This is a genomic window from Ferrovibrio sp. (assembly GCF_046297595.1).
Classification (GTDB): Bacteria; Pseudomonadota; Alphaproteobacteria; order Ferrovibrionales; family Ferrovibrionaceae; genus Ferrovibrio.
On the sequence record NZ_JBKBHT010000001.1, the window covers coordinates 992,711 to 1,103,491 of the forward strand.

The 110,781-nt window shown below is 64.4% G+C and carries 110 protein-coding genes and 2 tRNA genes (2 of these 112 only partly in view); 47 read left to right on the forward strand and 65 right to left on the reverse strand.

Going from position 1 to position 110,781, the window contains the following annotated elements; genetic code table 11:
- The 4 genes in view from ACK4FJ_RS05030 to ACK4FJ_RS05045 are tightly spaced (at most 19 nt apart) and all read right to left on the reverse strand, a layout consistent with a single transcriptional unit that may run on beyond the window.
- Positions 1-934, reverse strand: partial view of a branched-chain amino acid ABC transporter permease gene (locus ACK4FJ_RS05030; RefSeq protein ID WP_409764735.1) — the 5' portion only. Its footprint begins 131 nt before the window's first position; the window shows 934 of its 1,065 coding nt (coding positions 1-934); the start codon lies at positions 932-934; the stop codon falls past the left edge of the window.
- 19 nt (positions 935-953) lie between these two features.
- Entirely contained in the window at positions 954-1,838 is an 885-nt protein-coding gene (locus ACK4FJ_RS05035) for a branched-chain amino acid ABC transporter permease (protein ID WP_409764736.1), read from the reverse strand.
- A 12-nt stretch (positions 1,839-1,850) separates the two neighbouring features.
- Positions 1,851-2,639 carry an ABC transporter ATP-binding protein gene (locus tag ACK4FJ_RS05040; RefSeq protein ID WP_409764737.1) on the reverse strand — a complete coding sequence of 263 codons (789 nt, stop codon included), beginning with the start codon at positions 2,637-2,639 and terminating at the stop codon, positions 1,851-1,853.
- 6 nt (positions 2,640-2,645) lie between these two features.
- Positions 2,646-4,625, reverse strand: a complete 1,980-nt coding sequence (locus ACK4FJ_RS05045) for an AMP-binding protein (protein WP_409764738.1) — start codon at positions 4,623-4,625, stop codon at positions 2,646-2,648.
- 558 nt (positions 4,626-5,183) lie between these two features.
- Between ACK4FJ_RS05045 and acnA the strand changes: the two genes are divergently transcribed.
- Positions 5,184-7,880, forward strand: coding sequence for an aconitate hydratase AcnA (gene acnA, locus ACK4FJ_RS05050; RefSeq protein WP_409764877.1), 2,697 nt, complete (start codon positions 5,184-5,186; stop codon positions 7,878-7,880).
- A 53-nt stretch (positions 7,881-7,933) separates the two neighbouring features.
- On the opposite strand, the gene ACK4FJ_RS05055 is transcribed toward acnA, so the two are convergent.
- Positions 7,934-8,635 (reverse strand): hypothetical protein, encoded by a 702-nt coding sequence (locus ACK4FJ_RS05055; protein WP_409764739.1) that lies wholly within the window; start codon positions 8,633-8,635, stop codon positions 7,934-7,936.
- Between the two features lie 110 nt (positions 8,636-8,745).
- On the opposite strand from ACK4FJ_RS05055, the gene ACK4FJ_RS05060 reads away from it, so the two are divergent.
- On the forward strand, positions 8,746-9,309 hold the full coding sequence (locus ACK4FJ_RS05060; protein ID WP_409764740.1) for a nucleotidyltransferase family protein: 564 nt from the start codon (positions 8,746-8,748) through the stop codon (positions 9,307-9,309).
- Here the strand turns inward: ACK4FJ_RS05060 and ACK4FJ_RS05065 are convergent.
- The 18 genes from ACK4FJ_RS05065 to ACK4FJ_RS05150 all read right to left on the reverse strand — a co-directional run bounded on the left by ACK4FJ_RS05065 (position 9,302) and on the right by ACK4FJ_RS05150 (position 27,360).
- On the reverse strand, positions 9,302-9,739 hold the full coding sequence (locus ACK4FJ_RS05065) for an FKBP-type peptidyl-prolyl cis-trans isomerase (RefSeq protein WP_409764741.1): 438 nt from the start codon (positions 9,737-9,739) through the stop codon (positions 9,302-9,304). The two genes, ACK4FJ_RS05060 and ACK4FJ_RS05065, sit on opposite strands and share 8 nt — an antisense overlap.
- A gap of 83 nt (positions 9,740-9,822) precedes the next feature.
- The gene (locus ACK4FJ_RS05070; protein WP_409764742.1) at positions 9,823-10,236 is read right to left on the reverse strand and encodes an FKBP-type peptidyl-prolyl cis-trans isomerase; all 414 of its coding nucleotides are present in this window, start codon (positions 10,234-10,236) and stop codon (positions 9,823-9,825) included.
- A 134-nt stretch (positions 10,237-10,370) separates the two neighbouring features.
- Positions 10,371-11,264 (reverse strand): UDP-2,3-diacylglucosamine diphosphatase, encoded by an 894-nt coding sequence (locus ACK4FJ_RS05075; RefSeq protein ID WP_409764743.1) that lies wholly within the window; start codon positions 11,262-11,264, stop codon positions 10,371-10,373.
- A gap of 207 nt (positions 11,265-11,471) precedes the next feature.
- On the reverse strand, positions 11,472-11,774 hold the full coding sequence (locus tag ACK4FJ_RS05080; RefSeq protein ID WP_374303109.1) for an HU family DNA-binding protein: 303 nt from the start codon (positions 11,772-11,774) through the stop codon (positions 11,472-11,474).
- 207 nt (positions 11,775-11,981) lie between these two features.
- Positions 11,982-13,193, reverse strand: coding sequence for a multidrug effflux MFS transporter (locus ACK4FJ_RS05085; RefSeq protein ID WP_409764744.1), 1,212 nt, complete (start codon positions 13,191-13,193; stop codon positions 11,982-11,984).
- 101 nt (positions 13,194-13,294) lie between these two features.
- Complete coding sequence (locus tag ACK4FJ_RS05090) at positions 13,295-14,830, reverse strand: alkaline phosphatase family protein (protein ID WP_409764745.1); 1,536 nt, start codon at positions 14,828-14,830, stop codon at positions 13,295-13,297.
- Between the two features lie 22 nt (positions 14,831-14,852).
- Positions 14,853-15,752, reverse strand: a complete 900-nt coding sequence (locus ACK4FJ_RS05095; protein WP_409764746.1) for an ABC transporter permease — start codon at positions 15,750-15,752, stop codon at positions 14,853-14,855.
- Positions 15,753-15,767: 15 nt separating this feature from the next.
- The gene (locus ACK4FJ_RS05100; RefSeq protein ID WP_409764747.1) at positions 15,768-16,697 is read right to left on the reverse strand and encodes an ABC transporter permease; all 930 of its coding nucleotides are present in this window, start codon (positions 16,695-16,697) and stop codon (positions 15,768-15,770) included.
- 17 nt (positions 16,698-16,714) lie between these two features.
- Complete coding sequence (locus tag ACK4FJ_RS05105; protein ID WP_409764748.1) at positions 16,715-17,734, reverse strand: ABC transporter ATP-binding protein; 1,020 nt, start codon at positions 17,732-17,734, stop codon at positions 16,715-16,717.
- Positions 17,731-18,768, reverse strand: coding sequence for an ABC transporter ATP-binding protein (locus ACK4FJ_RS05110; protein ID WP_409764749.1), 1,038 nt, complete (start codon positions 18,766-18,768; stop codon positions 17,731-17,733). Before ACK4FJ_RS05110 ends, ACK4FJ_RS05105 begins: the two co-directional genes overlap by 4 nt.
- A gap of 65 nt (positions 18,769-18,833) precedes the next feature.
- Complete coding sequence (locus ACK4FJ_RS05115; protein WP_409764750.1) at positions 18,834-20,468, reverse strand: ABC transporter substrate-binding protein; 1,635 nt, start codon at positions 20,466-20,468, stop codon at positions 18,834-18,836.
- Between the two features lie 217 nt (positions 20,469-20,685).
- A tRNA-Gln gene (locus ACK4FJ_RS05120) sits at positions 20,686-20,759 on the reverse strand.
- Positions 20,760-20,824: 65 nt separating this feature from the next.
- Positions 20,825-22,114: a class I SAM-dependent RNA methyltransferase gene (locus tag ACK4FJ_RS05125; protein WP_409764751.1), complete on the reverse strand. Its 1,290-nt coding sequence runs from the start codon at positions 22,112-22,114 to the stop codon at positions 20,825-20,827.
- The gene (locus ACK4FJ_RS05130) at positions 22,104-22,868 is read right to left on the reverse strand and encodes a TlyA family RNA methyltransferase (protein WP_409764752.1); all 765 of its coding nucleotides are present in this window, start codon (positions 22,866-22,868) and stop codon (positions 22,104-22,106) included. The genes ACK4FJ_RS05125 and ACK4FJ_RS05130 overlap by 11 nt, the downstream gene beginning before the upstream one ends.
- Positions 22,865-24,223 carry an MATE family efflux transporter gene (locus tag ACK4FJ_RS05135; protein ID WP_409764753.1) on the reverse strand — a complete coding sequence of 453 codons (1,359 nt, stop codon included), beginning with the start codon at positions 24,221-24,223 and terminating at the stop codon, positions 22,865-22,867. Before ACK4FJ_RS05135 ends, ACK4FJ_RS05130 begins: the two co-directional genes overlap by 4 nt.
- Before the next feature lie 12 nt (positions 24,224-24,235).
- A complete protein-coding gene (dxs, locus tag ACK4FJ_RS05140) occupies positions 24,236-26,152 on the reverse strand; it encodes a 1-deoxy-D-xylulose-5-phosphate synthase (protein WP_409764754.1) in 1,917 nt (638 codons plus the stop codon).
- A gap of 16 nt (positions 26,153-26,168) precedes the next feature.
- On the reverse strand, positions 26,169-27,080 hold the full coding sequence (locus ACK4FJ_RS05145; protein WP_409764755.1) for a polyprenyl synthetase family protein: 912 nt from the start codon (positions 27,078-27,080) through the stop codon (positions 26,169-26,171).
- 1 nt (position 27,081) lies between these two features.
- The gene (locus ACK4FJ_RS05150) at positions 27,082-27,360 is read right to left on the reverse strand and encodes an exodeoxyribonuclease VII small subunit (RefSeq protein WP_409764756.1); all 279 of its coding nucleotides are present in this window, start codon (positions 27,358-27,360) and stop codon (positions 27,082-27,084) included.
- Positions 27,361-27,530: 170 nt separating this feature from the next.
- On the opposite strand from ACK4FJ_RS05150, the gene ACK4FJ_RS05155 reads away from it, so the two are divergent.
- Positions 27,531-28,196, forward strand: coding sequence for a lipid-binding SYLF domain-containing protein (locus ACK4FJ_RS05155; protein WP_409764757.1), 666 nt, complete (start codon positions 27,531-27,533; stop codon positions 28,194-28,196).
- Positions 28,193-28,624, forward strand: a complete 432-nt coding sequence (locus tag ACK4FJ_RS05160; RefSeq protein ID WP_409764758.1) for a DUF3293 domain-containing protein — start codon at positions 28,193-28,195, stop codon at positions 28,622-28,624. Before ACK4FJ_RS05155 ends, ACK4FJ_RS05160 begins: the two co-directional genes overlap by 4 nt.
- A 19-nt stretch (positions 28,625-28,643) precedes the next feature.
- On the opposite strand, the gene ACK4FJ_RS05165 is transcribed toward ACK4FJ_RS05160, so the two are convergent.
- From ACK4FJ_RS05165 to meaB, 4 genes are all read right to left on the reverse strand, one after another.
- A complete protein-coding gene (locus ACK4FJ_RS05165) occupies positions 28,644-29,828 on the reverse strand; it encodes an acetyl-CoA C-acyltransferase (RefSeq protein ID WP_409764759.1) in 1,185 nt (394 codons plus the stop codon).
- Between the two features lie 102 nt (positions 29,829-29,930).
- Positions 29,931-31,079, reverse strand: a complete 1,149-nt coding sequence (locus tag ACK4FJ_RS05170; protein ID WP_409764760.1) for an acyl-CoA dehydrogenase family protein — start codon at positions 31,077-31,079, stop codon at positions 29,931-29,933.
- Between the two features lie 28 nt (positions 31,080-31,107).
- The gene (locus ACK4FJ_RS05175; protein WP_409764761.1) at positions 31,108-32,271 is read right to left on the reverse strand and encodes a pyridoxal phosphate-dependent aminotransferase; all 1,164 of its coding nucleotides are present in this window, start codon (positions 32,269-32,271) and stop codon (positions 31,108-31,110) included.
- 2 nt (positions 32,272-32,273) lie between these two features.
- Entirely contained in the window at positions 32,274-33,242 is a 969-nt protein-coding gene (gene meaB / locus ACK4FJ_RS05180; protein WP_409764762.1) for a methylmalonyl Co-A mutase-associated GTPase MeaB, read from the reverse strand.
- Between the two features lie 71 nt (positions 33,243-33,313).
- Here meaB and ACK4FJ_RS05185 point away from each other — a divergent pair, with 71 nt between their 5' ends.
- Positions 33,314-34,117, forward strand: a complete 804-nt coding sequence (locus ACK4FJ_RS05185) for an ABC transporter permease (RefSeq protein ID WP_409764763.1) — start codon at positions 33,314-33,316, stop codon at positions 34,115-34,117.
- Positions 34,118-34,437: 320 nt separating this feature from the next.
- On the opposite strand, the gene ACK4FJ_RS05190 is transcribed toward ACK4FJ_RS05185, so the two are convergent.
- Together ACK4FJ_RS05190 and ACK4FJ_RS05195 are read right to left on the reverse strand one after the other, a co-directional pair.
- A complete protein-coding gene (locus ACK4FJ_RS05190) occupies positions 34,438-34,881 on the reverse strand; it encodes an acyl-CoA thioesterase (RefSeq protein WP_409764764.1) in 444 nt (147 codons plus the stop codon).
- A gap of 5 nt (positions 34,882-34,886) precedes the next feature.
- Positions 34,887-36,053, reverse strand: coding sequence for an iron-containing alcohol dehydrogenase (locus ACK4FJ_RS05195; RefSeq protein WP_409764765.1), 1,167 nt, complete (start codon positions 36,051-36,053; stop codon positions 34,887-34,889).
- Positions 36,054-36,334: 281 nt separating this feature from the next.
- Here ACK4FJ_RS05195 and ACK4FJ_RS05200 point away from each other — a divergent pair, with 281 nt between their 5' ends.
- The 7 genes from ACK4FJ_RS05200 to ACK4FJ_RS05230 all read left to right on the forward strand — a co-directional run bounded on the left by ACK4FJ_RS05200 (position 36,335) and on the right by ACK4FJ_RS05230 (position 42,934).
- Positions 36,335-37,525: an aspartate aminotransferase family protein gene (locus tag ACK4FJ_RS05200; protein WP_409764766.1), complete on the forward strand. Its 1,191-nt coding sequence runs from the start codon at positions 36,335-36,337 to the stop codon at positions 37,523-37,525.
- Positions 37,522-38,451, forward strand: coding sequence for an ornithine carbamoyltransferase (argF, locus tag ACK4FJ_RS05205; protein ID WP_409764767.1), 930 nt, complete (start codon positions 37,522-37,524; stop codon positions 38,449-38,451). The genes ACK4FJ_RS05200 and argF overlap by 4 nt, the downstream gene beginning before the upstream one ends.
- A gap of 25 nt (positions 38,452-38,476) precedes the next feature.
- The gene (locus ACK4FJ_RS05210; RefSeq protein ID WP_409764768.1) at positions 38,477-39,394 is read left to right on the forward strand and encodes an Hsp33 family molecular chaperone; all 918 of its coding nucleotides are present in this window, start codon (positions 38,477-38,479) and stop codon (positions 39,392-39,394) included.
- Between the two features lie 124 nt (positions 39,395-39,518).
- Positions 39,519-40,127: a hypothetical protein gene (locus tag ACK4FJ_RS05215; protein ID WP_409764769.1), complete on the forward strand. Its 609-nt coding sequence runs from the start codon at positions 39,519-39,521 to the stop codon at positions 40,125-40,127.
- 179 nt (positions 40,128-40,306) lie between these two features.
- Entirely contained in the window at positions 40,307-41,299 is a 993-nt protein-coding gene (locus ACK4FJ_RS05220) for a 2-hydroxyacid dehydrogenase (protein WP_409764770.1), read from the forward strand.
- Between the two features lie 130 nt (positions 41,300-41,429).
- A complete protein-coding gene (locus ACK4FJ_RS05225; RefSeq protein ID WP_409764771.1) occupies positions 41,430-42,365 on the forward strand; it encodes a pentapeptide repeat-containing protein in 936 nt (311 codons plus the stop codon).
- A 32-nt stretch (positions 42,366-42,397) separates the two neighbouring features.
- Positions 42,398-42,934, forward strand: coding sequence for a hypothetical protein (locus ACK4FJ_RS05230; RefSeq protein ID WP_409764772.1), 537 nt, complete (start codon positions 42,398-42,400; stop codon positions 42,932-42,934).
- A 157-nt stretch (positions 42,935-43,091) separates the two neighbouring features.
- Here the strand turns inward: ACK4FJ_RS05230 and ACK4FJ_RS05235 are convergent, their stop codons facing one another.
- The 4 genes from ACK4FJ_RS05235 to ACK4FJ_RS05250 all read right to left on the reverse strand — a co-directional run bounded on the left by ACK4FJ_RS05235 (position 43,092) and on the right by ACK4FJ_RS05250 (position 49,821).
- Complete coding sequence (locus tag ACK4FJ_RS05235) at positions 43,092-47,324, reverse strand: AAA family ATPase (protein ID WP_409764773.1); 4,233 nt, start codon at positions 47,322-47,324, stop codon at positions 43,092-43,094.
- 31 nt (positions 47,325-47,355) lie between these two features.
- Complete coding sequence (locus ACK4FJ_RS05240) at positions 47,356-47,973, reverse strand: DsbA family protein (RefSeq protein ID WP_409764774.1); 618 nt, start codon at positions 47,971-47,973, stop codon at positions 47,356-47,358.
- 106 nt (positions 47,974-48,079) lie between these two features.
- Positions 48,080-48,634: a DUF721 domain-containing protein gene (locus ACK4FJ_RS05245; RefSeq protein WP_409764775.1), complete on the reverse strand. Its 555-nt coding sequence runs from the start codon at positions 48,632-48,634 to the stop codon at positions 48,080-48,082.
- A 29-nt stretch (positions 48,635-48,663) separates the two neighbouring features.
- Complete coding sequence (locus tag ACK4FJ_RS05250) at positions 48,664-49,821, reverse strand: ABC transporter substrate-binding protein (RefSeq protein WP_409764776.1); 1,158 nt, start codon at positions 49,819-49,821, stop codon at positions 48,664-48,666.
- Positions 49,822-49,929: 108 nt separating this feature from the next.
- On the opposite strand from ACK4FJ_RS05250, the gene mutY reads away from it, so the two are divergent.
- Positions 49,930-51,033: an A/G-specific adenine glycosylase gene (mutY, locus tag ACK4FJ_RS05255; protein WP_409764777.1), complete on the forward strand. Its 1,104-nt coding sequence runs from the start codon at positions 49,930-49,932 to the stop codon at positions 51,031-51,033.
- Here the strand turns inward: mutY and ACK4FJ_RS05260 are convergent.
- Positions 50,990-51,778 carry a crotonase/enoyl-CoA hydratase family protein gene (locus tag ACK4FJ_RS05260; RefSeq protein ID WP_409764778.1) on the reverse strand — a complete coding sequence of 263 codons (789 nt, stop codon included), beginning with the start codon at positions 51,776-51,778 and terminating at the stop codon, positions 50,990-50,992. The two genes, mutY and ACK4FJ_RS05260, sit on opposite strands and share 44 nt — an antisense overlap.
- 98 nt (positions 51,779-51,876) lie before the next feature.
- Here ACK4FJ_RS05260 and ACK4FJ_RS05265 point away from each other — a divergent pair, with 98 nt between their 5' ends.
- Positions 51,877-53,178, forward strand: a complete 1,302-nt coding sequence (locus ACK4FJ_RS05265; protein WP_409764779.1) for a 3-deoxy-D-manno-octulosonic acid transferase — start codon at positions 51,877-51,879, stop codon at positions 53,176-53,178.
- On the opposite strand, the gene ACK4FJ_RS05270 is transcribed toward ACK4FJ_RS05265, so the two are convergent.
- The 7 genes from ACK4FJ_RS05270 to ACK4FJ_RS05300 form a co-directional block, all read right to left on the reverse strand.
- Positions 53,179-54,087 carry an SDR family oxidoreductase gene (locus ACK4FJ_RS05270; protein WP_409764780.1) on the reverse strand — a complete coding sequence of 303 codons (909 nt, stop codon included), beginning with the start codon at positions 54,085-54,087 and terminating at the stop codon, positions 53,179-53,181.
- A 23-nt stretch (positions 54,088-54,110) separates the two neighbouring features.
- Positions 54,111-54,608, reverse strand: a complete 498-nt coding sequence (locus tag ACK4FJ_RS05275) for a KdsC family phosphatase (RefSeq protein WP_409764781.1) — start codon at positions 54,606-54,608, stop codon at positions 54,111-54,113.
- A gap of 132 nt (positions 54,609-54,740) precedes the next feature.
- Entirely contained in the window at positions 54,741-55,001 is a 261-nt protein-coding gene (locus ACK4FJ_RS05280) for a hypothetical protein (RefSeq protein ID WP_409764782.1), read from the reverse strand.
- 31 nt (positions 55,002-55,032) lie between these two features.
- The gene (locus tag ACK4FJ_RS05285; RefSeq protein ID WP_409764783.1) at positions 55,033-55,506 is read right to left on the reverse strand and encodes a YcgN family cysteine cluster protein; all 474 of its coding nucleotides are present in this window, start codon (positions 55,504-55,506) and stop codon (positions 55,033-55,035) included.
- Between the two features lie 53 nt (positions 55,507-55,559).
- Positions 55,560-56,789, reverse strand: coding sequence for a polyhydroxyalkanoate depolymerase (locus ACK4FJ_RS05290; RefSeq protein ID WP_374466824.1), 1,230 nt, complete (start codon positions 56,787-56,789; stop codon positions 55,560-55,562).
- 188 nt (positions 56,790-56,977) lie between these two features.
- The gene (locus tag ACK4FJ_RS05295) at positions 56,978-57,592 is read right to left on the reverse strand and encodes an SCO family protein (RefSeq protein WP_409764784.1); all 615 of its coding nucleotides are present in this window, start codon (positions 57,590-57,592) and stop codon (positions 56,978-56,980) included.
- Positions 57,593-57,598: 6 nt separating this feature from the next.
- The gene (locus ACK4FJ_RS05300) at positions 57,599-57,940 is read right to left on the reverse strand and encodes a 4a-hydroxytetrahydrobiopterin dehydratase (protein ID WP_409764878.1); all 342 of its coding nucleotides are present in this window, start codon (positions 57,938-57,940) and stop codon (positions 57,599-57,601) included.
- Between the two features lie 114 nt (positions 57,941-58,054).
- On the opposite strand from ACK4FJ_RS05300, the gene ACK4FJ_RS05305 reads away from it, so the two are divergent.
- The gene (locus ACK4FJ_RS05305) at positions 58,055-58,480 is read left to right on the forward strand and encodes a metallopeptidase family protein (RefSeq protein ID WP_409764785.1); all 426 of its coding nucleotides are present in this window, start codon (positions 58,055-58,057) and stop codon (positions 58,478-58,480) included.
- Here ACK4FJ_RS05305 and ACK4FJ_RS05310 read toward each other — a convergent pair.
- The 5 genes from ACK4FJ_RS05310 to ACK4FJ_RS05330 form a co-directional block, all read right to left on the reverse strand.
- Positions 58,477-59,898 (reverse strand): sensor histidine kinase, encoded by a 1,422-nt coding sequence (locus tag ACK4FJ_RS05310; RefSeq protein WP_409764786.1) that lies wholly within the window; start codon positions 59,896-59,898, stop codon positions 58,477-58,479. The two genes, ACK4FJ_RS05305 and ACK4FJ_RS05310, sit on opposite strands and share 4 nt — an antisense overlap.
- Positions 59,899-60,101: 203 nt before the next feature.
- Positions 60,102-60,821, reverse strand: coding sequence for a Sir2 family NAD+-dependent deacetylase (cobB, locus tag ACK4FJ_RS05315; RefSeq protein ID WP_409764787.1), 720 nt, complete (start codon positions 60,819-60,821; stop codon positions 60,102-60,104).
- A gap of 8 nt (positions 60,822-60,829) precedes the next feature.
- Positions 60,830-61,450 carry an RNA 2',3'-cyclic phosphodiesterase gene (thpR, locus tag ACK4FJ_RS05320; protein WP_409764788.1) on the reverse strand — a complete coding sequence of 207 codons (621 nt, stop codon included), beginning with the start codon at positions 61,448-61,450 and terminating at the stop codon, positions 60,830-60,832.
- A gap of 51 nt (positions 61,451-61,501) precedes the next feature.
- Complete coding sequence (locus ACK4FJ_RS05325; RefSeq protein WP_409764789.1) at positions 61,502-62,560, reverse strand: NADP(H)-dependent aldo-keto reductase; 1,059 nt, start codon at positions 62,558-62,560, stop codon at positions 61,502-61,504.
- Between the two features lie 102 nt (positions 62,561-62,662).
- Positions 62,663-63,349, reverse strand: a complete 687-nt coding sequence (locus tag ACK4FJ_RS05330) for an arylesterase (protein WP_409764790.1) — start codon at positions 63,347-63,349, stop codon at positions 62,663-62,665.
- A 27-nt stretch (positions 63,350-63,376) separates the two neighbouring features.
- Between ACK4FJ_RS05330 and ACK4FJ_RS05335 the strand changes: the two genes are divergently transcribed.
- Together ACK4FJ_RS05335 and ACK4FJ_RS05340 are read left to right on the forward strand one after the other, a co-directional pair.
- Complete coding sequence (locus ACK4FJ_RS05335; protein ID WP_409764791.1) at positions 63,377-64,093, forward strand: ABC transporter ATP-binding protein; 717 nt, start codon at positions 63,377-63,379, stop codon at positions 64,091-64,093.
- Positions 64,093-66,603: an ABC transporter permease gene (locus ACK4FJ_RS05340; RefSeq protein ID WP_409764792.1), complete on the forward strand. Its 2,511-nt coding sequence runs from the start codon at positions 64,093-64,095 to the stop codon at positions 66,601-66,603. Before ACK4FJ_RS05335 ends, ACK4FJ_RS05340 begins: the two co-directional genes overlap by 1 nt.
- Before the next feature lie 21 nt (positions 66,604-66,624).
- Here ACK4FJ_RS05340 and ACK4FJ_RS05345 read toward each other — a convergent pair whose 3' ends face one another.
- Complete coding sequence (locus tag ACK4FJ_RS05345; RefSeq protein ID WP_409764793.1) at positions 66,625-67,506, reverse strand: LysR family transcriptional regulator; 882 nt, start codon at positions 67,504-67,506, stop codon at positions 66,625-66,627.
- A gap of 119 nt (positions 67,507-67,625) precedes the next feature.
- Here ACK4FJ_RS05345 and ACK4FJ_RS05350 point away from each other — a divergent pair, with 119 nt between their 5' ends.
- Positions 67,626-68,615, forward strand: coding sequence for a zinc-dependent alcohol dehydrogenase family protein (locus tag ACK4FJ_RS05350; protein WP_409764794.1), 990 nt, complete (start codon positions 67,626-67,628; stop codon positions 68,613-68,615).
- 17 nt (positions 68,616-68,632) lie between these two features.
- Here ACK4FJ_RS05350 and ACK4FJ_RS05355 read toward each other — a convergent pair whose 3' ends face one another.
- Positions 68,633-69,823, reverse strand: a complete 1,191-nt coding sequence (locus ACK4FJ_RS05355; RefSeq protein ID WP_409764795.1) for a Bcr/CflA family multidrug efflux MFS transporter — start codon at positions 69,821-69,823, stop codon at positions 68,633-68,635.
- A gap of 265 nt (positions 69,824-70,088) precedes the next feature.
- On the opposite strand from ACK4FJ_RS05355, the gene ACK4FJ_RS05360 reads away from it, so the two are divergent.
- From ACK4FJ_RS05360 to ACK4FJ_RS05375, 4 genes are all read left to right on the forward strand, one after another.
- On the forward strand, positions 70,089-70,814 hold the full coding sequence (locus ACK4FJ_RS05360; RefSeq protein WP_409764796.1) for a Bax inhibitor-1/YccA family protein: 726 nt from the start codon (positions 70,089-70,091) through the stop codon (positions 70,812-70,814).
- Positions 70,815-71,010: 196 nt separating this feature from the next.
- Positions 71,011-72,504, forward strand: coding sequence for a M81 family metallopeptidase (locus ACK4FJ_RS05365; protein ID WP_409764797.1), 1,494 nt, complete (start codon positions 71,011-71,013; stop codon positions 72,502-72,504).
- Complete coding sequence (locus tag ACK4FJ_RS05370; RefSeq protein ID WP_409764798.1) at positions 72,504-73,820, forward strand: tetratricopeptide repeat protein; 1,317 nt, start codon at positions 72,504-72,506, stop codon at positions 73,818-73,820. Before ACK4FJ_RS05365 ends, ACK4FJ_RS05370 begins: the two co-directional genes overlap by 1 nt.
- A gap of 143 nt (positions 73,821-73,963) precedes the next feature.
- Complete coding sequence (locus ACK4FJ_RS05375; RefSeq protein ID WP_409764799.1) at positions 73,964-74,188, forward strand: hypothetical protein; 225 nt, start codon at positions 73,964-73,966, stop codon at positions 74,186-74,188.
- A gap of 65 nt (positions 74,189-74,253) precedes the next feature.
- On the opposite strand, the gene ACK4FJ_RS05380 is transcribed toward ACK4FJ_RS05375, so the two are convergent.
- The 4 genes from ACK4FJ_RS05380 to ACK4FJ_RS05395 all read right to left on the reverse strand — a co-directional run bounded on the left by ACK4FJ_RS05380 (position 74,254) and on the right by ACK4FJ_RS05395 (position 77,262).
- The gene (locus tag ACK4FJ_RS05380; RefSeq protein WP_409764800.1) at positions 74,254-74,697 is read right to left on the reverse strand and encodes a DUF2794 domain-containing protein; all 444 of its coding nucleotides are present in this window, start codon (positions 74,695-74,697) and stop codon (positions 74,254-74,256) included.
- Positions 74,698-74,813: 116 nt separating this feature from the next.
- Positions 74,814-75,365 (reverse strand): PleD family two-component system response regulator, encoded by a 552-nt coding sequence (locus ACK4FJ_RS05385; RefSeq protein WP_409764801.1) that lies wholly within the window; start codon positions 75,363-75,365, stop codon positions 74,814-74,816.
- Positions 75,366-75,390: 25 nt separating this feature from the next.
- Entirely contained in the window at positions 75,391-76,044 is a 654-nt protein-coding gene (locus ACK4FJ_RS05390) for a chemoreceptor glutamine deamidase CheD (protein ID WP_409764802.1), read from the reverse strand.
- A 27-nt stretch (positions 76,045-76,071) separates the two neighbouring features.
- Positions 76,072-77,262, reverse strand: coding sequence for a pentapeptide repeat-containing protein (locus ACK4FJ_RS05395; protein ID WP_409764803.1), 1,191 nt, complete (start codon positions 77,260-77,262; stop codon positions 76,072-76,074).
- 274 nt (positions 77,263-77,536) lie between these two features.
- Between ACK4FJ_RS05395 and ACK4FJ_RS05400 the strand changes: the two genes are divergently transcribed.
- The 11 genes from ACK4FJ_RS05400 (at position 77,537) to ACK4FJ_RS05450 (ending at position 86,071) form a co-directional block, all read left to right on the forward strand.
- Positions 77,537-78,013: a hypothetical protein gene (locus ACK4FJ_RS05400; protein ID WP_409764804.1), complete on the forward strand. Its 477-nt coding sequence runs from the start codon at positions 77,537-77,539 to the stop codon at positions 78,011-78,013.
- Between the two features lie 129 nt (positions 78,014-78,142).
- Positions 78,143-78,694, forward strand: a complete 552-nt coding sequence (locus ACK4FJ_RS05405) for a hypothetical protein (protein WP_409764805.1) — start codon at positions 78,143-78,145, stop codon at positions 78,692-78,694.
- A 208-nt stretch (positions 78,695-78,902) separates the two neighbouring features.
- A complete protein-coding gene (locus ACK4FJ_RS05410; protein ID WP_409764806.1) occupies positions 78,903-79,355 on the forward strand; it encodes a hypothetical protein in 453 nt (150 codons plus the stop codon).
- 170 nt (positions 79,356-79,525) lie between these two features.
- The gene (locus ACK4FJ_RS05415) at positions 79,526-79,840 is read left to right on the forward strand and encodes an STAS domain-containing protein (protein ID WP_409764807.1); all 315 of its coding nucleotides are present in this window, start codon (positions 79,526-79,528) and stop codon (positions 79,838-79,840) included.
- On the forward strand, positions 79,837-80,202 hold the full coding sequence (locus tag ACK4FJ_RS05420) for a response regulator (RefSeq protein ID WP_409764808.1): 366 nt from the start codon (positions 79,837-79,839) through the stop codon (positions 80,200-80,202). Before ACK4FJ_RS05415 ends, ACK4FJ_RS05420 begins: the two co-directional genes overlap by 4 nt.
- 39 nt (positions 80,203-80,241) lie before the next feature.
- Positions 80,242-82,491 carry a chemotaxis protein CheA gene (locus tag ACK4FJ_RS05425; RefSeq protein WP_409764809.1) on the forward strand — a complete coding sequence of 750 codons (2,250 nt, stop codon included), beginning with the start codon at positions 80,242-80,244 and terminating at the stop codon, positions 82,489-82,491.
- Positions 82,492-82,509: 18 nt separating this feature from the next.
- Positions 82,510-83,064 carry a chemotaxis protein CheW gene (locus tag ACK4FJ_RS05430; protein ID WP_409764810.1) on the forward strand — a complete coding sequence of 185 codons (555 nt, stop codon included), beginning with the start codon at positions 82,510-82,512 and terminating at the stop codon, positions 83,062-83,064.
- Between the two features lie 15 nt (positions 83,065-83,079).
- Positions 83,080-83,946, forward strand: coding sequence for a CheR family methyltransferase (locus ACK4FJ_RS05435; RefSeq protein ID WP_409764811.1), 867 nt, complete (start codon positions 83,080-83,082; stop codon positions 83,944-83,946).
- A gap of 26 nt (positions 83,947-83,972) precedes the next feature.
- Complete coding sequence (locus ACK4FJ_RS05440; RefSeq protein WP_409764812.1) at positions 83,973-85,025, forward strand: chemotaxis response regulator protein-glutamate methylesterase; 1,053 nt, start codon at positions 83,973-83,975, stop codon at positions 85,023-85,025.
- 105 nt (positions 85,026-85,130) lie between these two features.
- Positions 85,131-85,523 (forward strand): response regulator, encoded by a 393-nt coding sequence (locus ACK4FJ_RS05445; protein ID WP_300298595.1) that lies wholly within the window; start codon positions 85,131-85,133, stop codon positions 85,521-85,523.
- Between the two features lie 17 nt (positions 85,524-85,540).
- Entirely contained in the window at positions 85,541-86,071 is a 531-nt protein-coding gene (locus tag ACK4FJ_RS05450) for a MarR family winged helix-turn-helix transcriptional regulator (RefSeq protein ID WP_409764879.1), read from the forward strand.
- Between the two features lie 6 nt (positions 86,072-86,077).
- Here the strand turns inward: ACK4FJ_RS05450 and ACK4FJ_RS05455 are convergent, their stop codons facing one another.
- Positions 86,078-87,025 carry an alpha/beta fold hydrolase gene (locus tag ACK4FJ_RS05455; RefSeq protein WP_409764813.1) on the reverse strand — a complete coding sequence of 316 codons (948 nt, stop codon included), beginning with the start codon at positions 87,023-87,025 and terminating at the stop codon, positions 86,078-86,080.
- 99 nt (positions 87,026-87,124) lie between these two features.
- On the opposite strand from ACK4FJ_RS05455, the gene ACK4FJ_RS05460 reads away from it, so the two are divergent.
- The gene (locus ACK4FJ_RS05460; protein WP_409764814.1) at positions 87,125-88,528 is read left to right on the forward strand and encodes an aspartate aminotransferase family protein; all 1,404 of its coding nucleotides are present in this window, start codon (positions 87,125-87,127) and stop codon (positions 88,526-88,528) included.
- 115 nt (positions 88,529-88,643) lie between these two features.
- Positions 88,644-89,504 (forward strand): helix-turn-helix domain-containing protein, encoded by an 861-nt coding sequence (locus ACK4FJ_RS05465; protein WP_409764815.1) that lies wholly within the window; start codon positions 88,644-88,646, stop codon positions 89,502-89,504.
- A gap of 7 nt (positions 89,505-89,511) precedes the next feature.
- On the opposite strand, the gene ACK4FJ_RS05470 is transcribed toward ACK4FJ_RS05465, so the two are convergent.
- Positions 89,512-90,648: a PQQ-dependent sugar dehydrogenase gene (locus ACK4FJ_RS05470; protein WP_409764816.1), complete on the reverse strand. Its 1,137-nt coding sequence runs from the start codon at positions 90,646-90,648 to the stop codon at positions 89,512-89,514.
- A gap of 316 nt (positions 90,649-90,964) precedes the next feature.
- Entirely contained in the window at positions 90,965-91,345 is a 381-nt protein-coding gene (locus ACK4FJ_RS05475; RefSeq protein WP_409764817.1) for a hypothetical protein, read from the reverse strand.
- On the opposite strand from ACK4FJ_RS05475, the gene ACK4FJ_RS05480 reads away from it, so the two are divergent.
- From ACK4FJ_RS05480 to ACK4FJ_RS05495, 4 genes are read left to right on the forward strand one after another with little or no spacing between them, the layout of a single operon-like run.
- Complete coding sequence (locus tag ACK4FJ_RS05480) at positions 91,344-91,928, forward strand: helix-turn-helix domain-containing protein (RefSeq protein ID WP_409764818.1); 585 nt, start codon at positions 91,344-91,346, stop codon at positions 91,926-91,928. The two genes, ACK4FJ_RS05475 and ACK4FJ_RS05480, sit on opposite strands and share 2 nt — an antisense overlap.
- Positions 91,925-92,422, forward strand: a complete 498-nt coding sequence (locus ACK4FJ_RS05485) for an N-acetyltransferase family protein (RefSeq protein ID WP_409764819.1) — start codon at positions 91,925-91,927, stop codon at positions 92,420-92,422. The genes ACK4FJ_RS05480 and ACK4FJ_RS05485 overlap by 4 nt, the downstream gene beginning before the upstream one ends.
- Entirely contained in the window at positions 92,419-92,955 is a 537-nt protein-coding gene (locus tag ACK4FJ_RS05490) for a GNAT family N-acetyltransferase (RefSeq protein WP_409764820.1), read from the forward strand. Before ACK4FJ_RS05485 ends, ACK4FJ_RS05490 begins: the two co-directional genes overlap by 4 nt.
- 43 nt (positions 92,956-92,998) lie before the next feature.
- On the forward strand, positions 92,999-95,203 hold the full coding sequence (locus tag ACK4FJ_RS05495) for an FUSC family membrane protein (protein WP_409764821.1): 2,205 nt from the start codon (positions 92,999-93,001) through the stop codon (positions 95,201-95,203).
- Here ACK4FJ_RS05495 and ACK4FJ_RS05500 read toward each other — a convergent pair.
- From ACK4FJ_RS05500 to ACK4FJ_RS05510, 3 genes are all read right to left on the reverse strand, one after another.
- Positions 95,200-95,412 (reverse strand): hypothetical protein, encoded by a 213-nt coding sequence (locus ACK4FJ_RS05500; RefSeq protein WP_409764822.1) that lies wholly within the window; start codon positions 95,410-95,412, stop codon positions 95,200-95,202. The two genes, ACK4FJ_RS05495 and ACK4FJ_RS05500, sit on opposite strands and share 4 nt — an antisense overlap.
- A 183-nt stretch (positions 95,413-95,595) precedes the next feature.
- Positions 95,596-97,539 carry an acetate--CoA ligase gene (gene acs, locus ACK4FJ_RS05505; RefSeq protein WP_409764823.1) on the reverse strand — a complete coding sequence of 648 codons (1,944 nt, stop codon included), beginning with the start codon at positions 97,537-97,539 and terminating at the stop codon, positions 95,596-95,598.
- Between the two features lie 214 nt (positions 97,540-97,753).
- Positions 97,754-98,287, reverse strand: a complete 534-nt coding sequence (locus ACK4FJ_RS05510; RefSeq protein WP_409764824.1) for a MarR family winged helix-turn-helix transcriptional regulator — start codon at positions 98,285-98,287, stop codon at positions 97,754-97,756.
- A 102-nt stretch (positions 98,288-98,389) separates the two neighbouring features.
- Between ACK4FJ_RS05510 and ACK4FJ_RS05515 the strand changes: the two genes are divergently transcribed.
- Complete coding sequence (locus tag ACK4FJ_RS05515; protein WP_409764825.1) at positions 98,390-98,878, forward strand: PaaI family thioesterase; 489 nt, start codon at positions 98,390-98,392, stop codon at positions 98,876-98,878.
- Between the two features lie 34 nt (positions 98,879-98,912).
- Here the strand turns inward: ACK4FJ_RS05515 and ACK4FJ_RS05520 are convergent, their stop codons facing one another.
- Positions 98,913-99,188: a DUF1127 domain-containing protein gene (locus ACK4FJ_RS05520; protein ID WP_409764826.1), complete on the reverse strand. Its 276-nt coding sequence runs from the start codon at positions 99,186-99,188 to the stop codon at positions 98,913-98,915.
- A gap of 132 nt (positions 99,189-99,320) precedes the next feature.
- Here ACK4FJ_RS05520 and ACK4FJ_RS05525 point away from each other — a divergent pair, with 132 nt between their 5' ends.
- The 4 genes from ACK4FJ_RS05525 (at position 99,321) to ACK4FJ_RS05540 (ending at position 101,937) form a co-directional block, all read left to right on the forward strand.
- On the forward strand, positions 99,321-100,064 hold the full coding sequence (locus tag ACK4FJ_RS05525) for an ArsR/SmtB family transcription factor (protein WP_409764827.1): 744 nt from the start codon (positions 99,321-99,323) through the stop codon (positions 100,062-100,064).
- 49 nt (positions 100,065-100,113) lie between these two features.
- Positions 100,114-100,187, forward strand: a tRNA-Gly gene (locus ACK4FJ_RS05530).
- Positions 100,188-100,319: 132 nt separating this feature from the next.
- Positions 100,320-101,519 (forward strand): tyrosine-type recombinase/integrase, encoded by a 1,200-nt coding sequence (locus ACK4FJ_RS05535; RefSeq protein ID WP_409764828.1) that lies wholly within the window; start codon positions 100,320-100,322, stop codon positions 101,517-101,519.
- Positions 101,520-101,718: 199 nt separating this feature from the next.
- Positions 101,719-101,937, forward strand: coding sequence for a hypothetical protein (locus ACK4FJ_RS05540; RefSeq protein ID WP_409764829.1), 219 nt, complete (start codon positions 101,719-101,721; stop codon positions 101,935-101,937).
- Here the strand turns inward: ACK4FJ_RS05540 and ACK4FJ_RS05545 are convergent.
- A complete protein-coding gene (locus ACK4FJ_RS05545; RefSeq protein ID WP_409764830.1) occupies positions 101,878-103,344 on the reverse strand; it encodes a MobA/MobL family protein in 1,467 nt (488 codons plus the stop codon). The genes ACK4FJ_RS05540 and ACK4FJ_RS05545 overlap by 60 nt on opposite strands.
- Before the next feature lie 737 nt (positions 103,345-104,081).
- Positions 104,082-104,390 carry a hypothetical protein gene (locus ACK4FJ_RS05550; protein ID WP_409764831.1) on the reverse strand — a complete coding sequence of 103 codons (309 nt, stop codon included), beginning with the start codon at positions 104,388-104,390 and terminating at the stop codon, positions 104,082-104,084.
- 392 nt (positions 104,391-104,782) lie between these two features.
- On the opposite strand from ACK4FJ_RS05550, the gene ACK4FJ_RS05555 reads away from it, so the two are divergent.
- Positions 104,783-105,406, forward strand: a complete 624-nt coding sequence (locus tag ACK4FJ_RS05555) for a hypothetical protein (protein WP_409764832.1) — start codon at positions 104,783-104,785, stop codon at positions 105,404-105,406.
- A gap of 5 nt (positions 105,407-105,411) precedes the next feature.
- On the opposite strand, the gene ACK4FJ_RS05560 is transcribed toward ACK4FJ_RS05555, so the two are convergent.
- On the reverse strand, positions 105,412-105,729 hold the full coding sequence (locus ACK4FJ_RS05560) for a hypothetical protein (protein WP_409764833.1): 318 nt from the start codon (positions 105,727-105,729) through the stop codon (positions 105,412-105,414).
- A 146-nt stretch (positions 105,730-105,875) separates the two neighbouring features.
- On the opposite strand from ACK4FJ_RS05560, the gene ACK4FJ_RS05565 reads away from it, so the two are divergent.
- Together ACK4FJ_RS05565 and repC are read left to right on the forward strand one after the other, a co-directional pair.
- Positions 105,876-106,133, forward strand: a complete 258-nt coding sequence (locus ACK4FJ_RS05565) for a helix-turn-helix transcriptional regulator (RefSeq protein WP_409764834.1) — start codon at positions 105,876-105,878, stop codon at positions 106,131-106,133.
- 34 nt (positions 106,134-106,167) lie between these two features.
- The gene (repC, locus tag ACK4FJ_RS05570; protein WP_409764835.1) at positions 106,168-107,013 is read left to right on the forward strand and encodes a replication protein C, IncQ-type; all 846 of its coding nucleotides are present in this window, start codon (positions 106,168-106,170) and stop codon (positions 107,011-107,013) included.
- A gap of 184 nt (positions 107,014-107,197) precedes the next feature.
- Here the strand turns inward: repC and ACK4FJ_RS05575 are convergent, their stop codons facing one another.
- The 3 genes in view from ACK4FJ_RS05575 to ACK4FJ_RS05585 are tightly spaced (at most 14 nt apart) and all read right to left on the reverse strand, a layout consistent with a single transcriptional unit that may run on beyond the window.
- On the reverse strand, positions 107,198-107,743 hold the full coding sequence (locus tag ACK4FJ_RS05575) for a hypothetical protein (protein ID WP_409764836.1): 546 nt from the start codon (positions 107,741-107,743) through the stop codon (positions 107,198-107,200).
- A gap of 1 nt (position 107,744) precedes the next feature.
- A complete protein-coding gene (locus ACK4FJ_RS05580; RefSeq protein WP_409764837.1) occupies positions 107,745-110,291 on the reverse strand; it encodes a S8 family peptidase in 2,547 nt (848 codons plus the stop codon).
- Positions 110,292-110,305: 14 nt separating this feature from the next.
- Positions 110,306-110,781, reverse strand: the end of a protein-coding gene (locus tag ACK4FJ_RS05585) for an AAA family ATPase (RefSeq protein WP_409764838.1). 640 nt of this gene lie beyond the right edge of the window; the window shows 476 of its 1,116 coding nt (coding positions 641-1,116); its start codon lies off the right edge, out of view — the gene reads right to left on this strand; it ends in the stop codon at positions 110,306-110,308.

Sequence of the window (110,781 nt, forward strand, 5' to 3'; positions counted from 1 at the left end):
GCGCCGTGGAAAGGTCGAAGCCCAGCAGCGGCGGCACCCGGGTCAGGAAGATCGGCACCAGCAGGATGAAGAAGGCGCCGAGGAAACTGCCCAGTATCGAGCCCAGACCGCCGATGATGATCATGAACAGGACCTGGAACGACATGGTGATGGTGAAACCGTCGGGCTCGGCCGAACCGAGATAGACGAACAGATACAGCGCACCGGCCACGCCAATATAGAAGGACGACACGGCAAAGGCGGTCAGCTTGGCCACCACCGGACGGATGCCGATGATCTCGGCGGCGATGTCCATGTCGCGGATCGCCATCCATTGCCGGCCGGGATTGCTACGGACCAGGTTCTTCGCCGCCAGTGCCATCAGGGTGACAACACCGAGCGCAAAGAGATATTTCTCCATGGGTGAGTCGACCGACCAGCCGAAGATGACGATCTGCGGCGCGGTGATCACGCCTGAATTGGCGTAGTTGGTGAACCAGCCGACCTTGACGAACAGCCAGGGCAGGAAGAACTGCGCCGCCAGGGTGGCGACCGCCAGATAGAAACCCTTGATGCGCAGGCTGGGCAGGCCGAAGAACATGCCGACCGCCGCCGTCACCAGACCGGCCAACGCGAATACCAGCAGAATGTTGAGGTCGGGCACACGGGTGGCGATATTCCAGGCCGCCACGGCGCCGACGCCCATGAAGGCGCTGGTGCCCAGCGAAAGCTGGCCACAATAGCCGGTCAGAATGTTGAGCCCCAGCGCCGCCAGGGACAGGCAGAGGAAGGGGATCAGCAGCGCGGTGTAGATGTAGTTGGTGGAAACCAGCGGGATGCCGATAAAGGCCGCCAGCATCAGCAGGGCGAAGAAGACGCGGTCCTGCGGAATGGTGAAGATGGCCTGGTCGGCGCTGTAGCTGGTCTTGTACTGGCCGGATTCGCGATAGAACATGACCTGTTTCCCCTAACCGCTACACGCGCTCGATGATCTTTTCGCCGAACAGGCCCTGCGGCCGGATCAGCAGGAAGCCCAGGGCGAGCACATAGGCGAACCAGTTCTCGATGCCGCCGCCGAACAGCGGACCGATATAGACCTCGGCCAGCTTTTCGCCGGCACCGATGATCAGGCCGCCGATAATGGCACCCGGAATGGACGTGAACCCACCGAGGATCAGCACCGGCAGGGCCTTGAGCGCCAGCGATACGATGGCCGGCTGCACACCCAGCTTGGAGCCCCACATCACGCCGGCCACCAGCGCGACCAGGCCGGCGATCGCCCAGACGATGATCCAGATCACGTTCAGCGGAATGCCCACCGACTGAGCCGCCTGGTGGTCGTCGGCCACTGCACGCAGCGCGCGGCCGATGCGGGTTTTCTGGAACACGACCAGGACCGCCAGCAGCGTGCCGGCCACCAGGGCGGCCCAGAGGTCGAAGGACTGGATCAGGATGTCGCCATCCATCAGGAAGATCGGATCGGTCGGGATGCCGATATCCAGCTGGCGCACGTTGCTGCCCCAGATGGTCTGGCCGAAGCCGTCCAGGAAGAAGGACACGCCGATGGTGGCCATGAACAGGATGATACCTTCCTGATTCACCAGATGACGCAGCACCAGCCGCTCGATCACGCCCGCCAGCAGCACCATCACTGCGATGGTGAGCAGCAGCGAGACCAGCATCGGCACGCCCAGCTCCATGAAGCCGACGAAGAACAGCCCGGCGAACAGCACCATGGCGCCCTGGGCGAAGTTGAACACGCCGGACGCCTTGAAGATCAGCACGAAGCCGAGCGCGACCAGGGAATACATCACACCGGCCATCAGGCCGCCGATCAGGACTTCTAGAAAGAACGCCATCCCGCCGCCCCCTTAATGCTGTACGCCGAGATAGGCGTCGATCACCGCCTGATTGTTCTTCACTTCGTCGGGCACGCCGTCGCCGATCTTGCGACCGTAATCCAGCACCACGACCCGGTCGGAAATGTCCATCACGACGCCCATGTCGTGTTCGATCAGGCAAATAGTGGTGCCGAACTCGTCATTCACATCCAGGATGAAGCGGCACATATCCTGCTTCTCCTCCAGGTTCATGCCGGCCATCGGCTCGTCCAGCAGCAGCAGGGTGGGCTCGGCGGCCAGCGCGCGCGCCAGTTCGACGCGCTTCTGCAGGCCGTAGGGCAGCCGCCCGACCGGCACCTTGCGGATCGCCTGGATTTCCAGGAAGTCGATGATGCGCTCGCAATATTCGCGGTGTTCGATCTGCTCGCGCTCGGCTGGCCCCTTGTAGATCGCCGAGGCCAGCAGCCCTGACTTCATCTTGAGCAATCGGCCGGTCATGATGTTGTCCAGCGTCGACATGCCCTTGAACAGCGCGATGTTCTGGAAGGTGCGGGCGATGCCCTGGCTGGCCGCCTCGTGCGGACGCATCTGCTTGCGCGCCTGGCCGCGGAAGGTGATGGTGCCCTGCTGCGGGTGATAGAAGCCGTTGATGCAGTTCAGCATCGAGGACTTGCCGGCGCCGTTCGGCCCGATGATCGCCAGGATCTCGTGCTCGCGGATCTCGAAGCTGATATCGGTTAGCGCCTTCACGCCGCCAAAAGACAGACTGATGTTATCGACCTTCAGAAGGGTCGGGCCGATTTTCTTCTCTGCGGTCATGTGTCCTCAGCCCGCCTTGCGCATGGTGGCGTAGGTTTCGGCATTGGCGACCTTCAGGTTGGCCTTGAAGGTGCCGGTGCGGCCGTCCTCGAAGGTGATCTTGGCCTCCACCGCAATGGCATCGCGGTCGGAATACAATGCCTCGATCAGTTCGCCGTACCGTTCGGCGATTATGCGGCGCCGTACCTTGCGGGTGCGGGTCAGCTCGCCATCGTCGGCGTCCAGTTCCTTGTGCAGGATCAGGAAGCGCTTGATCTGGCTGGCCGCCATGCTGCTGTCGGACGACAGGTCGCGGTTGACCTTCTCGATGCAGCCCTTGACCAGATCATACACTTCCGGGCGGCCGGCCAGATCGGAATACGAGGTATAGGCGATGCCGTTGCGTTCTGCCCAGGAACCGACCGCGGCAAGGTCGATGTTGATGAAGGCGGCGGCATAGTCGCGCTTGTCCCCGAAGGCCACCGCCTCCTTGATATGCGGGAAGAATTTCAGCTTGTTCTCGACATATTTCGGCGCGAACAGCGAACCGTCGGTCAGCCGGCCGACATCCTTGGCGCGGTCGATGATGCGCAGGTGGCCCGCATCGGTGAACACGCCGGCATCGCCGGTATGCACCCAGCCCTCCGGCGTCTTGGTCTCGGCCGTGGCCTCGTCGTTCTTGTAATAGCCGACGAACACGCCGGGGCTGCGATACAGCACCTCGCCGCTGGTCGGATCGATCTTCAGCTCCACGCCCGGCGCCGGTGGTCCGACCGTATCGGGATTCACGTCGGTATCGGTATGCATGCACAGATACACCGTGCATTCGGTCTGACCATAAAGCTGCTTCAGGTTGATGCCGAGCGCACGGAAGAAATCGAAGATATCCGGCCCGATCGCCTCGCCGGCGGTGTAGGCCAGCCGCAGGCGCGACATGCCCAGCACATTCTTGAGTGGGCCATAAACCAGCAGATCGCCCAGGGCATAGAGCAGCCGGTCGGTCAGCGAGACGAACTTGCGCTCCAAAATGCGGCGGCCCACCCGCTTCGCCACGCCGATGAAATAATGGAACATGCCGCGCTTGATGGCGCTGGCATCCTCCATGCGGATCATCACGGTGGTGAGCAGGTTCTCGAAGATGCGCGGCGGGGCGAAGAAATAGGTCGGCCCTACTTCGCGCAGGTCCTGCAGCACGGTATCGGCCGATTCCGGGCAATTCACGCAGAAGCCGGCAATGGCAGCCTCGGCATAGGAAATAAAGTTATCGCCCACCCAGGCGATCGGCAGATAGGCCAGGATTTCGTCGTTTTCATTGATCGTGTCGAAATCGATCGCCAGCCGGGCCGAGCGCACCACGTTGTCGTGGCTGAGCATGACGCCCTTGGGGCGGCCGGTGGTGCCCGAGGTATAGCAGATCAGCGAAATATCGCTGCCCTTGCCCCGGGCCATCTCCTCGTCGAAGAAATTCGGATGGGCGCGGCCATAGGCTTCGCCATCGGCCATCACCTTTTCCAGGTCGCGCAGATAGGGCTGATCGTAATGCCGCATGCCGCGCGGATCGCTGAAAATGATCATTTCCAGTTTCGGCAGACGATCCTTGATCGAGATCAGTTTATCGACCTGCTCCTGGTTCTCGGCCAGGGCAAAACGGGCCTCGGCATGGTCGATGACATACTGCACTTCGTCAGCGACGCTGTCCTGATAGATCGGCACCGGGATACCGCCCAGCGCCTGGGTGGCGGCGAGGGTCCAGTACAGCTCAGGCCGGTTGTCGCCGATGATGGCCAGCTTGTCGCCGCGCCGGAAGCCCATGGCGGCCAGGCCGCAGCCGAGCTGCCGCACCTTGCCGGCCACCTCGCCCCAGGTCCAGCTCTGCCAGATTCCCAGGTCCTTTTCGCGCATGGCCGGACGGTCGCGACGATGCTGCGCGTTATAGGCGATGAATTTCGGGATAGTATCGCGTCCCAACGGGTCGCGCCCGTCAGGCATTGCCGATGTCTCGGACATATGTCGCCTCCTCATACGCAGCACGACCGATGGCCATACCGTCGTTATTGCCTCGTTGATAAGCGTACGGACAGTAACCCGTCAAGGGGTGGGGCGGGCGGCTCTGAGCATGCTTCTCATTGCCTAAATTTCGACCCCGGTTGAACTTTCCTCCAGCCGAAAGCGCTTGGCAAACCCATGGTTTTGCGGCACCTATTTGCGGCAATCTGACGCGGGTTTACGGCCCGCCCGACCAGCCTTTCCCATCTTTACGTTCCGTCACGAAAGGATCGCCCCGTGAAAGCCGCGAAGAAGACCAAGCGCAAGGCCGCCAAGGCGCGCAAGAGCCCCGCGAAAGCCAAGGCTAAAAAGGTCGCCAAAAAAGCCGTGAAAGCCGCGAAATCCGCGCGCCGGACCGTGAAGGCCGCCAAGAAGGCCGTCGCCCGCAAGGCGGCGAAGAAGGCCGCGAAGAAGAAGGTCGCCAAGAAAGCGGTTGCCGCCCGCAAGCCCGCCGCCAAGGCGGTGAAGAAATCGGTTAAGAAGGCCCCCGTTGCCAAGGCAGCCGGCGCCGCCCGTGCGGTGCCCATCGTGGTGGGCCAGGACACCCTGAAAACCCGCCGCACCCTGAAAGTCGGCAACAAGACCTACGCCTATTACAGCATCAAGGCCGCTGAAAAGGCCGGCCTGGGCGATCTGTCCCGCCTGCCCTATTCGCTGAAGGTGCTGCTGGAAAACCTGCTGCGCTACGAAGACGGCCGCAGCGTCAGCGTCGACGACCTGAAGGCCGTGGCCCAGTGGCTGAAGGACAAGCGGTCGGACCGCGAAATCGCCTATCGCCCGGCCCGCGTGCTGATGCAGGACTTCACCGGCGTGCCGGCCGTGGTCGACCTCGCCGCCATGCGCGATGCCATGACCAAGCTGGGCGGCGACACCAAGAAGATCAATCCGCTCTCGCCGGTCGACCTCGTGATCGACCACTCGGTGATGGTGGACTACTCCGCCAACAAGTCGGCCTTCCAGAAGAATGTCGACCTGGAATACGAGCGCAACGGCGAGCGTTACGCCTTCCTGCGCTGGGGCCAGACCGCGTTCGACAATTTCCGCGTCGTGCCGCCGGGCACCGGCATCTGCCACCAGGTGAACGTCGAATACCTGGCCCAGACCGTGTGGACCGGCACGGACGGCAAGACCGAGGTGGCCTATCCCGACACCCTGGTCGGCACCGACAGCCATACCACCATGGTGAACGGCCTGGCCGTGCTGGGCTGGGGCGTGGGCGGCATCGAGGCCGAGGCCGCCATGCTGGGCCAGCCGATCTCCATGCTGCTGCCTGAAGTCGTCGGCTTCCGCCTGCATGGCAAGCCGAAGGAAGGCACCACCGCCACCGACCTTGTGCTGACGGTGACGCAGATGCTGCGCAAGAAGGGCGTGGTGAACAAGTTCGTCGAATTCTATGGCCCCGGCCTGGACGAGCTGTCGCTGGCCGACCGCTGCACCATCGCCAACATGGCCCCGGAATACGGCGCCACCTGCGGCTTCTTCCCGGTCGATGCCGAGACCATCGCCTACCTGAAGGCTTCGGGCCGCGACCCGCAGCGTATCAAGCTGGTGGAAGCCTATGCCAAGGCTCAAGGCCTGTGGCGTACGCCGAAGGCACCCGAGCCGGTCTTCACCGACACGCTGGAACTCGACCTCTCGACCGTCGAGCCCTCGCTGGCCGGTCCGACCCGTCCGGAAGGCCGCGTGCCGCTGAGCCGCGCTGCGACCGAATTCAAGGACGCGATGGGCAATTTCTACGGCAAGAAAACCGCGCTGGACTTCCGCGCCAAGGTGGAGAAGTCGAATTTCGACCTCGGCCATGGCGACGTGGTGATCGCGGCCATCACCTCGTGCACCAACACCTCGAACCCGAGCGTGCTGCTGGGTGCCGGCCTGCTGGCCCGCAACGCCCTGAAGAAGGGCCTGAAGACCAAGCCGTGGGTGAAGACATCGCTGGCACCGGGCAGCCAGGTGGTGAGCGACTATCTGGCCAAGTCGGGCCTGCAGAAGTCGCTGGACGCCCTGGGCTTCCAGGTGGTGGGTTATGGTTGCACCACCTGCATCGGCAATTCGGGCCCGCTGCCCGACAACATCTCGAAGGCGATCACCGACAACGACTTCGTCGTCGGCGCGGTGCTTTCGGGCAACCGCAACTTCGAGGGCCGCGTCCATCCGCTGACCAAGGCGAACTACCTCGCCTCGCCGATGCTGGTGGTGGCCTATGCGCTGGCCGGCAACCTGGGCATCGACGTGGTGACCCAGCCGCTGGGCCATGACGCCAAGGGCAAGCCGGTTTACCTGAAGGACATTTGGCCCTCCAACAAGGAGATCGCGGCCACCGTGCGCAAGTACGTGACGCCGGCGATGTTCAAGAAGCGCTATGCCGACGTGTTCAAGGGCGATCCGCTGTGGCGCAAGATCAAGGTCGGCACCGGCCAGACCTACGGCTGGGACAAGAAGTCGACCTACGTGCAGCACCCCCCGTATTTCGAGGGCATGAGCACCACACCCGCGCCGATCACCGATGTGAAGGGCGCGCGCGTGCTGGCGATCCTGGGCGACAAGATCACCACCGACCACATCTCGCCCGCCGGTTCGATCAAGAAGGATGGCCCGGCCGGCAAGTACCTGACCGACCACGGCGTCTCTTACGCCGACTTCAACTCCTATGGTGCCCGTCGCGGCAACCACGAGGTGATGATGCGCGGCACCTTCGCCAATATCCGTCTCAAGAACGAGATGGTGCCGGGCACCGAAGGCGGCATCACCAAGCACATGCCCGACGGCGAGGTGATGTCGATCTATGACGCTGCGATGAAGTACAAGGCCAGCAGCACCCCGCTGGTGATCGTGGCCGGCAAGGAATACGGCAACGGTTCCTCGCGCGACTGGGCGGCCAAGGGCACCATCCTGCTGGGTGTGAAGGCCGTGATTGCCGAGAGCTACGAGCGCATCCATCGTTCGAACCTGGTCGGCATGGGCATCCTGCCGCTGCAGTTCCTGAACGGCATGACCCGCTTCGACCTGAAGCTGGACGGCTCGGAGAAGTTCGACATCTCGGGCATCGCCACCGGCCTGAAGCCGCGCATGAAGACGCCGGTGACCATCACCCGCGCCGACGGCACGACTCAGACCGTGGAGGTGCTGTGCCGCATCGATACGCTGGACGAGATCGACTACTACAAGAACGGCGGCATCCTGCATTACGTGCTGCGCAACCTGGCCAAGGCGGCGTAAGCGAAACCGTCATACCGCAGACACGAAAACGGCCGGGGCAACCCGGCCGTTTTTTATTTTAGATGATCATAAATGTAAGACGCCGCAACATTTCCAACAATGGCCAACAATATTGCCCCAAATAATATGCCGCGAAGCTTCTCCGCACCCCTTAAGAATCTTTTTCCATCCCCTATTGCAAAAATCACCGTAGGGAAAAGATATTGCCTTGCCCAATAATGAAGCATTGGCAGCAGAGCTAATACAGATGAAGCGGCCACCAATTGCCCTTTTGTTACACCAAAAGGCAATACGAAGCTTGTTTCGCGAAATACCACTCCGAGGAAAGTCCCGCTGCCAAGCCCGGATAAAATATAAGGCAACATGAACGGCGGTTTAGATATTAAAGAATACCATTGCTTCGCCGTAAGAAATATTTGACTAGCTTTATCGCAAAATCGCAGACAATCCGCGTCAGAACCACTGACTCTAATTTCTATATCTCCCAATAAACTTGAAAGTATATCTACTGTGATGTCGATAGAATCGTTGTAGCCACTGCTGAACTTTATAGATTCAATCCGGCGGGCTTTTGTATTTTCGATTCTTTTTAAAACTTCAAAATCTTTGCTACTGATTTCACTGCCATCTGACAATCCGACTTTTATTGAAATGGAATCCACATATTCATGCAAAAGCCTATGGATACGTTCAAAAAAATCTTCATCAAAAACGTATGCCCCATTTAGCCGTAGGCGTTTAGTTGTCTTATCCATTTTCCCCTCATTATCGTCCTTCAAATAATTTGTTTATAAAATTAATTCTCACACAAGATTATTGTAACCAGAATGTTAAAAAGCCAGTTCAATCAGCCATTCTAAGTTTTATGCTGCCGCCCGATCATCAGACTGTCATCGACATCATCGCCGCCGATCCCTGGGCCATGGACATCCTCTGGCTGGTGCGCAGCCTGCGCCTGCCGGATTGGGCCATCGGCGCGGGCTTCGTGCGCGGCCTGGTCTGGGACCGGCTCTGCGGATTCACCCAGCGCACGCCGCTCAACGATATCGATGTTGTCTATTTCGATCCGGCCGATACCGGCCGCGACGCCGAACGCGCGGCCGAGGCGGAACTGGCCGCCGCCCGCATCCTCGAAGCCTGGTCGGTGCGCAACATGGCCCGCATGCACCTGAAGAACGGCGACGAGCCGTATCGGAATACGACGGATGCCATCGGCCACTGGCTGGAAACGCCAACCGCCGTGGCCATCACCATGGAAGACGACGGCGCATTGCGGCTGCTGGCGCCCCATGGCGTGGCCGACCTGCTGGCCGGCCGGGTGCGGCCGACGCCGAGCGGCCAGCGGAAGCCAGCGGAATACCGCGCGCGCGTGACGGCCAAGGCCTGGCCGTCACGCTGGCCGAAAGTGGTGGTGGAAGGCCTTACCTGAGCTCGATCAGCTCGACATCGAAGATCAGCGTGGCATTGGGCGGGATCACGCCGCCGCCGGCGCCAGCCGCGCCATAACCAAGCTGCGGCGGGATCACGAGCGTGCGCTGGCCGCCCGTCTTCATGCCGGCCACGCCTTCGTCCCAGCCCTTGATCACCCGGCCGGCGCCAAGCGGAAAGGCGAAGGGCTGGCCGCGGTCGCGCGAGGAATCGAATTTGCGGCCCTTCTTGCCACCCTCCATCAGCCAGCCGGTGTAATGCACCACGGCGGTCTGGCCACGACGGGCGGTTTCGCCATTGCCGGCCTTGACCTCGGTGTAACGCAGGCCCGATGCCGTGACCTGCTCCTGGGCCTGGGCGGCAAACGGCAGGGTGGCGGCAGAGAGGCCGAGAATGACGGCGGCGGCAAAAACGCGGCGGGACAGCAACATTGCGAAAGACTCCGGATGAAGATTGGAAACGCGGCAACCCTGCCGCCGGAATGCGGCGGGAGCATGGCCGGCACGGCATCCGTTCAGCGGACGCCGACCAGTTCGATTTCGAAGAATAGCGTGGCGTTGGGCGGGATGATGCGGCCGTTGCCGCGGGCGCCATAGGCCAGATAAGGCGGGATCAGCAACGCACGCTTGCCGCCGACTTTCATATAGGCGACGCCTTCGTCCCAGCCCTTGATGACCTTGCCCTGACCGAGCTGGAACTCGAAGGGCTGGCCCCGCTTGTAGGAGCTGTCGAACATCCGCGTCGGCTTGTTGTTTTCCCAGATCCAGCCGGCGTAATGCACGGTGACCATCTTGCCCGGCTCGGCCTTGTCGCCGGTGCCGGCCACGATATCCCCCGACCGCATGCCAGACGGGGTCTGACGCAGGTTCACGGCTTCCTGTTTGCCGCCGATGCCGATGGCACCGAGTATCGAAGACAACACGCCCATGAGGGGACAATACCAAGCAAACGCGCCGCTGCCCAGAGTTGTCACACGCCCTCCAGGGCCGACCGGTGGGCGAATCGGCACCCGAATCGGATCGTTACCCGGCCAGCGGGTGCGCAGGCTGCGGCAGCGGGGTGTCAGCCGACCGGTTCGGGGAGCGGTGCCGGGCGGCCCTGCGGCAGCGGGAGGGCATCTTCCTCCGCCACCCCGGCCGCATCATCGGCCAGCAGCGCCCCCTCGCCGGCCAGCAGGAAGGAACCGAGATTCTCGCGCAGTTCGGCCCAGCGCAGGATTTCCAGCCGGCCATCGGCATGCTCGACCAGCGCCGTACAGCTCTCCACCCAGTCGCCGTCGTTGCAATAGAGGATACCGTCGATTTCGCGGATCTCGGCATGATGGATATGGCCGCAGACCACGCCGTCGACATGGCGCCGCCGGGCTTCCTCGGCAATCGCCCGCTCGTAGTCGGAGATGAACTCGACCGCGTTCTTCACCTTGTGCTTCAGATAGGCCGACAGCGACCAGTAGGGCAGGCCCATGCGGCGGCGCAGGTGATTGAACCCGGTGTTCAGGCTCAGGGCGAAGCCGTAAGCGGCATCGCCCAGCAGCGCCAGCCATTTGGCGCAGGTGACGATGCCATCGAAATGATCGCCATGGGTGACCAGGAACCGGCGGCCGTCGGCGGTCTGGTGGATCGCCTCCATCTGCACGGTGATGCCGCCGAACTGCAGGCCGTTGTCTTCGATGAAGTCGCGCAGCGCCTCGTCATGGTTGCCGGGCACGTAGATCACATTGGCGCCCTTGCGCGCCTTGCGCAGCAGTTTCTGCACCACGTCGTTCTGGCTCTGGTTCCAGTACCACGAGCGTTTCAGCCGCCAGCCATCGACGATATCGCCCACCAGGTAGATCGTGTCGGCTTCGGTATATTTGAGGAATTCCAGCAGCAGGTCGGCCTTGCAGCCGCGCGTGCCCAGATGGATGTCGGATATCCATATGGTTCGGTAGCGGGCAGGACGGAAAGCCACGTTCATCGGTCACCTGCTGTTGCCGGCGTGCGATGCGAATCACCCCGGCGGCAAATCCTTGGCCGGGAAGATGAATCCGGGCCTGCCCGTTGTCCCGTGAATTTTCCATGACCCGGATGACGGAACGATGACACTGGCAATCAGGAACTGCGGCAAAGAAAAAGGGCCTGCCGCGAGGCAGGCCCTGGATCGATTGCGTCCGTGATGGACGTATCAGATCGCTTCCTTCAGCACCTTGGAGGCGCGGAAGGCAACCTTCTTGGAAGCCTTGATCTTGATCGGCTCGCCGGTCTGCGGGTTGCGGCCCATGCGGGCAGCACGCTTGCGGACCTGCAGGATGCCGAGGTCGCCCAGGCGAACGCGCTCGCCCTTCTTCAGCGACTTGGTCACGGCAGCGAAGAATTCCTCGAACAGACCGGCAGTGGCCTTCTTCTGAAGCTCGTGCTTCTCGGCCAGCGCGGTGGCGATCTGCTTCGCGGTCACAGTAACCGTCTTGGTGGCGGCCGCTTTAGCCATGGTCTCTCTCCTCAGAAAAGATGCGTCAGATGTTGTTATGAACGAATCGGGAGTTGGTTCCCGAATCCTCCATAGCACCGCGCCAGCCTCTTGCCCATCGGGGAAAGCGCAAAAAACCGCTAGACATGCGGTTTTTCGACAACCGGGTCGAATCGGAGCCGCAAACCATGCGGGTTTATCGCACCTGCCCCGGCCCCGAAGACGGTTTCAGCCCCGCCCGGCGCGGAGTTTCGCGGCCACGGCAAAGGCCAGCACGGCCAGCAAGCCGCTGCCCAGCATGGTCCAGATCATCGGATACTGGCTCGGGTCGAGGTCCTGGCCGTAGCCAACCAGCACGGCCGCGCCGGCGCCGACCAGCATCTGCAGGGCACCCGACAGACCGGCAGCGGCACCCGCCGCCCGGGGATTCACCGAAACCGCACCGGCGGTGCCGTTCGGCAGGGTCAGGCCGTTGGACAGCGCCACCACCGCCATGGGCAGGAACAGGCCCGGCAGGGTGAGCAGGCCGAGCCAACCGGTGGTGGCCAATGCCAAGATACCAAGCAAGCCGATGATCGCCCCAATGGCGATCATGCGATCCACCCCCAGCCTGACCGCAAAGCGACCAGTGCAGAAATTGCCAGTGAGATAGCCTAGCGATACCACGATGAACCACAGGCCATAGGCCGAAGGCGGCAACCCCATCACCGTCACCACCACGAAGGGGGCACCGGCGATGAAGGCGAAGAACACTCCCGAGGTAAAGGCTGTCTGCAGGGCATAGCCGCAAAAGGCGGGTGAGCGCAGCAGGCTGGCATAGCTGCGCAGCATCGGGCCGATTCCCTCGCCAAGCCCAGGTTCGGCGAGGGTTTCCGGCAGGGTCAGCAGCACTGCGGCAAGTACAATGGCACCTGCCAGGACGCAGAAGGCGAAGCTGGCGCGCCAGCCCAGCAGGGTGTCGAGATAGCCGCCCAGCGCGGGGGAAAACATCGGGGCCAGCGACATCGCCATAGTGACGTAACCGATCATAGCGGCCGAGCGGTCGCGGTCGTAGAGGTCGCGGATGATGGCGCGTCCCAGCACCAGGCCGGCGCAGCCGCCGATCGCCTGCAGGCCGCGACCAACCATCAGAAATTCGATCGAGGGCGCCAGCGTGCAAGCCAGGCTGCCCAGGCAGAAGATTGCCAGGCCCCAGAGCAGCACCGGGCGGCGACCGTAGCGGTCGCTCAAGGGGCCATAAACCAGCTGCGCCACGCTGAGGCCGATCAGGTAGACCGTCAGGGTCAATTGCACCAGGCCGTAATCGACCTGGAAATGCCGGGCCAGACCCGGCATCGAGGGCATGAAGATGTTGAGCGCCATCGGGCCGATCGCCGACATGGCGACCAGGATCACGACGGATGGCAGGCGACGGGTACGGGGCTCGGACAGGGCGGACACCGGATGGCAGGCTGCACCGGCGGATGCAGCCGGCGCTACAGGATTGGCGAGACGCCCAATCCTATAGCGCTAATCCGGTTACGGACCAACCCGCCAGATGGTCACCGCCGGATTTCCAGTCCGTGCGGGCTGGCGCGGTAGCCGGTCAGCGTCTTGTCGGCATGGGCCAGCCGCCAGTTCAGCATCTTCTGGGCATATTCCAGCATCTTCGGCATGTAAGCCGCATCAGTGGCGACATTCTTCAGCTGCCCCGGATCTTTCTTCAGGTCGAAGAACAGCGGCGGCAAGGCGGCGCAGTGGACGTATTTGTAGTCGTCGTCCTGCACCACGGCCAGCGAGCTCTGGTCCATCGCCGTGCCCAGCACGCCTTCCGGCTTGGAATAGAAGATGTCGCGGAAGTCGAATTCGTAATGCACTTCGGTGCGCCAGTTCGCCGGCACGGCGCCGTAGGTGAAATCCAGCAGCGAGCGGCCGTCGCACTGGCGCGGGATATCGGCGCCAATCCATTCCAGGATGGTGGGCATCGTGTCCACCGTCTCGGTATAGCGGTCGACGATCTGGCCGCGGGTGGCTTCGGCGGCGCGGTCGGGGTTGCGGATCACCATCGGGATGCGGAAGCTGCCGTCGAAATAGGCCAGTTTGCCGAGCAGGTAATGGTCGCCGAGCTGCTCGCCGTGGTCGCAGGTAAAAATGATCAGCGTATCGTCCCACTGGCCGCTGTCCTTCAGGAACTGGAAGACACGTCCGAGATGGTCGTCGATTTCGGTCATCAGGCCAAAGTAGGTCGCGCGCATGACACGCACTTCCTCCTCGGTCATCGCCGAGCCCAGCTTGTCGGCGCCCTGGAAGAAGCCGCGCTGGTTGACGGTGTCGATATAGAATTTGTGCAGCGGATGCATCGCCGCCGCCTCTTCCACCGATTCATGGCGGACCGGCGCCGGCATGTCCGCCGGGTCGTACATGCTGTTGTAAGGCTCCGGCGCGATATAGGGCGGGTGCGGTCGGTAATAGCCCAGATGCAGGAACCAGTTGCGGTTGCTGGCACCATTCAGATAGGTCAGCGCGCGTTCGGTGAACCAGGCCGTATCGGACAGCTCCTTTGGCAACTGGCCCGGCTCGCGCGTGGCGCCGGGCGCGCCGGCGCGCGGGCGCCAGACATCCTCGGGATTTTCCGGCAGCGTGTAGCCTTTCGAGGCCATCCAGGCGAAATAGGCCTCCTTGTAGGGCTCGAAGGCGCCGACGGGACGGAACCCATCCATGATGTCGCCCAGCACGAAGAAGCGCGGATCGTTCGGGCCGGTGGTGCGCGGATCCGGCGTTGTGGTCGTGTAGCCGATCAGGGCGGGATCGTAGCCGCTTTTGCGCAGCTCATGCCCCAGGTTGGTGAAGCGCGAGTCGAGCGGAATGGTGTTCTGCACCGCGCGGTGGGTCATCTGGTAGAGACCGGTCAGCAGTGAGGCACGCGCCGGGCCGCAGGGCGCTGCGGTGGTGAAATGGTTGCGGAAGGTGACGCCCTCGCGGCACAGCATGTCGATATTCGGCGTCTTCAGGCCGGGCGTGCCGAGATAGGAAAACATGTCGCCGCGCCACTGGTCGACGACGATAAGCAGGATGTTCTTGCGGGCCTTGTCGGACATGTCGTGGTTTTCTCTTGCTTGACTAACGGAGTGTTGGATCGAGGCGGTCGCGCAGCCAATCGCCCAGCATGCTGATGGACAGCGTGGTGAGCACGATCACGGCGCTGGGCGCCAGCATGATCCAGGGGGCGCGGGTGATGTATTCGCGGCCGTAGCCGACCATGTTGCCCAGGGAGGTGAGCGGCGGCTGCACGCCCAGCCCCAGGAAGGACAACCCGCTTTCCAGCAGGATGATCTCGGGGAAGGTCAGCGTCATCGACACGATCAGGGTGGAGGCGATGTTGGGCAGCACATGGCGGCCATAGATGCGCCAGCTGCCGGCGCCGAGGTTGCGCACGGCCCCAGCATAGCCCTGCTCGTTGGCCGAGAGCGTCAGGCCGCGGGCGATGCGGGCGTAGCGTTCCCAGCTGTGGAAACCCATCAGCACGACGAACAGCGTGATGTCGTTGCCGAAGAAGGCCAGCACGGCCAGGGCGATGATCATGAAGGGCATGCTGGCCTGGAAATCGATCAGCACCAGCACCAGTGCCTCGAACCGGCCGCGCAGATGGGCCGCCAGAATACCCAGCGTGGTGCCCATGGTGGCGGCGATCAGCGTGCCGAAAAAAGCGATCAGCAGGCTCATGCGGATCGACATGATCAGGCGCGACAGCACGTCGCGGCCCAGTTCGTCGGTGCCCAGCGCATGGGCCCAGGACCCGCCCATGCCGACGGGCGTCTGCAGGCGGGCCTTGAGATCGAAAGCCGTGAAGCTGTAGGGCGTGAGGATGTCGGCCCCCAGCGCCACCACCAGCATCAGCAGAACCCAGCCCAGGGCCAGCAGCATCGCCGGCGGCCAGGCGGCGAAGAAACGGCGCAGCTTTGCCGCCTGCTTCGGGGCGGACTTGGCGGTAACAGGCAGATCGGTGGCAAGATCGGTCATGGTTTGGCGCGCTCCTTACGCATGGGCGCGGCCGCGCCGCAGACGGGGATCCAGCCAGCCATAGGCGATGTCGACCGCCAGGTTGGCCGCCACCATCGAGATGGCGATGGCCAGCAGGATGGCCTGCACCACGGCAAGGTCGCGGTTGGCCACCGACGCGACCAGCAGGCGGCCCACGCCGGGCCAGGCGAAAACGCTTTCCACCACCACGGCACCGGCGATCAGGCTGCCGATCATGAAGCCGACGATGGTGACGGTGGGGATCGCCGCGTTGGGCAGCGCATGGCCAGACACCACGCGGCGCCAGGGCACGCCCTTGGCCGAGGCCGTGCGGATATAGGGCTGGCCCAGCACTTCCAGCATGGCCGAACGGGTGAAGCGCGCCAGCACGGCGGCACCGGCCACCCCCAGCGTGATGATCGGCAGGATGGCATGCTGCCAGCTTTCGCTGCCGCTGGAGGGCAGCCAGCCGAGCTGCACCGAAAAGACCAGCACCAGCAGCAAAGCCAGCACGAAGCTGGGCACGGTGAAACCCGCCACCGACACGGTCATGGTCAAGCGGTCGAGCACCGAGTTGCGATGCAGGGCGGCAAAGATACCGGCCGGAATGCCCAGGCCGATCTTGATCAGGAAGGCCGGAATGGTGATGGCCAGCGTCATCGGCACACGCTCCAGCACCAGTTCGATGGCTGGGCGCCCGTCGCGCATGGAATTGCCGAAATCGCCGCTGAGCGCCTTTGCGGCATAGGCGATGTATTGCTCCCAGATCGGGCGGTCCAGCCCCCAGGCCTTGCGAAAGGCCTCGATGGCCTCGGGCGGCGCGTCGACCGACATGATCAGCATCGCCGGATCGCCCGACAGCCGCAGCACCACGAAAGCGAAGGTGACGACGAAACCGATGGTGAGCGCGGCCCGGGCGACGCGGGAAGCAACGAAACCAAACATCTCAGGACCTCTTCACGTCAGGCCGCCGCCAGACCGGCGACTGCATCCGGCTCGACGAAATGACAGGCAACCTTGCGGCCGCCGGCCGTCTCGCGCAGGGCCGGCATGGCTTCGGCGCAGATCTGCGCCGCACGCGGGCAGCGGGTGCGGAAGGCGCAGCCCGAAGGCGGCGCGACCGGATCGGGCGGATCGCCCTGCAACGGCGCCGGCCGTGCGATGCCGCGCTGCTGCACGCTGGGGATCGCCGCCAGCAGGGCCTGGGTATAGGGATGCTGCGGCGCGTGGAACAGGCTTTCGGCCTCGCCATATTCGACGATGCGGCCGAGATACATCACGGCCACCTCGTGGCTGATCTGGCGCACCACTTTCAGGTCGTGGCTGATGAAGACATAGGTCAGGCCGAGGCTGTGCTGCAGGTCGAGCAGCAGGTTCACCACCTGGGCCTGGATCGAGACATCCAGCGCCGAGATCGGTTCGTCGCAGACCAGCAGCCTGGGCTGCAGGATCAGGGCACGCGCCAGCACCACGCGCTGGCGCTGGCCGCCAGACAGCTCATGCGGATAACGGTCGGCATGATGCGCCTGCAGCCCTACGGACTCGATGGCGGCGGCGACACGATCCCGGTGGATGCCGCGGGAAAATTCGGGGTGATGGATGTCCAGCGCCTCGCCGATCTGTTCGGCCACCTTCAGGCGGCGGTCGAGCGCACCGAGCGGATCCTGATAGACCATCTGCATCAGCTGGCGCTGGCGCCGCCAGTCCGCGCTGCCGGCCTTGGCCAGCGGCTGGCCCTCGAACAGCACTTCTCCCGCCGTGGGATCGAGCAGGCCGAGCAGCAACCGTCCGGTGGTGGACTTGCCGCAGCCGGATTCGCCGACCAGGCCGAGTGTCCTGCCCTTGCCGACGCTGAGCGAAACGCCATCGACGGCGCGCAGCAGTGCCTTGTGGCTTGCCGGCCAGGAACCCTGCCGCACGCTGAAATGCCGCGTGAGGCTGCGCGCCTCAAGCAAGGGCGCAGAAAAAGAGGAAGACGTCACAGTACAGCCTCCCGGCTGGCGCCCTGCGGCATTGTGGTCGCCGGTTCGGGTTGCCGGACCGGCGCCGCCGGGAAATAGCGCGTGCGGAAACACAGCACGCGTTCGGTCTCGTTCACCGGCACCAGCGGCGGCGCGCTGCCATGGCAAGTTTCGTCCGCTTCGCCGCAGCGCGGCGCGAAGGCACAGCCTTTGGGCAGGTTCCATGGCTCGGGCACGCTGCCCGGGATGGAGACCAGCCGGGTGCGTGGTCCGTCCAGCGCCGGCAGGGCAGCCAGCAGCCCGCGCGTATAGGGATGGCGCGGCCGGTCGAACAATGTGTCGGAGGCTGCCTCCTCGACCAGACGGCCGGCATACATGACGCAGACGCGGTCGACATTCTCGGCCACCACGCCCAGGTCGTGGCTGATCAGCACCATGGCCATGCCGCTGTCGCGCCGGATGTCCTGCAGCAGACGCAGGATCTGGGCCTGTACGGTGGCATCCAGGGCCGTGGTCGGCTCGTCGGCGATCAGCAGATCGGGTTCGCCGGCCAGCGCCATGGCGATCATCACGCGCTGGTTCATACCGCCGGAGAGTTCATGCGGATAATCGCGCAGGCGCCGCGCGCCATTGGCGATGCCGACACGATCCAGCAGTCGTTTCGCCTCGGCCTCGGCGGCGGCGCCCTTCAGGCCGCGATGCAGGCCGAGCGCCTCGCCGATCTGGCGGCCGATGCGCAGGACCGGATTGAGGCTGGAAGACGGGTCCTGGAAGATCATGGCGACACGCCGGCCGCGCAGGGTTTCCAGCATGGACCGCGGCGCGCCCACCATCTGGCGGCCATCCAGCATGACGCTGCCCCTGATGCTGGCCGTGCCGGGCAGCAGGCCCAGGGCCGCCAGCCAGGTAACGCTTTTGCCCGAGCCCGACTCGCCGACCAGGCCGACCGCCTCGCCGGCGCCGACATCGAGATCGATGCCATGCAGGGCACGGATGCTGCGGCCGCCCTGGGCGAAATCGACCGTCAGGCCGCGGATTTCAACAAGCTTGTCCATCGCCGGATGCCTTCTTCCGTGTTGAGGAAAAGAAGGCGGCGGGTGTTATCCCGCCGCCATGGGCATCAGAGCTTGAAGTTATAGTTGCGGAAGTCCATCGCGAAAGCCGGCGCCGACTTCCACTGGATGTCCTTGCGCTTGGCCGTGAAGGTGGCGTTCTGGTGCAGCACCGTGTAGGCTGGGTCTTCGCGTTCGCAGATTTCCAGCATGCGCTTGAACATCGCCTTGCGCTTGACCATGTCGCTTTCGGTTTCCATGGCGATGGAGAGACGGTTCATCTCGTCATTCTCCCATTCCTGGGCCTGCTGCTGCTGGCCCTGCGGGCCATGCTGGTTGACGATGGAGGAGATCGGATCGGTGAATGGCGCGCTGTTCGACCAGTCGCGCACGGCGCGTTTGCCGTTATTCTCGAAGATCTGCTGCCAGTTCTCTTTCATCTCGATCTGCACGTTCAGGCCGACCTGGCGCCACATCTCCAGCATCACCTGCGCTGTCGCCACCTGGTTGGTGTAGTAGTTGTTCAGCACGCGGAAGGGGATCGGATCGCCCTTGTAGCCGGCGGCCTTGATCAGGTCCTTGGCCTTCTGCGGGTTGAATTCCGGCACGCTCCAGCCCTCGACGAACATCGGGCCGTAGAATTCCCACTGCAGGCCGGCCGGGATACGGGTGCGGCCCGCCCACAGGCTGTCGACGATGGCCTGACGGTCGATGGCGTGGGTCATCGCCTGACGCACGCGCGGATCCTTCAGGGACGGATAATGCTTGTCGAACACGATCAGGCGATGGTTGGCGATCAGGCCGCCCTGCACCTCGAACTTCGCGTTCTTCTCGATGCCCGGAATCTGGTCGGGCGGCATGTCGCAGATATAGTCGAACTGGCCCGAGAACAGGCCGTTGATGCGGGTGGCCACTTCCGGCACCACCACCAGGCGCACGCTCTTCACCGGTGGGCGGCCGCCCCAATATTCGTCATGGGCATCCAGCACCAGTTCCTGGTCGGGCTTGAAGTCGCGCACCTTGTAGGGGCCGGTGGAGACCGGCTTGCGCGCCCATTCCAGCCAGGTCTTGGCTTCCTCGAAGGCGCGGCGCGAGATGATCTCGCTGCCATAGCGGGCGATGCGGCCTTCCATGGTCACGTCCGGCGTGCGGTTGACGAAGCGCACGGTGTATTTGTCCACCGCCTCCACCTTCTCCAGCGCCGGCCAGGCGCGCTTGGCCACCGCCATCACTTCCGGCGGCAGGGCCTTGCCCTCGACGCTGTCGCGGATCAGCACGTTGGCGAACAGGGTCTTGCTGCTGCCGATATCGTAATCGGGGCCGAACATGCGTTCGCGGCTGAAGGTGTAAACCACGTCGTCGGCGGTGACCTCGTCGCCGTTGTGGAACTTCACGCCCTGGCGCAGCTTCAGCTCGACGGTGCGGTCGTTGATGCGGTTCCAGCTTTCGGCCAGGCCCGGGATCGGCTCCATACCCTTGAGCAGGTCGCGGCGGATCAGGCCTTCATAGATGAAGGAGAAGGTGCGTTCGCCGACATTGGACTGCTCGCGCAGCGGCTCCAGCGAGGCGCTGTTGGAAATCTGCTGCACCGCGATGGTGATGCTGGGGCGGTTGTCCGCCTGCGCGATGGCGAAGCGCGGCAGCGCCAGGCTGCCGGCGGCGATGCCGGTGCCGATCAGGAAGTTACGACGATGAAGCTGCATGATTCCCCTCCGATGCAGTGGGCAGCGCAATGGAGGGGGACGCTAGGCAGCGCAAATGACGCTGCGGTGACGCATGCGTGAAGCGGCGATGAACTCTGAGACCCGACTCGCAGATTCATCCCGACCAATCGAAAAGAGGTCGAGGCCGAATGCGCGGCATCCTCAAAAGAGCTGAGGACACACGGCGATATCTGAAATGGATTGTCGGGGGGAAGATTGGCTGGGGGACTAGGATTCGAACCTAGACAACCAGAGTCAGAGTCTGGGGTCCTACCGTTAGACGATCCCCCAGCAGGGATCGGGTGCGGGATATAGCCCGTCCGCCGGTGCTTTGCAACCCCTGCCCCCGGGCCAGCTTAGCGCCTGAAAAGGCTGACGATTTCCAGATGCGGCGACCAGCGGAACTGGTCGATCGGCACCGCCTTTTCCAGCCGCCAGCCGGCATCGGCCAGTGTGCGGGCGTCGCGGGCAAAACTGGAGGGGTCGCAGGCCGCCATCACCACGATGCCGGGCGCCGCACCGGCGGCGGCGGCCAGGGCAAGCTGCTGCACCTGGGCCCTGGCGCCGGCACGCGGCGGATCGAGCAGCACGGCATCGAGTTTCTTCAACTCGGCCGGCGCCAACGGCTGGCGCTCCAGATCACGCGCCTGGGCATTCAGCCGCCCGGCCAGGCCCGCCGTCTTCACCGCGGCCTGCAAGGCGGCGATGGCGGGGCGGTCGGCATCGGCAGCGAGCACGGTCTTGCCGGCTTCTGCCAGGCGCAAGGCGAAAGCGCCGCAGCCCGAGAAGAGATCGGCCACGCGCTTGGCATCTTTCAAAGCCTCCAGCGCAAAATCCGCCATCGCCTGTTCGGCCTCGACTGTTGCCTGCAGGAAGCCACCCGGCGGCAGGACCACGCCATGGGCGCCGAAGCGCACCAGCGGCGCGGCCCCGCCCTGATAGAGCAGCTCAGGCTCGCTGCGCATGTCGAACCGCCAGCTCAGGCGCGCCAAGCCGATGGCCTTCGCCGCCTTGCTGAGCGCGATGCGCTCCTGCACCCGCATCTTCAGCTTGCCGGTGATCAGCGCATCCAGCCCGGTTTCGGTATCCGTGAGTTTCAGGTCGATGGCCCAGCCATCGCCCAGCACCTCGATCAGCGCCGCGCGCAGGGCCGGCAACGGCGCCAGCAGGGCCGGCCGCAGCACGGTGCAGTCTTCCAGGTCGACGATCTTGCGGCTGGCCGCTTCGTGGAAACCCAGCAGCACGCGGTCCTTCACGCGGCGGACAATGAATTCGGCGCGGCGGCGCGACTGTGCCGGCACGGCGACCAGATCGGCCACCGGCGGATCGGTGAAATCGCGGCGCAGCAGCGCGGCGGCCAGCTTGTCGCGTTTCCACGCGTTATAGGGCGCCTCGGCCCAGTGCTGCAGGGCGCAGCCGCCGCAGGCCTGGAAATGCCGGCAGGGCGGCTCGACGCGGTCCGGCCCTTCCGCTTCCAGCACGCTGACATGGGCGGCATAGCCGTCGCCGCGTTCCTCGCCCACCTTCGCCGCTACGCGGTCGCCCGGCACGGTGAAGGGCACGTAATAGCGCACGCCGTCATGGGTCAGCACGCCATGGCCCTGCCCGCCCATCCGCTCGATCACGCCATCCATGTCACGCATCATGCTTCCCGTCGATCTCTTTCTCTGCCGCAATCAGGAATTCGCGGTTGCCTTCCGGCCCGAGGATGGGGCTCGGCTCGATGCCGATCACGCGCCAGCCCGGCAAGGCATCCCACCAGGCATGGATGCGCGCACAGACTTCCTCGTGCAAAGCCGGATCGCGCACCACGCCGCCCTTGCCCACACGCTCGCGCCCGACCTCGAATTGCGGCTTGATCAGCGCCACGGCCCAGCTGCCCGGCCGCGCCAGCGACAGAGCCGCCGGCAGCACGATCTGCAACCCGATGAAACTGGCATCGCAGACCACGCAGTCGATGGGATCGGGAATCAGTGCCGTATCCAGATGCCGCGCATTGGTTTTCTCCAGCACCACGACACGCGGATCGTTGCGCAGCTTCCAGTCCAGCTGGCCCTCGCCCACATCCACGGCATAGACCTTGGCCGCACCATGCTGCAGCAGAACATCGGTGAAGCCGCCGGTGGAGGCGCCGACATCGATGCAGATGCGATCCTGCGGGCTTAAGCTGAAATGCTGAATCGCATGCGCCAGCTTCACACCGCCGCGGCTGACCCAGGGATGCGGCTTGCCGCGCAGCTCCAGCGGCGCATCGGCGGCAACCGACAGGCCCGGCTTGTCCAGCCGCTTCTCGCCCGAAAACACCAGCCCAGCCATGATGGCGGCCTGCGCCTTGGCCCGGCTTTCCGCCAGGCCGCGCTCGACCAGCGCCTGGTCCAGGCGCAGCTTGGGGGCCTTCATGCCACGCGCTCCTGCATGCGGCGCAGCCTATGGCTCTGCCGGGCAAAACGCCAGAGCAGCAGCGCGGCCACCACGGCCAGCCCCACCACCAGGCCGATCCAGACGCCGATGCCGCGCAGGGGCGTGAAGAAGCCGAACCAGATGGCGATGGGAAACCCGATCAGCCAGTAACCCACCAGCGTCATCACCATCGGCATGGCGGTATCCTTCAGGCCACGCAGCGCGCCATTGGCCACGCCCTGGGCGCCATCGACCAGCTGGAACAGGGCCGCCATGCCCAGATAGGTGGTGGCGAGCAGGAAGAGCTCCGAATGGCGGTCGGCCACGAACACGCCGATCAGCGTGGCGCCGGCAAAGCCGAAGATCAGCGCGGTGCACAGCATGAAGGACATACCCATGGCAATCGCGATCCAGCCGGCATGCGCCACGCCGGCGGCATCGCGTGCACCGGCGGCCAGCCCGACGCGCACCGTGGCCGCCTGGCCCAGCCCCATCGGCACCATGAAGGCAATCGCCGCCCATTGCAGCGCGACCTGATGCGCCGCCACCTCCGCAGCCCCCAGCCGGCCCATCAGCAGGGCGGCGGCCGAGAACAACCCGATCTCGGCGCCCAGCGCCAGCGAGATCGGCAAGGCCACGCGCAGGAAGGCGATCATGCGGCGCGGCGTGGTGCGCCACCAGCCGCGCGACAGCTGATAGGACGAAAACTGCGGATCGCGCGCGATGTACCAGAGAATGCCGAGCAGGATGGCCAGGTTGACGAAGCTGGAGCCCATCCCGGCGCCGACCACGCCCAGCGACGGCACGATCCAGAAGCCGAAGATCAGCACGTAATTCACCGCCGCGTTCATGAGCAATGCGATCACGGTGAGCACCAGGGCGACGCGCGGCCGCTCCAGCACCGAGACGAAGCCGCGCAGCACCATGAGCCACAGCGAGGTGATGAACATGCCGCTCAAGGCCTGCATGAACGGCACGGCCAGCGCGATCAGTTCCGGTGGCTGGCCGATCAGCACCAGGAAAGGTTCGCTCACGATCATCAAGATGGTGCAGAGCAGACCGTAGAGGCCGGTGGAGATCAGTCCGTCATGCACGGCCTGGCGCACGCCGTCGCGGTCGTTGGGATCATGGCCGCGCGCCTGCGCCGCCAGTGCCGGCGTGGCCGTCGCCATACCCAGGCCGATGATCCACAGGAAGCTGAAGATCGCCACGCCCAAAGCGGCGGCGCCCAGCGCCTGTTCGCTGTAATGCGACAGCAGCCAGACATCGGTGGTATGGATCGCCATCTGGGCGAGCTGGGTACCGGCAATCGGCAGCGCCAGCACGAGCGTGGCCCGCGCTTCCCTTAAGATCATGACGGGCCTGCTTTATGCGCGGACGGACAGGTCGGAGCGACCCAGCGCCGAAAGCGCCATGGCGACGATCTGCGGCGCGTTCAGCCCCGCGATATCGTACTGCTTCGCCGGCGTGTCGTGGTCGATGAAGATGTCGGGCAGCACCATCGGCCGGATCTTCAGGCCATGGTCCAGCAGGCCCTCGTGGCTGAGGAACTGCAACACATGGCTGCCGAAGCCGCCGACCGAACCTTCCTCGATGGTGATCAGCACCTCGTGATGGCGGGCAAGCTGGCGCACCAGATCGGTATCGAGCGGTTTGCAGAAGCGCGCATCGGCCACCGTGGCGGTCAGGCCGCGCGCGGCCAGGTCGTCGGCGGCCTTCATCGCCTCGGCCAGGCGGGCGCCGAACGAAAGAATGGCAATCGAGCTGCCCTCGCGCAGCACGCGACCCTTGCCCAGCGGCAGGATCGAGCCGCGGCCCGGCAACGTGAGGCCCAGGCCCTCGCCGCGTGGATAGCGGAAAGCGGAGGGACGATCATCCAGCGCCGCCGCCGTGGCCACCATATGCATCAGCTCCGCCTCGTCGGCGGCGGCCATCAGCACCATGTCGGGCAGGCAGCCGAGATAGGCGATGTCGAAACTGCCGGCATGGGTCGCGCCATCGGCGCCGACCAGACCGGCACGGTCGATGGCGAAACGCACCGGCAGCTTCTGGATCGCCACGTCATGCACCACCTGGTCATAGGCGCGCTGCAGGAAGGTGGAATAGATCGCACAGAAGGGCTTGAAGCCCTCGCAGGCCATGCCGGCGGCAAAGGTGACGGCATGCTGCTCGGCGATGCCGACATCGAAGCAACGATCAGGAAAACGCTGGGCAAAGAGATCGAGGCCGGTGCCGGACGGCATCGCAGCGGTGACTGCCACGATCTTGTCGTCGCGCTCGGCTTCGGCGATCAGGCTCTGGGCGAACACCTTGGTATAGCTGGGCGGGCCGGCCTTGGGCTTGGCCTGGGCGCCGGTGACGACATCGAATTTCGACACGCCATGATACTTGTCGTCCGCCGCCTCGGCTGGGCCATAGCCCTTGCCCTTCTGCGTCACGGCATGGATCAGCACCGGGCCGGTCTTGTCGTTGTCGCGGATATTCTTCAGCACCGGCACGAGGTGTTCGAGATTGTGGCCGTCGACCGGGCCGACGTAATAGAAGCCCAGTTCCTCGAACAGCGTGCCGCCGGTGACCATGCCGCGCGCATATTCCTCGGCCTTCTCGGCCGCCGTCGCCAGTCCCTTCGGCAGGATCTTGTGGCCAAGCTGCTTGGCGAGCTGGCGCAGGCCCATATAGGAGCGCGATGAGAGCAGTCGCGACAGATAGGCGCTCATGGCGCCGACCGGCGGCGCAATCGACATGTCGTTGTCGTTCAGAATCACGATCAGGCGCGAATCCATCGAACCGGCATTGTTCATGGCCTCGTAGGCCATGCCGGCCGACATCGCGCCATCGCCGATCACGGCAATGACGTTGTTGCTGCCATGCTTGAGGTCGCGGCCCACCGCCATGCCTAGGCCGGCGGAAATCGAGGTGGAGGAATGCGCGGCGCCGAAGGGATCGTATTCGCTTTCCGAGCGGCGGGTGAAACCCGACAGGCCGCCGCCCTGGCGCAGCGTGCGGATGCGGTCGCGCCGGCCGGTGAGTATCTTGTGCGGATAGGCCTGATGGCCGACATCCCAGATCAGCTTGTCCTCAGGCGTGGCGAAGACATGATGCACCGCCACGGTCAGCTCGACCACGCCGAGGCCGGCGCCGAGATGACCGCCCGTCACCGAGACGGCATCGATCATCTCACGGCGCACCTCGTCGGCGAGCTGCTTGAGCTGGTCGATGTCGAACTGCCGGATGTCGGCCGGCGTCCGCACCGTATCCAGCAGGGGTGTGCGGTTGCTGATCATTACTGATCCAATCGTGTCACGAGCGGCGGGTTATAACAAACTCCGCCAGCTCCTGTAAAACCGCAGCCGCCGCCCCGAAACGGGCCAGGCGGTCGCGGGCCGAATTGGTTAACGTCCGGGCCTTGGCTTTGGCACCCTCCAGGCCCAAAAGGCCCACAAAGGTGGCCTTCCCCGCCCCGGCATCCTTGCCCACCGCCTTGCCAAGCTCGGCGGCCGAGCCTTCATGGTCCAAGATATCGTCCGCGATCTGGAAGGCGAGCCCCAGATCGGCGGCATAATCGCGCAGAACCGCCCGATCTTCCATGGATGCCTGGCCCAAAATCGCCCCCGACTCGGCGGCATAGGCGATCAGGGCCCCGGTCTTGAGCGCCTGCAGATGGGCGATCTCGGCATAATCCAGCGGCCGGCCGGCCGCCGTGCGGGTTTCGGCCGCCAGGTCGATGGCCTGCCCGCCGACCATGCCGCGCGGACCGGCCGCCCGGGCCAGCCCCAGCGCCAGTTCGGCCCGCACGCCGGCATCTGCATGGGTGGCCGGATCGGCCAGCACTTCAAAAGCCAGGGCCTGCAACCCGTCGCCCGCCAGCACGGCGGCGGCCTCGTCGAAGGCCTTATGCACAGTGGGCTTGCCGCGGCGCAGATCGTCGTCGTCCATGCAGGGCAGATCGTCATGGATCAGCGAATAGGCATGCAGCATCTCGATGGCCGCCGCCACACGCAGGCTGCGCTGGCGCGGCGCGCCGAACAGGTCGCCGCCCGCCACCGCCAGCAGGGCGCGCAGCCGCTTGCCGCCGCCCAGCGTGGCATAACGCATGGCCTCGTCCAGGCGTGTCGTCGGGCCCTCGGGTTTGGGCAGCAGACGGTCGAGTTCGGCCTCGACGGCGGCCGCCGCATCCCGCATGGCCGCCGCAAGCGACGGCGAACCGGTCATGTCAGTCGGCCTTGAAGGGCTGGGTGCCGGGCTGGCCGTCGGCGCCAACGACGATCTTCTCGATCTTCTCTTCCGCCGCCTTCAGCTTGGCCTCGCAATGGCGTTTGAGCAGGGCACCGCGGCCATAGAGGGCAATCGATTCCTCAAGATCGACCCGGCCGCTTTCCAGCTTGCCCACGATCTCGTCCAGTGCCTTCAGGGCGGCCTCGAAACTCAGGGCCGCGATATCGGCAGGAATGGCCTCAGGGGCGTTTTCCGCCGCATCCTTCGCCTTCGACATGCCGCCTCCGTTTCACAATGCCGCCATAGTCTAGGGATGGGGTAAGCCCCCAACAACCCATGGCGCACCCCCAGCGGTGGAGGTGCATAACCATGGCCGAAGCAATATATTGCGTTCATGACTTTGCCAACCCGGAAAGGGACATCCCCATGTTGACCCGCCGCCATTTATTGACGACCGCGACCCTCGGCGCCGGCTTCCTGCTGGCGTCGCCCCGACTGGCCCGCGCCTCGGAAGACCAGAGCCTGGTCGATGCGGCCCGCATCACCGTCGACCGCTTCGCCGCCGACGGGCAGTTCTCCGACATGCGCCGCCAGCTTGCCAAGGCCAAGGGTGTGTTCGTCGTGCCGCAGCTGCTGAAGGCCAGCTTCATCATCGGCGGCGAAGGCGGCTCGGGCCTGCTGATGGCCCGCACCGGCACCGGCTGGAGCGAACCTGCGATCTACACGATGGGCGCCGGCTCCATCGGCCTGCAGATCGGCGGCGAGGCATCGGAAGTGATGCTGCTGCTGATGAACGACAAGGCGGTGGATGCCATCCTGCGCAACGAATTCAAGCTGGGCGCCGATGCCACCGTGGCGGCCGGCCCGGTCGGCATGGGCATCGAGGCGGCCACCACCACCCATCTGGGCGCCGACATCTTGTCCTATTCGAAGAGCAAGGGCCTGGCCGCCGGCGTGGCCGTCGAGGGCGCGGTGATCACCGCGCGGCATAGCCGCAACACCGCCTATTACGGCCGCCAGGCGCATCCGCGCAACATCCTCTACGATCACGCCGTCAGCAATCCGGGCACCAGCGCGCTGCGCCAGGCACTGAGCGCGGCCGAAGGCCGGTGATCGACGCCCCGACTTTGCGGGGCTACCGCGCGACGACATATGCGGTGGCCCTGCCGGACGGAATCATGATCGGCCTGCGGCTGGATTATAGCAGCCCGCAGGCCGATGCGTTTCTGCACCGGATGGATGCCCGCAGCATCACTTGCCTGAATGCCTGGAACCCGCGGAGCCGGCATCTGCCGGTGACACGCAACATGGCGGCACACCAGCGCCTGCGATGGAACCTGGCATCGCGCAGGCTGATCGCGTTGCCGCAGCTGGGCGTGCCGGACCGCCATGGCTGGCGGCCGGAACCGGGTTTCGCCGTGCTGGACCTGGAAACGGAAAAGGCCATAGCGCTGGCAGAGCGCTATGGCCAATTCGGCATCGTGCGTTACATGCGCGGCGGCGTGGCGGAACTGGTCCTCACCCGCCTCGCGCTACGGTAGGTCAGGCCACCTCGCTGTTTTAAGCCACTTCAAAAAGGCCGGCGCCGCCCTGGCCGCCGCCGATACACATGGTCACCACCACATACTTGGCGCCGCGACGCTTGCCCTCGATCAGGGCATGGCCGGTCATGCGCGCGCCCGACATGCCATAGGGATGGCCGATGGAGATCGCACCGCCATTCACGTTCAGGCGCTCGTTCGGGATGCCGAGCTTGTCGCGGCAGTAGAGCACCTGCACGGCGAAAGCCTCGTTCAGCTCCCACAGGCCGATATCGTCCATCTTCAGGCCGAAACGCTGCAGCAGCTTGGGGATCGCATAGATCGGGCCGATACCCATCTCGTCGGGCTCGCAGCCGGCCACCGCCATGCCGCGATAGATGCCCAGCGGCTGCAAGCCGCGCTTCTCGGCCAGCTTGGATTCCATCACCACGCAGGCCGAGGCGCCATCGGAAAGCTGGCTGGCATTGCCGGCGGTGATGAACTTGTCCGGCCCGCGCACCGGCTGCAGGGCGGCCAGATTCTCCAGGGTCGTTTCAGGCCGGTTGCCTTCATCCTTGGTCAGCGTGACGTCCTTGTAGGAAACCTCCTTGGTCTCCTTGTTCACCACGGCCATCTTGGTCGGCATCGGCACAATCTCGGCATCGAACTTGCCGGCCGCCTGGGCGGCAGCCGTGCGCTTCTGGCTTTCCAGCGCATAGGCATCCTGCGCCTCGCGGCTGACACCGTAGCGCTTGGCCACCACTTCCGCCGTATCGATCATCGCCATGTAGATGTCGGGCTTGTTCTTCATCAGCCATTCGTCGCGGGCGCGGAAGGTATTCATATGCTCGTTCTGCACCAGCGAGATCGACTCAAGCCCGCCGCCCACGGCGATCGGCACGTTGTCGTGGATCACCTGCTTGGCAGCCGTGGCAATCGCCATCAGGCCCGAGGCGCATTGGCGGTCGACGCTCATGCCCGCCACCGTCACCGGCAGGCCGGCGGCCACAGCGCATTGGCGGGCGATATTGCCGCCGGTCGAACCCTGCTGCAGGGCGGCGCCCATCACCACATCGTCCACCTCGCCCGGCTCGATGCCGGCGCGCTTCACGGCCTCGCGGATCGCATGCGCCCCCAGGCTGGCGGCATCGGTGTTGTTGAAGGCGCCGCGATAGGCCTTGCCGATCGGCGTGCGGGCGGTGGATACGATGACGGCTTCGCGCATGACTGGTTTCCTCCGATTATCGGTCTGGGGCCGAACGCTAGACCCAAATTTTGCACCGCGCAAACCTGCCGTTGCGTCAGGTTTACGCGCACGTCAACCTGATCAGGCCGGCCAGCGCTTGGCGATCTCTTCCAGCATCACCTCGGTGGCGCCGCCGCCGATGGGATGGATGCGGGCGTCGCGCGCCATGCGCTCGATCTCGCTGTCGCGCAAATAGCCGGCGCCACCATGGAACTGCAGGCAGTCATAGGTCACGGCATTGACCAGCTCTCCGCAGACCGCCTTGACCATCGACACCTCGCGCACGGCATCGCGGCCCTGATCCACCGACCAGGCGGCATGATAGACCAGCTGTCGCGCCGCCTCGGTGCGCGCCTCCAGCATCGCCAGGCGCTGGCGGATCGCCTGCTTGTCGGCCAGCACACCGCCGAAGGCCTTGCGGGTCGTCACATACTGCCGGGTGATTTCCAGCGCGCGGCGGCATTCGCCCACCGCCATGGCGCCCAGCACCAGGCGCTCGTTCTGGAAATTCTTCATGATGGCATAGAAGCCGCGATTCTCCTCGCCCAGGCGGTTCTCGGCCGGCACGCGGCAATTGTCGAACACCAGTTCGGCGGTATCCGAGCAGAGCCAGCCATGCTTCCTGAGGCTGCGCCCGGCGCTGAAGCCCGGCGTTCCTTTTTCGACGGCGAAGATCGAGATGGCACGCGAGCCCTTGGCCTCCGGATCGGTCTTGGCCGCCACGAAATAGAGATCGGCATGCACGCCATTGGTGATGAACATCTTGGCGCCATTCAGCAGATAGGCATCGCCGTCGCGCCTCGCCCGCGTGCGGATGGCCGCCACATCCGAGCCGGCATCGGGCTCGGTGACCGCCACGGCGGTGATCAGGTCGCCGGCGATGACTTTCGCGAACCAGCGGTCGAGCTGCTGTTTGTTGCCGGCATGAGCCAGATGCGGCGAGGCCATGTCGGTATGCACCAGCACGGTGGCGGAAAAGCCGCCGAAGCCAGAGCGGCCGCATTCCTCGGCCAGGATCGCCGAGGCCACCGCGCCCTGTTCGCTGCCGCCATAGGCTTCCGGGTAGCGGATGCCAAAGAACCCAAGCCGACCCATCTGGCGCAGCACCTCGCGCGGCACCATGCCGGCCTCTTCCCAGGCGGCACCATGGGGGCGGACTTCCTGCTCGACGAAACGCGTCACCTGCTCGCGCAGCTGCACATGCTCGTCGGTCTCGTAGATCAGTCGCATTGGTTTCCTTCCCGATACTTTTTTTATTTTACTTCAGGTGCGGCACCAGCCGTTCGAGGGCCTCCGACAGCTTGGGCAGCGAGGCCGCGTAGCAGAGCCGGATGCGGCCCTCGCCCGCCGGCCCGAAGGCGATGCCGGGCGCCAGCCCGACGCGGGCCTTGCGCGCCAGTTCGACGCAGGTGTTCAGGCTGTCGGTCATGCCGTCCAGCGCGAAGAAGGCATAGAAGGCGCCTTCCGGCTTGGCCAGTTTCACGCGCGGCAACGGCGCCAGCGCCTGATAAACCATGTCGGCGGCGCGGCTGTAGCGTTCGACCAGGCCTTCGATATAGCTGTCGCCGTCGTTCAGCGCCGTCACGCCGCCCCATTGCACGAAGGTGGTGGGATGCGAGATGTTGAACTCGGTCATCTTTTCCACGACGGCGCAGAGCCTGGGCGGCGCCACGATCCAGCCCAGCCGCCAGCCGGTCATCGACCAGCTTTTGGAAAACGAATTGACGATCACCACCGGATCTTCCGGCTGCGCCAGCGTGTAGTAGCTCGGTGCATGTTTCGCGCCGCCATAGATGATCCGGCCGTAGACTTCGTCGGAGAGAATCCAGATGCCGCGCTCGCGGCAGAAATCCAGGATCGCCTTCAGCTCGGTCTCCGAGGCCACCCAGCCGGTGGGATTGCCCGGACTGTTGATCATGATCAGCTTCGTTGTCTCGTCGCAGGCATCGAACAGCTGTTGCAGATCGAGCTTCCAGCGGCCGTCCTCCTGCGGCTGCAAAAACACGTCGCGCGGCTCGCCGCCCATCGCCTTGATGGCGGCGCGGCCATTCGGCCAGATCGGGCCGACCACCACGGCGCTGTCGCCCGGCTCGATCAGGCACTGGATGGTGATCATGATGGCGTTCATGCCCGAGGCCGTGACCACGATGCGATCCGACCCGATCTCGGCGCCATAGGCGCGCTTGAGGTAGTCGCTGATCGCCTGCAGCAGCGGCGCGATGCCGCGATTGGGCGCGTAAAAGGTTTCGCCCTTTTCCAATGCGGCGGCGGCGGCCTTGCGCACGAATGCCGGCGTGGCCTCGTCGCCCTCGCCGAACCACAGCTTGATCATGTCGGGGATGTCGGCCGAGGCGCGGGTGACGACACGAATACGGGAACCGGGCAGGTCGAGAATGGACTCGCAGATACGGGCGTCGGGCATGATCACTTCTGTTGCGGGAGGCGGGAAACGAGCAGTTCGGTGAGTTTGAGCAGGGCCGTGTCGATATCGCTGCGGCCGGCCAGCACGGCATCGGCCAGCGCGTCGATATCGGCGGCGGGCAGTTCGGCCAGGCCGCGACGCAGGCGGTCGAGCACCAGATTCTGCAGCAGCCGTCGCGTGCGGGCGCGTGGATCGGGCCGCTTGCGCTTGCCCACGGCGGCGATGGCATCGGCCAGTTCCGGCACGCCCTTGGTGACTGTCGCACTGGTATGCAGCACCGGCACCGGGCCGTGTCCCCGTTGCGCGCTCATGGCCGCAAGCTGGCGCGCCGAGCGTTCGGCAAACGGCAGGTCGGATTTGTTGACCACCAGGATGTCGGCGATTTCCAGGATGCCGGCCTTGATTGCCTGCACGTCGTCGCCCAGGCCAGGCGCATTCACCACCACGCGCACATCGGCGATCTCGGCGATCTCGACTTCCGACTGGCCGGTGCCGACGGTTTCCACCACCACCACATCGCGGCCCGAGGCATCGAACACGTCGATCACGCGGGCCGCCGTGCGCGACAGGCCGCCGAGATGGCCACGGCTGGCGAGGCTGCGGATGAACACGCCGGGATCGCCGGCATGCTGGCTCATGCGGATGCGGTCGCCCAGGATGGCGCCGCCGGTGAGCGGGCTGGAGGGATCGACCGCCACCACGCCGACGCTCAGATCCCGCCGGCGCAGTTCGGCCACATAGGCCGAGACCAGGGTGGATTTGCCCGCGCCCGGCGCACCGGTGAAGCCGACCACCAGGGCATGACCCAGCCGGCTGCGGATGCCCTGCAGCACGGCAGTGGCCTCGTCGGTCTCGTTTTCCACCGCCGTGATCGCCCGGGCCAGGGCCGCCCGCTCGCCGGCCATCAGGCCGGGCAGCCAGTCGGGCGGTGGAGAATCGGGAATGGCTTTTTGCCCAGCCTGCTTTTGCATAGAGGCACCATACGCGCTATGTAGGCGGCCAGACAATAATCCGCCTCGCAGCTTCCCGCCCGGTTTGATCCATGCAGCCTTCCGTCACCCGCCAACCCCGCGACTATGGTCTGGTCAACTGGATCGGCCTGTGGACGCTGTATCTCAAGGAAGTGCAGCGCTTCATCAAGGTGATCACCCAGACCGTGCTGGCGCCGGTGGTCACCACCCTGCTGTTCTTCGCCGTCTTCGCCCTGGCTTTGGGCGGCGCGGTGCGACAGGTGGTCGGCATGCCCTTCATCGAATTCCTGGCGCCGGGCCTGATCATGATGGCCACCACGCAGAACGCCTTCGCCAACACCTCCTCCTCGATCATGATCTCGAAGGTGCAGGGCAACATCGTCGACGTGCTGATGCCGCCGATCAGCGCCGGCGAATTGCTGGTGGCCTATGCCATGGCCGGCGTGACGCGCGGGTTGATGGTGGCGCTGGCGGTCGGGCTTTCCATGCTGCCCTTTGCCGAGATCCGCGTGCATGACTGGCTGGCGGCGTTTTATTTCGTCTTCGCCGGTTCGCTGATCCTCAGCCTGATCGGCATCGTCGCCGGCCTGTGGAGCCAGAAATTCGACCACATGGCCGCCGTGACCAACTTCGTGGTGACGCCGCTGGCTTTCCTGTCGGGCACCTTCTATTCGGTGCAGCAGCTGCCGCCCTTCTGGTATGCCGCCGCCCATGCCAACCCATTCTTTTTCATGATCGACGGCTTCCGCTATGGCATGACCGGCCATACCGACGGCGACGTGGTGGTGGGCGCCGTGGCGCTGGGCGGCGTGGCGCTGGGCCTGTGGGTGCTCTGCCACCTGCTGCTGAAGCGCGGCTATCGCCTAAGGCCCTGATCCGCCAAGGACCGGACTTGGGGCAATAGAGGCCAGAGGGCGCCGGAACGCCGCCAGCGGCCCGGCAAAACCGGACCAGACATCGCCAATAATCGACAGTTATTGCCAATTATCGACAATTACTGCCAACGATCGCCAATTCCGGCCAAAACGGGGCGCGGCCGGGCGGGCTTCCTGTCTTCTCCACGATGCCCAACAGCGATGGCGGAATCCACCATCGACATCATATAGAACAAATAACGAACATTTCAAGGGAAGATTAATTAATAGAGATAAAACGTGGATGGCCGGGCCAAGCCCGGCCATGACGACTGTCGTGATTATACCAGCAGCTTCTCCAGCGCGGCCCTGATCTTGGCCGGGATCGGCACCGGCTTCTGCACGCCGCGTTCGACGAAGACATGCACGAAATGGCCGGTGGCGGCGGGATGCGGGTCGCCGGCGCGGAACAGCGCGATCTCGTGGCGGGCCGAGGAATTGCCGAGCTTCACCGTGCGCAGGCAGCCCTCGATGGTCTCGGGATAGTTGAGCGACTTGTGGAAACGGCAGCCGCTTTCTACCAGCAGGCCGATGATCGTGTCGTTGACCATGTCGAGCCCGCCGAAGCGGATCATGTAGTCGTTCACCAGCGTGTCGAAATAGGCGTAGTACTGCACGTTGTTGACATGCTGGTAGACGTCGATGTCGGACAGTCGGGTGGGGATCAGCAGGCTGTGGCGGTAATTCGCCCGCACTTCCTGCCGGGGGTCGAGAACCTCGCTCATGCCGCTTACAGCGCCTGCTCGTAGATTTTCAGCGCGTCGTCGTAGCCGACCTCGCGCGGGTTGTTGACCAGCAGGCGCTGCTGGTTCATCGCGTCCTTGGCCAGCATCGGCAGGTGGTTGTGGCTGATGCCGACCTGGCGGAGCTGCTTTTCCAGCTTCACGTCGTCGATGATCGATTCCAGCTCGGCGAGCAGGGCGCCAGCACCGGCCGCTGCGGTTGAGAAACTTTTCCCGGGCAGCAGGATCGGCGCCAGTTCGGCATATTGCGCGGCAGCCGCATCAACCGCGAGGTTGAAACGCAGCACATGGGGCAGCATCAGGGCGTTGGAGAGCCCGTGCGGCACATGGAAATGCCCGCCCACGGGATAGGCCAGGGCATGCACCGCCGCCACCGGCGCGTTGGCAAAGGCCATGCCGGCCAGCATGGCGCCCAGCAGCATGTCGGAGCGCGCCTTGCGGTCCTTCGCGCCGGCCTCGGAGCAGACATGGCGGATATTGCCCGAGAGCAGGCGCAGGGCCTCGCGCGCCAGCGCATCCGACATCGGGTTTTTCTTGTGCTTTGTCGTATAGGCCTCGATGGCATGCACCATGGCATCCACGCCGGTGGCCGCCGTCACGTGCCGCGGCAGGCCGAGCGTGAGGTCGGCATCGAGCAGCGCGATATCGGGCAGCAGCAGCGGCGAGACCACGCCCTTCTTTTCAGATTCGCCCGTGGTGATGATGGCGATGCCGGTGACTTCCGAGCCGGTGCCGGCGGTGGTGGGCACCTGGATCAGCGGCATGCGGTTGCCCCTGGCATTGCCGACGCCATAGACCTCGGACAATTGCTGGCTGGCGCGCGGCAGGAAGGCGACCAGCTTGGCGATATCCATCGACGAGCCGCCGCCGAAGCCGATCACGCCGTCGGCCCTGAATTCCTTCGCCGCCGCCACGGCTTCGTGCACCAGTTTTTCCGGCGGGTCGGCTTCGGTTTTGTCGTAGATCGACACCGCGATGCCGGCGGCCTTCAGGCTGTCCAGCCCGGCCTGGGGCAGGCCCAGCTTCATCACGCCCGGATCGGTGACCAGCATGGCCCGGGTGATGCCCAGTTCGCCCGCCAGGCTGCCCAGCTTCGCCGAGGCCCCCGGCTCGCAATAGACCCGCCGCGTGGTCTCAAAACTCAGGCTGCTCATCCCGACCTCCCGCAATTCGCCATGTTTTCCAGACACTAGCACCCGTTTGCGTGGATCGGCCAGCCTTCCCCCGCGACAGGGCAATGGACGAAAAAGCGCCGGCAAACCCGCATTGTCCCGCTACATTCGCTGAATTGACTAAGCCTTTGCCGGCCCTTAGAGTCCTGCCCTTCCCGCCAGCCCGGCTGCGTCAAAAAGCCGGGGCTGGCGTCATCGTTTCAGGGCCCAGTCACCAGTATGTGTTTGTCATATTGGCGGGGCCGCAACCACAGGAGCGTGTCGTGAGCGAAGCATTGATGTCGACCTACGCGAGGGCCAACCTCGCGTTCGAGCGGGGCGAGGGTCCTTACCTCTACACCGCCGACGGTCGACGTTATCTCGACTTCGGCTCCGGCATCGCCGTCACCGCGCTGGGCCACAGCCACCCGCATCTGGTGAAGGCCATCCAGGAGCAGGCCGCCAAGCTGTGGCATGTCTCCAACCTGTTCCAGATCCCGGAGCAGGAGAAACTGGCCCAGCGGCTGGTCGAGCATTCCTTCGCCGACAAGGCGTTTTTCTGCAACTCGGGCGCCGAGGCTAACGAGGGCGCGGTGAAGATCGCGCGCAAATACTTCTCGGCGAAGGGCCAGCCGGAGAAATATCGCGTCATCACCTTCGACGGCGCCTTCCACGGCCGCACGCTGGCCATGCTGGCGGCGACCAACAACAAGAAATACCTGGAAGGCTTCGGCCCGGTGGTCGAGGGTTTCGACCATGTGCCGCTGAACGACCTGAAGGCGCTGAAGGCCGCGATCACGCCGGAGACGGCGGCGATCATGGTCGAGCCGATCCAGGGCGAAGGCGGCATCCGCGCGGTGCCGACCGAAACGCTGCGGGCGATCCGCCAGCTGTGCGACGAGCACAAGCTGCTGCTGATCCTGGACGAGGTGCAGACCGGCATGGGCCGCACCGGCAAGCTGTTCGCCTATGAATGGGCCGGCATCGCGCCGGATATCATGACGCTGGCCAAGGGCCTGGGCGGCGGCTTCCCGGTCGGCGCGATCCTGACCACCGACGAGGCCTGTTCGGGCATCAAGCCCGGCACCCATGGCACGACATTCGGCGGCAACATCATGGCCATGACGGCGGGCAATGCCGTGCTGGACGTGATGCTGGAACCCGGCTTCTTCGACGGCGTGCAGAAGCGCAGCTCGTATTTCCGCCAGCAGCTCGCCATGCTGGCCGACCGCTACCCCGAGGTGATCGAGGAAGTGCGCGGCCAGGGCTTCCTGCTTGCGGTGAAGACCAAGGGCGTGAATTCCGACTTCCAGGCCGCTTTGCGCGACGAGCATGTGCTGGGCGTGACCGCCAGCGACAACACCGTGCGCCTGCTGCCGCCGCTCACCATCCCGGAAAAGGATCTGGCGGAAGGCATCCAGCGCATCGAGGCGGCGTGCCAGAAGCTGCAGGCGAAAGCCCGGGAAGCCGCATGAACGGCGTGCGGCATTTTCTGGATCTCGACCGGATTCCGGCCGAGACCCTGCGCGGCATTTTGAGCCACGCGGCCAGGATGAAGGCCGGCCGCGCGGGCCGGCCGAAAGGCTGGATCGAACCCGACCGCCCGGCCGCCGACCGCATTCTGGCGATGATCTTCGAGAAGCCCTCGACCCGCACGCGGCTGAGTTTCGACAGCGCCATGCGCCAGCTGGGCGGCGAAACCATCGTGGTGCGCGCCGACGAGCTGCAGATCAACCGCGGCGAAAGCATTGCCGACACGGCCAAGATCCTGTCAGCCAATGTGGATGCCATCATGATGCGCACCGGCAAGGCGCAGAACCTGGCCGACCTGGCCGCCAATGCCAGCGTGCCGGTGATCAACGGCCTGACCGACGACAGCCATCCCTGCCAGGTGATGGCCGACGTGATGACGTTTGAGGAAAAGCGCGGCCCGATCCGCGGCAGGAAGCTGGCCTGGGTGGGCGACGGCAACAACATGGCCAGCTCGCTGATCCATGCCGCCGTGCTGTTCGGCTTCCGCCTCGACCTGGCCTGCCCGGCCGAATTGCAGCCCAGCGCCCGTGTCCTGAAATGGGCCGCCGAGCGCCAGGGCCAGGTGAATGTGACCAGCGACCCGGCCCAGGCCGCGGCCGATGCCGATTGCCTGATCACCGACACCTGGGTGTCGATGGGCATGAAGGATGCCGAACGGCGCCACAGGATTCTGGCGCCCTATCAGGTGAACGCGGCGCTGATGCAGAAGGCGGCGAAGGATGCCATCTTCATGCATTGCCTGCCGGCCCATCGCGGCGAGGAAGTGACGTCGGATGTGATCGACGGCCCGCAATCGGTGGTGTTCGACGAGGCGGAAAACCGCCTGCATGCCCAGAAGGCGATCCTGGCCTGGTGTTTCGGCGCCTGAAGCGCTTTATATTGGTTGCGTGCGTATGCCCCCGCTTCATGACGATTTGTCGCTGCCGTTCCAGATCGAGCAGTGCGATGTGCGCGGCCGCCTGGTGCGGCTGGGTCCGGCGCTCGACCGCATCCTGACCCGTCACGCCTATCCCGAGCCGGTGGCGCAACTGCTGGCCGAGGCGATGATCCTGGTCGCCACCATGGCGACCGCCCTGAAATTCGACGGCATCTTCTCGCTGCAGGCCAAGGGCGACGGCCCCGTCTCGACGCTGGTGGCCGATTGCCGCACGCCGGGCCATCTGCGCGGCTATGCCAGTTTCGACGCCGAGCGGCTGGACGGTCTGGAACTCGGCCCGGGTTCCGAGCGCGCCCTGGTGCCGCTGCTGCTGGGCAAGGGCTATCTCGCCTTCACCATCGACCCGCAGGGCGAGGAGATGGAACGTTACCAGGGCATCGTCGACCTGTCGGGCAGTACCCTGGCCGAGGCGGCGCATGCCTATTTCGCCCAGTCGGAACAGTTGAATGCCCGCGTGGTGCTGGGCGCGGCGCATCGCCGGGCCACCGACGGCCGCCGCTACTGGCGCGGCGGCGGCATCCTGCTGCAGCAGTTGCCGGAGCAGCAGGGCGGCCTGTCGCCGGAAGACCGCGAGCTTGCCTGGGAAAAGGCGACCGCGCTGCTGTCCACCGCGCGGACCGACGAACTCTGCGATCCGGGCCTGACCCAGAACGACCTGCTGTTCCGCCTGTTCCATGAAGACGGCGTGCGGGTGTTCGAACCGGCCGCCATCGTCGATACCTGCACCTGCTCGTCCGACAAGGTGCGCGGCATCCTCTCCACCTTCAGCGCGGAAGAACTGGCCGACATGGCCGATGCCGATGGCACGATCACCGTGACCTGCCAGTTCTGCAGTGCGGCCTATGGCTTTCCCGCCGACACGGTGAAGGCCTGACTGCAATCCAGGGTTACGGCCATTTACTGTTTTGGCCGAATCCCGCCATTGCCGGGCCTTGAATTCGCCCCATTTGCCGGACTATCTGAAGCGCTCGCTAGCCCCCAGACCCGGGAGAGATTTCATGCGCCTCGATACTGTCCGTACATATTCCGCCCGCCTGATCGCTGTTGCTGCCCTGGCCCTCAGCGTTGCCGCCTGCGGCACGCCGCCGCAAAAGCTGATGCTGCCGGAAATCACCTTCGAGAATCAGCCGAAGCTGACATTTGCCGCCAGCTCGGTGGAAACCATCCAGGAATACCAGCCCTCGGCGCAGCCGCCGCATATCGAGCTGAGCATCCCGCAGCCACCGGCCGCCGTGGCCGCGCGCTGGACCCGCGACCGCGTCGCGCTGGACAACAGCCAGCAGAACCGCGTGACCGTGGTGATCAAGAAGGCCAGCGTCACCGAGGTGGACCTGAAGAAGACCCCGGGCCTGCGCGGCAGCTTCACCGAGGACCAGGTCGCCCGCTTCGATACCGAGGTGGAAATGGCCATCGAGATCCGCGATGCCCGCGGCTTCCGCGTCGGCGAGGCCTCGGCCAGCGCGCGCCGCTCCACCTCGATGAGCGAGAAGGCCACCATGAACGACCGCGACCTGATCATCCACGGCCTGGTGCGCGAGACCATGATGGACGTGAACCGCGAGCTGGAGCGCAACATCCGCCAGTACATGCCGCTGTATGTGCGGTAAACCCCGCCGCTAAGCCCTTGATCCGGGCTCCGTTCGCATACGAACGGAGCCTTCCACCCCCGGACCAAAGGCTACCCTTGCGGCAGCCGATTTCGACCCGGCCGAGGTTTGTCTCGGTCGGGTCGATCTGCTAGAGAGGGCGAGAAACCTCCCCTCCCGCGGAGCTGGAAACGCCTGTCATGCCAACGCCGAAAAAGCGCCCCCTGGTGATCGTGACCCGGAAGCTGCCGGACCCGATCGAAACCCGGATGATGGAGCTGTTCGACACCCGGCTGAATCTGGCCGACAAGCCGCTCAGCCAGGCCGAGCTGATCGAGGCGGTGAAAACCGCCGACGTGCTGGTGCCGACCATCACCGACCGCATCGACGGCGCCATCCTGGCCCATGCCGGCCCGAATTTCCGCCTGATCGCCAATTTCGGCACCGGCGTCGACCATATCGACCTGGCCGCGGCGCGCCAGCGCGGCATCACCGTCACCAACACCCCCGGCGTGCTGACCGAAGACACTGCCGACATGACCATGGCCCTGATCCTGGCCGTGCCGCGCCGCCTGGTGGAAGGTGCGCAGGCCCTGCGCGAGGGCAAGTTCGAAGGCTGGTCGCCCACCTGGATGCTGGGCCAGCGCATCTGGGGCAAGCGGCTGGGCATCATCGGCATGGGCCGCATCGGCCAGGCCGTGGCGCGCCGCGCCAAGGCCTTCGGCCTTTCCATCCACTACCACAACCGCAAGCGGGTGCATGAGAGCGTCGAGCAGGAGCTGGAGGCGACCTACTGGGAAAGCCTCGACCAGATGCTCGCGCGCATGGACATCATCTCGGTGAACTGCCCGCATACGCCGGCCACCTTCCACCTGCTGTCGGCGCGCCGGCTCGACCTGCTGCCGCCGCATGCCTATGTCGTCAACACCGCGCGCGGCGAGGTGATCGACGAGAACGCCCTGGTGCGCAAGCTGCGCAAGGGCGAGATCGCCGGCGCCGGCCTGGACGTGTTCGAGCACGAACCGGCGGTGAACCCCAAGCTGCTGGAACTGAACAACGTGGTGCTGATCCCGCATATGGGTTCGGCCACGCTGGAAGGCCGCATCGACATGGGCGAGAAGGTCATCATCAACATCAAGACCTTCGCCGACGGCCATGCCCCGCCCGACCGGGTGATCGCGGGCCTGCTCTAAGCCCAAGCGCCGCGCCGGCCTGCGGCAGACCGACGCTGCGACGGCCTGTCCTTTCTGAGAAATTTGGCATCTGCCCTATTCTCTTGGGGCGGGCATCTGCGCCATACTCGGGCCGCAACCCCGGACCCGCATGAACATCGCGCCGCCGCCCTACAGCCCCTGCCCCGCCGATCTCGGCGAGCGGCTGGAATCCCATGGGCGCTATGTGCAGTCGCTGAGCGGGTCGGTGCGGATCGGCCGCCGGCTGCAGCTTGAGCGGGTCGATTTCGATGCCGTCAAACTGGCCAAGCGCAACCTGCGCCAGGCCCATCTGGCCTTCTGCCGCCTCTCATGCTCCGACCTGCGCGAGAGCAGCTTCCTCGAAGCCGAGCTGCATGGCTGCGACCTCACGGCCGCCGACCTCACCGAGGCCGATTTCGCCAAGGCCGACCTGCGCGGCGCGGATTTGAGCCGCGCGGTGCTGAGCGGTACCAAATTCGACAACGCGAAACTCGGCCCCTATCACGACGGCCATACCGATCTGGGCCAGATCACCCGCCTGCACCAGGCCCGCATCACCGGTGCCAGCTTCAACGGCGCCATGCTCACCGATGCCAGTTTCGAGAAGGCCAACCTGCAGGACACCAGCTTCGCCTTCGCCCGGCTGGAGAATGTGAGCTTCCGCGGCGCCGACCTGCGCGGCGCCAATTTTGCGCTCAGCGACCTGGGCGCCGGCATGGCCGATGCCATCGAGGCGGCCGGCGGCGCGGTGGCGCGACCGGTCACCGCCGAACTGCTGGACGGCCTGGTGGCCGATCACGCCGCCTGGATCGCCAGCGACGGCGCGCGCGGCAAACGCGCCCGGCTGCGCGGCCTCAACCTCTCGGGCGCCAATCTCGCCCATGCGGATTTGAGCGGCGCCGACCTGGCCGAGACCAACCTGGCCTGCGCCGACCTGAGCGGCGCGAAGCTGATCTGCACGGATCTGCGCGGCGCGAATTTAAGCCGCGCCACCATCGACAAGGCCGATTTCCGCGGCGCCATGCTGGACGGCTGCTTCGGCTTCATGCCGGTGGGCAGTTTGTGAATTCTATAACATCGAAATTATTCGACCATGCATTGAATACCCTGTTCTGGGTGTTCAATGCATTTCTGACTATCGTTGCCGCTAGCTTCGCCTTAGCTGTTCTCGGGATCATTGCCCTTGTCATCTGGATACAAATCGACACCACGCCCAGTGACCAGGCGATGATCGAGAATTTTCATGACAACAGGGCCGTGTTCGAGGCATTACGCGAGAAAATCTGCGCCTTGCCGGAAAGCCAGACCGTCATGATGAATCCCGCATGGTCGCGCCCGGTTGTTACCGACCAGACCCGAGACGAATATTACCGACTTCTGGAACGTATCGATGCTAAGGGCGTTCAAAGCATCCGAAACGAATTCGACATCGACTGCCAGGTCACCATCGAATTCTGGGCAAAAGGGTGGATGGTGGAAGCTGACTACAAGAGGTATACGTTCAACGATCCGACGAGTAAGCACGATATCGTCGTAAATTCTCTCGACAATCTACCCTTGCATCCAACAGAGGTTCAGATCTTCCGCCGTGAACTGATCGACGGATGGGCTCTGCAGTACGCCCATTGGCCGTAAACCGTGGATGGCCGGGACATGCCCGGCCATAACGATTTGTGGGTTGCCTCAACGTTTGCGATGCGTCACCCCGGCCGAAGCGGCAGCGCAGAGCCGGCGTCCCATTTAAAATTGAAAAATGGGATCCCCGCTTTCGCGGGGATGACGATATGTGTGCTTACGCCGTGGCGCGCATCGCTTCGGCGCCGGCGAGGTCGACCGACACCAGCGTTGAGACGCCGCGTTCGGCCATGGTGACGCCGAACAGGCGGTCCATGCGCGCCATGGTGATCGGATGGTGGGTCACCACCACGAAGCGCGTGCCCTCGCCGATATTCTCGGTCTGGCGTGCCATCGCTTCCATCAGGTTGCACAGGCGCTCGACGTTGGCGTCGTCCAGCGGGGCGTCCACTTCGTCCAGCACGCAGATCGGCGCCGGGTTAGTAAGGAACACCGCGAAGAGCAGCGACAAAGCCGTGAGCGCCTGCTCGCCGCCCGAGAGCAGCGACATGATCTGCAGGCGCTTGCCCGGCGGCGAGGCATAGATTTCCAGGCCAGCCTGCAGGGGGTCATCACTCTCGACCAACTGAAGATGCGCCTTGCCGCCGCCGAACACCTCGACGAACAGCTTCTGGAAATGGCCGTTCACCTTCTCGAAGGCTTCGAGCAGGCGCTCGCGGCCTTCCTTGTTCAAGGACGTGATGCCCTGGCGCAGCTTGTCGATGGCGGCGACCAGATCGGTCTGCTCGGTGGAGAGCGCGGTGAGCTTCTCTTCCACCTCGTTGGCTTCCAGCTCGGCGCGCAGGTTCACCGGGCCCATGTTGTCGCGTTCCTTGCGCAGGCGCTCGAGGCGGTTTTCCACCTGCGGCAGCTCGGGGAATTCCTCGTCGTCTTCCACCTCGCCGGCCTTCAGCACCTGGTCCAGCGTGCAGTCGAGCACCTCGCGCACGCGGATCGCCAGTTCATCCAGGCTGACGCGCTGGTGTTCCAGATCGGCTTCCGCCTTCACGCGGGCCTCGCGGCCGGCGCCGAGCAGTTGCTCGATCTCGCGCGCGGTTTTCGCGGCGAGCTGCTGCGCGGCCTCGGCATTGGCCAGATGGTCGGCGGCATGGTTGCGCTCGGTCTCGGCCAGCGAAATCTGTTCCAGCAGGGCGTTGCGGCGGCTTTCCAGCTCGCGCGGGATCTGTTCCAGCTTTTCCAGTTCCGCCGTGGCCTCGGCCTGGCGGGCGCCGAGCTGTTCGAGCTGGTGCGCGGCGCTTTCGTTGCGTGCCTGGGCGGCGCGGCGCTCGATGACGATGGCTTCCAGCCGGCGGGCGCGGGCTTCTGAATCGCGGCGCAGCTGTTCCAGCGCGGCGCGGCGTTCGGCCAGCGCCTGGCGCAGGGCGTTCACCTCGTCGCGCACCATGGCGATCAGCTGGCGCACCTCGTCTTCCGGCGGCATGGCGGCCAGCGCGGTTTCCTCGTTGGTGCGGGCGGCTTCAGTCTCGGCGATCTCGGCTTCGGTCTGCTGCTTCTGTTCGCCCAGCGCGGCCAGGCGCGACTGGCGCTCGGCCTCCTTGCGCACGACTTCGGCCTGCAATTCGCGGGCGGCGTCGAGGTCGCGGTCGGCGCGGGCGATATCCTGGTTGGCGCGGTCGCGCGCACCCTGGCGCTCGCGCTCGGCCATGGTGATCGCCTGGGCGGCCTGCTCGCGCGCGGACTGGCGGTCGCGTTCGGCGGCGGCGATGCCCTGGTTGGCATGGTCGCGCGCACCCTGGCGCTCGCGTTCGGCCGCAGCCACGGCCTGGGCGGCGCGGTCGCGCGCTTCGGCGGCAGCGCGTTCGGCCACCTGCACCACGGAGGCCGCCTGCTCGCGGGCCTCGTTGCGGGCCTGCTCGGCCGACTGCACCACGGCGGCAGCCTGCTGACGGGCCTCGTTGCGCGCCTGCTCGGCCGATTGCACCACGCCGGCGGCCTGCTGGCGCACGGCATTGCGGGCTTCTTCCGCCACCTGCACGGCCTGGCGGGCGGCGCGTTCGGCGGCGGCGGCGGCCTCGGTGGCCTGACGCGCGGCTTCATAGGCGCGCTGGGCATCGCCAAGCTTGCCTTCCAGGCCACGCAGTTCCTCGCGCAGGTCGGCCAGGCGGTTGCGCTGTTCCAGCTTCACCGAAGCCGAAGTCGGCGCGCCGGCCTTCACCGTGAAGCCGTCCCAGCGCCACAGCGCGCCCGACTTGGTCACCAGGCGCTGGCCCAGCTTCAGGTCGGCACGCAGGCGGGCGCCATCGGCATCGTCGGCCACCACGCCGATCTGGCTGAGGCGGCGCTGCAGCGCGGCAGCGCCGGTGACGTATTTCGACAGCGGCTCGGCACCGAAGGGCAGGGCCGGCGCGTCGCTCATGGGCGGCAGCGCGTCCCAGTGCATCGGCGCATTGGGATCGGTGGCGGCATTCAGTTCGTCGGCCAGCGCAGCGCCCAGAGCCTTTTCGAAACCGGGTTCGACCGTCACCTGGTCGATCAGCGGCGGGAAGAGATTGCTTTCGTCCAGCTTGAGCAGCTTGGTCAGGCCGGCCTCTTCGGCCTTCAGGCGGGTGAGCTCGCCCTGCACGCCCTGCCAGGCATCGCGCGCGGCCTGCTCGGCCTGCGCCACGGCCTGACGTTCGGCCTCGGCCTGTTCGACGCCACGCCGGGCGGCGGCGATCTTCTCGGCATGCTCGGCCTCGACCGCGTTGAGCCCCGCACGGGCAGCCTCGATCTTGAGCGCCTGTTCGGCCTCGACGGCATTCAGCCCGGCGCGGGCGGCCTCGATTTTAAGCGCGTGTTCGCCTTCCACGGCGTTCAGCGCGGCGCGGGCGGCTTCGATCTTCTGCTCATGCTCGCTGCCGGCCTGGGCCAGGGCGGCGCGGGCGGCTTCGATCTTCTGGGCGTGTTCGGCCTCGACGGCTTCCAGGGCGGCGCGGGCGGCCTCGATCAGGCGGGCCTGTTCGGCTTCCACGGCCTCATAGGCCTGGCGCGCGGCATCCAGCTTGCCGGCATGTTCGGTCTCGACGGCTTCCAGCGCGGCGCGGGCGGCTTCCACCGCGGCCTGCTTGGCCTCCACCTCGGCATTGGCGCTTTCGGCCTCGGCCAGCGCTTCGGTCTGTTCGTTCAGCCGCGCTTCCTCGGCAGCGATCTCATCGATGCGGCTGCGCAGGCGGGCCAGCCGGCGGCCGGCATCCTCGATGGCCTGGCGCAGGCGGGCGCGCTGAGCCTGCTCTTCCGCGGCGCGGTCGGTGAGCCGGTCAAGCTCGCCCTGGCGCTCGTCGACGCGGCCCTGGGCCTCGGCCACGGCGCTTTCGGCACCGGCCTGGGCCTCGCCCTCGCCGGCGCGCTGGGCTTCCAGCTCTTCGGTTTCGCCGGTCAGCCGCGCGATGGTTTCCTCGGCATCCTGCGACAGCGCGCCTTCGCGCTCGGCATCGGATGCGATCTGCGCCAGGCGGGCGCGCACCTGCTCGGCGGCGTCCTGGGCCCGAGCGGCCTCGGCATCCAAGCCTTCGCGCGCAACCGTCAGGCGATGCAGCTTGGCGCCGGCCTCGGCCTCGTGCTGGCGCAAGGGCGGCAGGGCCTCGGCGGCGATGCGCTCGGCCTCGTGCGCTTCCGACACCTGCAGGGTGCGGTCGGCCACCTCGCGCTCGGCCGCCTGCATGGCCAACTCGGCATCGGCCAGGGCATGCTTCAGCGCCTGGTGCTTGAGGTGGAACAGGATCGCTTCGGTCTTGCGGATCTGGCCGGCGATGTTGCGATAGCGGCTGGCCTGGCGGGCCTGGCGTTTCAGGCTCTGCAGCTGGTTGTCGAGCTGGCCGATCACGTCGACCACACGTTCCAGATTCTGTTCCGCCGCCTTCAGGCGCAACTCGGCCTCGTGGCGGCGCGAATGCAGGCCGGAAATGCCGGCCGCCTCTTCCAGCAGCATGCGGCGGTCAGTCGGCTTGGCGTTGATGATGGCGCCGACGCGGCCCTGGCTGACCATGGCCGGGGAATTGGCGCCCGAGGCGAGGTCGGCGAACAGCAGCTGCACGTCGCGCATGCGCACGTCGTTGCCGTTGATGCTGTAGTCGGAACCCTTCTCGCGCTCGATGCGGCGGGTGATCTCCAGCACTTCCTGTTCGTTGAAAGCCGACGGCGCGGTGCGCGTGGCGTTATCGAGGGTGAGCGTCACCTCGCAGATATTGCGGGCCGGCCGCGTGGCCGTGCCCGCAAAGATCATGTCGTCCATGCCCGAGCCACGCATGCGCTTGGCCGAGTTTTCGCCCATCACCCAGCGCAGGGCTTCCACCAGGTTCGACTTGCCGCAGCCATTCGGGCCGACGATGCCGGTGAGCCCCGGATGGATGATGAAATCCGTCGGCTCGACGAACGACTTGAAACCGGACAGGCGCAACTTGGTGAACTGCACGGGGACTCCCTTTCGTAAAGCGCTTAAGCGATTACTTCGCCAGCGCGTCAAGCTTCTTGCGCAGATCGTCGAGCGACGGCACGCCGGCCTCGGTCTTGCCGTTGATGATCAGCGTCGGCGTCGAATTGACGTTGAATTTCTGATTGCCTTCCAGGCGCGAGTTCAGGATGTAGTCGCCCAGCGCCTTGTCGGCGAGGCACCTGTCGAACTGCTCGGCCGACACGCCGCCCAGGCGCCCGATCTGGGTCAACGCCGCCTTCGGGTCGCTGGCCGTGGCCCACTGGCGCTGCTGCGCGAACAGCACGTTGAGAAAGGTGAAGTATTTCTCCGGCCCGCCGCAACGCGCCAGGATGGCGCCGGCGAAGGCGAGGTTGTCGAGCGGGAAGTCGCGGTAGATCAGCTTCGCCTTGCCGGTGTCGAGATATTCGGCCTTCAGGGCCGGCAGCACCTCGGCATGGAAGGTGGCGCAATGCGGACAGGTCAGCGAGGCATACTCGATGATGGTGACCTTCGCGTCGGCCTTGCCGATCACCATGTCCTGCAGGCGCGGATCGCCCCCCGCCGGTGCCGCCTGGGCACGGGCTTCGGCCCCCAGGCCGGCCATGAGGATCACGACCAGGGTCAGGATAAAACGCTGTATATATTTCATAGAGATGCTCCGACCCCCTACATCTAGGGGGCATTGTATGGTTGCCCGTCCGGCCTGCAACCGGACTCTGCCGTTATCCACAAGAATCTGGCGCACTCAAGGCGGCTCAGCGACTCGCACCGAAAAGTGATCGTCCAAGCTTTTCAAGGGCTTGTCGAAGCGCCTTGTCTTCGACTCCGTCCAGCAAAGCGGCCAGCCGGGCCTGCTCGCCGGGGTTCAGCGCACGGGCCGGGCGGCGTGCGGCTGCCGGCGACTCGGAACCCGCACCCGGACGGGCAACCGGCATCTGCCGGAGTCGCAGCCGTTCGACGGCCCGGTAGCCGAAATAGCCGTTGATCTTCTCGACGATCAGCGGGCTTAAGTGCTGCAGTTCCAGGGCGAAGGCGGGGCTGACCGTGATGTCCAGCGTGGCGGCATGGCCGGCGCCGGCGGCATAGACCAGCTTTTCCGGCTGGGTCTCGGCATAGAGCAGCGGCCCGGCGATCTCGGCCCAGCGATTGACGATCTCGACCAGCGCCACGCCGCGCTGCTTGAAGACCGGCCGGGTCAGGCGGCCGAGCGCCACGCCCAGCGCCTTGGGCGCGTTGGTGCGTTTGGCGGGATCATGCGCCGGCTTCTTGTCTGTAGGCTTAGGCTTACCTGGTTTCGACTCGTTCGCCATGGCGGCAGTCTACGCCGCCACCCGCCCGACTAATAGCCGAGCGCGTCGGTCAGCTTGTGATAACGCGGACCCTGGAGCTGCCACACATAGGCCTGTTTCGTGCCCTGGCGGCGGCCATCGGAGAAATCCTGCAACGTGCCGCCGAACAGGTCGCGCCAGCCGCTGATGCCGCGGATGGCCTGCGTAAAGCGCGCCGGATCGCGGGTCTCGCCGGCACGATCAAGCGTCAGCACGGCAAGGTCGGCGATGGTGGCGCCATAGATCGCGCCGGCATTGGGCGCCGAGCCGAACCGCACCGTATAGGCCTCGATCCAGGCCAGCACATCCGGCGCGGCGCTCGCCCGGTCGGGCAGCGCGATCGACGACACACTGTAGAGTCCCTGCGTGGCATTGCCCGGCGCGGCAGCCAGCAGATAATCATGGGTCGTGGACGGCCCGAGGAAATCGACATCCCAGCCGGCCGCCTTCGCCGCCGCCATCGGCAGCAGCGTATCGCGCAGAAGCGTGGCCAGCACGACCAGGTCGCAGTTGGCAGCGCGCAGACGCGCGATGGAGGCCGTGAAATCCGTATCGGTCGGACGATGGGTGGCGACGGCCAGCAGGCTCTGGTCATGGAGGCTGAGCTGGTCGCGCAGGGCCTGCTGCACCTCCTCGCCATAGTCGGTGTTCTGCGCCAGCGCGCAGACGGCGCGTTTGCCGCGCTGTTCGATCATCCATTTCACGCCGGCGCGGATCTGGTCGTAATAGAGCGAACCGGACATCCAGGTGATCGCATCGCTGGCCTGCACCAGATCGCGGCTGGCCGCCATGGGAAACAGGTTGGGGATACCCGCCTCGCGCAGCTGCGGCAGCATGGCCTGCACCTGCGCTGTGCCGAGCGCGCCGACGAAGGCCTGCACGCGGTCGCGTTTGATCAGTTTGGTTGCGGCCTGCACGGCGCGCGGCACCTGGAACTGATGGTCCTCGACGATCAGACGGATTTTGCGGCCACGGATGCCGCCGGCGGCATTCACCGCATCGAAACGCAGCCGCAGGGCATTGACCACCGCATGACCATAGGGCGCGGCCGGGCCGGAGAGATCGGTGACAGTGCCGAGGCGGATTTCGCCGGATGCATCGGCAGCACGGCCATCGAAAGCAAAACAGGCAAGCATCGCCGCGAAGGCGAGGGCAATGGATCGGCGCATGATGGGAGGTCCGATATGACTGGGGCGGCGCACCATGCCGCCGCGCCTGCCCCATGGCAAGCGGAGAAATGCTTGCCGTTACGTCCGGCCCTACCTAAGGTCGCCGCCATGTCCGCCTCACGCCGTATCGATATAGCCGCACCATTGCTGAAATGGTACGACCGGCATCATCGCAGCCTGCCCTGGCGCAGCCCGCCGGGTGCCGCGCCGATGGAACCGTATCGCGTCTGGCTCAGCGAGATCATGCTGCAGCAGACCACCGTGCCGGCGGTGATCCCCTATTTCGGCAAATTCCTCGCCCGCTGGCCCAATGTGCACGATCTGGCCGCCGCGCCGGTGGAGGATGTGATGGAGGCCTGGGCGGGGCTGGGTTATTACGCCCGCGCCCGCAACCTGCATAAATGCGCCAAAGCCGTGAGCGAGAAACTCGGCGGCGTCTTCCCCGACAGCGTCGAAGGTCTGCTGGAACTGCCCGGCATCGGCGCCTATACGGCCGCCGCCATCGCCGCCATTGCCTTTGATAAACCAGCCGCCGTGATGGATGGCAATATCGAACGTGTGCTGGCCCGCGTCTTCGCCGTCGAGACGCCGCTGCCGAAGGCCAAGCCCGAGCTGCGCAAACTGGCCGAGCGCGTGACACCGCAAAAACGGCCCGGCGATTTTGCGCAAGGGATGATGGATCTGGGCGCCACCATCTGCACGCCGAAGACCCCCGACTGCCTGCTCTGCCCGCTGCGCAAGCTCTGCACCGCCCATGAGCGCGGCATCGCAGCAGACCTGCCGCGCCGGGCCGCGAAGACCGCGCGACCGGTGCGGCATACCATCGCCTTCCTGCTGCTGCGCGACGACGGCGCCGTGCTGCTGCGCCGGCGCCCGCCGCAGGGTCTGCTGGGCGGCATGCTGGAAGTGCCCAGCGCACCGTGGCGCGATACGCCGTGGCGCGATGGCGAGGCGCTGGCCCATGCACCGCTGGCCATCGAGTGGCAGGAAGCAGTGGGTGACGCCGAGCATGTCTTCACCCATTTCGCGCTGAAGATCGCGGCCCTGCATGGCCGCGTCGATGCGCATGCGGCCGCAAAGATCGACGGACAATGGCAGCAGCCGCGCGAGGCGGCCCTGCCCACGGTGATGAAAAAGATGCTTGGTCTGCTGCCGGGCGGCGACGAGGTCAGATCGAGGAAAAATCCCCGCCGCGGCCGAGCCCGCTCTTGAAGCGCGCCGCACCGGCGATCGCTTCCTGCTCGATGATCGGCAGGCCGCTTTCCGCTTCATCGTGCAGGGCGGCATCGAGCGATAGATCCCACTGGCGATAGCTGGAGGCGCGGTCGGCCTTCATGCAGGCCTGCGGGAAACGCGCGATCTCGGCGGCCAGCGCTTCGGCCGCTTCACGCGCCTGGCCCTTGGCCACCACACGATTGGCCAGGCCCATCTGCAGCGCCTCGTCGGCCGGCACCGGCCGGCCGGTGAGGATCATGTCGAGCGCGCGGCTATGGCCGATCAGGCGCGGCAGGCGCACGGTGCCGCCATCGATCAGCGGCACGCCCCAGCGCCGGCAGAACACGCCGAACACCGCATCCTCCTCGGCCACGCGCAGGTCGCACCACAGGGCCAGCTCCAGCCCGCCGGCCACGGCATAGCCCGAGATGGCGGCGATCACCGGCTTGGAGAGCAGCAGCCGTGTCGGCCCCATCGGGCCTTCGCCTTCCGGCGAGACATCGTTGCGGTTGGCGCCATCGGCCACCGCCTTCAGGTCGGCGCCGGCACAGAAGGTGCCATTGGCACCCCACAGCACGGCAACCCGGGCATTGTCGTCGTCATCGAAATCCTTGAAGGCCTGGCGCAGGGCATCGGCGGTGGGCCGGTCGACGGCGTTGCGGGCCTGCGGGCGATCCAGGATCACGGTGGTGACGGCACCCTGCTTCTCGACGCGGACACTTCCAGTCTCGGCACTGCTCATCCTGGTTCCTCCCCTTTACTGACTGCAATCAGGCTGACAGCCACGGCGGCATCCGGCAAGCCCTTCCGTCCGGCTTTGCGTTGCGGCAATGTCGCGACATGAGCATGGATTGGCGGCGACTCCTGTGGCGCGGCACCGGGCATCTGCTTGCGCCGGGCGTGCATCTGTGGCTGCGCCGCCGTGCCGATGCCGGCAAGGAAGACGCCGCACGGCTGCCCGAGCGGTTCGGCTTCGCTGCCATGGCGCGACCGCAGGGGCCGCTGATCTGGTGCCATGGCGCCAGCGTGGGCGAGGCTCAGGCTTTGCTGCCATTGCTGCAGCATCTGCATGCGGCACGGCCCGAGATCACGCTGCTGCTCACCACCGGCACGGTAACATCGGCGACACTGGTGCAGCAGCGCGTCATGCAGGGCCTGCTGCGCGGCGTGATCCATCAATTCGTGCCGGTCGACATTCCCCATGCCGTCGACCGTTTCCTCGATCACTGGCGGCCCGATCTGGTGCTGTGGAGCGAGTCGGATTTCTGGCCCGGCATCCTGGCCGAGATCCAGCGGCGCGACATTCCGGCGCTGCTGGTCAACGCGCGGATGTCGGAACGTTCCTGCCGGCGCTGGAGCCTCGCGCCGCAGACCGCGCGCTGGCTGCTGCGCAGTTTCCGCACCGTCTATGCCCAGACCGCGCAGGATGCCGAACGCCTGCGCCGCCTGGGTGCGGCGGATGTGATCGAGGCCGGCAACCTGAAGGAAGCCGCGCCGCCCCTGCCCGCAAATGCAGAAACGGTGATGCAGTGGCAGATGACGCTGGGCAATCGGCCGCGCTGGCTGGCGGCCAGCACGCATCCGAGCGAGGAGACGCAGATCGCGGATGTGCATCGCGCGCTGAAGTCGCGTTTTCCCGGCCTGCTCACCATCATTGCGCCGCGCCATCCCCAGCGTGGGCCGGAAATCGCGGCCGCGCTGAATGCTGCCGATTGCAGCATCGCCCTGCGCTCGCGCAGCGAAGCGGTGACGGAAGCAACCGACATCTACATCGCCGACACTTTAGGCGAACTCGGGCTGTGGTATCGCCTGTGCCCGGTCGTGATGATGGGCGGATCGCTGATCCCCCATGGCGGACAGAATCCGCTGGAACCGGCGCGGCTGGACTGCGCAGTGCTGTTCGGTCCGGCGATGTTCAATTTCAGCGAGGCCGTGGCCGGCCTGCTCGAAGCCGGCGGTGCGATGCAGGTGCGGGATGGCGCCGAACTGACGGCGGCCCTGAGCATCCTGCTGAAGGATCCGGCGAAAACCGCCAAGATCGCAACGGCCGCGCGGGGCTATGCGGGCGGGCAGAACCGCATCCTCGACACCTTGCGGGATGCGGCCCTGCGCTTCCTGCCGGCGCGATTACCTGCCCCCTGATTACTTCGCCACGAAGGGCTTGGCGATGTGGCCGACTTCTTCCATCGACGAGCCGAAATGCTGCGGCTTCGACATGTCGGTGATCTTGCCGTAATTGGCGGCGAAATCCTCCACCGTCACCTTGGCATCCACACCGAAGAACATGCCCCGGGATTCCATGATCTGCATCTTGGCATAGAAGCCCGCGCCGGCCGAGATGATGTCGCCGGTGGCGGTGCAGGCTTCGGAGCACAGATAGGCCACGGCCTGAGACACGTATTCCGGCTTGAGATGCGGCAGCAACTGCGGCGGCAGCAAAGCCTCGGTCATGCGGGTGGCGGCCACCGGTGCGATGGTGTTGACCAGGATGCCGTATTTGGCGCCTTCCTGCTTCAGCGAGTTCATCAGGCCGACGACGGCCATCTTGGCACCGGCATAGTTGGACTGGCCGAAATTGCCGTAGAGGCCGGAATTCGACGACGTCATGACGATGCGGCCATATTGCTGCTGCTGCATCACCGGCCAGGCCGCCTTGGTGACATAGGCCGAGCCGAGGAAATGCACGTCGACCACGGTGTCGAAATCGGCGATCTCCATCTTGGCGAAGGTCTTGTCGCGCAGGATGCCGGCATTGTTGACCAGGATATCGACGCGGCCCCAGGCATCGGTAGCCGTCTTCACGATATTGGCGGCAGCCGCCGGATCGGAGACGCTGTCGTAATTGGCCACCGCTTCGCCGCCTTTGGCCTTGATCTCGGCCACCACCGTGTCGGCCGCCTTCGACGAGCCGCCGGTGCCGTCCACCGCGCCGCCCAGGTCGTTGACGACGACCTTCGCGCCGCGCTCGGCCAGCAGCAGCGCGTGGCTGCGGCCCAGGCCGGCACCCGCGCCGGTGACAATGGCAACGCGGCCTTTGAAATCGATGGCCATGACAATTCCTCCGTTTTGCTTGATCAGGTCCGGTATTCGAGCAGCAGGTCGCAGACCTCGCGCACCGCGCCATGCCCGCCGGCGGCCTCGGTGACATAGGCCGCGACGTCCTTCACCTGCGGCCGGGCATTGGCCACGGCGATGGGCAGACCGACGGCCTGCATCACGTCCAGGTCGTTCAGATCGTCGGCGACATGGCAGACGGCATCCAGGCCGATGCCGAGTTCGGCGCAGATCTGCTGCAGCCGGGGCAGCTTGTGCCGCACCCCCATATGGCCGTGGCGGATCTTCAGCCGGTCGATGCGCTTCTGGATCGAGGGCGTGTCGCTCATGGTGATCAGGCAGAGTTCGATGCCAGCCTCGCGCACCAGCAGCATGCCGAAACCGTCCTGCACGAAATACTTGCGCAGCTCCGAGCCGTCCTCGGCGTAATACAGGCCACCATCGGTGAGCGTGCCGTCGAGATCGAGCGACAGCAGCTTCACCGCCTTGAACCTGGCAATCAGATCGGCATCGAGCATACGGCAATCTCCCCGGCCCGGCGGGCCATCCCCGCAGACCATCCCCGAATGAGGGAGCGGCAGATTACCGGGGCGCAAAGACGCGCGCCAGTCGTGACGCCGCGTCAATTGGCCGATCTGATGGCGGGTGGCTCAGCGGCGGCGCTGGTCGTCCTGCCGGCGCTGCTCCATGTCGCGGGCGCGCTGGCGCTCTTCCTCGTTGGCGCGGCGACGCTCGGCATCCTGGCGGCGGCTTTCCTCGTCCTGCCGGCGCTGGAAATCGAGCTGGCGCATTTCGCGCTCCTGCTCCATGCGGCGGATTTCCGCGTTGGTGCGGTCCCATTCGCTGGGCTGCTGCGCGGCAGCCGGCAGGGCAATGGATAGCAGCAATATGCAGAATGCGACGCGGGTCATGGTTCGATCCTGCCCCGCCAATGCGGCAGGATTATGTCCGTCTTTTTGGTTTCGGCGGACCCGGATCGTCGAGCCAGTAGACAACATGCTCGTCCAACTCGCCGGCCTCTTTCTCGGAGATGCAGCGCCCCGCCACCGAGATGCCGGCCTGGTGCACGGTGTCGCGGCTGCCGCTTTTCAGGTGATGCCACCAGTAGAGATCCTTGCCGGCGGCGACCAGGCGATAGGCGCAGGTGGCCGGCAGCCAGTTCATCTTCTGCACCTTGCCGGGCGTGAGCTGGATGCAGTCGGGCACCAGCTTCTTGCGTTTGGGATAGTTGCTGCACTGGCCGGTGGCGCAGTTGAGCAGCTTGCAGGCCACGTTGGTCTGTTCCAGCGCGCCGGTATCCTCGTCTTCCAGACGATAGAGGCAGCATTTGCCGCAGCCGTCGCACAGCGACTCCCATTCGGACGGAGTCATCTGGTCCAGGCGCTTGCGGCGCCAGAAGGGAAGCTTGCGGGGCATGGCGGGAAAATACGGCGGCGGCAGCGAAAGCGCCAGCCGCCGGAAACGCCGATTTAGGCCTTATGGTGCTGGCGGATGAAGGCCGTGACCTTGGGCGCGATCTCCTCGCGCCAGCGCCGGCCGTTGAACACGCCGTAATGCCCCACGCCGGCCTGCAGGTGATGCTGGCGCATGCGATTGGGGATGTTGGGGCAGATATCGTGGGCGGCGGCTGTCTGGCCGATACCAGAGATATCGTCCTTCTCGCCTTCCACGGTGAGCAAGGCGGTCTTGGTGATCGCGGCGGTGTCCACCTTGTCGCCACGGCATTGCATGATGCCGCGCGGCAGTTCGTGCTCCTGGAACACGCGGCGCACGGTCTGCAGGTAGTATTCCGCCGGCAGGTCCATGACGGCCAGGTATTCGTCGTAGAAATCCTTGTGCGCGCGGGCGCTGTCGCCATCGCCCTTCACCAGATGGTGGAACAGGCGGACATGGGCGCCGACATGGCGGTCCAGGTTCATGGTCATGAAACCGGTGAGCTGGATGAAGCCGGGATAGACCGGCCGCATGAACCCGGCATGGGGCAGCGGCACGCGGTTGATCACGCTGTGCTCGAACCACTCGATGGAGCGTTCCTTGGCCAGGTTGTTGGGCACGGTGGGGCTGATGCGGGTATCGATCGGCCCGCCCATCAGCGTCATGGAACGCGGCGTGTTGGGGTCTTTCGCCTCCGACATCAGCGCCACGGCGGCCAGCACCGGCACGGAGGGCTGGCACACACCCATCACGTGGCAGTTCGGCCCCAGCACCATGAAGAATTCGCGCACGTAGTCGATATAGTCATCCAGCTCGAAGGCGCCCTCGCGCAGCGGCACGTCGCGGGCATCGATCCAGTCGGTGATGTAGACTTCGTGGTTGGGCAGCATCGCCTCGACGGTGCCGCGCAGCAGCGTGGCGTAATGGCCCGACAGCGGCGCCACGATCAGCAGCTTGGGGTCCTTGCGCTCGGCGCAGCCCTCGCGCTCGAAATGCAGGATGTTGCAGAAGGGCATCGAGACGACGGTGCGTTCGGTGACCTTGCGTTCGACGCCGTCGACCTTCGTGGTGGCGAGGCCGAAGGCCGGCTTGGGATAGCGCCGGGTGATGTTGGTAAAGACCTCCAGGCCGGCGGCCAGCGTACGGGCGGCGGGGCTGTAGTTCAGCGGCAGATAGGGCAGCTTCAGCGCCTGCGTCTGCGCCTCGGCCATCGCGCGCACCGGCTGGAGCGCGGCATGCTGCCATTCATAAAGCTGGTAGAGCATCAGGTCCCACCCTTCCGCCATATAACGCCCCGGCAGGCTGCCGGGCTCTGGAAGTCTGGAGCAAAGGCGTTAGCGAATCGCTCCAGCCCAGTGAATATAGGGCAGTCTAGTGGGTTTCCTCAGTGTCCGCACGATTTATTTTGCACTGCAACATATGCGTGCATTCCCGTAAGATACTGATAAAGATATCAGAATCTGGCGCGGATGCGTTTGGCCATGTCCTCGGGCGACACGTCATGACGGAAATGCGTCAGATACCGCCCCTCGCCGTCCATCAGGTAGATGAAGCCGGAATGGTCCACCGAATAGCCCAGGCTGGAATCCTTCAGCGGCACCTTCTGGTAATAGACCCTGTATTCGCGGGCCACCTTGGCGATCTGCTCCGGCGTGCCGGTCAGGCCGATCATGCGCTCGTGAAAGGCCTGCACGTATTCCTTCATCACCGGCGGCGTGTCGCGTTCCGGGTCCACGCTGATCAGGATCGGCTGCACCTTGGCCGCGTCCGCGCCCAGGCCGTCCATGGCAATCGCGATGGTCTGCAGGCCGGTGGGGCAGATATCCGGGCAATGGGTGAAGCCGAAATAGACCAGCATCATCTTTCCGGCGAAATCCCGGTCGCTGACCGTGCGGCCATCCTGGTCGGTCAGCGTGAACGGTCCGCCGATGGAAACCTGGCCGGTGCCGGGCTGCTCGCCGCCATGGGGCATCAGCCACTGCACCGCCGCCAGACCGGCGATGCCCAGGGCCGCCAGCACGGCGACGATCAGCAGGCCGCGTTGCAGGCCACGTTTCGCTGCGCTCATGATGCGTTACTCCGTTTTCGCCTTGCCGCCGAGCGACGCGGCGGCAGCTTCGATGAAGCCGGCCAGCGCGACATCGCGTTCGCTCAACCCGCCGGCATCGTGGGTGGTCAGCACGATCTCGACGCGGTTATAGACATTGAACCATTCGGGATGGTGATCGGCCTTTTCAGCCTGCAGGGCCACGCGGCTCATGAAGCCGAAGGCGGTATTGAAATCGGCGAAGACGAAGGTCTTGGCGATGGCATCGCGGCCGGCCGTGGCCTGCCAGCCCGGCAGGGCCTGCAATGCGGCCATGCGCGCGGCACCTTCCAGTTTCGCAATTGCCATGCCATCCTCCTCGCGCCGCATCATGTTGCGGCCATAACTTGGCGGGGAAGCTAGCGCGCGATACCCGCCGCTTCAACCCGCGAAACCTGCTTGGGACGATCCGCCGCATGACCAGCCCCACATGACAAGCCCCACATGACAAGCCGCAGCACAACGACGCCCTCCGACAGCCTGCCGCCCAGCCTGGACGAGATCGCCGCCCTGGGCGAAGCCGAGTTGCGCCGGCTGCAGCCGGCGCTGGGACCCTATATCGACGGCGTGCCGGTGCAGGTGGCGGAATTCGCCGATGACGAGACGCTGGCCGAGATGGGCTGCGAAAGCCCGTTCGACCTGCTGGGCCTGTATCGCGGCGGCAGTTTCCTGGCCGAGCAGCGCGGCGAGACCGGCACGCTGCCGGCGATGATCTACCTCTATCGCCGGCCGCTGCTGGATTACTGGTGCGAAAGCGGCGAGAGCCTGCGCCGGGTGGTGCGTCACGTGCTGATCCACGAGATCGGGCACCATCTGGGCCTGTCGGACGACGACATGGACCGCATCGAGGCGGCGCCCGATCAGCTTTAAATTGGCAATCTGGCCTGGGCGCTTTCGCTGCGCGGAACGCGGAACGACACGCGCGTGCCACGCCCCGGCGCGCTGCGGATTTCCAGCGGATGGCCGTGCAGTTCGGCCAGCCGGTTGGCCAGCGCCAGGCCCAGGCCGGTACCGCGTTCGCTGTCGGCCACCATGCCGCTGACCTGGCCGAACGGCGTGAGTGCGATCTCGATCTCGGCCGGCGTCATGCCGGGGCCATCGTCGCTGACCGTGAACAGCACGCCATCATCCTCGACTTCGGCGACGATGCGCACATCGCCCCCCGACGGCGTGAACTTCAGGGCATTCGACAGCAGGTTGACCAGGATCTGCTTGATCGCGCGCGCATCGCCATGCATCAGCGGCAGGTCGTCGCTCACCTCGATGCGGATCGGGGTGCCGCGTGCATTGGCCTGGGCCGAGACCAGCACCAGGCTGGCCCGCACCACTTCCTGCGGCACCAGGGTTTCCCAACTCAGCTCCATGCGGCCGGCCTCGATCTTCGACAGGTCGAGCACGTCGTTGATCAGGGCGAGCAGATGCTGGCCGCTTTCGCGGATATCATGGGCGTATTCGATGTATTTCGGATTGCCGAGCGGGCCGAAGATCTGGCGTTCGAGCAGTTCGCCGAAACCGATCACGGCATTCAGCGGTGTGCGCAGTTCATGGCTGATATGGGCGACGAAGTCGGTTTTCACCCGGGCCGCCTGTTCGGCCCGTAACTGCGCCTCGGCGGCGCGTTTGGCGGTCTGCTCCAGCGCACGGGCCTGATGTTCGGCCTCGCGCCGGCCGATATAGGCGACACGGCGCTGGCGTTCGATGGCATAGCTGCTGAACAGGCCGATGGCGACGGCACAGACCATGATGACCTGCGCCACCACGAACTGCGCGGAACTGCCGATGCCCTGCAGCAGGAAGATTGCATCGAAAACAGCGAGCAGCAGCACGATCACAAAGGTCGCGCGCAGGACCGTCAACCGCAGCACTACATAAATGCCCACGACGATCAGCACCATGGCCTCGACCATGATCTCGCGTTGCGGCACCGGCATGATGGCCAGCGCGGTAAGCGAACCCAGCCCGACCAGCAGGGCCGCCGCCTGCATGATCAGCAGGCGGCGGCCCTGCCATCGCGGATGAAAGGTCGCCAGGATCAAAAGGCCCTGCAAGGCGTTGACCCCCAGCCGCAGGGCCAGCAGGTTCAGGAAGACCTGCGTTGGCAGGAACAGGTAATCCGGCAGCGAAAAGAGCTGGAACAGCACAATCGCCAGCAGGATCGCGCCGCGCGTGTAGCGCAAAGTGCTGCGCGCCTCGTCTGCCTGGAATTCCTGCTCCAGCGCCGGATCGGCGAAGGTGGCGTCGTACCAGCGAAGCGGAAAGCGGGCGAGAGGGTTGGAAGCGGCTGTCATGGAATCGTGGTGCCCAAGCTAGGCAGGCCGCCCGATTCCCGCAACAGAATTGTGGGAAAACCGCCGCCGGAGATTAAGCGAACCCGGCGGCGACTCGGAATTGTAACGGCAGCGTGAACCAGTTCTACTGCGAATCACGTCGACTCGACGACACCATCCTGCGGTATTGCAGTCGCGAAATGGCATCAAGGTGCGGCAAGCGGTCAGGTGCTGGCGAAGAGCCGCTGCACGAAGCCGGGCACGATTTCGGTGGCCGGGCCGTATACGCGTTCGGCGAACAGCGAATGGCCGTCGGAGGGATCGAGATTGAGTTCGACCGTATGCGCCCGGCCGGCGCGGCGGACGTCCGCGACAAAACCGGCTGCGGGATAGACCTGGCCCGAGGTGCCGATCGACACGAACAGATCGCAGGCCTGCAACGCGCCGTGGATTTCCTCCATATGCAGCGGCATCTCGCCGAACCATACGACATGCGGCCTTAACGCGCCCGAACGGCCGCAGGCGGGGCAAGCCGTCGCCAGGTCGAGGTCGTGTTCCCATTCGGTCACATAACCGCAATCCTCGCAGCGGATTTTCAGCAGCTCGCCATGCATATGCCGCAGGCGGCGGGAACCGGCGCGTTCATGCAGGTTGTCGACATTCTGCGTCACCAGCAGGAAATCGCCGTCCCACAACCGTTCCAGTTCGGCCAGTGCCGCATGGGCGGCATTGGGCTGTGCCTCCAGCAGGTTGCGGCGGCGGGCATTGTAGAAATCATGCACCAGCACCGGGTTGCGCGCGAAACCTTCCGGCGTGGCCACCTCGCTGAGGTCGTACTTTGTCCACAGCCCGTCCTTGTCGCGGAAGGTGCCAAGGCCGGATTCCGCCGAGATGCCGGCGCCGGTCAGGATCACGACGGAACGGAAAGGACGCTCAGGAACCATCGTCGCGGTCAGTAGCCGTAGGCGGCCGCCTCGCTTCGTTCCCACTCCTCGGCCTCGTCGGCCATCCAGTCGCCCTCGTCGCCGACCACGCTGCCGTCGAGGCGATAGACATGTTCGGGCGTATAGATCGCGCCCGAGGAGGACAGGAAGCTGGAATAGAGCGTGAAGCGGTCGCACAGGAAAGGCGGCGCGCTGTAGAGCGCGTGGTGGCTGAGATAGGCCCCAAGCCGGTCGAAGGGCGCGTTGTTCAGTCGCGCCAGCGTCACATGCGGCGTGAACTTGCGCCGGTCCGGCGGCAGGCCGACCCGCAGCATGGCATTGTCGACCTTTTCCTGCAGGCGATTGAGCGCCGGATTGGGGCGCACGCCAGCCCACAGCGTGTTGGCCTTGCGCTTGTCGCCGAAGGTGCCGACGCCGAACAGGCTGACATCGAAATTCGGCATGGTGATGCTGGAGAGTTCCTCACTGACGGCGCGGGCCGTGCGGCCATCGATCTCGCCGATGAAGCGCAGGGTGAGATGGAACTGTTCCGGATTGGCCCAGCGCGCCCCCGGCACGCCGGCGCACAGGGTGGCCAGCGAACGACGCACCTCGTCAGGGAAACTCAAGGCAACGAACAGGCGGATCATGGCTTTGGCCCTCCGCTATAGGGGCACTATGGCCCGGAACGAGTACCCTGTTCAGGCGCTCGGGTTCGGTTGATCGCGATGGATCGCCTCGATGCCGTCCAGTACCTCCTGCGTCAGTTTCACGTCGATGCTGTCGATATCGGCCTTGAGCTGGGCCAGCGAGGTGGCGCCAATGATATTGCTGGTCACGAAGGGCCGGCTGTTGACGAAGGCCAGCGCCATCTGCGCCGGATCGAGGCCGTGCTGCTGCGCCAGTGCCACGTAGCGCTCGGTGGCGCGCTCGACCTGCGGATTGGAATAGCGGGTGAAGCGGGTGAACAGCGTCAGCCGCGCGCCGGCCGGCTTTGCCCCGCCCAGGTATTTGCCCGCCAGCACGCCCATGGCCAGCGGCGAATAGGCCAGCAGACCGACATCTTCCTGCTTGGTCACTTCCGACAGCGAGGCATCGTACCAGCGGTTCAGCAGATTGTAGGGATTCTGGATCGAGACGATGCGCGGTCGCGACGGGCTGGCGGCGGCATCGGCCAGATGGCGCATCACGCCCCAGGCGGTCTCGTTCGAGACGCCGAAATGGCGAATCTTGCCGGCCCGGATCAGATCGCCCATCGCATCCAGCGTTTCGGCAATCGCGACCGAGGCCTCGTCGTTCCAGGGATATTCCGCCCGGCCGAAATTGCTGGTCAGCCGGTCGGTCCAATGGGTCTGATAAAGGTCGATATAATCGGTCTGCAGGCGCTTCAGGCTTTTGTCGACCGCCTCGAAAATCTGCTTGCGGCCCAGATTCGGCGGCTGCTTGTCGTCGCGCAGCCAGATGAAATCGCCGCGCGGCCCGCCACCGCGTCCGGCCACCTTGGTGGCGATGATCACCTTGTCGCGGTTGCCGCGCGCCTTCAGCCAGGTGCCGATGTAGCGTTCCGTGCTGCCCTGGGTCTCGCCCCGGGGCGGCACCGGATACATCTCGGCGGTGTCGATGAAATTGATGCCACGCTCCAGGGCGTAATCGAGCTGGGCATGGGCGTCGGCTTCGGTGTTCTGCTCGCCCCAGGTCATGGTGCCGAGGCAGATCAGGCTAACCTGCAGGTCGGTACGGCCTAAACGACGGAACTCCATGACAAAACTCCCGACTCGACCCGGCGAACACACGCGGCCGCCTGTTTCGGCGGCGAATCCATATTGTCGGCCCGACTCGGCTTTTACAACAACGAATTGGGGTCAGGCGCCCAGGAAACGCAAAATCTGGGGTAGCATGCGCTGGACGATCACCCCCACCCCCTCGCGGTTGGGATGCATGCCGTCGCCCAGATTGAGCTTGGCGTCGGCTGCCACCCCATCGAGGAAAAAGGGATAGAGCGGCAGGCCGTATTTCGCCGACAGGTCGGGATAGATGCTGTTGAACCGGCGGCCGTAATCAGCCCCCAGATTAGGGGCGGCCTGCATGCCGGCCAGCAGCACCGGAATGCCGGCCTGCTTCAGCTTGGCCAGGATAGCATCCAGGTTGGCCAGCGCCTGTTCGGGCGGCAAGCCGCGCAGCATGTCGTTGGCGCCCAGCTCCACGATGGCGTGGGTGGGCCGGTCGGCCAATGCCCAGTCCAGACGCGACAGGGCCGCGGCCGTAGTGTCGCCCGACACGCCGGCATTGATCACCGTGACATCCAGTCCCTTTACCCGCAGCGCCTTTTCCAGCTGGGCCGGGAAGGACGCATCCGGCGGCAGGCTGTAACCCGCCGTCAGGCTGTCGCCGAAGGCCAGCAGGCGGATCGGCTGCGCGGCATGGGCCGGCTGCGCGAATGACAGGGCCACGAATGATAGGGCCGTGACCAGCATCACCGCCAGCGCCAGCGTGGCGTTGCTCAGACGCAGGAAAGCCCCATATTGTCCGTTCAATAGCTTGTTCCGCATGATTTTCCCGAAAAGGCGACAGCATCCATGGCCATAGTTAAGGCAAATCCGCCGGTTGTCGAATTGCAGGATGTCCGGCTCACTCTCGCCAGCACGGCCGGGCCGGTCAATATCCTGCGCGGCATCGACCTGACCGTGCAGGCCGGCGAGCGGATCGGCATCGTGGGCCCGTCGGGTTCGGGCAAATCGACCCTGCTGGCGGTGCTGGCCGGGCTGGAGCGCGTCAGCGGCGGCCGCGTGCATGTGGCCGGCGCCGACCTGAACGACATGAGCGAGGACAAGCTGGCGCTGTGGCGCCGCAATCGCGTCGGCATCGTGTTCCAGAGCTTTCACCTGATCCCGACCATGACGGCGCTGGAGAACGTGGCCGTGCCGCTGGAACTGGCCGGCGCCAGTGACGCGACCGAACGTGCGCGCGCCGCGCTGCAGCAGGTGGGCCTGTCGCATCGCGAAGACCATTACCCGATGCAGCTTTCCGGCGGCGAGCAGCAGCGCGTGGCCCTGGCCCGCGCCGTGGCGCCGAAACCCGCACTGCTGCTGGCCGACGAGCCGACCGGCAACCTGGACGGCACCACCGGCCACGCGATCATCGACCTGATGTTCGGCGAGGCCGCGCGCCTGGCCTCGACCCTGATCCTGATCACTCACGACGAAACGCTGGCCGCGCGGTGCGACCATGTGGTGCGCATCGAGGACGGCCGCATCAAGACCATAGAGCCGCAGCGTCGCGTGGTGGCCGTCTGATGCTGTCGCTTCGATTTTCCCTGCGCGAATTGCGCGGCGGCCTGCGCGGCTTCCGCCTGTTCGTCGCCTGCCTGGCATTGGGCGTCGCCGTCATCGCCGGCATCGGCACGCTGTCCAGTTCCATCGTGGCTGGCCTGGAACGCGACGGCCGCAGCCTGCTGGGCGGCGACATCGAATTCCGCCTCACCCATCGCGGTGCCACGCCGGAAGAATATGACTTCCTGCGGCGCCAGGGCGAGGTTTCCGAAAGCGTGCAGATGCGCGCCATGGCCCATGCCCTGCGCAGCGACCAGCGCGCGCTGGTGGAACTGAAAGCCGTGGACAATGCCTATCCGCTTTATGGCAGCGTGACCCTGGATAACGGCAGCGATCTTGCCGCCGCCTTCGCCCGGCAGGACGGTATGCCCGGCGCCGTCGTCGATCCGCAGGCCCTGATCCGCCTGGATGCCGCCATCGGTGATCGCATCGGCGTGGGCGAGGCCGAATTCGTCATCCGCGCCGTGATCGCACGCGAACCCGACCGCGCCACCGACGGCCTGACACTGGGCCCGCGTGTGATGATCGCCGAGACGGACCTGGCCGCGACGAAACTGGTGCAGCCCGGCACGCTGGCGCACTGGCATTACCGCATCCGCCTCAATCCCGGATTGGAGGCTGCCGGCGTCGAAGCGACGGCCAAGGCTTCGCAGGCCGATGCCGGCTGGCGCATCCGCGACTGGAAAGAAGGCAGCCCTGGCGTGCGCCGTTTCCTCGACCGCGCCGCCCTGTTCCTCGTGCTGGTCGGCCTCACCGCGCTGCTGATCGGCGGCGTCGGCGTGGCCAATGCCGTGCATGCCCATCTGGTCGGCAAGACACCCACCATCGCCACGCTGAAATCCCTCGGCGCCACCACCGGGCTGATTTTCCGCGTCTATCTGTGGCAGACATTGCTGCTGGCCGGCTTCGGCATCCTGCTCGGGCTGGTGATCGGCAGTGCGGTTCCCAATCTGGCCGCCGGCGCGCTGGCCACAATTCTGCCGCTGCCGCTGGTGCCCGGCCTGTACTGGCAGCCGCTGGCCATGGCCGCGAGTTACGGCCTGCTGGTCGCGCTGGCCTTCACCATCTGGCCGCTGGCACGCGCCGCCGATATCCGCCCCGCAGCACTTTATCGCGACCTGGTGTCGCCGAACCGCCGCCTGCCGCGGCCGGTCTATGTGATCGCCACGCTGGCCCTGTTCGCGCTGCTGGCTGCGCTGGCGGTATTCGGCGCCGAGGAACGCCGTTTCGCACTGGCCTTCGTGATCAGCGCCGTGGTCGCCTTCCTGTTGTTCCGCCTGATCGCCCATGGCATCGCCATGCTGACCCGCCATGCCCGGCCGCCGCGCGGCGTGCGGCTGAAACTGGCCATGGCCAGCCTGCACCGGCCGGGTGCTGCAACCTCCGCCCTGCTGCTGTCGCTTGGCGTGTCGCTCACGCTGCTGACCGCGATTGCCCTGGTGGAAAGCAACCTGCATGCCCAGGTGGAGGAACGCCTGCCCGACGAGGCGCCGGCCTTCTTTTTCGTCGACATCCAGCCAGCGCAGCTTGAGCAGTTCCGCGCCACCGTCGCCGCCGTGCCCGGCACCCGCGACCTGGATACCGTGCCCAACCTGCGCGGCCGCATTTCCAGCATCAAGGGCGTGCCCAGCGAGCAGATCGAGGCCTCGCCCGACCAGCGCTGGGTGCTGCAGGGCGATCGCGGCCTGACCTATGCGCGCGCATTGCCCGAAGGCTCCACGCTGATTGCCGGCGAATGGTGGCCGCAGGACTATGACGGCCCGCCGCTGATCTCCATCGAGGAGCGCGCCGCCAACGGCCTGAATGTGGGCATCGGCGACAAACTGACGGTGAACATCCTGGGCCGCGACATCGAGGCGCAGGTGGCCAATATCCGCCGGCTGGACTGGACGTCGTTCGGCATCAACTTCGTGCTGGTCTTCTCGCCCGGCCTGCTGGAACGCGCGCCGCATACCATGCTGGCCACCGTGAAAGCGACGCCGGAAGCCGAGACCGCTTTGTTCCGTGCCGTGACGCAGCAATATCCCAACATCTCGGTGGTGCGGATGAAGGATGTGCTGACCGAACTGAACGACATGGTGGCCAAGCTGGGCGGCGCGATCCGCGGCGCCGCCGGCGTGACGCTGATCGCCGGCCTGATCGTGCTGGCCGGCGCGCTGGCGACCGAACATCGCCGCCGTCTGAAGGAAAGCGCGATCCTGAAGGCGCTGGGCGCCACCCGGCGCGACATCATCGTTGCGCATCTGATCGAATACGGCAGCGTCGGCCTGGTCGGCGCGGCGCTGGCTTTTGGACTGGGCTGGCTGGCCGCCTGGGCGATGGTGACGCAGATGATGAATGCCAGCTTCTATTTCGCGCCGGGCGTCGCCGCCGCCACCGTGCTGGGCGGCGTGGCCGCCACCTTGCTGCTGGGCCTGGCCGGCGCCTGGCAGGCGCTGGCGGCAAAGCCGGCGCCGCTGCTGCGGACGGTGTGAGCTACGGCAACCGCATTGCCGTCAGTCCATGAACCGGGGCAAGGCCGCTGCCAGCGCATCGATGGCAAGCCGCACCCGCAACGGCAGATGCGGGGACTGCAGCCACAGGGCATGGCAATCGTAAGGAAACCGTTCCTCTGCCGGCAGCAGCGCGACAAGCGCGCCAGTGCGAAGCCGCTCGCGCACCAGCCAGGATGGCAGCCACGCCAGCCCCATCCCCTCGGCCGCGGCGTCGGCAATGGCGGCAAGGTCATCGAGGCGCAGCCGACTGGCCGGCATGATTTCCGCCGGTGGCTGACTGCCGCGCGGAAACAGCCATGGCGCCACTCGCCCCGAGCGGCTGTAGATAATCGCCTGATGCTCGCCGATATCCTCTATCCGGCGAGGCTCGCCATGGCTCTCGATATAGGATGGCGCGGCGCAGACAATCATGCGCTGGCGCGCAACACGCCGCGTCATGACCCCCGCCCTGTCAACCAGACTGCCGGTGCGGATGGCGAGATCAAAGCCGTCTTCGGCAAGGTCGGCGATACGGTCGCCAAATGACATGTGCAGTTCCAGAGCCGGATGCTGACGCGCCAGGTCCAGCAACACCGGCGCAACGCAATGGCGGCCGAACAGCACAGGCGCCGTGACGCGCAGCTTTCCGCTCGGCCGGGACAGCTGGTCGGCCGCGAGCGCCTCCGCTGCGTCGGCTTCAGCCAGCACCAGTTTGCATCGCTCGTAATAGGATTGCCCGAATTCGGTCAGGCTCTGCCGCCGCGTGGTGCGGTTGAGCAGGCGCATGCCAAGGCGGTCTTCCAGAAACCGGACATGTTTGCCGACCATCGGCCCGGACAGATCGAGAGCCGCCGCAGCAGCGGCGAACGAGCCTGCATCAACGGCCTTAACGAACACGGCCATACTGGTCAGACGATCCATTAAAAACCTCTGGTTCCGAGTGCTCTGCCAGAATCGTTATTTATCCGCGATGGGACAATTAAGTAGCCTCATTGCGTCCATTTAATTAGGAGTTGTGATCAATGACACGCGTCATTCGCTTTCATGAACTGGGCGGCCCCGAGGTTCTGCGGATCGAGAATGCCGAGATTCCCGCCCCCGGGCCGGGGGAAATCCGCATCCGGGTAAAGGCTCTCGGCCTGAATCGGGCCGAGGCGATGATCCGCTCCGGCAATTATGTCGTGACGCCGCCTCTGCCCTCCGGCCTTGGCTGCGAGGCGGCGGGAGAAGTTGATGCGATTGGCGACGGGGTTACAGGTTTCGCTCCGGGCGATGCCGTCAGCGTGGTGCCGCCACCATCGATGACCCGCTGGCCGGCCTATGGCGAATTGGCGGCCTTCCCGGCCAGGTTGACCGTCAAACATCCGCCCGGCCTGGGCTGGGAAGCAGCCGCAGCCATATGGATGCAGTATGTGACTGCCTATGGCGCGCTGATCGACATTGCCGGCCTGCACCGGGGCGATGTCGTGGTGATTACCGCCGCCTCCAGCAGCGTCGGGCTGGCCGCAATCCAGATCGCCAACATGGTCGGCGCCATTCCGGTCGCAGTCACGCGGACGGGCGAAAAACGGCAGGCTCTGCTTGATGCAGGCGCCGCCCATGTCATCGCTTCGGCGGAAGAGGGACTGGAAGCCCGGCTGACGGATATCGCCGGCCCGGAAGGTGTGCGCGTGGTGTTCGATCCTGTTGGCGGCCCGGCTTTCATCCCCCTGACCGCAGCGATGTCACGGGGCGGCATCCTCATCGAATACGGCGCCTTGAGCCCGGAACCGACGCCTTTTCCGCTATTCGCCGTACTAAGCAAGAGCCTGACCCTGCGCGGCTACCTGATCCACGAGATCACCGCCGATCCGGTACGGCTGGAGGCCGCCAAGGCGTTCATTCTTGCCGGACTCGAATCCGGTGCGCTGAAACCGATCATCGCCAGGGTGTTTCCGTTCGAGCAAATCGTCGAGGCGCACCGGTTCCTGGAGTCGAACGAACAGTTCGGCAAGATCGTCGTGACGCTCTGAGTGGGAGCGCCGTCCGTCTAACGCACCAGCAGCCAGCGTGCCGCAAATCCTGCCAGGCCGCAGACGGCCACCACGATCGCCATCGGTAGCGCCGTGCCGTCATGCAGCAGGCCGACCAGCGCGCTGGTGACCGCGCCGGACAGGAATTGCAGCGTGCCCATCAGGGCGGCGGCCGTGCCGGCGCGATGCGCTTCGCCGGCCATGGCGCTGGCGGCGGCATTGGGCAGCACGGCGCCCAGGCTGGCGATATAGGCAAACAGCGGCAGCCAAAGGCCGAACAGCCCGCCCAGGGAAAACACCGTCATCGCCAGCAGCACCAGGCCGGCCAGCGCGGTGGCCGCAATGCCGGCGACCAGCACCTCGTCCAGCGTGAAGCGGCGCAGCAGAGCGCGGTTGACCTGCGAGAAGCCGATGATGCCCACGGCATTGATGCCGAAGATCCAGCCATAGGCGTCGGCCGGCAAATGGTAAAGGTCGATGAAGACGAAGGGCGAGCCGGCGATATAGGCGAACATGCCCGCGATGGCCAGGCTGGAACTGAGCGTGTAGCCCATGAAGCGGCGTTGTGTGAGCAATGCGCCATAATCGCGCAGGGCGGTGCCCAGCGTGAGCCGGCGTTCCGGCGCAGCGACATGGGTTTCGGGCAGCCAGAGCCGCGCGGCAATCATGGTCAGCAGGCCGAAGGCGGCCAGGAACCAGAAGATCGCCGGCCAGCCGAACCAGACCAGCACATAACCGCCCATGAGCGGCGCCAGGATCGGCGCCACGCCCATCACCAGCATCAGCAGCGACATCACCCGCGCGCCCTCGCGCGGCTCGAACAGGTCGCGCACCATGGCACGCGAGATCACCAGGCCGGCGCAGGAGCCGAAGGCCTGCACGAAGCGCGCCGCGATCAGGCTGTCGATATCCGGCGCCAGGGCGCAGGCCACCGAGGCCGCGACATAGAGCAGGTTGCCGGCCAGCAGCGGCAGGCGGCGGCCGAAACGATCACTGAGCGGACCGTAGAAAAGCTGCCCGATGGCCAGGCCCAGGAAGAACAGCGACAGGGTCTGCTGCACCTTGCCGGCATCGGTGGCCAGCGCACGTTCCAGCGCCGGCAGGCCGGGCAGATACATGTCGACCGCCAGCGGCGTGAAGGCACTGAGCGCGCCGAGAATGAGGGTGAGGCGCCACAGGGAATGGCCCTGGGACTGAGAAATCGTCATCTGGCAACTCTGAATGGATGCTTTAAGGCGGTTTTCCGCCCGGGAAGAGGCCCTGCGGTTCTACGGGATAATCTGCGCCCTGACGAGTGCGCGGGATCACAAACCGGGCCATTCGCCCGGCCTTTCGGTCCTGCGGTATGGCGATACCCGAAATCGTGACGGATGAATGACTTAATCGTGAGTCAATCGATCCGTTTGTCCTTGAATTCCTGCCTTGCGCCGACAATATTAACGCTCACAACCATAACCCTTAGGAGGCTTACACATGTCGACGCCGTTCAACCAGCCGCGCTATGGCTACGGCGCCACCACGATCGACCGTCCGGCGATCGACGAGGCGCTGCGCGCCTATATGCTGCGGGTTTACAACTACATGGGCTCCGGCCTGGCGCTCAGCGCCATCGTCGCCCTGCTGGTTTCGCAGTCGCCGGCCCTGATGCAGACCCTGTTCGGCTCGGGCCTGGCTTTTGTGGTGATGCTCGCCCCGCTCGGCCTGCTGCTGGTCATGAGCTTCGGCGCCAACAAGCTGTCGGCCGGCGCCGTGCAGGGCCTGTACTGGGCCTTCACCGCCACGATGGGCCTCTCCCTGTCGACCATCTTCATGGTCTACACTGGCACCTCGATCCTGCGCATCTTCTTCATCACCGCCGCGATGTTCGGCGCGATGAGCATCTGGGGCTACACCACCAAGCGCGACCTGACCGGCATGGGCACGTTCCTGTTCATGGGCGTGATCGGCCTGATCATCGCCAGCGTGGTGAACATCTTCCTGGGCTCCAGCGTGCTGCAGATGGCCGTCTCGGCGATCACCGTGCTGGTCTTCACCGGCCTGACCGCCTACGACACCCAGCGGATCAAGTCGGAGTTCTACGAGAGCAGCCCGGCCGACGTGATGACCAAGCAGGCCATCTTCGGTGCCGTGTCGCTCTATGTGAACTTCATCAACATCTTCATGGCCCTGCTGCAGCTGTTCGGCCAGAAGAACGAATGATCCCGGCTTAACACCCGAGAAGACGACCAGAGGCCCCGGCGGGAAACCGCCGGGGCCTTTTGCTTTGCCAGGATCTTTGCCCTGCCGGAGGCTTTCCCCAGTTTTCCCCGACAAAGGCCGTGACAAAGCCGGTGGCGCGGTTTTAAGCTTTCATTCGTCTGCCTACGAATTACCCAGAAAAAGGAAGCCCCGCCCCATGAAGCTTGTCCTCGCGATGGTGAAGCACGAGACCAACACCTTCTCGCCCATCGTCACCGACTGGGCGCGGTTCGAGGCCTGGGGCCTCTATACCGGGCAGGCCGCCATAGACGCCTATGCCAAGACCAACATGCCGCTGGGCGTCTATCTCAAGCTGGCCCGCGAATACGGCGCCGAGGTGGTGCTGCCGATGGCCGCCGAGGCGATGCCGGGCGGCCTGGTCACCGCCGATGCCTACAAGCGCCTGACCGATCCGATCCTGGAGGCTGTGAAGGCCGGCTGCGACGGCTGCCTGCTCGACCTTCACGGCGCCATGGTGGCCGAGGGCACCGAGGATGGCGAAGGCACCCTGCTGGAACGCATCCGCCAGATCGCCCCCGACCTGCCGATTGCCGTGACGCTCGACCTGCATTGCAACCTGACGAAAAAGATGGTCGAGAACTGCACCGGCCTGATCGGCTACAAGACCTATCCGCATGTGGACATGGACGTGGTGGCCGAACAGGTCGGCCGCGTGGTGATGGAGTTCATCGCCGGCAAGCGGCCGAAGCCGGCGATGGCCCTGCGCCAGCTGCCGCTGCTGTCGCAGACGCTCTGCCAGGGCACCGACGACGAGCCAATGAAATCGGCGATCCAGGCCTGCATCAATGAAGAGGCGAAGGGCCTGCCGGCCGCCAGCGTGTTCGGCGGTTTCGCCATGGCCGACATCCGGGATGCCGGCACCACGGTGATCACCATCGGCAACGACCAGAAACAGGCCGATGCCGCCGCCGATGCGATTGCCGCCAGGGTATGGGACAAGCGCGATCTGCATATCTACCAGCATCGCGACCTGGCCGAGACGGTGGCCAAGGCCAAGAAGGTCACCAATGGCCCGGTGATCCTGCTCGATCATGCCGACAATTGCGGCTCGGGCGGCACGCAGGACGTGATGATGGTGATCGAGGAAGTGCTGAAACAGGGGCTGGAAGACGTGGCCGTGGGCGCCGTCTGGGACCCCGAGGCCGTGCAGATCATGCAGGCCGCCGGCGTGGGCGCCACCGTGACGCTGGAACTGGGCGGCAAGAGCGAGATGCCGTCGCTGAAGCTGAGGGGCAAACCGCTGAAGCTGACCGGCCGCGTGCGCACCATCACCGACGGCGAATGGATCGTGCGCGGGCCGATGTATAACGGCTACAAGGTGATGATGGGGCCGACGGCGGTGCTGGAGGTGGATGGCCGGATGCAGATCGTCGTCGTCTCGCGGCATCACGAACCCTGGGATACCGGCGTCTTCCGCTCGGTCGGCATCGAACCCGAACACAAGCGCTATCTGCTGCTGAAATCGCGCATCCATTACCGCGCCGGCTTCGCGCCGCTGGCCAAGGCCACCTTCACGCTGGATGGCGAGGGCGTCACCACCTCCGACAACCGCATCATCCCCTACAAGAATGTGCGCCGGCCGATCTATCCGCTGGACAAGATCAACGACTGGCAGGACGCCGCAAAATAATGCTCACCGACCGCTGGACCCTTCAGGTTGCCACTGATGATCCGGCGGTCGTCGCCGGCCTGGATACCTTTGATACCAGCTTCATCACCTACGGCACCACGGCGGCGGCGGTGTGGGAGGCAGCAAAGACCGATCCGGCCTGCGTGATGGCGCAGGCCAAGGCGGCGGCGCTGGAGATGTTCCTGCAGACGGGGCAATCGATCGGGAAAGCCCGTCCGTGGCTGCGGCAGGCCGAGACGCATCTGCCGCGCGCGACCGAACGCGAAAAACTGTGGCATGCCCAGGTGGCAGCCTGGGTCGATGGCGATGCCGAAACCGCCATCGCGCTGTGCCGCGAGATCATCCGCCGCTGGCCGCAGGATCTGGCGGCCGTGAAGATGACGCAGTTCCACATGTTCCATGTCGGCGACCTGGCCGGCATGCTGGACGTGGCCGAAGCGGCCCTGCCGGTGCATCACCAGGTGCCGGAAATGCACGGCATGCTGGCCTTCGGGCTGGAGGAGATGAACCGGCTGGACGAGGCCGAGGCGGCCGGCCGCCGCGCCATCGAGATGAAGCGCGCCGAACCATGGGCGCATCACGCTATCGCCCATGTGATGGAAACCCAGGGTCGCTGCAAGGAAGGTTTCGATTTCATGGCCGCCCTCGCGGATACCTGGGCCGACCGCAATTCCTTCATGCTGAGTCACAACTGGTGGCATGCCGCGCTGTTCGCCATCGACAGCGACCGGCCGGAAGCGGCGCTGAAACTCTACGACGATCATGTCTGGGGCGTGTGGAAGGAGTATAGCCAGGACCAGGTGAATGCCGTGGCCCTGCTGGCGCGGCTGGAATTCGCCGGCCTGGATGTCGGCGAACGCTGGCAGGACGTGGCCGATTACATCGAGCAGCGCGGGCCCGAGCATGTCGAGCCGTTCCTCGATGCCCATTACCTGCTGGGCCTGACCCGCGCCGGCCGCGATGCCGCCGCCGCGGCGCTGCTGGCCAGCCTGCGCGACCACGTGGCGCGCCAGGACGACAGCCGCCTGATGAGCCGGATCTGGCGCGACGTGGGCCTGCCGCTGGCCCAGGGCGTGGCGGCCTATGGCAAGGGCGACTGGCGTACGGCGTTCGCACAGCTGAAGCCCGCGCTGGACGGCCTGCAGCAGATCGGCGGCAGCCATGCGCAGCGCGACCTGTTCTGGCAGCTCTGGCTGCGCGCCGGCGCAAAAGCCGGCGAAACCGCAACGGTGAAGCCCTATTTCGAGCGGCGCGCCGCCGAGCGGCCGGGTGTGACGAAGCATCGCCGCGAACTGGCGCAGCTCGCGCGGATATGAAATTCCCGTAAACAGCCACGGCGCCGTTTAAAAATATCAGCCATTGCCGCCGGACTCGCGGAGCGTGAGAATGCAGGCGATGCAGCGGGCCCCCGATTCGTTCGGCCGCCCTGCATGCAGCACTGCATATGGGATGGACCCCGATGTTGACCCGCGTGAAGACGATCGCTGCCGCGTTTGTGATGGCTGGCTTCCTGGCCGGCGCCATTGCCCCCGCCTTTGCCCCTGCCGCTGAGGCGCAGACTTCTCAGCCTGCAAAGAAGGCTGAGAAGAAGGCTGAGAAGAAGAAAGTTGCCAAGAAAGCCGAAAAGAAAAAGACCGGCGAAAAGAAGGTCGCCAAGACCAAGAAAGCCAAAAAGGCCGCCTGATCGGATCGATCATCGCCAGAAGCATCAAGCCCTCACCGCAAGGCGAGGGCTTTTCTTTTGTCGGCTTAAAGCGTGGCTTCGCGTTTTGGTTCGAAGAAGCGCAGCATCACGGCAAGGTCGCGGCCGCGTCGCACGATGCGGCCGCCTTGCGCCACGATGCTGAAGGCGCCCTGTTTGCGCGCCAGCTTCGGCGTCTTGACGATGCGATAGAGCGCGCCGTCGGCCGTACGGCGGAACACCGCGAAGCTGCAGCTCTCGCGGTCGTGACCAATGGCGTAGTCGCGCCACTCGCCCTGCCCCACCATGCGGGCATAGAGATTGAGGATCAGGTTGAATTCGCGACGGTCAAAAAAAACCGCGCTCTCGGCGGCGCGGGCATCGGTCGGTCGGGGGTCGGTGGACCGCACGACCATGACGGTATCGGCAGGGACATTCGCGACCGAACCGGCGGAGAACACCTCCCCCGCCTCCGGACGCCGAAAACGCTGCAAGGCAATCACCTCGCTCATGCCGGAACGGCCACCTCCCAGATCGTCAATCTCTGTGTTGAATCTTGGGCCCGCCCAGCCGGGCCGTCAAGCCGTGATTGCGGGTCTGGCATGCGAACCGCCGAAAAGCGCGGCGTTTACAGCTCGTTGAGCAGGCTCTGCACCGCGTCTTCGTCCATCTGCTGGTCGCCTTTCTCCAGCATGTCCTTGCGGCGCTCTTCGCCGGTGTAGTTGGAAATCTTGTGCCGGCGGCGGTCGGGACCGAAGAACTCGTCGGTGCGCACGAACTGGCGCGGATATTCGATCACCACGGTGATGCGCCGCGCCATGGTCTTGGCCGAGAACGGCTTGACCAGGAATTCGGTGACACCGACATCGCGCGCCTTCATCACCTTCCACTCTTCCGACTGCGCCGTGACCATGACGATGGGAACGAAGACATTCTTCGAGGCGGGATTCTTGCGCACCCATTCGACGAAGCCGAGACCATCCATCTCGCCGTCCATGTGCCACTCGGTGAAGATGATGTCGACCACGTTGGTTTCGAGATACGTGATCGCATCCTTGGCATTCATGCATTCAGCGATGCGGTTGACACCGAGCGGTCGCAAAACTTCCTTAATAAGCTGCATGTGGTTGTGGTTGCTGTCGACCACCAGCACCGCGACGTTATTGAGTTTGTATGCCATTGCGCGCGAAGCCTTTCAGCCGACCTCAGTCGAACAGCTCGATACTGCCGGACTGCGTCTGCACGGCAGTGATCTTCTTGGCTGTTTCGCGCTGGAACACGGTCTTGGCGCTGGCGTCCTCGATCTGCTTCACACGGGCCACGCCGCTGGACGGGAAATACTGCACCTTGCGCGGCAAGTTACCGCGCAGGTCGGCGGCGGTGACCTTAAAACCTTCCGCCTTGAGATAACGTTCGATGAAGTCGGCATTCTGGTGGCCGATGCCGCGCAGGCCGGCCAGCACGTTGGCGCCGCCGAATATCTTCACTTCCAGCCGTTCGCGGCGGCCGCCGGCCGCCAGGATTCCGTTGATCAACTGCTCCATGGAATAGCTACCGTAGCGCAGGGATGCGGAAAACGGCAAATCGGGATTGGTGTCGCCGCCTTTGTCGGGCAGCAGGAAGTGGTTCATGCCGCCCACGGCAGCGACCGGGTCGCGGATGCAGGCAGCGACGCAGGAGCCCAGCACGGTCGCCAGCATTTCGCCTTCCCGGGTCGACACGAAGAAATCGCCCTGGAACACCTGAACGACATTCACCTTCAGCACCGGATCGTAATACCGGCGGCGCTCGCCCGCAGAACCGGCGGCGCCGGAATCAGCGTTGGGCGGCCGTCGCAGGATGCCAGAGGTGGTGTTCATTGTCGGATCATCATGGCGGGGGGCCGATCAGGGTTCAAGGCCGCTGGCGTCGTGCAGGATGGCGTCGCCCCAATCCACCCCGTCGTAAACCGCCCCGGTCAGCCTGGCATTCGACAGGTCGGTATAGATCCGCCGGCCGGTCTTCTCGCCCTTGGCGCTGAGGATTTCGGCGCTGCCGAACCGGCTGCCTGACAGGCGGCTGTTGCGCAGGTCGGCGCCGGTCAGGTTGCAGCCGGCGAAGGTGGTGCCCAGCGCACCGGCGCCCCGCAGGTCGCAGCCCGACAAATCGGCGAATTTGAACACCGCCTGGTCCAGACGGGCATCGCGCAGGGCCGCCCCGCGCAGCTTGATACCAGACAGGTCGAGACCGCGCAGGTCGAAACCGCTCAGGTCCTGGCCGCGCAGATTGGCCGGGCGGCCATCACCGCCTTCCACCCAGCGCTTGTGCTCGGCCAGGGCGGCCTGGATTTCCGCCTCGGTCAGCGGCTTTGGCGCTGCCGCGGCCGGTTCGGCCGCCATATTGGCCATCACCACATTGGCGCCGAAGGTTTCCACGTCGCTCAAATCCACGTTATGCAGATGCGCATCGGTCAGGTTGGCGCCCTGCAGCGTGGCGCCAGCCAGATTGGCGCCGCTCATCTCGGCCCCCACCAGGTTGGCGCCGGCCAGGGTGGCTCCGCCCAGATCGGCGCCGGAAAGGTCGACGCTGACTAACTGGCAGTCGGTGAGCGCGGCATCCTGCAGGTTGGCGCCCGTCAGGTTGCTGCCGCTGAAATCCGCGCCCAGGGCATCGACGCCGATCATGGTGGCGCCGGAGAAATTGCTGCCGGTGACGTTCTGGCGCAGCAGGCCGACGGCTTCGGCCGGATTCTGGCCGATTTCCAGGCCGCGGCGGAAATTCGCGCCGGTCAGATTGGCACCGGCCATATTGACGTTTTCCAGCACCGCGCCGCGCAGGTCGGCGCGGGTCAGGTCGGCATCCTGCAGATTGGCACCGCTCAAATCGGCTTTGAACAGATCGGCCTGCGTCAGGATCGCTTTCGACAGGCTGGTGCCGCGCAGGTTGGCATTGCGGAAGCTGGCACGGCGCAGATCGGCACCGGCCAGGTCCGCGCCCGCGAGGTCGCGGCCTGCGAAGTCGGCCGGCTTGCCGGAGGGCATCCCCTTCAGCCAGAGGTGATGGTGATGCAATATCTCTTTGATATCGATGGGGTCCATTAACCAGCCGTCCCGCCGCCCTGCCCTGACGGGTTGTTACCATGCCAGAAGCATATTGCCATACCCCTCATACGCTAGGGGGCCGACCAAATCTCCCTAGAATTTTGGGTGGTTATCGAAAAAAAATGCCCGCCGGGCAACTGGAAGTCGTACGGATGAGGGCAGGCAAAGCGATCTGTTAACGGAAAGCAGTCTGACTAATGCAAAATATTGGCGCTTGTGAAAGAATTCTTTGATGGGGAAGGCTCCGGTATCGCCGCAAGATAAACAGGGTATGCAGGCCGGCAGCGCCGCGTCCGCGGCCGTGCCGCCGGCATCGTCGCGCGAACTGCTCGACTTCATCGCGCTGGTCCTTCTGGCCCTCAAGGAAGAGGTCGAGGACCTGCAGAAGGTCCAGAGCGCCAACGCCCAGGCCTTTGCCGACAAGCTGGTGGAACTCGGCCGTCAGTTGCCCGGCTCGCCGGTGATGGGCGAGGTCGTGAGCCTGATGCAGAGCGACGACCTGCGCAGCCAGCGCCAACAGCATGTGATAAACGCCATACGCTATGTCGAGGACATCATCCGCGATCAGGCCGGCCGCAACTGGGCGCCGCAGCTCACCAACCGCGCAGCCGGCTGGGGCGAGGGCCTGATCGCGAGTCAGACCCTTGAGCAGGTGCGCGCACATTTTCAGCATTATCTGCTGGGCAATGGCGACGCCGCACAGCGCAACACGGCGGCACAGAAGAAAAGCGAAGTAGAGCTGTTCTAGTGTTCCTGTGGATTACAAACGATTCGGTTGCAGCCATGCAGCAGGATGATTACCCTGCGGCTGTTACCCGTGGCGGCTGTCGTGCCGCCGCACCAGGAGCGCCGATAGCAAGCATGGCCGATAGCAAACATGGCTGACCAGGACAGCGCAAATCCGCCCCCGGACAAACCGGCAGGCGAGGACAAACCGGCGGGCGAAGCGCAGTTCGTCACCCCGCCGAATTACCTGAAGATGAAGGTCGGCAGCGGCGGTATCGACAAGGAAGCGCTGAAGGAAGCCGAGATCGCCATCCAGGTGCTCGGCCACAAGATGTATGCGAAATGGGCCGACGACGATCTCGGCCGCATGCGCGCCGCCTTCGACGAGATGAAGCAGACCAGCCTCGACGACCCCGAGGGTGTGAAGCGCATGCTGCGCATCTGCTGGGACATGAAGGGGCTGGGCGGCACCTTCGGTTATCCGCTGGTCACCACCATCACCCATTTCCTTAGCAACTACCTCGAACATTGCCTGAGCGACAGCCAGGCGCGCGTCAGCAGCGCGGTGGTCTCGCCCCATATCGATGCGCTCTATGTCGTGCTGAGCCAGAAGATCAGCGGCGATGGCGGCGCCATCGGCCGCGAATTGGTGGCCGGCCTGGAAAAGGTCGTGCTGAAGACCGGCGCCCGCATCGGCACCTGACCTTACCGGCCGCGCCCCATGGCGCGATTGGGAATCCGGCAGGCGCGGAAAACCGCGATCCTACGCTACAGATTGTGGCCATTTTCAAGATAACCCCGCGATTTAGCGGTTCTTTCTTGACCCCCCGAATCGGCACAGGTAGATTTTAACCGAATCGGCCAAGGCCGATTCGCTGCCTTTCGACGCAACCAATTGGACGGGAACACCCGTGGACCTCGATCAAGGGTTGTTCAATGAACCGGATTCCGGCGTCGAGGATGCTGGCTACAGCCATGCCTCGATTCAGGATGACCCGATCATCGACGTCGATGTCGAGGATATCGACGACTCGGATGCCGAGGATGTCGGGCCGGGCGGGCGCCTGCCCCGCATGGCCGACCGGTTCAACACCGAAACCCGTTTCCACGGCCTGTCGCTGGCACAACTTGCGGTTCATTCGCTCTGGATCGTCGATTATTTACGCCAACTTGGCGAAACCGAGATGGCCGATGGCGATCTCGACAGCGTCGGCCGCTGCGCCGATGACCTGGAAAGCGCGATCATGCTGATGTTCCAGCTGGCCGGCGGCACGCGCCAGGAACTGCGCCAGCGTTATCACGAGATCGTCCTGGCGATGCGTTCGCGCCAGCACATGACCATCGATATGGGCCGCGCCCAATAAAATCCTGTCGCGTCCGAACCCTCGGACGAAATTGTGGTTTTTTGGTAACCTATCCGGCAATCCCCCTTCCGTCACAGCTAACCCTCGGCTAGGCTTGCCTTCATCAAGGCCCGCTGCCGTTTGGTATGCAGCGGAAGGCTCCCGCGTCGCGGGAACCAGGGGGATGGTGGATGGAACCGTTCGCGATCACGAAGTCGGATGATGCAACCCAGCTTGGCCTGGTGGCCAGCATGGATTTGCGCACGGCCGAGCCTCTGCTGCACAGTTTCCACGAGATTATGGCGACCGGCGGGAAGGTTGTAATCGACGCCTCACCCGTCGAGCGCCTGTCCACCCCCTGCGTCCAGATCCTGCTGTCTGCCGCCCAGCATATGGAGCAGCACGGCATCCCCTTCGTCGTGAAAGCTCCGAGCGACGCCTTCGTGTCCGCCTTCGACGATTTGGGCCTGTTCTCGTTTCTCATGAAATGGCCGGTACAGACATGACCAAGAGAGTCCTCACCGTCGACGATTCGAAGACCATGCTGCAGATGCTGCAGTTCGCCCTCAAACAGGGCGGCTTCGAAGTCATACAGGGCGAGAACGGCCAGGAAGGCCTGGACCTGCTGGAAGCCAACGACATCGACGTCATCATCACCGACATCAACATGCCGGTGATGGACGGCATCACCTTCATCAAAGAACTGCGCAAGAAGCCCAAGAACAAGGCTACCCCGGTTCTCATTCTCACCACCGAAAGCAGCCAGTCCAAAAAGGAAGAAGGCCGCAGCGCCGGTGCCACCGGCTGGATCGTGAAGCCCTTCGATCCCGGCAAGCTGCTGGAAGTGATCCGCAAGGTCAGCCCGTAAGGGCACCTGCGGCGACGCGGAGCAGAAGCGGGACGCGCCATGGATGATCTAGCCCAATTCAAACAGACATTCTTCGCCGAGTGCGAGGAACTGCTTGGCGACCTGGAAGGCCATCTGATGGCCCTGCAGGCCGGCGAAGGCGATGTCAATACGCTGAACGCCGTGTTCCGGGCCATCCATTCGATCAAGGGCGGCGCCGGTGCCTTCGGTTTCGACCGCCTGGTGAACTTCGCCCACATCTTCGAGACCGTGCTGGACCTGATGCGCGATGGCCGGCTGGAACCGACGCCGGATTCCGTGCTGCTGGTGCTGCATTGCGCCGACATCCTGTCCGACCTGGTCAAGGCCGCGCAGAACGGCACCGAACTGCCGGCCGAACACGAAAACGAGGGCCGCAAGTCGCTGATCGACCTGGCCGCCACCGTGGGCGTGAATGCCGATCCGCATGCCGCCGACGACGAACTGGCCGCCCTGGATGCCCAGCTGGCGGCCGGCGGGCCCGACGCCATCGCCGAGGCCGCTGCGCCGGCGGAGGCACCGGCCGAGCAGGCCCCCGCGGCGGCGGCCGAGCCGGCCAAGGCGCCGCTGCTGAAATATCTGGTGAAATTCACGCCGCGCGACGCGCTGTACCAGCGCGCCAACGAGCCCCTGATCCTTATCCGCGAACTGAAAGAACTTGGCGGCTTCCTCGCCAAGGCCGATGCCGAAGCCGTGCCGGCGCTGGACCAGATCCAGCCGGAAGGCGCCTACATCAAGTGGGAATTCGAGATCGAGACCGACAAGGGCGAACAGGCGATCCGCGACGTCTTCGAATTCGTGATCGACGACTGCCAGCTTGAGGTCACCTGCCTGAATCCGCCGGCCGCGGCCGCGGAAAAGCCGGCCGAGGCCGCGCCCGCCGCGCCGAAACCCGAAGCGGTAGCCGCTGCACCGAAGCCGGCCGCGCCGGCTGCTCCGAAACCTGAAGCCAAGCCCGCCGGCGATGGCGCCGCAGCCGCGAAGCCGGCCGCAGCCGCCGCGAAACCCGAAGGTGCCGCGGGCGGCGGCGAGACCAAGGCGGTGCGCTCGATCCGCGTCGACCTCGACCGCGTCGACAAGCTGGTCAACATGGTTGGCGAGCTCGTCATCACCCATGCCATGATCGCGCAGCAGACCGAGCATCTGCATGCCGACCAACATCCTGAACTCGCCAACGGCCTGGCCGAACTCTCGCATCACATCCGCGACCTGCAGGAAAGCGTGATGGCGATGCGCGCCCAGCCGGTGAAGAGCGTGTTTGCCCGCCTGCCGCGCCTGGTGCGCGAACTGGCGATGATGACCAACAAGAAGATCCGCCTCGACATGAGCGGCGAGAACACCGAAATCGACAAGACGGTGATCGAGCAGCTGGGCGATCCGCTCACCCACATGATCCGCAACTCCTGCGACCACGGCATCGAAAGCCCGGACGACCGCGTCGCCGTCGGCAAGTCGCCGGAAGGCGTGATCCATGTTTCGGCCGACCAGCGCGGCGGCCGCATCGTCATCGAGATCACCGACGACGGCCGCGGCATCAACCGCGACAAGGTGATGAAGAAGGCGATCGAGAAGAAGCTGATCGCCCCCGATGCCGTGCTGAGCAACGAGGAAATCGACAACCTGATCTTCCTGCCCGGCTTCTCGACGGCGGATACCGTGTCGAACATTTCCGGCCGCGGCGTCGGCATGGATGTGGTGCGGCAGAACATCCAGTCGCTTGGCGGCCGCGTGCATATCCAGTCGCGTCCGGGCCAGGGCTCGAGCTTCATTCTCACCCTGCCGCTCACGCTCGCCGTGCTGGATGGCATGGTGCTCAAGGTCGGCATCCAGTCCTACATCCTGCCGCTGGCCAACATCGTGGAAAGCCTGCGGCCGGAACCCGACCAGATCAACGTGGTGGCCAACCAGAGCGAATTGCTGCGCATCCGCGGCGAATACGTGCCGCTGGTCTATCTGCATCGCATCTTCAAGGTGCCGGGCGGTATCGACGATCCGACCAAGGCACTGGTCATTATCGTCGAGTTGGAAGACAGCTCGAAGATGGGCCTGGTGGTGGACGAGATCATCGGCCAGCAGCAGGTGGTTATCAAAAGCCTGGAAGAGAATTTCGATCCGATCCGCGGCGTCGGCGCCGCCACGATCCTGGGCAATGGCCGCGTCTCGCTCATTCTCGACGTCGCCGGCATCAAGCATATCGCCGAGAACGAAACCCAGCAGCGCCCCTCCCCGCAGGCCCGCCTCGCGGCGCCGGCCTTGCAGGCCAGCGCGTAAACACCAGGAGGCACGCAGATGGCATCGGCAGAACGTTCCGACGGCGCAACCGCCACCGACCATGCCGGCCGTTCCCTGCGCACGGTTCAGCTCGTCTCCTTCACCGTGGGCAACGAGGAATACGGCGTGGACATCATGGCCGTGCGCGAAATCCGCGCCTGGTCGGAGACCACGCCACTGCCCAATACCCCGGAAGTGGTGCGCGGCGTGATCAACATGCGCGGCGCCATCGTTCCGATCTTCGATCTGCGCGCCCGTTTCGGCATGCCGCGCACCGAACCGACCAAATACAACGTAGTGATCATCGTTTCCGTCGCTTCCCGCATCGTCGGCATCCTGGTCGACGCGGTATCCGACATCATCACCATCAACGAAGACGAAATCCGGCCGATGCCGAACATGGAGCAGGTCAGCGGCCTGGGTTTCATGGAAGGCCTGATCACGGTTGGCGAACGCATGGTCGGCCTGATCGGCCTGGAGCGCATGTTCTCCGGCCGCATGCTGGAAGCGGCCGACAGCGCCGGCGGCAAGATGCTGCCCGGCCCATCCGAATCAACGGGAGCCGCGGCCTGAGCCGACGGAAAGCCTATGGCGGTTGATACCAAGACAGCCGACACCCCAAGCGTCGAGGATCGGGAATTCAGCTTCTCGACCGGCGATTATGATTTCCTGCGCTCGATGCTGAAGGAAAAGACCGGCATCGAGCTCGGCCCCACCAAGCACAACATGGTCTATGCCCGCCTGGCCAAGCGCCTGCGCAAGCTGGGCATGAAGACTTTCCGCCAGTATATCGAATTCATTGGTTCGGCCGAGGGCACCGCCGAACTCGGCACCACGCTGAACGCGCTGACCACGAACCTCACCAAGTTCTTCCGCGAGAACCATCACTTCGAGCATCTGGCCACCACCGCGCTGCAGGAAATCCGTGCCCGCGCCGTCAGCCAGGGCCGCCGCCTGCGCATCTGGTCGGCGGGCTGCTCCTCGGGCGAGGAACCCTATTCGGCGGCGATCACGCTGCTGCGCGCGATGCCCGACATCAAGCAGTGGGACGCCAAGATCCTGGCCACCGACATCGATACCGAGATGGTGCGCCGCGGTTCCGAGGGCATCTACCCGGCCTCATCGCTGGAGGGCATGGCGCCCGACATCGCCAACAAGTATTTCGAATCCTACGGCGACGACAAGGTGCGCGTGGTGGCGGAAGCGCGCAACCTGATCAGCTTCAAGCACCTGAACCTGATCGGCAACTGGCCCATGAAGGGCCCGTTCGACGTGATCTTCTGCCGCAATGTCGTGATCTATTTCGACAAGGACACGCAGCGCGTGCTGTTCGACCGCTACGCCAATCTGCTGGCGCCCGGCGGCTTCCTGTATATCGGCCATTCAGAGAACCTGTTCGGCATCACCGAGCGGTTCAAGCTGCTGGGCCGCAACATCCATCGCAAGATCGCCTAAGGCCGGCAGGACCGGGGAGCAACATCGTGGCGGGTAAAAAGATCAAGGTTCTTATTGTCGACGACAGCGCGCTGATCCGTCAGCTGCTGACCGCCGCTCTCACCAGCGACCCGGAAATCGATGTCGTGGGCGCGGCGCCCGATCCGCTGATCGCCCGCACGATGATCAAGGAACTCAACCCCGATGTCCTGACCCTGGATGTCGAGATGCCCAACATGGACGGCATCTCCTTCCTGGAAAAGATCATGCGGCTGCGGCCGATGCCGGTCGTGATGGTGTCGACCCTGACCCAGAAGGGCGCCACGATCACCATGCAGGCGCTGGAAATGGGTGCCGTCGATTTCGTGCCCAAGCCGACGCTGGACATCAAACACGCCTTGGAAGAGATCAAGACCGACCTGATCGCCAAGGTGAAGATGGCCTCCACCGCCCGGGTGGTGGCGCGCAACCGGCCGGTCGAGGGCGGCGCGCCCAAACGCCTGACGCCCGGCCCGGGCTTCAATTCGACCGACATCATCGTCGCCATCGGGTCTTCCACCGGCGGCGTCGAGGCCCTGAAGGAGGTCATCACCGTGATGCCCCCCGACAGCCCGCCGATCATGATCACCCAGCATATGCCGCCGCGTTTCACCGGCAGCTTTGCCGCCCGCCTCGACTCCCTGTCGGCGGTGACGGTCACCGAGGCCAAGGACAACGTCCGCGTCTTCCCCGGCCATGTTTACATCGCCCCGGGCGACTATCACCTGACGTTGCACCGCTCGGGCGGTCACTACTACACCAAGCTTAACCATGATCCGCCGGTTTCCGGGCATCGTCCGTCGGTCGACGTATTATTCAATTCGGTGGCCGAGCATGCCGGCCACAACGCCATCGGCGTGATCCTGACCGGCATGGGCAAGGATGGCGCCACGGGCCTCAAGAAGATGCTGGAAGCCGGCGCCCAGACCATCGGCCAGGACGAATCGACCAGCCTGGTCTACGGCATGCCCAAGGCGGCAAAGCTGATGGGGGCGGTGCAGGTTGAGGCCGGGATCGGCCACATTGCCCAGGAGATTCTAAACCGGTGCAAACAGCGTTGAGAAACCTTGTTTTTTGCGCTAGATACCATGATGTTATCCACAGTGCGGGTGCAGCCGGGCCAGGAAGGCCCGGGCCTGTGAGTTGAGGAAAAAGCGAGGGACCCAATGCCTTCGGCGAGCAGTCTTCGGGTTTTGATTGTTGACGATCAGATGAGCATGCGCGGCATTGCCCGTTATTGCCTGCAGGAGATCGGCATCAAGAATGTCGTGGAAGCCAAGAGCGGTACCGAAGCTCTGGTCGCGATGAACTCCAACAAGTTCGACCTGATCATTTCCGACTGGAACATGGATGGCATGGACGGTCTGACCCTGCTCAAGACCATCCGCAGCAACCCTCTGACCAAACGCATGCCCTTCATCATGGCAACCGGCCAGCGCGACACCGAATTAGTCAAGACCGCCATCCAGGCCGGCGTCAACAATTACATGGTGAAGCCGTTCAACGCCGCCACGATGAAGCAGAAGATCGAGGCGGTGCTGGGCAAGCTCGGCAGCTGACGCGCCGCGCGCCGGTGATGGCCGCGCCCGCGAAACCAGTTGCTCCGACGCAAGATACCGCGCCGCTCGAACTCGACCGCTATCTTCCCTATCTGATCAACCGTACCGGCGTTTCGCTGGCCACGCATTTTGGCGGCGTGTTGCGCCGTGCCGGCATCAGCCTGCAGGATTGGCGCGTGCTGGCGGCTTTGCGCGAGCGCGATGGTCAGCGCCTGACCGAACTGGCTGCCCATACCAGCATCGAGGTTTCCACGCTGTCGCGTCTGGTCGGCAGCCTGGAGGCGCAGGGACTGGTTTCGCGGGAGCGTGATGCCGAGGATGCCCGCGCCATCGCCATTCGCCTGTCGGCAACTGGCGCGGCATTGACCGAAGCCCTGACCCCGGCCGCCGAAGCGCTGGAGCGCACTGCGCTGGCGGGGCTGAGCCCGGCCGAGGCCGAGCAACTCAAGGCACTGCTGCACAAGGTCTACGACAATCTGGCCGCCCTGCCGGAAGACGAGCCCGCGCATGGCGGCAGCTCCGCCGCCGAAGGCCGCCGGCGGCGCTGAACCGGCCTATGCCGCGCGGCCGGCCAGGCAGCGGTCGAAAAAGCCAATGATGTCGGCGGTCACGTCGTCGCGGTTGGTCTCGTTCAGCAGCTCATGCCGGGCCTCGGGATAGAACCGGCTTTCCACCCGCGTCATGCCCGCCGCCGCATAGGCATCCAGCAACTGCTGCAGGCCCTTGCCGCCGCCAGAGACCGGATCGTGCCGGCCGGCAATCACAAAAACCGGCAGAGTCTTCGGGATGCGGTTCTGGTTCTCCGGCCGCGCCATCTCGCTCAAGCCATCCAGGAAATCGATCCAGGACTGCACCGTGATGGGAAAGCCGCAGAATGGATCACCTACATATTTGTCCACCTCGGCCGCATCGCGCGACAGCCAGTCGAACTCCGTGCGTGCCGGCTGGAAACGTTTGTTGAAGGCATCGAAGGACAGGCTCTGGATCAGCGGGCTGATGCCGCGCCCGCCACGACGCAGCCGCTCGATCCGTGCCACCAGACGGCCCAGGGCCGCGATCGGCGGGGGTTTGCCGTTGGAGGCGCAGAGCACACAGCCCGCCAGCAGGCCGCCATGCCGGTACAGCATCTGCTGCGCCATGAAGGACCCCATGGAATGCCCGAACAGCAACAGCGGCTTTCCGGGATGGCGCTGCTGTGCCAGGGCGCAGGCGGCGGCCAGGTCAGCCACGGCGCGGTTCCAGCCGTCGCGGTCGGCCATGTGACCCAGTTCGGCGACGCTGCGCGCCGTATGGCCGTGGCCGCGATGGTCGAAGGCATAGACTACGAAGCCGGCGGCGTTCAGCGCGGCGGCAAAGCGGGCATACCGGGCGGCATGCTCGGCCATGCCATGGGCGATCACCACCACGGCCCGGCACTGGCCAGGATCGGGCGGCAGCCATTCGTAGCCCTGCAGCACGAGGCCATCGGCCGGGGAGGTCAGCGTCAGATTCGGTGTGCTCATGCGACGACTTTAACGGCCGATGCCCGCTTTGCCAGTCTTGCATTTTGACAGCCGGCCATTTTCGCCGTCTACTGAGCATCTGCCAAGAAGGAAGCCCCCATGACCGCCCACCCGACCCTGCCCAATTCGATGGCCGCCCGCGACATCGCCCATGTCATGCATCCCTACACCAACCTGGTGAAGCATGAGACGGCCGGCCCGCTGGTAATCGAGCGCGGCAAGAGCATCTATGTCTACGACGACCAGGGCCGGGAATATATCGAAGGCATGGCCGGCCTGTGGTGCGCCGGCCTGGGCTTCAGCGAGGCGGCCCTGGTGGACGCCGCCATCGAGCAGATGCGCAAGCTGCCCTACTATCACGGCTTCGGCCACAAGACGACGGCACCGGTGGTGGAACTGGCCGAGAAGCTGAAGTCCCTGAGCCCCGTGCCGGTGGGCAAGGTGTTTTTCGCCGAAGGCGGCTCGGGCGCCAACGACACCTTCATCAAGCTGGTCTGGTATTACAACAACGCGCTCGGCCGGCCGCAGAAGAAGACCATCCTCTCGCGCGTGAAGGGCTATCACGGCGTCACGGTCGCCACCGCCAGCCTGACCGGCCTGCCGGCCAACCACCGCGATTTCGACCTGCCGATCGCCGGCATCAAACATGTTGATTGCCCGCATTACTACCGCTTCGCCGAACCGGGCGAGAGCGAAGCCGAGTTTGTGGCCCGACTGGCCCGCAATCTGGAAACCTTCATCCAGAGCGAAGGCCCCGACACGGTGGCGGCTTTCATCGCCGAGCCGGTGATGGGCGCCGGCGGCGTGGTGCTGCCGCCGGAGGATTATTTCCCCGCCATCCAGGCCGTGCTGAAAAAATACGACATCCTGAGCGCCGCCGACGAAGTGATCTGCGGCTTCGGCCGCACGGGCAGGCTGTGGGGCGCCGAGCGGTTCAACTACAAGCCCGACTTCGTCACCTGCGCCAAGCAGATGTCGAGCGCCTACCTGCCGATCTCGGCGGTGCTGGTGCCCGAGCATGTCTACAGCGCGATCCGCGACAATTCCGGCAAGATCGGCACCTTCGGCCATGGTTTCACCTATGGCGGCCATCCGGTGGCGGCAGCGGTGGCGCTGCGCGCGCTGCAGCTTTACGAGGAACGCGACATCTACGGCCATGTCACCCGCGTCTCACCGCGCTTCCTGGCGCGACTGAAGAAGCTGGGCGAGCATCCGCTGGTGGGCGAGGCGCGCGGCACCGGCCTGATCGGCGCCGCCGAACTGGTGGCCGACAAGGCGACGAAACGCAGCTTCGCGCCGACCGCCGGCGTGGGCGCGGCCTGCATGAACTTCGCCCAGGAGGAAGGCCTGATCATCCGCGCCATGGCCGGCGACGTGATCGGCTTCTGCCCGCCGATGATCATCGACGAAAGCGAGATCGATGCCCTGTTCGACCGCTTCGAGACAGCGCTGGCGCGCACCGAGGCCTGGGTGGCGCAGCAGGGATTGCGCGCTGCGGCATAATCCTGCAGGGCGGATCTGTACTATCCTTTTGGAGGGGCAGCATTCGGTTCGCCGCCCGGCCGGATTATGCTAAGACATAAAAGTTACCGTAACCCGGACCCGACAGTATCCGCCGATGATCGCCGACAACCAAGCGCATAACCAGGAAGCCAACGAACTGGTTTCACGCATCGAGCAGCGCGCCATCCAGATCTTCAAGTTCACCGAGGATCCGGGCGAGAAGCGCAACACCGTCTCGGGCTTCCGCAAATTCTCCACGCTGGTCGATGAGTTCCACCAGGCCGCCGAGGTGGCCGAGGGCCGGCTTTCCGTGCTGCGCACCGGGCGGCGCGACGAGCTGCGCCGCTATGTGGCACAGATGCGGGCGAAGATCCTGAAGATGGAGATCGACGTCAAGCAGACCTATCTCGAGAACCTGATCGAGGCCCGCAGCGCCCTGCCCTATGGCGCGCGGGAATTCTTCGCCTCGCGGCTGAAGCGGCTGGAGGAGCTCAGCACCCTGCTGATCGACGGCCCCGAAGCCGACGGCACCGCCGACACCCTGCTGGGCCACATGCGCAAGATGCTGCAGCACCTGATGGACCAGGCGCCGCAGCTGGAAGTCTTCGAGCGCGACCCGGATTGGCGGCCGCCGCAGCGCAGCGCGCCGCCGCCGGTGGTCAAACCCTCAGCCGGCGCCGCGCCCGCGCCCCGGCGTGGCGCCGCCCAGCCGGTCAAGGCCGAGATCAAGCCGATCCGGCTGACCGGCCGCGACGAATGGGGCCGGGTGTTCCTCGACCGCGGTTCGTTCGACCAGATGACCCTGGCCTGCCGCGCCCGCGGCATCACCATGGACCAGGTGGCAAGCAAGCTCGGCATCACCCGCGTGGCCCTGACCCTGATCCTCAACGGCCAGGACCCGATCCAGCGCAACATGCTGGACGTGCTGCACCGGGTGATCAACAACTACAACGCCCATACCGGCGAGATGGGCTAAGCCTGTCTTAACTGGCCGGTTCGATGCGCAGGATGCGGCCATCGGCATTGTCGGTGGCGATATAGAGATAGCCGTCCGGCCCGTCGCGCACATCGCGGATGCGCTCTTCCAGCCCAGCCAGCAGACGCTCCTGCTTCACCACGCGCGTACCGTCCAGCACCACGCGCACCAGGAAAAACGAATTGAGCGATCCGACGAAAAGGTTGCCGCGCCAGGCCGGAATCCGGCTGCCGCCGTAGAAGGCCATGCCCGACGGCGCAATCGACGGCGTCCAGTGCAGCAGTGGCTGTTCCATGCCCGGCGCTTCGGATCCGATGCCGATTTTCGCGCCGGAATAATCCACGCCATGGGTGATCACCGGCCAGCCGTAATTGCGGCCCTTCTGCGGGATGTTGATCTCGTCGCCGCCGCGCGCGCCATGTTCGTGCAACCAGACAATTCCCGTCTGCGGGTGGCGAACCATGCCCTGGATATTGCGGTGGCCGTAGGACCAGATCTCGGGCCGCGCGTCGCTGCGGCCCACAAACGGATTGTCTGCCGGCACGCTGCCGTCCCTGCTGAGGCGGATCACCTTACCCAGATGGACATTGAGATTCTGCGCCTCGTCGCGGCGATAGCGTTCGCCCAGGCCGAGCCACAATTTGTCGTCGGGCCCGACCACCACGCGGCTGCCGAAATGCAGGCCGCCGGAGAGTTTTGGCTGCTGGCGGAACAGCACCTTCACATCCTCCAGCCGCGTGCCGGCGAAACGCGCACTGGCAAGCGCCGTGCCAGCGCCCCCGTCTCCGGGCTCCGCATAGGTGAAATAGATCATGCGGCTGGCAACGAAATCGGGATCGAGCGTCACATCCAGCAGGCCGCCCTGGCCGCTGGCAAAAACCGGCGGCACATTCTCCAGCGGCGGCGACACGCGGCCATCCTTGCCCACCACGCGCATGCGGCCGGGGCGTTCGGTAACCAGCAGGCGGCCATCGGGCAGGAAGGCCATGGCCCAGGGATGCTCCAGCCCGCGGGCGACGGTGACGACCTTCACTGTCGCTTCCTCGGTGCGGAAGACCGGCGGCGCAGGCTGGGCTGTGGCCGGCAGCGTCATGGCCGTACCGAGCGAGAGGCTGACAATGCCGGCAAAAATGATGCTGCGCATGAGGGCTCCGTCCCAATATCCGATGTCTCTAAAAACATAGGGACCAGCGCGAGTTTGAACAGACTGGCCCCGAACTGACTGGCGGCCATGATGCGCCCCTGAAGCTTGTCCTGCTTCGTTTCAAGTCCATTCAGGTCCATTTGAGTTCATTCGGGTTCGTTAGAGTCTCATTTGAGTTCATTCGGGTGCATTCTGGTCCATTTGAGTTCATTCCGGTCCGTTCAGGTCCATCATGTCTATCGGCGTCTATCGGCGCTTATCGCGGCATATCGGGCTGCATGGCGGCCCATCGCCACCTATCCCGGTGTATCGCCGCTTATCGCGCGCTATCGGCAGGCCCCTTCCCCGCCGCCTGCAGCACGAGGGACAGACAGCGGCGGCTTTCGCCCGCCTGCAGGATCAGGCTGCGGAAATGGCGGCTGGTTTCGAAATGGCGCCACAATTGATGTTCGGAAACGCCGATCCCGGCGGCAGCGGCAGCCGGCGCCTGCCCCTCGGCCATCAGGCGCGCGGCCTGTTTCCAGTCGATATACCGCCTGGGCCGGCGGCTGGCTCCGTCCTGCCCCTTCGCCATGGCGGCCTCCGGATTCAATGATTGAATTAGAACATAATAAGTACATATAGGCTGAAAATCAAGGGTCGGCTTCCGCCCAGCCAGCTTGACCCGGAATTTCCATGAAAGTAGAAATTTTCTCATGAACGAGAAATCAACCGACCCCGACCAGATCGAGGCGCGCATCGCCGGGAGGCTGAAGGCGCGGCGTGAGGCCCTGGACCTGACGCTGGACCAGCTGGCCGAGCGGGCCGGGGTGAGCCGGGCGATGATCTCGCGCATCGAGCGGCGGGAGTCGAGCCCCACCGCCGCCGTGCTGGGGCGACTCTGCGCCGGGCTGGATATCACCCTGTCGGGCCTGATGGCCGCCGTAGAAGAGAAAACCCTCGTGCTGCTGGCGCGCGACGCCCAGCCGCGATGGCGCGATCCGGAAACCGGCTTCGAGCGCCGCGCCGTGACGCCGGCCGGCACCGGCTCGATGGTCGAGATCGTGGAAGGCCGCCTGCCGCCCGGCGCGCGCATCGCCTATCCCCTGCCGGCCGATGCCTATGACCAGCATATCCTGGGGCAGGAGGGCGCCCTGACCTTTGAGAGCGGCGATGAACGCTTCGTCATCCATGCCGGCGACTGCCTGCATTGCACGCTGGGCCAGCCGCATGCCTTTGCCAACGAAACACAAGCCGACTGCCGCTATCTCGTCATCATCGCCAGACGCAGACCATCATGATCGCCATCCGTAATGCCAGAACCGACGATTCAGAAGCCATCCGCGCCATCTATAACGATGCCGTGGTGAACACCACCGCAGTGTTCGATTACGAACCGCGCAGCGCCGAGGCGCAGATGGCGTGGCTGCAGATGAAAGCCGAACAGAACCTGCCGGTGCTGGTGGCGGAAGAAAACGGCACCGTGCTGGGTTATGCCAGCTATGGCCAGTTCCGGCCCTGGCCCGCCTTCCAGTTCACCGTGGAGAACGCCATCTACATCGCACCCAACCGGCGCGGCCGGGGCATCGGCCGGCTGCTGCTGGGCGAGCTGATCGCGGTGGCGCGCGAACGCGGCCGGCGCAGCATGGTGGCGGGCATCACGGCGGAGAACACCGCCAGCCTGGCCCTGCATGAGAAACTGGGCTTTGAGCGCACCGGCCTTATCCGCGATTCAGGCTGGAAATTCGAACGCTGGCTCGACCTGGTGTTCCTGCAGCGGATTCTGCAAGCATGATTGCGGCTGGCGCGACACCCGTGATCCGCAGGCTCGATGCCGCCGGGGCAAAGGCCGAGATCGCCGCCCTGGCCGAGGTACTGAAGGACTGCGTCGACGATGGCGCGGCGGTGAATTTCCTGATGCCGTTTTCGGACGCGCAGGCACGCGCCTTCTGGGAGCGCGCCATCGCCGAGATCGCGGCCGGCAAGGCCGTGCTGCTGGTGGCCGATCACGAGGGCCGTCTGGCGGGCACGGTGATGCTGGGCCTGGACACGCCGCCGAACCAGCCGCACCGCGCCGACGTGAAGAAGATGCTGGTGCATCGCCGGGCGCGGCGGCGCGGCCTGGCCCGTGCATTGCTGCAGGCCATCGAGGCCGAGGCGCGCGGCCTGGGCCGCACCCTGCTGACGCTGGATACCCGCCATGGCGACAATGCCGAGCCGCTGTATCAGGGCATGGGTTATGTGCTGGTGGGCGTGGTGCCGGGCTATTCGCTGGCCAGCACCGGCGGGCTGGATGCCGCCGCCTTCTATTACAAGCAGTTGGACTAATCCGTCGCATGGCCAGGCCGGCCTGGGCTAGACTGGTTCGCCCATGCCGAAATTCATCAGCCTGAGCAATTTCTCGCTGCCGGCCCAGCATCTGCTGAGCGGCCTGACGGCTGCCATCGGCGTTCTGGTCGTGGCCATGGCCGCCGCCGCCATCGGCGGCTTTTATGCTGCCGCGGCGGCCGCCGTGGGCGCCACCTGCATCAGCATCGTCGATATCCCCACACCACCGGATTTCAAGCGCCGCAGCTTCGCGATCGCTTTCGTGTTCGACAGCCTGATCACCCTCGGCGTCGACCTGTGCCGCGACCAGCCTGTGTTGCTCGCCCTGATCGTGATCGCCACCAGCTTCACGGCCGCCATGGTGACGGTGTATGGCCGCATCGCTTTGGCTATGTGCATGTCGATGATTCTGGCCATGGTGCTGGCGCTGGGCACCACGCTGCATGGCATCGCGGGCGCACCCGCCTGGCAGCATGCGGCATTGTTCGCCGCCGGCGCGGCCGGTTATGCCGTGTTCGGCATGCTGGCGGCGCAGATCCTGGCAGCGCGGCACAAGCGGATCGCCCTGGCCGGGGCGCTGGACGGTTTTGCCGATTATGTGCGCGGCAAGGCCGGTCTGTATGACACGGCGCTGGAGATCGAAGCCGCCTATGGCGGCCTGATCGAACGGCAGGTGACATTGATGGAGCGCGTGGATGCCGCGCGCAACCTGCTTTTCCGCGACCTGCAGCGCCCGCAGGAGCGGCAATATGCGGCGGCCCTGGTGGCCATGCTGGATGCCTTCGAAACGATCCTGTCCAGCCAGACCGATTACTGGCTGCTGCGCCGGCATTTCGGCGCCATGGCGGAAGGCCCCGCCCTGCTGCACGACATCCGCGACGGGGTGCGGCAGCTGGCCGGGATGGTGACGCAGATCGCAGCCCGCCTGGACGGATTCGGCCCGGACAGGGGCGATGAAGCCGATGCCGAGATGCTGCGTCGACAATTCCGCGCCATCGCGGCGCGCGCCGACAGCATCGCGCCGCTCCATGGCCAGACCGAGACCGACCACGGCCAGGCGGCGCTGGAACTGCGCGCCACGCTGGAGCGGATCGGCATGGCCATCGACGCCATCGCGCGGCTGCAGGCCGTGACGCGGCAATTCGCCATGGCGGAAACCGTGCTGGCCACCGTGAAGCTGGAGGATTTCCTGCCGCCGCGGCCCTATCGCCCGCGCCTGCTGCTGCGGCATATGCGTTATCGCTCGCCGGTTTTCCGCTATGCCCTGCGGCTGTCGCTGGCGATGCTGTGCGCCTTCATCCTGTCGGAGATGCTGTCGCGCTATTTCGCCCATGGCAGCTGGATTCTGCTGACCGTGGCGGTGATCATGCGCGCCAGTTACAGCGCGACGCGGCAGCGCCAGACGGATCGACTGATCGGCAGCCTGATCGGCTGCGTGCTGGCGGCCGGGATGCTGCATGTGCTGCCCGATGCGGCGCTGCTGGCGGCGGCCTTCATCAGTATCGGCCTGTCGCATGCCTATGCGCCGGTGCGCTATCGCATCACCTCCACCTCGGCCAGCGTGATGGCCCTGCTGATGATGCATTTCCTCAGCCCGACGGCGGAGAACCTGCTGGTCGAGCGCCTGCTCGACACGCTGCTGGGCGCCGGCATCGCCTGGCTGTTCAGTTTCGTGTTGCCCTACTGGGAACGGCAGGACGTGCCGGACCTGACCACCGGCCTGCTGCGCGCATTGCGCAAATACACGCGCCAGGCCCTCCGCCCGGCACCGGCGGAACAGAATTATCGCCTCGCGCGCAAGGATGTGTTCGACGCCATCGCCGATTTCGCCGGCGCGCTGAAACGCATGCGGTCCGAACCCGGCCTCCAGGGCGGCGAGATGCCGCGGCTGCGCGCCTTCCTCGCCGCCAGCTACCGGATGATGACGCAGCTTGCCGCCCTGCATGTGCTGCTGCGCATGCGCGGCCGCGATATCGCGCCACAGGCGCTGGAGCAAATTGTGGCGCCCCGGCAATCCGCGATCCTGCACCATCTTGGCGGCACTGCTCCGGATGCTGGGCCGGATGCTGGACCGGATGCCGGCGCGCCGGCTCAGGCTCTGGTCGCCGATACGGACTGGCCGGCCCCGGCGGCGCTGGCCCAGCGATTGCAACAGGCGGAGGCCGTGAGCGCCTTGATCGCCGAACAGCGCCCCGGCCTGCCGGACGTGGCGCCGCGCCGCAAAGGCAGGGGCCAGACCCGGGGCTAGACCCGGATCAGGAAATACCAGGCGAGCAGGAAGGCAATCACCACACCGGCGATGCCGAAGCCAAGCACATAGCGCATGCGGTGCAGCTCGATGCCGGCGCGGGCACGGTTGGCGGGCAGCACGCGTTCCCGGCTTTCGCTTTCGGCGCGTTCCTTCGGGCCGTATTCGGCCGGGGCGTATTCGTCCTTGGTGCTTTCATGGGCTGGCATGGGCAGCTCCTTTCCCCGCTGTCGCGGCGGATTCTTCCCTGTCTGCCCCAAACGAAACGGGCGCCGGGTTTGTTCCCCGGCGCCCGGCGTCGCACGCCTTCCAGTTTCCCGTTCCTACAGGAGGCTGGCCCCAGTCTGCCCCCCCGACCAGCCGGCGCGACGTCGATCCCCCCGCGCTGCGGCTCAGCGCTTGTTCATGCGATTGTTGACCAGGTCGTCCACCACCGAGGGATCGGCCAGCGTGCTGGTATCGCCCAGGCTGCCGAATTCGTTCTCGGCGATCTTGCGCAGGATGCGGCGCATGATCTTGCCCGAGCGCGTCTTGGGCAGGCCCGGCGCCCACTGGATCAGGTCGGGCGAGGCAATCGGCCCGATCAGGGCGCGCACATGCTGCACCAGTTCCTTGCGCAGCTCCTCGCTCGGATGGATGCCGGCCTTCAGCGTCACATAGGCATAGATGCCCTGACCCTTGATGTCGTGCGGATAGCCCACCACGGCGGCCTCGGCCACCATGGCGTGCGCCACCAGGGCGCTTTCCACTTCCGCCGTGCCCATGCGGTGGCCCGAGACGTTGATCACGTCGTCGACGCGGCCGGTGATCCAGTAATAGCCGTCGGCATCGCGGCGGCAGCCGTCCCCGGTGAAGTAACGGCCGGGGAAGGTGCTGAAATACGTGTCGATGAAGCGCTGGTGGTCGCCATAGACCGTGCGCATCTGGCCGGGCCAGCTATCGGCGATACAGAGGTTGCCCTCGGTGGCGCCGGTCAGCTCGTTGCCGTCGCCATCGACGATGATCGGCTTGACGCCGAAGAAGGGCAAGGTGGCCGACCCCGGCTTCTGCGCGATGGCGCCGGGCAGCGGCGTGATCAGGATGCCGCCGGTCTCGGTCTGCCACCAGGTATCGACGATGGGGCAGCGGCCGTCGCCGACCACGCGGTGATACCACAGCCAGGCTTCCGGGTTGATCGGTTCGCCCACCGAGCCGAGCAGGCGCAGCGAAGCGCGGCTGGTCTTCTTCACCGGCGCCTCGCCTTCGCGCATGAGCGCACGAATAGCGGTCGGCGCAGTGTAGAAGATGTTGACCTTGTGCTTGTCGATCACCTGCCAGAAGCGCGAGGCGTCGGGATAGTTCGGCACGCCCTCGAACATCAGGGTGGTGGCGCCGTTGGCCAGCGGACCATAGACGATGTAGCTGTGGCCGGTGACCCAGCCCACATCGGCGGTGCACCAGTAGATGTCGCCGTCGTGATAGTCGAACACATACTGGTGCGTCATCGACGCGAAGACGAGATAGCCGCCGGTGGTGTGCAGCACGCCCTTGGGCTTGCCGGTCGAGCCGGAGGTATAGAGGATGAACAGCGGATCTTCCGCGTTCATCGGCTCGGGCGCGCAGGTGGCCGGCACCTTGGCGGCTTCCTCGTGGTACCAGACGTCGCGGCCGGCAACCATGTCGATCTTGCCGCCGGTATGCTTCACGACGAGCACGGTCTTCACGCCGGGGCAGGATTTCAGCGCCGCGTCGGTATTGCCCTTCAGCGGCACGCCGCGGCCGCCGCGCAGGCCCTCGTCGGCGGTGATCACGAACTGGCTGTCGCAATCCTGGATGCGGTTGGCGAGGCTGTCGGGCGAGAAGCCGCCGAACACGATGGAATGGATGGCGCCGATGCGGGCGCAGGCCAGCATCGCATAGGCCGCGGCCGGGATCATCGGCAGGTAGATGGTGACGCGGTCGCCCTTCTTCACGCCGCGCGCCTTCATCACATTGGCCATGCGGCAGACTTCATCGTGAAGCTGCTGGTAGGTGATGTTTTCCGACTTCGACGGATCGTCGCCTTCCCAGATGATCGCGGTCTGGTTCGCGCGCTTCGGCAGATGACGGTCGATGCAGTTCGCCGAGACGTTCAGCTCGCCGTCGTGGAACCAGCGGATATGCAGGTCCTTGCGGTCGAAGGAGACGTCTTTCACCTTGGTGAAGGGTTTGATCCAGTCGACGCGCTTGCCGTGTTCGGCCCAGAAGCCTTCCGGGTCCTGCACCGAACGCTCGTACATGGCCTTGTATTTCGCGGCATCCACCCAGGCCCGCTTCGCCCAGTCGTCCGAAACCGGAAACAGCTCGTTATCGGCCATGATCGGCTCTCCCTTCCCTTTTTAGATGCGTGGCCCTGCTGGCCGGTGACGTCCGGCCGGGGCCCGCAGCGTTCCCTCGCGGCCCGACATTGACGTCGCGGCCGCCTGCATCATCGCGGCAATGATGCCCGGAAAGGCGGCCCAGCGACAAGCGCCGGGACTTTCGACCAAAGCATAGGCCGGGCGACCGAAGCGTAGCCCTGCTTGGGGAAATTCAGGAATCGCCGTGGATGGCGGGCTGTTCCGTGGCCGGCGTGCCTGCAATGGCGGCAGCCAGGCCCGTCATCAGGGCGGGATAGTCCGCCTGCAGGCCGGCGATCATCTCGTCCTGCGCCTGGCGCCACAGCGCGATGCCGGCGCGATAGGCGGCGCGGCCCTCGCGGGTGGCGCGCACGGCCTTGGCGCGGCCATGGGAACCGGCCTCGACCACCAGCAGGCCCTCGGCCAGCAGCGGCTTGATGTTGCGCGACAGGGTCGTGCGGTCGAGATCCAGCGCTTTGGCCAGTTCGGTGATGCTGGCCGGGCGGCCATTCTGCTTCTCAAACGCCGCCGCCATGCCGACCAGGCTGTGCTGGGGCAGGCCAAGGCCGATTTTCGCCAGATGGCGGGTGTAATGCTCGCTGGCCCGGCGGGCGGCCGAGCGCAGCAGGAAGCAGATGCAATCCTCGCGGCCATCGGGCGCCGGCCGGGGGAACACGGGCTCGGCGGTGGCCGGGGCAATCGGGCGGGAGTCGACAGCATCGCTCATATCGTGTATATACACGATACAGGCCGGCCGGACAAGCCATCCTCCCGGTTGCCTGTCCGGCCTCCCCAGGCTGCAACGACCAGACATGCTCAGGAGCACCCGATGTCCGCCGACCCAGTGACGAAAAGCCCCGTTTACGGCGTGCTGCCCATCGAAAAGCTGCGCGAGATGGCGGGCATCGAGCTGTTCAAGGGCATGATGGCAGGCGAGCTGCCCGGCGCGCCGATTGCTGAAGTCATGAACATGTGGATCCATGAGGCCGAACCGGGCCGCGTGGTGTTTGCCGGCAGGCCCGAGCGGCAGCATTACAATCCCATCGGCAGCGTGCATGGCGGCTATGCCGGCACGATGCTGGACAGCTGCATGTCCTGCGCGGTGCAGTCGCTGCTGCCTAAGGGCATGGGCTACACCACGCTGGAATACAAGGTGAGCCTGGTGCGCGGCATCAGCGACCAGACCGGTATCGTCTATGCCGAGGGCAAGGCGATCCAGGTGGGCAGCCGCGTGGGCACGGCGGAAGGCCGCATCACGGATTCGAACGGCAAGATTCTGGCCACCGGCACCACCACCTGCCTGGTGTTTCCGATCTGAAACCGTTCAGGCCTGGAAACTCAGGCCCGAAAATTCAAGCCGCGCGCTGCCAGACCGGCCGGCGCAGCTCGGCATCGATATCGGCGCGGCTGAGTCCGAGATCCTTCAGCGTCGCGTCGCTCAGTTCGGCCAGCTGTTCGCGCTCGCGCCAGTGCCGCTGCAATGCCAGCAGGCCGGACAGGGCCCGCGCCGCCTTCCGCAGAGCGGCATCGCAGGCGCGGCCGAGGCGGCCGCCCCAGATGCCGAACCGGCGTTCGGCGGGACCCGGTGATGCCATACCGGTCGATGCAATCATGATGCTTTGTGCCATGGCGAGACTCCGTCCGGGGTTTTTATGCCTTTCCCATAGCGCATCGGCATGACGGCGCGGTGACCGATCATTACGGCCGCGACCGAAGCATCCGACATTGCCGTTGCATGACGGCCTGCCTAGAGTGCGGGCATGAGCGGCAATGATCCCCATGTGGCCAAGATCGCGGCCCTGATCGGCGATCCGGCGCGGGCCAACATCCTGCGGGCCCTGATGGATGGCCGCGCGCGCACGGCCAAGGAGCTGGCCCATATCGCCGGCGTCTCGGCCCAGACCGCCAGCGGCCATCTGGCCAAGCTGGTGGATGGCGGATTGCTGGCGATGGCCAAGCAGGGCCGGCATCGGTATTTCCACCTCGCTAACAGCCTGGTGGCCGAGGCGCTGGAAAGCCTGATGGCGCTGGCCGGCGAACGGCCGGTGCCGAAGCATCACCACCAGGCCCGCATCGCCGCCGACCTGCGCGCCGCGCGCACCTGTTACGACCACCTGGCCGGAAGGCTGGGCGTGCTGCTGTTCGACCGGATGGTGGCGACGGGCTGCATCCTGCCGGCGGGCGATGCCGAGGATTTCATCGTCAGCGCAGAGGGCCGGCGGCTGTTCAGGCAGCTTGGCATCGACATCGACGCGCTGGCGACGAAAACCGGCCAGCGGCGCCGCTTCGCCCGCGCCTGCCTGGACTGGAGCGAACGCAGCCCGCACCTGGCCGGCGCCCTGGGCGCGGCCCTGGCCGAGAGCTGCTTTCAGCGCGGCTGGCTGCAGCGGCGCAGGGACAGCCGCGCCGTGACGCTCACGCCGGCCGGCGCGACCGCCCTGGCCGGGATATTCGGCCTGCCGGCGGACCAACTCGCGGCGCCAGAGGATGCGGCAAGACATTAATGCGGCCCGTTGAATCCGGCCGGCGGCTTGGCTATGGTCGGCCGGACAAGCGGGTGTAGCTCAATGGTAGAGCAGAAGCTTCCCAAGCTTACGACGGGGGTTCGATTCCCCTCACCCGCTCCAACGGCTTACAAGAAATTCAATGTGTTACATGATTTTCAAAGGTGCTTTTAGATGCCTTTGGATGCCTCGTTCTGCCACTTACATGCTTACATTTGACCTTACTTTTTTGCCTGACGTCGGTATTCTCCGGCCATGGCCCGCATCAGACTCACCCGCAAACTGGTTGAAGAATTGGAATGCCCCTCAAAGGGCCAAAAATTCGCCTGGGATAGCGAAGTGCCAGGCTTTGGGGTTAGAGCCACCCCCTCAGGCACAAAGGCCTGGATCGCTCAATTCAAGGTCCGGGGCGGCAAAGAACGCCGCATGGTCATCGGCCTGACTACGAAGGTTCCTCTCGAACTAGCGCGCCAGGAAGCCCGTAAGGTGATCGCGACAGCCGATCTCGGCCGAGATCCCGCTGCGGAACGAAAGGAAGCTCGGCAGGTCAAACCGGAGAGCAACCCCTTCTTCGGGGAATTTTCTAAGCGCTGGCTGACAGACGTGGCTGGGAACCGAAACCGCGAAAGCACCCTGAAACACCGGCGACTTCTGCTTCAGAACCATATTTGCCCGCAAATAGGCGGGAAGCGTTTGCAGGATATTCGGCGCGAAACCATTGAACTCATGCACTTGGACATTTCCAAGTCTAAGCCCGTTGTCGCGAATCGAGCTGTCTCGCTTTGCTCAGCAATATTCGCAGCTGCCGTTCGGTGGGGATTGCTCTGTGAAAATCCTGCCTCAGATATCGAACGAAATCCTGAACACGGCAGAGAGCGTTATCTCACCCTCGATGAACTGAAAAGGCTGAATGCCGAGTTAGCCGCGACGCCAGCACAGGATTCGGCCGATGCAGTGAGAATATTACTTCTCACCGGTTCTCGGGTAGCAGAAGTCCTGTCCATGCGTTGGGACCAACTAGACCTCGATAACGGTGTGTGGACAAAGCCAGCCGCCACGACGAAGCAAAACAAGCTCCATCGTGTTCCGCTTGCACCACCCGCAATACAACTACTGAAAATGCGTAGGAAGAAGCTACCGCGTTCTTCGTGGGTGTTTCCCAGCTCCAGTAAGCAAGGGCATATGACCACCATTCGAAGATTCTGGGCCAGCACATGCAAACTAACTAAAATCAAGGGCGCTCGCATTCATGACCTTCGCCACACTTTTGCAAGCCTGCTGATATCCTCGGGCGAAACGCTCCCGATAGTTGGTGCTTTGCTCGGACACACTCAAGCTAAGACAACCAGCCGATACGCGCATCTCATGGATGATCCATTGAGAGAGGCCGCAGTGCGCATCGGCAAGATTACCAATATTCGGCCACAAGCTCAGAAACGGAAAACTGCGGCATGAATTCGCCCGTCTGCATTCTCGGATGTTGGTCCGTGATGACGGACCAAGTCCGTGCATCGCCGCGAAGCAATGGAATTCTCCAGATCTGGCGCTGCGCCTGCGGGCGCGAAGCCTCAGTGATGGAGAAAAAGCCGCGGCGCCAGGTGCTTCCACACCTGGCGCCCCGGCCTTTCAACCGGCCCAACCACGGAGGTGACCCATGGCCGAGAACGACAACATACCCGACGAAGTCCTTGAGGAGGAAGCGAATGCCCGCCTCTTCCGGTACGAAGTCCAGAAATTGGTGGACAAGTTAGGCCCTAAAGTGAGCGACCCCGAACTACGCCTGCACATGATAGCGGGCGCGCAAATCGCCCTTCTATCGCTCGCGATGCCCGTTCTTGCCACTCCTGCCTGGCCGAACCATATCCGCAGCTAATACGCCGAGGCCGCGCTGCTGTGCTTCCTGGCGCAGCAGCTGCGCGCCACGCTCGAAACGTTCGGCATTGATCATGTCAGATGCTTTCTTCTCACGCTTCTGCCGCAGCGCCTTCGCTGCATGGTCGGTTGCCGCGATCATCGCGATGATCGTCTCATCGGTGCGATGCTTCATAGCGCCACACAGCATCGCAATGTCCTGGCCGTCCATTACCTTCAGTGGCTCGACCTGAAGCGGCCGCGCCGGCATGGACTCAGCCGGCGGCAGCACTTCCGCCTTCGGCTTCACCACTCGCGTAGAGATTTTCTTCGGCTCAAGCCTCTCTGGCCCTGAAGCCTTCGGCACTTCGGCCGTGGCCGCTGCGCGGTCGCGCTCCAGGAACATCTTAGTCGCGCGAAGGCCTCCGATCCATTCGCCAGCATCACCGCTGCGCCAGTTGTCGGGCAACGTGACGCCGCACTCGCGCGCCAGATCGATGATCAGCTTCTCCTGCCTCACCGATGGCGGTCGCGGCTCGTCGCCGGTGAGGATGCGGGCTGCGCGTTCGTTCTGCAGCTTCATGCGCTGCACTTCTGGATCGCGGTTTCGGTGATCGCGATCGCGCTGCGCCTTCGCCGCGCGCTTCGCGTCCGAGCGGACCTTGCCGGCATCGCGGCGCGCCTGGTGATAGCGATGTTTAGCCGCGACCACGCCGGCATCGAGCTCCCGCACGCCGGCATGCCACAGCGCCGGCGGGATCCTCTTCTTTGGCTCGCGCTGAATCCCAATCTCACGAAACGATCCCGGGTGCCAGAAATCCTCGGCGATGCCAGCCGCGGCGAGCTGGGCGTTCATCGCATCGGCGATCTGCTGGCGGAAGGCGCGCAGGCCGGCGCGGTCGCGCATGAACAGCTTGTCGATCCGCGCGCCCTTGCGGCCCTGTGCATCGACCTGCCAGCCGCCATCGGCCGCACGCCAGGCGCGCCGCTTCGTGACGACGAAATGCAGGTGCGGCTGCACGCCCTTGCGGTGATCGTGGATCGCCCAGCGGATAGCGTAGCCCTCGGCTGACAACTGGCGCTCGAGTTCGCGGGCGACCTCGATCTGCTGGGCCCGGCTCAGTCGCCGGTCCAGCTCGAAGTTGCCCTTCACCGCCAGAGTGTCGCGGTCCCGGGTGCGACGGTTGGCATCGAGGGCCGCGCCGATCTGCCCCAGATCGTCGGCCGTCACGTTGCCACCCTCTTCGACCAGGTCGGCCCGGTCGCCGCCTTGGTACTCCAGCGCGGATTGGATTCCGGCCCGGGTCTTCACCGGGGTCGGCCGGCAGTGGAAGGTTCGCCAGGCACCGTTGCCGCGACCGCTGCGTAGCCGGGCCAGGCGCTCGTCGCGCTGCCGGCCCATCTCATCGTCATAAAGCCCCTTCGTCATGCCGTTCCCAGGTGCAGCTTGCCTGGGTTAGACGCAGGAATCCGAGAGACGGTTACATGGAGACTCCACGGGATATGGGTGGGGGGCCCAAAGAGGTGAATAATTCACCTTTTTGGGCCCCCCACCCCACCCGTTCTCATCCATTTTCACTTTCCCCGTGCAACGCAGAGGCGCAGCACTCGATGAGCAGCTCCTATCCAGGGCGCTCTCCACCCCATTGGCCAACGATGAGGCGCAAGGACTGGATTGGCAGGTAGCGACTTACCGGCACCTGCTCGTACGCCGACTCGTCTTGCCCCTCCTTGCCGGTTTGCCACATGGAGGTACCGCGACGTCATGGGATCGCGGTACCGCCATCCCGCCATACCGCAGGATAGCGACCCCGATATCCGACCCCGATATCAAACCTTGGCACCTTTACGCGGTAAGATTCGGTTCTGCCTCGTCATTTTGGGCCTGAGGAAAAGTGACTGCTTCTTCCGACCCCGGTATCCGACCCCGATATCAGAAATCACCTGGGTAAACTGACTGGGATCGCGGTACCGCCATCCCACGGTACCGACGCAGATTGGCGTCGGCTCTCAAATGCCGCCTTACGACACCATTCAAAAATGCAACATTCTAATCCGCCAAATCGCTGAGAAGGCAGGTGAATTCACGTTAGAATGTTGCAGTTATAAACGCCTCGCCTGCACTAATGGCGCGTCGCATAAATCCACCGACGTTACTGGCATAAGTTAGTCGCCGCAAATTTCGGCGAAGCCAAGATTAATGAGCTCCATGCCCCGGTTGGTGGTCACCCGATAGCGTCGACAAGCACTCCGGTCTGCAGCTTGGAAGGTGATAAAACCCTGCAGGTCGCGATGAGACCAAGGAAGGGTGACGCCGATACCCGCCCGATCCGCTTTGATGCGCATCGCATCAAGTTCACCTCTAACTTCTGCCGGAATGAATGCTGGCCATGGCGATACACTGCCCCCGAAAAGACTGGTGGGCGTCTGTCGTGGAAAAGGTGCTGTCGGTGTGGCTTTGGCAGCAACGCCCATCTGGCCTCGATCCGCGACTTCAGCATCATGCCTAACCACGGGCGAATTATCGTCGCTAGAAAACCAATAAACTGCATAAATAAGTATGCATGGTAGAATGACCCATTTCGCGACCCAGCGCAGGTATGGGAAAAGTGGTTTAGGCGGGTGCAGGACTTCCGGTTCCCGTACTTGATGCCTGGCGCTATTTGGCAAATTGGAAGGTGGTCGCAACGTAGTCATTGCACCAAATTAAAGGCCCCCGCTCGGGTAGTAGCAATCAAAATGCATGGTCCGCTTACCGAGATTTGGCTCACCAGTGAATACTCTTGCATTCGCGGTGACCGCTTTCCCCGAATGGATCAGCCACCCAGAATTCGCCACACTGAGGCGTATTCGAATCGGGGAGCGCTATGACTGCACTAGAGCCTTATTTATCTCATGTCATTGCAGCGATAATCGGCATTATGGTCGCCGCGCTGTGGCGGTATACCAAAGTCAATCTTCTTTCACTTATTGAGTGGATAAAAAGGAAGGCGCGCCAACTCTTCGAGCCTATTACGCGACCGTATAGCGTCGGCGCGATGAAGAGAAATCTGAAAAAGGCGCGCCTCAGGGTTGAGAATATGGCGTATCGCCTCGGCGACCCTACTCGCCTCATCGTGCACTCGGCGCAAAGCATTCTCATCACCATTTTCCTTGTGTTGATGTATTCCTTTGCTGCCGAAATAGGCCCAGGCGCCTTCCTAGTTCAGTTCATGATTTTGCTTGCTGCCTGCACGGTAGTTTTCGGAACTCTCAGCTCCTACGACGCTCTCCTACGACCTGACATCGAGCTCGACAAACTCGTCTCTTCATGCCGCAGGAGTGTGGAGGCGCATAAGGATGCTGTAGAATGGAGCGAGGCTTACAAAAAAGCTAAAAGTGACTTAGCTGAGATAGAGGCCATCGTAGCGCACATAAAAGCAGTACTCTCCGAGAGAGAAAGCGCTGCTTTGCCAGCGGTGGCATCCGAGCCCAGCAGAGAGGCCCAATAGCCACCTCAAACCGAATATCGGCGCACTTTGTCCAATTGCGACATCGCTTCAATCACCCTCCGCTTGGGCGTCCAGCCTTCCGCCAGAATCTGCCGATAAGTCTTCAGCAGTGCCTCCGGAGGTACCTGGTGCCGCCTAGCGAACTCCAGAATCAGTTCCGGCTCAACATTCATGAAGAGCTCGTATACCTGAGCAAAACCGGAATCCGACGCCGCCAGCCGATGGGCTAACTCTTCGGCGGTCGCAACTTCGCGGTACGGGGCATTGACAGTGCCCAGCACGAGATCGTCCGTGTGCTCTTTATTCCAAATGACCATAGACATCTCGCGGTATCACGATGTCGCGGTACCGCGAGATGGCGGTACCGCGACCCAGTCAGCTTACCTTACGTTCGTCCATTCGGCCAAATGCGGCATATGAAAGCATGCATATAATAGGTGGCCTATCTCAAAGTAGAGAAAGGCACCCAATGGGGTACAAGAAATTTCACAAACCTAAGGCACTTCTGAATTCCAAAGCAGCGCTAGAACGCCTCCTGACACCGGAACAGGTCTCTGAACTGACTGGCCTGGCTGAACAGACCCTGGCCCGCTATCGAGTGTCAGGAGGTGGCCCCGCCTTCATTCGAATATCAGCTCGCTGCATTAGGTATCGCGAAAGTGATTTACGAGCTTGGATCGAAGCCAAGGCGGTGTTGTCGACTTCCGAAGCAGCAGCAGCTATCTAGTATGCCTCGCACCAAACAGGCTTCTGTTGCTCGCATGGATCGCATGCACTGCGTGGCAGACGGGTTATTTCTCAACTATGAACGCGGCCTGCGCGATCAACTGAAGTTAAAGATTAGGCACCCATACGGCGCGGAAAACTGGATTGAATTTTATGGCCCTGATCCACTTAACGCAGTTGACTTAAGAGTCTTCCAGATTCTAATCGCTTTGGCGTCAGATAAGAATTATCGGGGTCCACTCGACTACAGAGTCGAGGAAGCCCTAAGAGACGCCCTTTACGGTCAGATCCCGTTTCCCAATGACCGATTGGTAAGCGTTCGGTGTAGTCATCGAGATATAGCCAGAGAATTTGGCTACCGCTCAGCAGCGGGCAAAGCATTCTCGAAGATCCGAGATTGCATTGAGCGATTGGCCAAAGTGACCGTGATCGATGATCAAGCTGGGCAAAGGAAAACCTCTAAGCTGCTGTCGACCATTACCGATAAAAAAACAAAGGCCATCGCAGTCTGCCTTAATCCTCGTATGGCTCGCGTTATATTAAATGCCTCCCTGGGTGGCTATACACGCATCGACCTAACCGAAGCTCGCGCATTGTCCGACCCCGCTTTGCTGGCTCACATGCGAATATGCGCCTGGCTTTCCCCTGGCCGAACCCATCAACTCAGCATAGCTACTCTATGTGGCTATATCTGGCCGGCGACAAACTCCGCCACGGCAGTTCGGAATCGACTCCGGAAAGCGCGCAAGGTGATGGAGGAGATCGGCAGTCTCCCAGGATGGCACGTTATCGCAGGAGAAAGAGACAACTCGTTTGAAATTACTCGCCCGAAGGCGCTTCAGAACCGCAAGGAGGTGAGTACTTTTGGACACGCAGCCTGAGTACTCTTGAACACGGAAGTGAGTACTTTTGGACACAGGATATAAAGATAGGAATCTATGATTAATTTAGGGCTGCCTCAGGGCAGCCCACGGCCGCATGCCATTGCTTAATTAAAACCTGGGGCCTGAGGCCTTAGGCATTTACGCCACAGGCCGAAGGCCTAAGTTTATAAAGTCACGAGAGCTAAAGAGTCATCACAACGCGGGCATTGGGGATTGTCGCTTGCAGGGTTTCGATCTCTCGAATTCGTTCCGAAAATCCATCCGTTGCCTTACCGAGAAGCGATAGGATTTTGGCGATGTTATAGCTTCCAATGCGCTTCCCAACCCAATCCTCTTCACCGTTCCAGTTTCTACGGAAGGTGCCGATTGAGTGATTGTCCAACTGATGCTCGACTAAATGCCGATGTATCGCGGCAACCGACTTGAACTTTTTTAGGTATTCGGCGAACTCTGCTTTCACCCTCAAGACATCCTCTGCTGCATCAAACGCCTTGTGCGCGTTTCTCCAGCACTCCCAGCCTATTTTGTTCGCATTGAACTCGTCCCTTCGGACCACGCACATTCGGTCAATTAAAAACTCTCCACTGCAGCTAGGGCACATAATTTGCGCGCTTCGGTGAACATTATAAGCAGATAGCCACCCATGATCTGGAGTTGACACCGTCACAATGATTTTTCCATCCCCGCAAGGGCATGCAACCTCGCGCTCCTCAGTATCGGTGCCCATTCTATACTCGCGTGGTAATCCGTGCGGCAGTTCGAATATCTTCGATGCGCACGCCGAGAGCATTCAGAACCTGGCGCATATCGTTAAAGACCGGAGCGCCGCCCTTAGGGTCTGAAATGGTCAATAAAGCTGTGAACGGAACGCCATCTTCCGGAACTTCCTCACCAGACCTGGTAAGATAGCTAATAAACATTCTCCAGTTGGACGACTTGCCGACGCCCTGAGGCATTGCTTTGGCGAAAGCTTTCACTGGACTCCACTTCAAGCCGTGCTCGATTCTTTCTGCTTCGATGATCTTTGCCTCACCCTTTCCGGGCAGGTACACCGGATCAAGCCGTCCCTTCCAACGGGGCTTGCCATTCTTATCGAAGTCTTCTTGCTGCAGCGCTGCATCAATATTGACCCGGACAAATTCCGAACCGAACCTCGCGTTCAAAGGCGGTGTAGAGACCAATGTTAACTTGGCTGCGCCGCGACACTTTCCGTCCGGTGTCACCAAAGAAGGTGGCCAACTGAAGCGGAAGGAAATTTGCTGATGTCGCTTGATACGAGATGCAAAAACCAGAGTGATTGAATGGTCATCACCTAACAGTATTTCGTTGGCAGAGGGTGGCTTGCCAAATCCGACTAAATCTCGCGCAACACCCGAAAGCCCTTTTGTCTTCAGCAAATCGGGCATCTGAGCATTGTGAAGAAGAAGGCCAATTAATGTCTCGCGAGAAACATCACCTTCGATTCCATGATCAAGCACAGCAGCCGTTTTCGCCACTAATGGGGCAGCGTAACTCGTCCCGCATCCGTCAATTACATTTCCATTCGGCAGCAGAGAAAACAGGCCGTGCCCTAAAGGCGACTGAGCCGAGCCTGATCCGCCTATATGAGCTAGGTCTGGCTTAACACCCGCACGCAGCCCAGGTCCACGCCGTGAATATCTAGATGGCGCGTAAGGAATGGCGTTTGACAGCCCGGGCGGATTTATGGCCGCGACTGACACATTCCGAACACTCTCAGCCGGCATTAAAAGTCCATCATTCCGTGAAGACGCCAGCCCAACGAGCGCTTGAGTTTCATCGGCCGGCCATTCAGCCCTCATATCTTGAGAAGCAATATTGCCGGCAGAGATGAAGAAAACCGCATCATGCGCTTCAGCTATGGCATCCAGTCTTGCAGCGTCCGCACTGTATCGATCCGGCGCGGCAGGATGTTGAATATTTATACTCAGATTGAAAACACGCGTCTGATGCCGAGCCTTAGCATCTGCCACTGCGAACTCTATCTCATCAAAGAATTGTGACGTCCCATCCGGGTAATATTGCTGGAACGCGCCAGGCTTATTCTCATCCGGCAAGATACCAATATCGACTATTTCTGTCCCATCGGGCTCCGGGCAACATTCCTGTCCATTTAAGGCATTGCCATTAACAGCAAGCCCGCCAATGAATGTCCCATGATCAAGGTCAGCATCTGCTGGGTCGAGTAAATCCCACTTATCAATCACCCAACCATTTAACGCCTGCCCAATCCCTCCATCAATAACGCCTATTCTCGGGTACGTTCTGGCAGCATCCTTAGCGATCAATCCTTGGCCGCCTGGGCGCACACGTCCGGGATTGGCAGCTGATTTTGCCGACTGCAAACCCTCTATGATTGTACGCGTCAAGATTGGGGGAAGCTCAACTCGCCGCACAAGCGGATGCTCATCAAGGAAAGCTAGAAGCCTCTGGTGGCGCGCAGGGTTTGGATCGAATGCAACAAGATCTCGATCCCGCTTACGATCAACTGTAGTTATGGCTCCCAGGCGGAGAGTCGGAGGTTCACCTGAATTCCCAAGGCGCAAAGATATTAGGGGCTGCGCCTTCTCGCGTGTGACCAATCGCTGTGCAACCAAGCCCTGGCCAACGGCCGCCAAACCTTCAAGGAAAGTCGAATATAATTTCTGCCTTTCGGTATCGATGGTATCCCATTGACTCCGAGGAAGTGGGATATCGAATAACTCAACATGATATCCACCTCCCGTCATTGGATTCGATAGCCAAGCGAGCGCTTCATCAACGGTAAAGTCCCGCTTATCGCGAGGACCATACAGTTCTATCTTATCGATAGCCCCGACTTCGCTGCGGGCCGGCGAGGGATACGGCTCTATTCGATCTTTGTATTTATTGTACCGTAGGGTTGTAGCATCTTCTGCTTCGTCAACAGTGGCTGCCACCTGGGCTAGTGCCCGAGGGCTTGCCTCAAAATACATTTCTCCGAGATCGCCGCCCCCGACCAATGGAAGGCGATCTGGCTTGAACAGCGCCTTTAGAGGACGATGGCTTTTTGCCCACGCCTCACGACGAAGCACTACTTTAACAAATCCGATATTACCCTGCTCTTGATTCCGAAGCAGAGTCGTTATGCCACCAATCTGGCTTTTTAAAGCTTTCTTGTGAGCTACAAATGCCCCGTCTCTCTCGGCGAAAAAGTCTTTTCGGCCGCCACCACCATTTGTCTCACGAGCCTCTTCAAAGCTCTCTTGATTCAATATGATTTGAATGGGGCTCGCCATGATGGTTCAGGCTCCTATTCCGCGGCTTTTTCTTCCATAATTTTACTGATCTGTCGGCTTACTGTGGATTTATCCTTGCCCGCTATCTCTCCGATATCCTCGTGCGAGAATCCGAGTTGATCATCGGATTTCAATGCTTTGAATAATACACCCTGGTCGGCAAACAATAGATCACGGCGCGTTCTGTCGATGCGCGCGCTATTCAGCGTGGCGTACTGGCGTAACGTAGACAGAAGATCCTGCTTAATCCCGCGAACAGCTACGTGCTTCTTATACGCACGTGTTAAAGCTTCAATCTCTGCCCCTGTCGCTCCCTCACTAAACCAAGCTATCAGCCGCATGTGAGCCTCCGAGGCCTCTACCGGCGGCATAAAGTGCTTCGCGATTTTCACGCGAACGTCGAAGCCAGGCCTAGGTATCTCGAGCTGGGCATCAAAACGGCGCCACACAGCCGGATCTAGCAGACTAGGATGATTTGTAATGCCGATTG

Coding starts and splice junctions, on each gene's coding strand:
- ACK4FJ_RS05035 (WP_409764736.1), bottom strand. CDS start 1,838: ATGGCGTTCTTTCTAGAAGTCCTGATCGGCGGCCTGATGGCCGGTGTG.
- ACK4FJ_RS05040 (WP_409764737.1), bottom strand. CDS start 2,639: ATGACCGCAGAGAAGAAAATCGGCCCGACCCTTCTGAAGGTCGATAAC.
- ACK4FJ_RS05045 (WP_409764738.1), bottom strand. CDS start 4,625: ATGTCCGAGACATCGGCAATGCCTGACGGGCGCGACCCGTTGGGACGC.
- ACK4FJ_RS05055 (WP_409764739.1), bottom strand. CDS start 8,635: ATGGATAAGACAACTAAACGCCTACGGCTAAATGGGGCATACGTTTTT.
- ACK4FJ_RS05060 (WP_409764740.1), top strand. CDS start 8,746: ATGCTGCCGCCCGATCATCAGACTGTCATCGACATCATCGCCGCCGAT.
- ACK4FJ_RS05065 (WP_409764741.1), bottom strand. CDS start 9,739: ATGTTGCTGTCCCGCCGCGTTTTTGCCGCCGCCGTCATTCTCGGCCTC.
- ACK4FJ_RS05070 (WP_409764742.1), bottom strand. CDS start 10,236: ATGGGCGTGTTGTCTTCGATACTCGGTGCCATCGGCATCGGCGGCAAA.
- ACK4FJ_RS05075 (WP_409764743.1), bottom strand. CDS start 11,264: ATGAACGTGGCTTTCCGTCCTGCCCGCTACCGAACCATATGGATATCC.
- ACK4FJ_RS05080 (WP_374303109.1), bottom strand. CDS start 11,774: ATGGCTAAAGCGGCCGCCACCAAGACGGTTACTGTGACCGCGAAGCAG.
- ACK4FJ_RS05090 (WP_409764745.1), bottom strand. CDS start 14,830: ATGTCCGACAAGGCCCGCAAGAACATCCTGCTTATCGTCGTCGACCAG.
- ACK4FJ_RS05095 (WP_409764746.1), bottom strand. CDS start 15,752: ATGACCGATCTTGCCACCGATCTGCCTGTTACCGCCAAGTCCGCCCCG.
- ACK4FJ_RS05100 (WP_409764747.1), bottom strand. CDS start 16,697: ATGTTTGGTTTCGTTGCTTCCCGCGTCGCCCGGGCCGCGCTCACCATC.
- ACK4FJ_RS05110 (WP_409764749.1), bottom strand. CDS start 18,768: ATGGACAAGCTTGTTGAAATCCGCGGCCTGACGGTCGATTTCGCCCAG.
- ACK4FJ_RS05115 (WP_409764750.1), bottom strand. CDS start 20,468: ATGCAGCTTCATCGTCGTAACTTCCTGATCGGCACCGGCATCGCCGCC.
- ACK4FJ_RS05125 (WP_409764751.1), bottom strand. CDS start 22,114: ATGATGCGTGACATGGATGGCGTGATCGAGCGGATGGGCGGGCAGGGC.
- ACK4FJ_RS05130 (WP_409764752.1), bottom strand. CDS start 22,868: ATGAAGGCCCCCAAGCTGCGCCTGGACCAGGCGCTGGTCGAGCGCGGC.
- ACK4FJ_RS05135 (WP_409764753.1), bottom strand. CDS start 24,223: ATGATCTTAAGGGAAGCGCGGGCCACGCTCGTGCTGGCGCTGCCGATT.
- dxs (WP_409764754.1), bottom strand. CDS start 26,152: ATGATCAGCAACCGCACACCCCTGCTGGATACGGTGCGGACGCCGGCC.
- ACK4FJ_RS05145 (WP_409764755.1), bottom strand. CDS start 27,080: ATGACCGGTTCGCCGTCGCTTGCGGCGGCCATGCGGGATGCGGCGGCC.
- ACK4FJ_RS05150 (WP_409764756.1), bottom strand. CDS start 27,360: ATGTCGAAGGCGAAGGATGCGGCGGAAAACGCCCCTGAGGCCATTCCT.
- ACK4FJ_RS05165 (WP_409764759.1), bottom strand. CDS start 29,828: ATGCGCGAAGCCGTCATCGTATCCACCGCCCGCACGCCGATCGGCAAG.
- ACK4FJ_RS05170 (WP_409764760.1), bottom strand. CDS start 31,079: ATGCGACTGATCTACGAGACCGACGAGCATGTGCAGCTGCGCGAGCAG.
- ACK4FJ_RS05175 (WP_409764761.1), bottom strand. CDS start 32,271: ATGCCCGACGCCCGTATCTGCGAGTCCATTCTCGACCTGCCCGGTTCC.
- meaB (WP_409764762.1), bottom strand. CDS start 33,242: ATGCAAAAGCAGGCTGGGCAAAAAGCCATTCCCGATTCTCCACCGCCC.
- ACK4FJ_RS05185 (WP_409764763.1), top strand. CDS start 33,314: ATGCAGCCTTCCGTCACCCGCCAACCCCGCGACTATGGTCTGGTCAAC.
- ACK4FJ_RS05190 (WP_409764764.1), bottom strand. CDS start 34,881: ATGAGCGAGGTTCTCGACCCCCGGCAGGAAGTGCGGGCGAATTACCGC.
- ACK4FJ_RS05195 (WP_409764765.1), bottom strand. CDS start 36,053: ATGAGCAGCCTGAGTTTTGAGACCACGCGGCGGGTCTATTGCGAGCCG.
- argF (WP_409764767.1), top strand. CDS start 37,522: ATGAACGGCGTGCGGCATTTTCTGGATCTCGACCGGATTCCGGCCGAG.
- ACK4FJ_RS05210 (WP_409764768.1), top strand. CDS start 38,477: ATGCCCCCGCTTCATGACGATTTGTCGCTGCCGTTCCAGATCGAGCAG.
- ACK4FJ_RS05215 (WP_409764769.1), top strand. CDS start 39,519: ATGCGCCTCGATACTGTCCGTACATATTCCGCCCGCCTGATCGCTGTT.
- ACK4FJ_RS05220 (WP_409764770.1), top strand. CDS start 40,307: ATGCCAACGCCGAAAAAGCGCCCCCTGGTGATCGTGACCCGGAAGCTG.
- ACK4FJ_RS05225 (WP_409764771.1), top strand. CDS start 41,430: ATGAACATCGCGCCGCCGCCCTACAGCCCCTGCCCCGCCGATCTCGGC.
- ACK4FJ_RS05240 (WP_409764774.1), bottom strand. CDS start 47,973: ATGAAATATATACAGCGTTTTATCCTGACCCTGGTCGTGATCCTCATG.
- ACK4FJ_RS05245 (WP_409764775.1), bottom strand. CDS start 48,634: ATGGCGAACGAGTCGAAACCAGGTAAGCCTAAGCCTACAGACAAGAAG.
- ACK4FJ_RS05250 (WP_409764776.1), bottom strand. CDS start 49,821: ATGCGCCGATCCATTGCCCTCGCCTTCGCGGCGATGCTTGCCTGTTTT.
- mutY (WP_409764777.1), top strand. CDS start 49,930: ATGTCCGCCTCACGCCGTATCGATATAGCCGCACCATTGCTGAAATGG.
- ACK4FJ_RS05260 (WP_409764778.1), bottom strand. CDS start 51,778: ATGAGCAGTGCCGAGACTGGAAGTGTCCGCGTCGAGAAGCAGGGTGCC.
- ACK4FJ_RS05265 (WP_409764779.1), top strand. CDS start 51,877: ATGAGCATGGATTGGCGGCGACTCCTGTGGCGCGGCACCGGGCATCTG.
- ACK4FJ_RS05270 (WP_409764780.1), bottom strand. CDS start 54,087: ATGGCCATCGATTTCAAAGGCCGCGTTGCCATTGTCACCGGCGCGGGT.
- ACK4FJ_RS05275 (WP_409764781.1), bottom strand. CDS start 54,608: ATGCTCGATGCCGATCTGATTGCCAGGTTCAAGGCGGTGAAGCTGCTG.
- ACK4FJ_RS05280 (WP_409764782.1), bottom strand. CDS start 55,001: ATGACCCGCGTCGCATTCTGCATATTGCTGCTATCCATTGCCCTGCCG.
- ACK4FJ_RS05285 (WP_409764783.1), bottom strand. CDS start 55,506: ATGCCCCGCAAGCTTCCCTTCTGGCGCCGCAAGCGCCTGGACCAGATG.
- ACK4FJ_RS05290 (WP_374466824.1), bottom strand. CDS start 56,789: ATGCTCTACCAGCTTTATGAATGGCAGCATGCCGCGCTCCAGCCGGTG.
- ACK4FJ_RS05295 (WP_409764784.1), bottom strand. CDS start 57,592: ATGAGCGCAGCGAAACGTGGCCTGCAACGCGGCCTGCTGATCGTCGCC.
- ACK4FJ_RS05300 (WP_409764878.1), bottom strand. CDS start 57,940: ATGCGGCGCGAGGAGGATGGCATGGCAATTGCGAAACTGGAAGGTGCC.
- ACK4FJ_RS05305 (WP_409764785.1), top strand. CDS start 58,055: ATGACAAGCCGCAGCACAACGACGCCCTCCGACAGCCTGCCGCCCAGC.
- ACK4FJ_RS05310 (WP_409764786.1), bottom strand. CDS start 59,898: ATGACAGCCGCTTCCAACCCTCTCGCCCGCTTTCCGCTTCGCTGGTAC.
- cobB (WP_409764787.1), bottom strand. CDS start 60,821: ATGGTTCCTGAGCGTCCTTTCCGTTCCGTCGTGATCCTGACCGGCGCC.
- thpR (WP_409764788.1), bottom strand. CDS start 61,450: ATGATCCGCCTGTTCGTTGCCTTGAGTTTCCCTGACGAGGTGCGTCGT.
- ACK4FJ_RS05325 (WP_409764789.1), bottom strand. CDS start 62,560: ATGGAGTTCCGTCGTTTAGGCCGTACCGACCTGCAGGTTAGCCTGATC.
- ACK4FJ_RS05330 (WP_409764790.1), bottom strand. CDS start 63,349: ATGCGGAACAAGCTATTGAACGGACAATATGGGGCTTTCCTGCGTCTG.
- ACK4FJ_RS05335 (WP_409764791.1), top strand. CDS start 63,377: ATGGCCATAGTTAAGGCAAATCCGCCGGTTGTCGAATTGCAGGATGTC.
- ACK4FJ_RS05340 (WP_409764792.1), top strand. CDS start 64,093: ATGCTGTCGCTTCGATTTTCCCTGCGCGAATTGCGCGGCGGCCTGCGC.
- ACK4FJ_RS05345 (WP_409764793.1), bottom strand. CDS start 67,506: ATGGCCGTGTTCGTTAAGGCCGTTGATGCAGGCTCGTTCGCCGCTGCT.
- ACK4FJ_RS05350 (WP_409764794.1), top strand. CDS start 67,626: ATGACACGCGTCATTCGCTTTCATGAACTGGGCGGCCCCGAGGTTCTG.
- ACK4FJ_RS05355 (WP_409764795.1), bottom strand. CDS start 69,823: ATGACGATTTCTCAGTCCCAGGGCCATTCCCTGTGGCGCCTCACCCTC.
- ACK4FJ_RS05360 (WP_409764796.1), top strand. CDS start 70,089: ATGTCGACGCCGTTCAACCAGCCGCGCTATGGCTACGGCGCCACCACG.
- ACK4FJ_RS05365 (WP_409764797.1), top strand. CDS start 71,011: ATGAAGCTTGTCCTCGCGATGGTGAAGCACGAGACCAACACCTTCTCG.
- ACK4FJ_RS05370 (WP_409764798.1), top strand. CDS start 72,504: ATGCTCACCGACCGCTGGACCCTTCAGGTTGCCACTGATGATCCGGCG.
- ACK4FJ_RS05375 (WP_409764799.1), top strand. CDS start 73,964: ATGTTGACCCGCGTGAAGACGATCGCTGCCGCGTTTGTGATGGCTGGC.
- ACK4FJ_RS05380 (WP_409764800.1), bottom strand. CDS start 74,697: ATGAGCGAGGTGATTGCCTTGCAGCGTTTTCGGCGTCCGGAGGCGGGG.
- ACK4FJ_RS05385 (WP_409764801.1), bottom strand. CDS start 75,365: ATGGCATACAAACTCAATAACGTCGCGGTGCTGGTGGTCGACAGCAAC.
- ACK4FJ_RS05390 (WP_409764802.1), bottom strand. CDS start 76,044: ATGAACACCACCTCTGGCATCCTGCGACGGCCGCCCAACGCTGATTCC.
- ACK4FJ_RS05395 (WP_409764803.1), bottom strand. CDS start 77,262: ATGGACCCCATCGATATCAAAGAGATATTGCATCACCATCACCTCTGG.
- ACK4FJ_RS05400 (WP_409764804.1), top strand. CDS start 77,537: ATGCAGGCCGGCAGCGCCGCGTCCGCGGCCGTGCCGCCGGCATCGTCG.
- ACK4FJ_RS05405 (WP_409764805.1), top strand. CDS start 78,143: ATGGCTGACCAGGACAGCGCAAATCCGCCCCCGGACAAACCGGCAGGC.
- ACK4FJ_RS05415 (WP_409764807.1), top strand. CDS start 79,526: ATGGAACCGTTCGCGATCACGAAGTCGGATGATGCAACCCAGCTTGGC.
- ACK4FJ_RS05420 (WP_409764808.1), top strand. CDS start 79,837: ATGACCAAGAGAGTCCTCACCGTCGACGATTCGAAGACCATGCTGCAG.
- ACK4FJ_RS05425 (WP_409764809.1), top strand. CDS start 80,242: ATGGATGATCTAGCCCAATTCAAACAGACATTCTTCGCCGAGTGCGAG.
- ACK4FJ_RS05430 (WP_409764810.1), top strand. CDS start 82,510: ATGGCATCGGCAGAACGTTCCGACGGCGCAACCGCCACCGACCATGCC.
- ACK4FJ_RS05435 (WP_409764811.1), top strand. CDS start 83,080: ATGGCGGTTGATACCAAGACAGCCGACACCCCAAGCGTCGAGGATCGG.
- ACK4FJ_RS05445 (WP_300298595.1), top strand. CDS start 85,131: ATGCCTTCGGCGAGCAGTCTTCGGGTTTTGATTGTTGACGATCAGATG.
- ACK4FJ_RS05450 (WP_409764879.1), top strand. CDS start 85,541: ATGGCCGCGCCCGCGAAACCAGTTGCTCCGACGCAAGATACCGCGCCG.
- ACK4FJ_RS05455 (WP_409764813.1), bottom strand. CDS start 87,025: ATGAGCACACCGAATCTGACGCTGACCTCCCCGGCCGATGGCCTCGTG.
- ACK4FJ_RS05460 (WP_409764814.1), top strand. CDS start 87,125: ATGACCGCCCACCCGACCCTGCCCAATTCGATGGCCGCCCGCGACATC.
- ACK4FJ_RS05465 (WP_409764815.1), top strand. CDS start 88,644: ATGATCGCCGACAACCAAGCGCATAACCAGGAAGCCAACGAACTGGTT.
- ACK4FJ_RS05470 (WP_409764816.1), bottom strand. CDS start 90,648: ATGCGCAGCATCATTTTTGCCGGCATTGTCAGCCTCTCGCTCGGTACG.
- ACK4FJ_RS05480 (WP_409764818.1), top strand. CDS start 91,344: ATGAACGAGAAATCAACCGACCCCGACCAGATCGAGGCGCGCATCGCC.
- ACK4FJ_RS05475 (WP_409764817.1), bottom strand. CDS start 91,345: ATGAGAAAATTTCTACTTTCATGGAAATTCCGGGTCAAGCTGGCTGGG.
- ACK4FJ_RS05485 (WP_409764819.1), top strand. CDS start 91,925: ATGATCGCCATCCGTAATGCCAGAACCGACGATTCAGAAGCCATCCGC.
- ACK4FJ_RS05490 (WP_409764820.1), top strand. CDS start 92,419: ATGATTGCGGCTGGCGCGACACCCGTGATCCGCAGGCTCGATGCCGCC.
- ACK4FJ_RS05495 (WP_409764821.1), top strand. CDS start 92,999: ATGCCGAAATTCATCAGCCTGAGCAATTTCTCGCTGCCGGCCCAGCAT.
- ACK4FJ_RS05500 (WP_409764822.1), bottom strand. CDS start 95,412: ATGCCAGCCCATGAAAGCACCAAGGACGAATACGCCCCGGCCGAATAC.
- acs (WP_409764823.1), bottom strand. CDS start 97,539: ATGGCCGATAACGAGCTGTTTCCGGTTTCGGACGACTGGGCGAAGCGG.
- ACK4FJ_RS05510 (WP_409764824.1), bottom strand. CDS start 98,287: ATGAGCGATGCTGTCGACTCCCGCCCGATTGCCCCGGCCACCGCCGAG.
- ACK4FJ_RS05515 (WP_409764825.1), top strand. CDS start 98,390: ATGTCCGCCGACCCAGTGACGAAAAGCCCCGTTTACGGCGTGCTGCCC.
- ACK4FJ_RS05520 (WP_409764826.1), bottom strand. CDS start 99,188: ATGGCACAAAGCATCATGATTGCATCGACCGGTATGGCATCACCGGGT.
- ACK4FJ_RS05525 (WP_409764827.1), top strand. CDS start 99,321: ATGAGCGGCAATGATCCCCATGTGGCCAAGATCGCGGCCCTGATCGGC.
- ACK4FJ_RS05535 (WP_409764828.1), top strand. CDS start 100,320: ATGGCCCGCATCAGACTCACCCGCAAACTGGTTGAAGAATTGGAATGC.
- ACK4FJ_RS05540 (WP_409764829.1), top strand. CDS start 101,719: ATGGCCGAGAACGACAACATACCCGACGAAGTCCTTGAGGAGGAAGCG.
- ACK4FJ_RS05545 (WP_409764830.1), bottom strand. CDS start 103,344: ATGACGAAGGGGCTTTATGACGATGAGATGGGCCGGCAGCGCGACGAG.
- ACK4FJ_RS05550 (WP_409764831.1), bottom strand. CDS start 104,390: ATGGGCGTTGCTGCCAAAGCCACACCGACAGCACCTTTTCCACGACAG.
- ACK4FJ_RS05555 (WP_409764832.1), top strand. CDS start 104,783: ATGACTGCACTAGAGCCTTATTTATCTCATGTCATTGCAGCGATAATC.
- ACK4FJ_RS05560 (WP_409764833.1), bottom strand. CDS start 105,729: ATGTCTATGGTCATTTGGAATAAAGAGCACACGGACGATCTCGTGCTG.
- ACK4FJ_RS05565 (WP_409764834.1), top strand. CDS start 105,876: ATGGGGTACAAGAAATTTCACAAACCTAAGGCACTTCTGAATTCCAAA.
- repC (WP_409764835.1), top strand. CDS start 106,168: ATGGATCGCATGCACTGCGTGGCAGACGGGTTATTTCTCAACTATGAA.
- ACK4FJ_RS05575 (WP_409764836.1), bottom strand. CDS start 107,743: ATGGGCACCGATACTGAGGAGCGCGAGGTTGCATGCCCTTGCGGGGAT.
- ACK4FJ_RS05580 (WP_409764837.1), bottom strand. CDS start 110,291: ATGGCGAGCCCCATTCAAATCATATTGAATCAAGAGAGCTTTGAAGAG.